The sequence below is a fragment of the Reinekea sp. genome, assembly GCF_046710285.1.
Classification (GTDB): domain Bacteria; phylum Pseudomonadota; class Gammaproteobacteria; order Pseudomonadales; family Natronospirillaceae; genus Reinekea.
Genome location: NZ_JBKEGY010000003.1, coordinates 110,524 through 225,866, shown reverse-complemented (window position 1 = coordinate 225,866; position 115,343 = coordinate 110,524). Strand labels below are relative to the sequence as shown.

The window sequence follows — 115,343 nt, the reverse complement described above, 5'->3', positions numbered from 1 at the left end:
TTAGAAAAAAAGGCTCACTAAAGCCCGTGATAGATAGTGATAGCATGGAAGAGTCAGGAACTAAGCTCAGAAGTTGCTCTTTTAGCGACTGCAAAGACAGTACTCCTGAAATAATAAAGCCATTGCTATTCGGGACAGGAATGACCTTGATAATGCCGGGTACCCCCTGGATTAATTCAATGGGGCCAATTATACCTTCTTGCTGGCTTGCAAGAACGTTTTTATAAATAAACCCCATTCCAGGTGTTTCACCTAAATTACGGTTAAGTACTGACAAGTTTGCTTCATTGATCGGGTAGACATGCTTTGCCATTAGGTTTTCACTAATGGCAATATTTAGGTAGTTATTGCGATACTCAGGTAATAGTTGCTGCATCCAGGCTTGATAAAGTTCTTCAGAGAAGTTTTCTTCACTGGCAATTAGTAAACTAAGTGACTCTAAAGCAGCGGAGTTATTTAAGAAAAACTGATTTAATGTACTGATAACAACATCAAACTCAGCTTCGATTTTGTCTTCAATAACGTGGGTTGATTCGCGCAACAAAGCAGGCAAGTACCATTTCGATAGCGGTACAATTATGAGTGCCATCATTAAAGCAAAACCAAGAGCAACCAGTTTTTTAGATTTTTTAAACGCTAGATAGATAATGCTAATGCCAAAGATCGCCAAAGACGCATGTAATAGCATTTGCGACGTATAAAAGATTGCTAAAAGGCAGGCTCCCGCCAATGCATAAAGTACTATTGGCATAGTTGCGTGTTATCAAATGTGGGTAAGAGTATATTTTCCATGAAACTAGTATAGCCAAGTACGCTAATCTGTCACTTTTTAGCAAAAGAATAATAGAATTTAAAGCAAACAGTCTGAAAGCAGGAAATGCCCATATATGGGCATCTAGGCTACTTTTAATACGAAATCATGTTAAGGTAATCTAATTATACCCTGCTATTTAAGGTAAGGCTTTGACGGCAACTAGAGCACCAAGATTTGGGCAATTAGAGATACCATTGACGTTAATAGCTGATGATAACTCTCAAATATTATGCTCTTGTAGGAACATTTCGAGCACGGGCGCATTCCTAAGCGTAGTGGATTCAGAACCAGCGCTGTATGTTGGCATGAGCTTGCAAACGAAGATGTTAAAAAAGGGTCAGTTAACAAACGTTCGGCTTATTGTTGAACGAATACAAACGGATGGCTTTGGTGTTCGATTTGTTTAAGGGCAGTGGGTCTATTCTAGTACTTGTGGGCATGGCCCAGAGCCGAGGCCGGTCCCTAATGTAATCATCATCGCAGGGTGCGTAAAATCAAATGCTAAGCCCGCTGCGGTACTGTCGTGCTCTAAAAGTGCTAAGCCATGAAACCCGCAAGCCGGTAACCATTGATTATTGAGCGCTTCCGCGAGATTGTCACAATCTGCTTCTAATGGATAATAGATCCCAGAGGCGTACTTAAATGGATGCCCACCGTCTAAATAACAGGCAATGCTAATAGCCACGGGCATACTGTGATCGAGTTCTCGCCGAGTTTGTGTCAATATTTCTATTAGGCCGTGCTTACCTATTTTTCCGTCTATATCGGTATAAGATGCAGTTGGTATTTCCTTGAGTTCATTGAGCCGGTTGCCATAGTGAGAAGCGACGGCTCGCTTAACGCCCGTTGCGCCAAAATCAATCGCCAATAGATCTTCATAACTTTTAACGGTTTGAGCCATGCCAACGAGTGCTGTTTTGCCGGCCCATGGCGAGTGGATGACCGAGCTTCCTATCAGTTCTTGCTCTAACATAGAGGCGAGGTTTTGACCAAAGGAGCCCGTTGTTAGGCCGCCTGACAGTACTATTGTGTTGGTATTTCGCCAGTGCTCTATTAACTGTATGAGTGAGGTTCGCGGCTTCTTTGGCCAATTTAAGCCTTCGATGGCTGTTTTCACAACACAGGTAAGGCGCTTGCTAAAGCAAAGTAGAACCTTGTAATGTATAGGATTACTAATGACAAACCGATCCAAAAAGTGGCGTATGGTCATCATTCGGTCGGTGATAAGTTCAGTAATTAGCTGTTGAAATGCTAAACTCGATGCCAACTGCGCACCTGTTTTTATGTGCCTACCAAATAAGGGGTCTCCAGGCGCTAAACCAGAACAATCGACAGGCAGGTGATTTAACGAACCTTCAGGTGACATGGTAAATGCATTGTTAGAAGTCGCACTGTTACGCATCAAGAATACTCTGTTAAACTTTACTGAAATAGCTCAATAGCTTGGAAGTACCATACTATGTCTACACTCTATCATGAAATAAAAACAGTCTCTTCTCCTAGCGAAGTTTGGACGGCCTTAACCACACGTCAAGGGTTAGTGAGTTGGTGGCCTGATGAGGTGAGTATCTCAGGCGGCGACAGCTGGTGTTTATCGAACAGTTCTGGCCCAGCACCCATGATTATGAAAGTTGTCGAAGATATTCCCGATCAAGCGTTAGAATGGTTATGTATTCAGGGGCCAGAGGAATGGCAGAATACGTTAATACATTGGCGACTTGTAACAGAAGGCCAAAAGCAAAGATTAATTCTTGAACACCGAGACTTACGTGAAGAGTTGGATCAATTGGCCAGCTTAAACACCTTCTGGGGCGTCACTGTTGATCGTTTACGGCAATCTATGGCGACTGAAATCAATCCAAACGATGAAGTTGATTTGGGCGCATGGACATAAATAAGGCTCTCTTAACTGTGCCCCATATTATTGAGCAGCACGATGGCTTCTGTTTCGTCTATAAACCAATCGGTTGGACAGTACAACGTGATGACCAGGCTCCGAGTGTATTAGTTTGGCTCAGTAAAACATTAAACCAGCCATGCTTTCCTGTGCATCGGCTAGATAAACCTACTTCTGGTGTGCTTATTGTGGCACTGAGTCGAGAAGCAAACCAGCAGCTAAGCCAAGCCTTTGCAACGCGCTCTGTAGCTAAAACCTACTTGGCCATTAGCGATCAAAAGCCGAAGAAAAAGCAAGGCTGGATAAAAGGTGATATGGCGCCTAGTCGGCGAGGACAATTTAAACTGTTGCGTAGTCAGGACAACCCAGCCATGACTTATTTTGAATCTGAGGCAATATCCCCTGGGGTACGTGGCTTTAAACTGACACCCAAGACTGGCAAGACGCATCAATTGAGAGTGGCTATGAAGAGTATTGGCAGCCCGATACTGGGAGATAAGCTTTATGCTGGCTCGCCAGCGGATAGGCTCTACTTACACGCATGGAAACTATCATTTACTTATCAAGATCAGTTTTTTGAAGTAAGCGCTCAACCTGAATACGGTTTGTTCACCCAATGGCTTGAGAAAATAACCCTATGATTGAATGGCTATTTGCGGATCCGAGTTTATTCGCCGCTGCCTTTATTTTGGGCATTATGCTTACCTTATTAACCTTTCTATTGTTGAATCATTTTCGGCAGCAGAAAGTTGAAGTAGAACATGCGAAATTGCGTGCCGACTTAACGACAAAACATATAGCTATCGCAAATTTAGAAGGCCAGTTGGCTCAAATGCGCGAACTCGAAGCCAGTAAAGCACAAATCAAAAAAGAGTTTGCGCTATTGGCGAATAACTTATTTGAACAAAAAAACAGCCAGTTTAGACAGCAGTCGCAAGCCAGCATGAGTGCATTGCTCGAGCCATTCGAAAAGCAATTAGAGCAATTTCGTAAACGTGTCGACGACATACACACTCATGACACTCAAGGTCGTGCCATGTTGCAGGCACAGCTAAATCACTTACGCGAACTTAATGGCCAGTTGCATAAACAAGCAGAAGACTTAACCTTAGCTTTGCGCGGCGACAAAAAGTTACAAGGCAACTGGGGTGAGCTGCAGTTAGAACGAATACTCGAAAGCGTCGGCCTGAAAAAAGGCCGCGAATATCAACGTGAAGCAAACTTTAAAAACGATCAAGGCCAAAATCAACGGCCTGACTTTATCGTTTACCTACCCGAAAATAAACACATTATAGTGGACAGCAAGGTCAGCCTAAATGCTTATCATGATTATATTGGCGCTGCGGAAGGGGCTGACCGAGAAAGCCACTTAAAACAGCATGTAATGGCAGTGCGCACGCATATTCGTAGCCTAAGTGATAAAAACTACGCAGCGTTATCGGGCATAAATGCGCCAGATTTTGTTTTAATGTTTATGCCCATTGAAAGCGCCTTTGTTGCAGCTTTTGAAGCAGATCAAAGCCTATTTAATGAAGGCTTTGATCGCAACATCATTGTAGTGACGCCTTCAACATTATTAGCTACGTTAAAAACCGTCGCCACCATGTGGGCACTTGAAAAGCAAAACGAAAACGCTTCTATGTTGTTCCAGCTGGCCGGTAAAATTTACGACAAAATGACCGTGCTAGTTAAAAAGTTAGAAAAAGTAGGCCAGCAAGTAGATGCCACCCAATCGACTTGGCAAGAAGCGATGGGAACCTTAAGAGATGGTCGAGGTTCCCTGCTCGACCAAGTTGAAAAGCTTAAAGAATTGGGTGCGCCAACCAGCAAGCAAATGCCAGATCAACCTACGCGACGCATGGAAGACTAGCGTCTAAATTCCGATAGAGGCCAGTGTTTCGAGAATGTTTTTGGCAATGGCCGCACTTTTTGGATGCTCAGCTTCAATTTCATCGAGTAATATCTCAACAGATTCACGCAAGGAAGGTTCTTCTGGGTTTTCTTCACCTTCCTCATGGATATGGTATTGAATTTTAGCTAAAAGCAATTGTTGCGTTGAGCTGGCCTCTGACTCAGGTAGCTTTTCGCGCAAACGTTGAAATAAACTCTTAAGTTCTGTTTTAGGCATGGTGAAGGCTCCTTTGTGTGTAATGCTATGATTCACTATAGCAAGGTTTGTTGCACGTCGCCAAAGTGCTATTCTGTCTTTTGGTTTTTTCTTGTCAGATGTCAATTAAGTGCACTATACCAGCGAACAAAATCAGGTTATTCAACACCCGTCAGGGCATGCCCGTATTATAGCCGTGGCCGGATCAGGTAAAACACAGACCTTAACGGCCTATGTTTTTGCTCGCCTAGCTGCCGGTGTATCGGCTAAACGAATGCTGATTCTAATGTACAATAAATCAGCGCAGCTCGACTTCCAGCGGCGATTAATTGAACAATCGGGTATAATGCAACGAAGCCTACCCAACGTTCGTACCTTCCACTCTTTAGGCTACAAGCTTTGTGAGCGGTTAGTTGAGCAAGGTCACATGCCACGTTTTAAGCGAGAGCTGCTTAAAGACAGTGAAATTGAATTAGCGTTGTGGCGTATATTGCGTTCAATTGCCGATGCAACCCTAGCCGAAGACATTCTATCGCGGAAAAAAAAGTGGGTAGAACCGCTGGTGGCGTTCATTGAACAAGTTAAAAGCACGTTAGAATCGCCTTCAATTGTCTTTGAACGATCAGGCCTACCGAAAAGTTGCGAACTGTATATAGAAGCGTTTGATCATTTTGAAGACTGGCGAGCACAGAGCCAACAACTGACTTTTAGTGACTTGCTTTACGAACCAGCCATTCGTTTCCAGCGGGAGCCAAATGTCGCTAAACATTTTGCCGCCCACATGGATGAAATCATTGTGGATGAGTATCAAGACATTAACCCAACCCAGCAATACTTGTTAGACGTACTCCATGGCGAACGGGGGCAAGTTATTGTCGTAGGTGATCCGGACCAAACCATTTATGAATTTCGCGGTTCACGCCCAAGCTTACTAACCCATAAATTTTCTGAGCAATATGAAGCGGTAACAGACTATCATTTAAGCAACACCTTCCGCTTTGGCGACAGCGTAAGTTTGTTGGCGAATCAGGTGATTGCGGGTAACTACCATGCCGATCACGCTCGAACTCAATGTTTTTCGCATAGCTCAACGCCCAACACAGAAGTTGAAGCGATTGTCAGTGATGACAGTGCAACTACCGCTTTAAAAAGTATCAAGTTGTGGGCAGAAAATAGGCCGTTAACAGAGATAGCGGTGCTGAATCGACTATGGTCAAACAGCGTCCGTTTAGAGTTGCTGCTGCTGGCAGAAAATATCCCCTATCGGCTTGATAACAACACCATGGTATTGGAGAGACACGAGCTTAAACCGTTCAGAGTGCTGTTCCAGTTGGCCAGCGGCGAGGCTGCAAATTGGTCGGTGACAATAAGACGTGCGGCTTGGCAAGCGTTGCTAACGCAGCCATTTTTAAAAGTTAAAAAAGCCGTGACTGATACATTAATGAAATCGCTCGTTTCACATTCTAAAAACTGGGGCCAGGCTTTGCGCAATGCCATTCCAGAATCACTGTCAAAGTATCAGGCAGAGCAGTTACTCGAACGTGCGCGTTGGATAGAAAAAGCCGAACGAGGCAAAGCCAGCGCTTATGAGTTAACAGTGGGCTGGACTCAAGCCACCGACTACTATGACGCCCTGAAAGACAACGCATTTTCCGTCGCCCAGGTTGATGATCAAATTGCCACAGTCAAAGCCTTTGCAAGATTTTTAAGACAAAATAATTGGCTCGCCAGTGAAGCAACGGCGCACCTAGCAGAGCTTTTGCAACGTAAGCGTAATAACAAAGCAGACGGGGTATTAATATCGTCTATCCATAAAGCCAAAGGCAGAGAGTGGCCGCTTGTTATCATCCCTGAGCTTAATGGTAGCTTCTTTCCTTATGAACCTGAACATGAACACGCAAGCCCGAGTTCCCTTGCTAGTGAACGTCGTCTACTTTATGTGGCCATAACACGAGCACAAGAAAAACTAATTTTATTGCTGCCAAAAGAAAGTTCAGAGCAACCCCAGTCACCCTTTTTACCAATGGATTTTGTTAAAGGCTTACCGACCTTGTTCCAAGCACTAGAAGAACAGCAACAGACCATATCCCTACCACGATTAATGCACCGACCCAGCGTTGAACATTATATCAACTGCCTAGACTCGCCTCTGAAAGTGGATTGGACACTTGGGCACTCTAACGACACCTTAATCGGTCAAACGATATCTCACCCAAGCTTAGGTATAGGGCAAATTGTTAAAGAAAGCCCCACTAGATTATCAATACACTTTTTAGCTGAGAAAAAGATAAGAGAGTTTGAGAGAAGTATTGTGTTGCCGTTGATTAAGTTTTAAATAATGATGATTAGTTGGTTATTGATTAATTTTTTCTAATCGTTGATCTCGATCACAATATTGAATACTGTTAGATAAAGCTGTTGCCAAAATCCCAATAACTCACTAAGATGCCCGCCGAATCGAGCAAGGACCGCTCAGAACTGACAATAGAGTTTGTCATGTTTTATTTTTTTTGAAAAGGAATGGTAATGCCCACTGTCTTATCCCATCATAATTATTTCCCTGTTCTTAATTGTGACTGCAACTATTTTTCTGTTTGTTAACGTCCGCTATTCGCATAAAGAAATTGTGCAAGATATTTTAATTTATAAATGTAAGGTGGATATGATGTAACCATTATCATTGTTAGTCGAAACATATTTCTACTGAATTAATTCGCTAATAACAGCGTTTAACCTATCCAAGTATTTATTTAAATTATTCATATTTTAAAATCATAGAAGGAACCTTAATGAAAAAGCTATTTATTGGCGCTACCTTGTCTGTCGTTGTGCTCGCAGGTTGCAGTGTCCTGTCACCGCACTCAACAGAGCGCTCTCAAGGCGTTTCATTCAGCACTGAGCAAGCGTGGCAGGCTGTGCCTGATCCGCTTATTCAAAGTGGTTCATTGCCGAACGGGTTAGACTGGGATGTAAAAACGTTACCCGATAATGGTTCTCGTGACCGTGTAGAGTTGCGCTTACGAATACGCTCTGGGTCATTGGTCGAGACAGATGCTGAATCAGGGTTTGCACACTTTGTTGAGCACATGGCCTTTAATGGCACTGAACGTTTTCCAAAAAATGATATCGTCGAGTTTTTTGAATCAGCAGGCATGAGTTTCGGTGGCGATATCAACGCTCATACCTCTTTTGATGAGACAGTTTATAAACTTACCATTCCCGCTGATCAACCTGAGCTTATTGATACCGCATTTGAAGTGATGTACGACTGGGCAACAGCCATTAGCTTTACTCAAGAGGAAGTTTCTAAAGAGGCTCCGGTGGTGATTGAAGAATGGCGCTCTAGCTTTGGTACTGAAGAGCAGTCATGGTTGCAAGAATATAACGACTTGTATCAAGGTACGCATTTGCTGAATCGTTTGCCCATTGGCGATAAAGATATTGTGGCCAGCGCAACGGCCGCACAGCTAAAAGATTATTATCAGAAATGGTACCGCCCAGACAATGCTGAGTTTGTTGTAGTGTATCCAGAAGGCGCTTTTGATGCGGTTGAAACAATTAGTACGGTTTTTACGCCATGGTCTGCTGAGCCAACCTCTGAGATCAATTACGCATTAGGTTCCGTTGCAATAGAAGGTTCTCGTTTTAAAGGTGTCACCGACAGTAATGTCACAAGCCATCAATGGCAGTTATATATGCCTGTACATCGTTATGACTCCGACACGCCACTTGCCCGCGAGATTGATTTTATCGATCAGGTCTATACGTCTGTATTAAGTGCAAGATTACAACGATTGGGTGAGGTTTCAGAGGCCGCCATTATTGATGCAGGCTCTCAAACAGGTGAATTTTTTGAACAAACTAAATACCTAAATGTATGGGCGACAGCTTATGATGGGCAACAAAACCAAGCGCTTAACGATATATCAGTAGAGCTTAACCGCCTACAACAATATGGTATAACGGCTTCCGAGTTTGCAACAGCTAAACAAAAAATTCTTATGCAGAATAAGAATATTCAAAGTTGGTTGCAAGGTGTCGATAGCGGGAGTCATGCCGACTATTTGATGTATTTTTTAAGCGCAAATATGGCGTTTGAAGATATTGATGCTGCGGTTATTGAATCGGAAAAAATGGCAGATGTCGTTAAACTTGAAAAAATCAATCAGTACATTGCTAAAACCATCGGCTCACAAGACCTAGCCGCCTTTTTTTATCACCCGAAAACAATCACACCCGAGACGCAAGACTGGTCCGCAATATACGCGGAGGCTTGGCAAAAAGAAGTAAGTGCGCCTGTTGAAACTTCTGCAGCGGTAGGAGAACTCAATTACGAATTCCTAGGCTCCATTAGCCAAGAATTTGACCTAACAGAAGATGAAGGTTTGTTTATTTGGGCGCTAGAGAATGGCATTACTGTCGTTCTTAAGCAAAGCGACATTGAACCGAGCCGTGTCTATACCCAAACCATGGTATTTGGTGGTAATCGCCAAATGAGTAATGACTTAATTGCAGCATCGGAGCAATGGGGTGAAGTCCGTTTTCGTTCAGGGCTTGAAGGCCGAAGTGGCCAAGATTTTTTCGATAAATTAGATCTTGATGGCATTGGTTACAATGTCTTTATTGATGAAAACGCTAGCGGGGTCGAATTTTCCGGTCAAGCAAACCAGTTAAGCCAGATGTTAAAGCTAACCTCAGGTTCATTGACCGATATTGCATTGAACGAGCAAATGATCGCTCTAACCTTAAACAGCAGTGTGGAGCATAGTACACAATACCAAGCAACCCCTTCGTATGAATTTGAAAAGCAGTTCTTAGCGGCGGTATATGGCGTTGAAGATCCTCGTTATGTTTATTTTAGCCCTGACGATATTGCTGCGGTTACAAGCGCTGACCTTATTGCCGTGCAAGAGTCGATTCTAAAGGATAATCAGGGGGTTATTGTGGCTATTGTGGGTGATGTAACGCCAGAGCAAGTCGCTCCCGCGTTAAAGACTTATTTGGCAGGTTTGCCATTGCTTGGACCAAGTGTCAGCAGAAGTTTGGGGCCAATCACCACAGAGAGTCGATTTATCCGCGTTGCGGGTCAGGCTGAAGAAAAAACCGATATCACCTACCTTTTTGCACAGTCAGAATTACCCGTTGACTTGCAACGTTACTTAGCGTCGGAAGTGATGATTCAAGCCGTAGATAAACGCTTACATAAAGCGATACGCGAAGACTCTGGCCTCACTTACGGAACGGCGGTTTATCAAGGGATTCAGACTTTTGATCAACAGCAGTGGCAGTTGCAAATTCACATGAGTACAGACCCAGCTCGTGAACAAGAAGCCCTAACCGCATTGGATGACACCTTGCAAAAACTGATAGAAACCCCGTTGACGGACCAGGAGGTTTCGGAAGCAACTCATCGTGTTGCGGAATCAGAAAAACAAAACCTCGCCACCAATACAGGTATTTTGAATAATCTGACCGGCATTCTATTTTTAGGTGGCGATATTACAGATTATGATAATGGTGAGGCGATACTTGCCACTGTCACAACTGAGCAAGTGAATGACTTACTTGCTAGGTTATTAAGTGGTAAAAAAGTGGTTGCAGTTCACCACCCCTAGGTAACACAAATAGTTTTAATAAAGGGCTATTGGACCAATAGCCCTTGGCGTTTGTAAAAGCAGCACGAAATTTCATTTTAAAATGTAGATAAACTCTCAATGAAAATTCATATTTTTTTACTGGTGCTTTGCAGTGGTTGCTTTTCCAATGAGTTAAAAATTGGATTGGTAGACTCAGACTTTAGCTATCGGATACTAAAAAAAATAATGGCGCGCAATCTGCTTATCTGGGAGTAAGTGAAACCATTCGTGATCATTTTATATCCTATTCTGGCTATTCACACATTGTATCAAATGGAAACGTTAAGGTCGGTACATCCTATAGTACTCCCAAGCTGGCTGGGAAAGTATTGAGTCTCGCAGCGTCTTGTCAGCTTGATTTAAAAGCTACTATGTCTCTGGTTAGAAAACAAAGCATGGCTACCGATATTGATTATCAGCCAATTGTTGAATCCCAATTCAATCGTAAGCATTGCGTAATTGACCCAACTTGAAAACAAAGCGACACACATGGTGCTTAAAGATACTTAACATGGGCTATATTCTTAAATGGGTATATTGTTGACTATGATGATGCGGAACCATAGATTTCTGCTCCAGTATCTTCCAGCTCGCTTGCTCGCAAACCACGTCGACAACCTAAGATATTAGGCTACACTTCTGTCAACTAATGCTTATATCCAAAGGACTGTTTGGATGAATCCTATCTTAATCTCATTAATGCTGGCCTTTCTTGCATTAACTAGTTGCTCAAAACCTGAGCCGGCTAAAATTGGCTTTATTGCGGGGTTGTCAGGCTCCAGATCGGATGTTGCGCTTTCATCTCGTAATGGCGCTATGTTAGCGATTGAAGAACAGAATGCTCGCGGAGGTTTGTTTGGCCAGCCAATTGAATTGATTGCAGTGAATAATCATCAAACCATTGAGCGAGTTCGTGCAGTAACGCAGACGTTGATTGATGAGCAGGTAGATATAATCATCGGACCGGGTATGAGCGTTATGGCAGTTAATATGATTGACATGATAAATGCAGCTCAAATTCCGACGATCGGAACGACAATCACCACAACCGAAGTTAGTAACCTTGATGATTATTTTTTTCGAACGGCTTCTGATCTAAGTTACGCGACCGATTACTTTGCTAAGGCTATGCACGCGAAAGGGGTTCGTAATTACACTATTATTGTCAATACTAGTAACAGTGCTTATACCGAAGGCTGGCGTAACGAGTTTCTAAGCGATGCCCTGAAGCTAGGGTTACAAGAACAACGCGTAATACGTTACGAAGAGACGGAAGATAGAGCGTCGCTGCTCGCGGTCGTCAATGAACTCAAGAGCATTGATAGCCAGCTGCTGTTATTGATTACTAACTCTGTCGATACCGCAGTATTGATTCAGCAGCTTAAAAGTATAGATTATGAAGGCATCATAGGGGCGAGTGAATGGGCCGGCACTGACCAACTTATCGAACTGCTAGGTGGTAATTCGGATGGTATCTATGTGAATCGATACATAGATCAGGGCAGTAATGACCCACGCATGATAACCTTAGCAAACACCTTTAAAACTCGCTTCCAAAGCGAGCTTGGGTTTCCTGCACTCATGGCATATAACGCCACATTAATTGCCATAGATGTATTACAAACAAGCCGCGATGGTCCAGAAATAAAAGCTGAGCTTATTAGTCGCGGAACCTTTAGTACCGTGCTCGCCGATGTTGAACTCAATCAATATGGCGATGAGGTGGGTGCTGGGTTTTTGACCCTTACGCAAATAAGAAATGGACAGTTTATAACCATAGACGCTATTAAATGATATCCAAAACACGAACACTCTTTATTGAATTATTGTCGCAACAAATGAAGACAACACTTATTGCCGTTATTGTTGCAGCGTTCGTTATTGTGGTCTTTGTGGTACCTACTATTAGCGCAAACTTACAAGGCCATCAGGAGCGATTAGCTTATTCCGTATCTAATCAAGTTGAAACCGTGCTCGAAGGTGCTGAAGAACACTTAAAGCTCATTGCCTATGATATTTCCGCTAATTCAAAAAATTACGCTGATTTGTCAACGCAGTTAACCGGCTTTGTGCAAAGTTCAAATATGTTCTCTACTGTCTACATCGCCAATAAAGAGAGCCAAATTACCGCCATTGGCCTACCTTCGACCCAAGCAAGTTCTCGCCAGCTCTTTATAGGTTTAGATATCTCGTTTAATAGATTATGGGGTGGTGAATCGCAATCTAGATTGACCAGTTGGTCTAATATATTTGTGTCCCCTATTACCGGCAATCGAGTGGTGGCGTTAAAAATGCCAATAAACTCTACAACGTTGGTGGCCGAATTTGAAATAAACCGATTACCTGAAATAGTACAAAGAATGAGCTTAGGTGCACAGCAAGTCATTATATTGGATGCACAAGCGAATATAATAGCCCATCCAGATATAGAAATGAGTTTGCAGCAAATTAACATGGGTTTTGATCCGCTATTTACGCAAAGAAACGACCAAGTTCGCGGAGGGCAGTTTTCTTGGCAGCAAGTAGATTATCAGGCTTCGATTGTACCTATGGACGGAATTCCTTGGCAGGCTGCTGTAATCGAACCCATTGTTAGTTTTAACGCGCTTGTTCGCAATACCATAATTATATGGCTGTCGGTCACTTTGCTTGCCAGCTTATTAACCGTCTACTTTTCGTATAGGTCTGCAAAACAACTAAGTACCCCGTTTGAAAAGTTAAAACAGTTAACTTTAGATATCAGCGCGGGCAGTTATAAAGGCTCAACGATTACCAGTAAAATTCAAGAGGTCAATTTACTATCGTCACAAATAAACACCATGGCGAACCAGGTTGAGCAGCGCGAGAGGGATTACGAAACCCTCACTCTTGAACTTGAAGACCGAGTGAAGCAACGAACAGCAGAATACGAATCGACTAATACTGAATTAAGTGAAAGCGTATTACAGCTTGAAACAACGATGGATCAATTAGTCCAGGCGGAAAAACTAGCCTCTTTAGGAAGTTTAGTTGCAGGAATTGCACACGAACTCAACACCCCAATAGGCAACAGTAAAGTAGCGGTATCTTCTCAACGGTATATTATTGATTCATTTTTAAAAGATTTTCAGGCAGGTAAGGTTACAAAATCGCGTCTTGATAGTTTCTTAGCTGAAGTATCAGAGACCACTGAGATGAGTTATCGCAATCTTGAGCGGGCCAAAGAACTTATCCAGTCATTTAAGCAGGTTGCGGTAGATCAGACGAGCTCTCAACAACGCGTGTTCAACTTAAAACAAGTCATAGAGGAAGTCGTCGTCACCCTTGGCCCTACAGTGCGGCGTTTACCTGTTTATATCCAGCTAAATATTGACTCGAAAATAACCATGGACTCTAAGCCTGGTGGGCTAATGCAGGTTCTGACCAATGTTATAACTAATGCAGTGAACCATGGCATGGATGGCCGCGCTTCCATTGATATTAACATTCGAGGAGAGCGCTCTTCTGAACGGGAAATTCTGCTTGAGATAAGTGATAACGGTATTGGTATGTCTGCGGATCATGTAAAGCGTGCGTTTGATCCATTTTTTACAACGAAATTGGGTAAAGGGGGCAGCGGACTCGGCTTAAATATTGTTAATCGAATGGTCGTCGATGTTTTGGAGGGTACAGTCGTGCTCATTTCAAGTCTCGACGAAGGAACGACAGTTCGATTAGTTTTGCCGATAAAGCTGGAGAGTTAGGTATAAAAAAGGGCAGCAATGCTCAGTGCTACCCTCGTTCGATGTTAAAAATTAGAGCTTTACTTTTAAAGTGAAGACAACATGTGATCAACGGCTGCTTTAACTTCATCATCAGATAATGCAGAGTTACCACCACGAGCTGGCATAGTATTAAAGCCATTAATTGCATGGTCATATAGTGTGTCTAAGCCTTTGGCTTGACGAGGTGCCCAATCTTCAGCGCTGCCCAGTTTAGGCGCATTTAATACACCAGTACCATGGCAAGCGGCGCAAGCCGTGGTGTAAACTTGGTCGCCACTTTTCGGGCCGGTATCGGCAGCGCTAGCGGTGACAGAGGCCGTTTCACAAACTTCGCCCTGAATACAGACGTTACCTGCTGGTGTTAAACGCTCTGCTACTTCATCTTCGTAGCTCTTATACTCAGCAAACACCAAGCTTGCGGTCAATGTGGTGATCAAAATTAGCAGTTTTTTCATGTATTTGTCCGTCTTATTCATGTCAGCAAGTTTAATAATGGCGGCAAGTATAACGACATAGGGGGCTAGGCGGCAATAACCTTAGGTCGAAGACTGAACAATACTGAATATACTGGCTGTAACAATTAAGGCCTTGATATACTCTTTGCTTCTTTTTAAACGAGAATTACCATGACCACTACGACCGTCGCTATTACTCAAATGTCCTGCAGCTGGGATGTACACGACAACATTGCCCGTGCAGAAACGTTGGTTCGACAGGCGGCGGCAGATGGGGCCAAGGTGATTTTGTTGCCAGAACTGTTTGAACGAATGTATTTTTGCCAGCATCAAAAGGAAGAATATCGAAGATTTGCCACCTCGATAGACCATAACCTAGCCGTCAACCATTTTCGAGCCATCGCCAAGGAGCTCAGTGTCGTCCTGCCGATCAGTTTTTTTGAACGCAGTGGTCAGGTGTCTTATAACTCCGTAGCGATGATTGATGCCGACGGCTCAATACTGGGTGTTTACCGTAAAACCCACATTCCAGATGGTCCGGGCTATACCGAAAAGTTCTATTTTACGCCAGGAGACACGGGTTTTAAGGTCTGGTCAACAAGATATGGCCGAATTGGCGTTGGTATTTGTTGGGATCAATGGTTCCCTGAGACGGCACGTGCTATGGCATTAATGGGTGCAGATATCTTGCTTTATCCTACGGCAATTGGATCAGAGCCTTACGATGTGAATATTGACTCAAGCGGGCATTGGCAGCGCACTCAACAAGGGCATGCTGCGGCAAATATAATGCCTGTTATCGCCAGTAACCGCGTTGGTGAAGAAGTTATAGATGATACCTCTATAGATTTTTATGGTTGTTCATTCATGACCGACGAGACCGGAGCCATTGTTGAGGGAATGGATAGAACGGAAACGGGCTATCGTTGCGTACAATATGACTTCACCGCAATTAGCGCAATGCGTGAAGAGTGGGGCTTATTCAGGGACCGACGACCAAATCAATACAACACGCTGTTGACCAAAGACGGTCAGTGAAATTGCATCACAACATTGCAAAATTGGCTAAAAATTTGACATGAGCCTGTGGTACTATCCGCGGGCATCCATTTCAGCCACCTTATGCAGAGCCCAAAGATGAACAAGACATCCCTCGATAAAAGCAAAATTCGTATTTTATTATTAGAGGGCGTTCACCAAAGCGCCTTAGATACCTTAACCAACGCCGGATATACTAACATTGAATTGCTCAAGGGCTCCTTGCCTGAAGAGGAGTTGATTGAAAAAATCAAAAATGTTCACTTTATCGGCATTCGATCTCGAACTCAGCTAACGGAATCTGTTTTTGAAGCAGCAGAAAAGCTCGTTGCCGTAGGTTGTTTCTGTATTGGCACCAACCAAGTAGATCTAAAAGCCGCCGCTGCGCGTGGCGTTGCCGTTTTCAATGCACCTTTTTCTAACACTCGCTCTGTTGCCGAGCTGGTCTTAGCAGAAGCCATTTTATTGTTACGTGGAATCCCTGAAAAAAATGCCGCTTGTCATGTCGGTGGCTGGAAAAAATCAGCAGAAAACAGCTTCGAAATTCGCGGCAAGACATTAGGCATAGTCGGGTATGGCAGCATTGGCACGCAGTTAGGCGTTTTAGCTGAAGGTCTCGGCATGGAAGTCATGTTCTACGATATCGTGACAAAGTTACCGATGGGCAATGCTAAGCAAGCGGGCTCGTTGAATGATTTGTTAAACAAAGCCGATATCGTGTCATTACATGTGCCAGAAACAGCGTCGACTAAGTGGATGATGGCTAAGGCACAGTTTAACCAAATGAAGCAAGGCAGTGTGTTTATTAACGCGGCTCGCGGAACAGTGGTAGAGATAGACGATTTAGCAGAAGCATTAAGAAGTGAACGGTTAATTGGTGCCGCAATAGATGTTTTCCCAGTAGAGCCCCGTTCTAATAGTGAAGAATTTGTATCGCCGTTGCGTGAGTTCGATAATGTCATACTAACGCCTCACATTGGTGGGTCGACGTTAGAAGCTCAGGTAAATATTGGCATCGAGGTTGCTGAAAAACTAGCAACATACTCTGATAACGGCACTACATTATCAGCGGTTAACTTCCCAGAAGTTGCATTACCTTCGCACCCAAGCGCTCATCGTATCTTGCATGTTCATAAAAATATACCGGGCGTGTTATCAGAAATTAACCGAGTATTCTCTGATAATAATATCAATATCATAGGGCAGTACTTACAAACCTCTGATCAAATCGGCTATGTTGTTATCGATGTAGCAGCAGATTGCTCAACAAAGGCGCTAGAGAAAGTGCTCGCGGTTAATGGTACTATTCGCGCTAGAATACTTTTTTAATCGCGAGAAAAGCCGAGTGCTTTTCAACAGCACTAGGAATGTTATGCCAATAACGACTATAAAACAGGCCGCTAAATTTGTGTTTATGTGCACAATGAGTGGCCTTTTTGTTGCCTGCGGTTCGCGCTCTCTCAATACTGAATTAACGCGTTGCGTTTATCCAGATAGTACTCGAACACCTGCGCCTGCCTTTATATGTGACCCTACGCTCATGGGTTATCCGATTACTCAGTTGCGGCAATCTCCGTTATCCGATGCCAGTGTTGATGAGCGTATCCGTCATGTATACCAAGATCAGGTCTTTGCGTGGAGCAGTGAATGGTCACAACAGTGGTTTTTCGACCCTAAAGAACAAGCGGAAGCGTTGGTTTGGTTGCAAAAATACCTCTCCCGAGAAGCCAGGGTTGTTCGTAGCCGAGTTAGCCCTAAAGGTGAGCTGTGGCTATTAATTGGCTTGCCTCACACTCAGCTCGAAGTTAAAGCTCGCCTGCAGCAATACTAGTTTCTTCAGAATCTCAATCTTTGGCCGATACTCCATTTGTAGATGACGATTTTCTAGCGTCATTTAGCCTTACAGCGACCTATAAAAATGCTGCTAGGCTAAAGCTAATGCATATTTCTCCTGTAAGAGGTTCATTTCATGGTAAGTACAGTTAATCAAAACGATAAGGGTAAACTTGGACTGTCGATAAAAGCACGTACCATTTTATTGATCACGACCTTTTGCGTGATCGTTTTTATTGCCAACTCCTACTTAACGCTGTCAATTCGTGGCCTAAACCCACAAGTAGATACTCAAGTTGTTTTGATTACAGAGCAATCCAACCTAACTGAACAGCAGTTGGCATTGATCTCCGCGCAGCAAGAAGATATTGAGCGGGTCAATAAGATCAATGAAGCCATAAACTTTCTCAACGAAGCCACTTATTGGTACTTTCAGGGTTCATTGACCCTCATCATTGATTCGGTTGAGTCAGGAAGAGATATTCATCAACAATTACTAACCCATCTAGATATTATGGAGCAACAAGACGCAAAAAACGCAGAGGTTTTCGCTGCAGTCCGAGAAGAAGCAGAGACCTTCAAGTTGTATGCGGAGCGAATGTTCACTATGTTTGAAACCAACTCCGTTTCAATGGGCAAGTCGATGGGCGACGGTGCTAAGGAGCAGGCAGATAAAGTGCTGGTATTGCTCAACCAGTTACGCTCTGAGTATGTCGCGGAACAGGCCAACTCAATGAATGATATTGTTAACGCGTCTGGTAATATCAAAGCCGCAGGCGACTCCGTTTTTGCAGCAGCCGAAGCGATCCGAAAAGAAGTGGTAGCGGTATCGAATGCATCGGTCATGGCGAGCTTAGGCATCATAATTATTGGTGTTTTAATGGGCGTTGTGTTTTTACGCGGGCTGTTAAAACCAATTCAACAATTGACCTTGGTGATTCAGCGCATTGAATCTACCAATAACCTCGCCTTACGCACTGAATATGAACGTAGCGACGAATTAGGCACCATTGCAACAGCGTTTGACTCAATGATCGCTAAATTTCAGAAAACAATCGAGGCTATGGCCGTCAGTGCACATGCTCTGATAGATATTTCAGAAACAGCTCGGGTAGGAAGTAGTGAGCTTTCCAAAAGCATTACTTTGCAGCAGCAGGAGACGGATATGGTCGCCGCTGCAACCAACGAAATGTCCGCTTCAGCTGCAAATATTAAAGCCAATACAGAGTCAGCATCAGCGCTCGCGGTCACTGCACGTGAAAGTACGGAGAGTGGACGCCGTGCAATGAATGTCAGTGTTGATAGCTTAGGCGCTTTAGCTGATCGTATTTCTCATTCAGCCGATGTGATTAATAATTTGGCTAAAAACACGGAAGAAATTGGTGCCGTGTTGGCTGTAATTAGTGCGATATCGGAACAAACCAACTTACTCGCACTTAATGCAGCAATTGAAGCTGCTCGTGCAGGTGAGCAGGGGCGGGGTTTTGCGGTGGTTGCAGATGAAGTTCGCAGCCTTGCAAGTCGCACAAATCAATCAACGATCGAAATTCAAGACACCGTGCAAAAGCTACAAGCAGGCGTGCAGCAAGCGGTTTCTGAAATGGAAACTTCAAAAATGAGTAGTGTTGAAAACATGGAGCAAATTCGGCAAGTACAAACTGCTATTGGCAATGTTGCAGAAGTTGTGGATCAAATGAGTGAGTTCAATGGTCAAATTGCCGACGCGACTAGTGAGCAGTCTTCTGTGGCAAATGGCATAGATGAATCCATTACACGAATAGCGACTCAGGTAGCAGATCTATCTGAGAATGCGTTGAAACGGGAAGGCGCTGCAACAGAGCTGAGAGAGATAAGCGAACAGCTTAAAGACAAGGTGGATAGCTTTAAGCTTAGCTAATGAAAGTCAATAAACCGTCAATTCGTGTTGAATTGTTTTTGTGACAGATATCACTAAATTCTTGAGCTAGACTGGTTTCCACTGTGGGTGCAAGTCGCACTGACACCAGTCTAAGGAGAGTAATATGAAGTGGCTGTTTTTACTAATTGTTGTCATTGCATGTACCTTATTAGGAACTGCAATGGTATTTGTAGATAACGGAATAATTAGAGACTCTGTGTTGTGCGCACTGGGAGCACTATTGGCTTTTCTTGCAGCCTATCAAATGCAATCTCGTTACTCTTTTTTAGATGATGATTAACATTTTATTTTCGCATCCAATCTCTTAAAGCCCGATTATTCGGGTTTTCCTCCTTATTGCATTATGTTCGCCTATACTGGATGTAGAGCTGTTCAGCTTTAATTCATTTGTTAAGTGCTAAAGTTTAACTTTGCTGGCAACCAAAGTTAAGTTGGATGGTAGACCCCTATCGGAACCCTAGGTCAGAATAGGTGGATTTTACCTCAGAATGAGAAATAAGGCCTTGGACAAGGCAACCGAAGGCGTTAGTTTAGGCGCTGTACTGACGTAACTCTTTAGCTCTCTACAACAATAAGATAGGACACTACTACTATGATGAAAAAAACACTTGTTACTGCATTAGCGATTGCTGGTGCAACAATGGGCACTCAAGCAATGGCTTGGGAAGAAGGCAGCCTAACAATTTGGATCAACTCCGATAAGGGCTATAACGGCTTACAACTTGTTGGTGATACATTTGCAAGCGACACGGGCGTAGCTGTTAAGGTAGAAACGCCAGAAGATGCAACAGGTAAGTTCCAGCAAGAAGCCGCTATTGGTAAAGGGCCGGATGTCTTTATTTGGGCACATGACCGTTTCGGTGAGTGGGCTAAATCGGGTCTTATTTCTCCAGTTAACCCTGGCAAAGACGTTATGAAAGCCTTAGATGATTCATTCTGGGGCGCGACGACTTACAACGGCCAAATTTTTGGTTATCCAATTAACGTTGAAGGTCCTACTTTAATCTGTAATACCGACATTGTTAAAAAGCCATTTGCTAGCATTGACGATGTGAGAAAAGCAGCACCAGAACTAGCAGCACAAGGCAAAAAGACGTTAATGTGGGATTACAATAACACCTACTTTACATACGGCTTCTTAACTGCTGAAGGTGGTTTTGCGTTTGAACAAGTAGACGGTTCTTATAACGGTAAGGTGACTGGCGTAAACAATGCCGGTGCAATGGCCGGCGCGCAAATGATTAAAGACCTAATCGACGATGGCATTATGCCTGGTGGCGTTGACTATGGTGTCTTTGACGCCGCATTTAAAGCAGGCGAAGTTGCTTGTGTTATTAACGGACCATGGGCTTGGGCTGACTATGAAAAAGCCGGTATCGACTTTGAATTAGCACCTTATCCGAAAATCGGCAAAGGTAAGCCAGCAGCATTTACTGGTGTCCTTTCTGCTGCAATCAATGCTTCTTCTCCAAACAAAGAGCTAGCCGTTGAGTTCATCGAAAGCTACTTGTTGACAGAAGATGGTTTAACCATGGTTAACGATGATCGCGCATTAGGCGCGGTAACGCATAAAGACTTTATGAAGACCATTGGTAAAGAAAATGCACGTATTGCAGATGCTTATAAGATCTGGACTACAAGTGAGCCAATGCCAAACATCCCTGAAATGGGTGCTTTCTGGAGTAACATGGAAGCAGCGTTGTCGGCAATCACTCAAGGTCGTCAAACGGTTGAAGATGCTTTGAATGATGCAGCGACTCGTATCACTAAGTAGTTAGCATGCAAAATCTGGCGCTCTTTTTCTGATAAAAGAGCAAATAGATAAATAAAGGGGCTTATAGTGAAAACTATAAGCCCCTTTGTCGTTATAGTCGGCTATATTTAATGAGTTGAGTGGGGGTGGAGTCAGTTTTCCACCGCTGGTAGAGTATGAGCAGGGTTTAGAGTGTTTTGACAAAACTCAACCCTCTCATTAGCGCGTTTTTTCCTTACGCTACATGAACTAGAATATTGAACTAAATACACGAGGATGTAATATGGCGAATGCAAACGCCATCCCGATGGTGCCTGAAGCTCAGGCCCAAGAGAGATGGAAATTAGTAGTTCAGTATGGCTTTGTAAGCGTACTGTCTGTGTTTTTCTTATACATTACGTTTTTAATGTATGCCAAAGGAGAAATGCTTTTTGCCGGCGTTATGCTCATCTTTACTTGCGCCTTTGCTTTTGTATTTACCTCTGATAGAGCTTACGTTTGGCGGTATATTTTCCCTTCTTTAGTTGGCGTGTCATTTTTTATTCTCCTGCCAATTATGTATACCTTAGGATTGACCTTCACCAATAAATCTAATCTTCACTTGTTGGCCTATTCGCAAGCTGAAAATTATTTTTTACAGCAAACTTATATTGCAGAAGGCAGTACCTCATTTGGCCTTACTATTTATGAAGATGGCGACATGTTTCGGTTAGGCCTAGAAAGCAACGACGGTAGCCTATACCTGAGTTCAAAAGCGCTGCCACTGGATAATACTGAAAAAATGGTTGTGTCATTAAATCAAATATTGTCTGAGCCAACCTTAGAAGAAGCAGAGCGTAAAGCAATTATCACCTATCGCCAACCGCTTGCGGACATTGAACTTGAATTGCCGGACGGTACCATGTTGGCAAAATCGAAATTACGAGAGTACTCAGAAATGTACCCGCTCTGGCTTGAGCGCTCCAACGGGGTCTTGGAAAACCAAGAGACGGGTGTAGTTGTCACCGCGAATCATGAGACCGGTTTTTTTGAAAAGGAAGATGGCGAGTACGTCTCTCCAGGGTTTCAAGTTAATATCGGCTTAGATAACTATATCCGAGTTGTTACCGACTCCGACATGCTAAAGCCATTTATCTCTATTTTTACCTGGACTATCTTTTTCTCACTGTTCTCTGTTGCAGCGACGTTCATGATTGGCATTACCTTAGCTAGCTTTGTCCAGTGGGAGCCCATTAAAGGCCGAGGCATTTATCAGTTACTATTGATCTTGCCTTACTCCGTACCTGGCTTTATTTTGATGTTAATTTTTAAAGCGTTGTTTAACCAAAATTTCGGTCAAATCAACCACGCGCTCGATGTCCTATTTCAATTCCAAGTAGCCTGGGATACCGACATCACTATGTCTAAAACAAAAATTTTACTTGTAAACTTGTATTTGGGTTATCCCTATATGTTTATTCTGTGCTTGGGGATGTTGCAGTCTATACCGAAAGACTTATATGAAGCGTCGAGTCTTGAAGGTGCAAACCCGCTAGTCAACTTTTTCAAGATTACATTGCCGCTTATTATCAAGCCGTTGTTACCGCTTTTAATTGCATCTTTTGCATTTAACTTTAACAACTTTGTATTAATTCAACTGTTAACCAAAGGGCAGCCGCTAATGTTAGCCTCGAATCCGCCCGCCGGTGGTACAGATCTATTAGTGAACTATTCATACCGACTTGCATTCTTAGGGGACACTCAAGATTACGCGCTCGGAGCAACCATTTCGACGTTCATCTTTGTCATGATCGGTATTATGGCGGTCTTCTATTTGAAGGCTTTAAAAGTTGAAATCGGTAATCAGAAATAAGCAACGGGAGAATACTAATGGTTAAATCTAAATCGTTTTTCGCCCGCGTAGTCGGCGTACATATCATTTTATTGGCGTTCTTATTTTTTGTGATATACCCACTGTTGTATGTCATATCAATCTCGTTCCGAAGCGGCCAGACCTTGGTTGACCCAGTGAATATGTTAATACCCTCTAACCCAACCTTAGAGCATTGGGCATTAGCGTTAGAGCAAAACTACACTGGTATGAACCCTCTTAAAAAAGACTTGGATGGTGTTGAACAAGTTGAGTTTAATAATGGTCTTGGTGATGTAACCTTTAATGCCGATGGTTCTTGGAGTATTGAAGCGAATGCTAAGTTTGATGAGGATAGTTACCCGATAACCAGCTACCTTGCCGTTTCATTTTTAGGCCCTGTCGGCGATAAAATAATAATCGAAGGAATGGACCAGCGCGGCTTCTATGATTATCAAAAAATTGTCTTAGATTTTGAAGAAAACAGAGACAAGTATGATTCAGACGTTCATTTTACTTCTCCAAACGGAACAATATCAGGTCAGCTAGAGGTGCCAAAACTCCCAGAAGGGGCAGCGCGCACAACTTTACAATACGGTGATGCTTATGTGGCAACTCCTCGATTCCCTGTTTTAACTTGGTTGATGAACACAGTCAAAGTGGCCGCCATTACCGGGTTCTTGATACTGTTGTTTTCTACAACCGGTGCATATGCGTTCGGGCGGTTGGGCTTTACCGGTAAAGATCAGATGTTAAAGAGTTTGTTGGTGATACAGATGTTTCCAAACACACTCTTTTTAGTTGCACTCTATCTTATCTTTGACAAGCTCGGTACTTTTATCGATTTCTTGGCTTTAAATACCCATTCAGCCTTAATCTTTGGTTACATGGGTGGCATGGCGTTGAATATATTCTTGATTATTGGCTACTTTGATACCATTGATCCAGCCATGGAGGAGTCTGCTTCTATTGATGGCGCTACGCCTTGGCAAACCTTTTATAAGATATTACTACCCTTGAGCGTACCCATTTTAGCCGTGGTTTTTATTCTAGCCTTTATCGGGATCGTCAATGAATACCCTCTTGCAGCGGTATTGATTAGTGATATTAATAAAATGACTTTGGCAGTAGGATCACAGCAATATATTCAAGCACAAAATCTATTGTGGGGCGACTTTGCTGCCGCTGCTGTATTGGCAGGTATCCCTATTACAGTGGTGTTCCTAATTGCACAGAAATTCCTAGTCGGCGGTTTAACCTCAGGCGGTGTTAAAGGTTGAGCTGAAGTTAAGAGTTTGTAGTTGGAAGGAGGGGTTTTCTAGCGATGGTTGATGCTGTGCTTCGAGTCTGAGGATAAGGCTGATACGATAATACTGGTTTACTAGGTGATTTATAGGCCCGAAGTGGATTTCGGGCCTATGTTTAGAAAGAGAAATTACACCAATAAATCTTGAATGGCTTTTAACTCTTGCTTGCCTTCGATCAGCTCTTCTGGCGTTAGGCCAGATAACTCATGGGGAAATACCAACCAGTCTTCACTTTTGCGAATAAAATAATCTGGAACGATATCAACTTGTGAATTTTTGGGTTTATACCAAGGGCAGGCAACGCGAATATCTTGTGGCGTGTTTAAGCGAGATTGTTGACGAATTTGCTTGATTAAAGCATCAACACTGCGGCCTGAGTCGAACACATCATCAACAATGAGCAGAGAGTCTTCTGCATTGGCGTGTTCAATTAAATAGTGTAGGCCATGCACTTTTATTTCTTTAGACTGCTGGCCTATTCCGTAATAAGACGATGTGCGAACCGCAATGTGATCTGTTTCGATACCTTTAAAGTCAAAATATTCTTGCACGGCGATACCGATCGGTGCGCCTCCTCGCCAAATACCAATGATGAAATCTGGCCGGAAGCCATCTTCTAGCACTTGATGCGCTAGTCGAAAGGAGTCCAGTAAAAGCTCTTGAGAGCTGATGAATACTTTATCTGTCATATCGAAAACCCTAAGTCGAATGTTAACCAATTGGCCAGATTATAAACGACCTTGGTATGAATTGTTTGATTTTAGTTTAATTAAGAATAATTCGCTCATTAATGCGTCAATTTACTAAATAATGGTTGAGCACATCGAATGAATCATGTGTTTTGCTATGCGACTGTGGTAAATTTTTTAAACACAAACAGATAATTGAGGTGAGCATGGCCATTCATTCTCTTGGCGGACACCAGCCTATTATAGGGCAGCGAGTCATGGTTTCTGAAAAAAGCTTTATTATTGGAGATGTTACTTTAGGAGACGATGTATCGGTGTGGCCTGGTGCAATTATTCGTGGCGATATGCACAGTATCAGCGTAGGGGCACGAACTTCGGTCCAAGATGGTGCGGTTTTGCATATTACTCATGCCAGCGACTACAACGTAGATGGCTATCCGTTGGTTATAGGCGAAGATGTCACAATAGGGCATCAGGCTTGCCTTCATGGTTGTACCGTTGGCAATGAGGTGTTGATTGGCATTGGTGCTACTGTGTTAGATGGGGCCGTGATTGAAGACAAAGTAGTTTTGGCCGCAGGAGCTCTCGTTCCGCCTGGTAAAAAGCTGGCTTCAGGATACATGTATAAGGGTTCACCAGCCAAGCAAGCTAGGGCGTTGACCGCCAAGGAGCTTAGCTTTTTTAAATACTCAGCAATAAATTATAGCAAGCTAAAAGATCAGTATATAGATGAGGGATTGTCTGCAGTTTAAACGGCAGGTAGAGAAATAGTAACAGAAGGTAACAGCTGCGTAGGGTAAAGTAACAGTGCAAATATCAAAAAAGGCCGCTTTAGCGGCCTTTTTTGGAGTAAAGTTCTAGTTAAATACGTCTAATTCTAAATCGTGATATTCAGTACGCATTTTTTGCTGTTCTAGATGGTCTTCGATTGCGCGGCGTGCAGCGAGTCTGCGATGGTTTTCATTGCGCTTGTTTTGGCTGCCATCGGCAGGTTTATGTAGGATAGAGTCTTCAATGTTTTCCAGTTCAAGTTTAAAAAGGTTTGTAGACATATAAATGGCTCCTATGATGGCAACTGCCGTATTATTTTTATGTGTTGTAAAACCAAGTGCTCTGAAATATCTCAGCAACTCATTAAGTTTAGCCAAATAGAATGACAATTCTGTGAACTTCATCGTAGCTGTGAATAAGGTTCTTCAAAATGGCTAGGCACTGAGTCGCCTATTAATAAGCAAGTGTCGCGCCAATGTATAAGCTAAGCTGAAAAAGGGCGCGTCAAGAGGTTTATCAGTGCATTAATGCACTGACTCTGGGCTTTGATTAAGTACTTGCATATTAGAGTGCCTAATAAGCGTTAGGATTTCCGATGCAGGTAACGCTCTACTGATGATAAAGCCTTGAGCGTAATCGCAAGCAAGTGTCCTTAAGTATTCAAGCTGACCCTGCGTTTCAACCCCCTCGGCAACAACGCTTAAGTTTAGGCTGTCTGCCATCGCCATAATCGCTTCGACAATCGGACTCTTTGTACCATCACGAGTTTCCGCAATGAAAGATCTGTCAATTTTCAACGTATCAATTGGTAAGCGTTTTAAATAGCTCAAAGAAGAGTAGCCAGTGCCAAAATCATCTAAAGCTAAGCGCACACCTAATGACCTGAGTTGGTTTAAAAAATCTTGGGCGTGACTGATGTCTTCCATTAACATGCTTTCGGTCAGCTCAAGCTCTAAATATTCTGCAGGAAGCTGAGAAGTTTTCAGGGCACTTTGAATCACATCATATAAGTCAGTACGTCTAATTTGATGGCTAGATAGGTTTACAGATACCGAAATGTCACCAAAGCCACGCTCTCGCCAAGTAGCAGCTTCCATGCATGCTTTGTTGAGTACTTGTTCCCCGATGGCTGAAATTAGGCCCGTTTCCTCAGCTAGAGGGATGAACTCTTGTGGGTCAAGTAGGCCCTTATGTGGATGGCGCCAACGTACCAACGCTTCCACAGAGTCAATAATGCCGGTATGTAAATTAAGTTTCGGTTGGTAGTCGACGGAGAATTCTTGGTTAGAGATGGCCTTACGTAATGACTTTTCGAGCTGCAATCGTTCGAGCGGGGAAGTGGCCAATTTTTGATGATAAAACTGGAAGTTGTTACCACCTTGGTAGCGAGCTTGATTCATTGCAGCAATGGCGTGATTCATCATTTGACTGAGGTTAGATTCAGAAATAACGCAAACGCCAATGCTAGCCGTTACAATTAATTCATGCTCGTTGACCAAAAATGGGCGAGTGATGTCTCCTTGAATGGCGTTCAGTACATGCAAAAGATGATCTTGATCGTCTTCATACTCTATGATGAGTGCGAATTCATCGCTGCTCAAGCGCGAAACTTGCCGAGTCGGCTCTTGTAGATTATTTAATCGAGCGGCTAAATCGGTTAATAGCTGGTCGCCCACTTCAATACCAAGGCTTTCATTAATTGTTTTGAACCGATCAAGGTTGAGCACACAAACGGCGTAGTGGTTCGCTTGCAAAGGACGATGCTCATGAAACTGATCTAACACCTGGTGGAAATAACTTCGATTAAACAGCCCGGTGAGTTTGTCGTAGTTTCCGTTGTAGTCAAACTCGTGCTTGGTTTTTCCTGAGTCTGACTGATCTCTGCAAATTCCTAGATAATGGGATATTGTCTCATCTTCTCGTTTAACAGCCGTCAACGTTAAGGTAATTGGAAATCGTTCATTCTTGCCTCGTGCGGCGACTATATCCCCCTCCCATCGTCCGTTGTTTTCAATGCCTTGAATAATACGATTTTGTTGTTCTGTACGGATCACTTGAAATAGAGAATCGCCAATAAGCTCTCCTTTTTGGCGATGAAACACCTCGCAAAACGCTCGGTTACAAGTACGGAAGTTATGTTCGCCGTCGAGAATGAAAACGCCATCAGGGTTTGTGTTAAACAAGCTAGCCGATAAGCTTAAGTCTTCTTGTAACTGCATATCTTTACTGATGTCACGCCGAGTCCCCATTAACCGAATAGCTTTACCGTCAGCGTCACGCTCACTAATTTTACCTATGTCTTCTATCCATCTTAGGCTTTTGGTCTTGGCAGTTTCTATGCGATACCGTGCTGAATAGTAATCTGAATTTCCACGTAAATAACGAGTCATGGCCTTGCGGACTATTTTGATGTCTGATGGAACAATGTGATCAAATAAATCGAAGGGTTCCTCACCTAAGGTATCGCTGCTTTCGAAAAGCCGTTCAGCATCAGAATGATAAATTTTACGAGTCGGTATATCCCAATCCCAGAAGCCAATTCCAGAGGCCTCCAGTGCCAAGTTAAGTTGCTCTTCACTTTCTATTAGTGCTTTGTTTACATTTCTCCTTAACTCAACTTCCATTTGCAGACGGTTATTCACTTCTTCCAATTGTGCGGTACGCTGGTCGATGGTTGCTTTAAGCTCAGCTTGATTGTCTGTCATTAATCGGTTTAAACGAGTCGATTCAAAGTCGCTACGAATGTTATACAGTCCAAATTTATGACGTTGATACGCAACAAGATAGACGAGGATAATAATAGGGAGATTAACCTCGGTAAGAAACGCGAAGTCAGCAATATACAAAAATGGTAGAGGGATTAGAGTTGCAGGGATCATTGCCGCAATCAATAAACGACCATGGGTAAAGAGGCTGAGACTGGCGGCAACACAGATTATAATCGAAAAAGTGTTGAAAATAGTTCCATGGCGGGAAAAGAGGCCCCAAAGTACGCTATTGCATAGCACTAATGCTGAAAGCAGTAGCAGAGGGCTCCATAATGGGTTTCGACGTATGTACCGACGGCTATAAAGGGCCGATATATAACCAGTCACCGAAACGATAACGAGCATTAATGCAGACCAAAAATTTGTATAGGTCTGATCGATCAAATGAATCATAGCCGTAACTAAGCTTAGCCCTATGCAGGTAACCCAAAAGCTTGGTGCATTATTCATTAGAAGTTGTAGGCGTCTTTGCCTGAGGGTCTCACTTTCGGAGTACATCTTTTTCATCTTATTGGACTTGTGTAGCTATTATAGTTCCTTTTAATGTTTTTTTTCGGAAGTGGGGCGCTTTTCCTGCATTTCTTTAAAAAACTTTAGACCCAACACTGTTATCCCATAGTTTAGAAGCGGCCCATTGATTGAAATTCGGGTGTTTGAAACATGGATGTTTCAATCAAGCCCCCATGGACGGGTTTATTGGGCGGCATCCCGAGCGACCGGAATTTCAAGCAGTGGGCTGCAACCCCGCGTAAGGTCTGAGATATTTATGGGACAGCAGTGTTAGACCCAAGCCTTTTTTATTATGTTCTGATAAACTTAGCCTGTTTTTATATACAGTAGGCTTTACAGATGAATTCACTGCAACTTGATTTGCTTAATGCTGAGCAAAAAGCAGCGGTTACTAGCGACTCTCGACATCTTTTGGTTCTTGCCGGTGCCGGATCAGGTAAAACTCGGGTACTTACCCACCGCATTGGTTGGCTTGTCGCGGCAGGCTTGGCATCGCCATTTAGTGTATTAGCGGTCACGTTTACCAATAAGGCGGCCCGAGAAATGAAAGGTCGTATCGAAGAACTGCTAGAGACGCCCTCTTATGGCTTATGGGTCGGCACTTTCCATGGCCTTGCCCATCGCTTACTCAAAGCCCACTGGCAGCAAGCGAATTTACCGCAAAACTTTACCGTGATGGATTCCGATGACCAGCTGCGGTTGGTTAAGCGAATCATGGCTGAAATGAACATTGCCGATGATCGAATACAGCCAAAGCAAGCGCAATGGTTTATTAATGGTCAAAAAGACGAAGGCAGACGTGCCGAATATGTACAAACCCAAGGCGATTGGTATCAAGAAACGCTCCGAGATATCTATCTTCGTTATGAAGAGCTTTGCCAGCAAGGGGGCTTAGTTGATTTTGGTGAGCTGTTGTTGCGTGCTCATGAGTTATGGCTAAACCAACCCGACGTTTTGGCGCACTATCAAGATCGCTTTACCCATGTATTAGTCGATGAGTTTCAAGATATTAACGAAATTCAATACGCTTGGTTGCAAGTGTTAGTAGGCGAAAAGCTCAGTTTGACCATTGTAGGTGATGATGACCAATCTATTTACGGTTGGCGTGGCGCTAAAGTTGAAAACATCCAAAACTTTTCTCAAACTCAACATGATGTCGAAGTGGTTCGCTTAGAGCAAAACTATCGCTCAACTGCCAACATTCTAAACGCGGCTAACGCCGTGATAGAAAACAACAGCGGCCGGCTAGGTAAAAAGCTATGGACGGAAGGCGATGATGGTCAGCCCATACGCCTGTACGCAGGCTTTAACGAGCAAGATGAAGCACGCTTTATTGCCGATGAAATGAAACGCCTAATTGATGGCTCAACCAACCCAAGTGAAATCGCATTATTGTATCGTTCAAACGCACAATCGCGAGTGCTTGAAGAGGCTCTAATACAAGTGCAAGTGCCATATCGTATATACGGTGGCGTGCGTTTCTATGAGCGCATGGAAATTCGCAACGCCGTGGCCTATTTGCGTTTAGTCGTTAATCGCTTAGACGATGCCTCCATGGAGCGGATTATAAATGTGCCGCCTCGTGGTATTGGTAACAAAACCATTGAAACTCTACGGTTATTTGCACGTGATCAAGGCTGCTCATTGTGGCAGGCCGCCGAGCTGGCATTAGATAATGGAGTGTTCACGGCACGAGCTGGCAATGCGCTAAAAAACTTTTTGCAATTAATCGCTGATATTGAAACCGAAGTTCAAGAGCAAGACGACTTAGGCGATATTGTTAAATTTGTTAACAATGCATCAGGCATGATCGAATATCATGAAAAAGAAAAAGGTGAAAAAGGCCGAACTCGAATTGAAAACCTAAACGAACTAATAACCGCAGCACAAAGCTTTACCACTGAAATAGATGTAGATACCACAGCTGAGATGCTCGCACAGTTTTTAGGTGAAGCCTCGTTAGATGCCGGAGATGGACAAGCCGATGAGTTCGAAGACAGCGTAAACCTAATGACCTTGCACAGTGCGAAAGGTTTGGAGTTCGACCATGTATTTTTAGCCGGTATGGAAGAAAACTTATTCCCGCATAAAATGTCTATGGATGACATAGGCGGCATTCAAGAAGAGCGCCGTCTGGCTTATGTGGGAATTACCCGTGCCAAGTGTGAGTTAACGCTTACTTATGCTGAAAGTCGCCGACTATACGGTAGTGAAACCTTTAACAGTCTGTCGCGCTTTGTTCGTGAAATACCTGATGAATTTTTAAGTGAAGTCAGATTGCGATCGCAAGTGTCGCGACCCGTTAATTTTGGTTTGCAACAAAACATGGCGGTTGAAGATGCTGGCTTATCTATGGGACAGCGAGTTGAGCACACCATGTTTGGTGAAGGCACCATTATTAATGCAGAAGGCGGTGGCGCTCAAACTAGGGTAACGGTCGCGTTTGATGAAGGAAAAGAGCGGGTATTAATGCTCCAATACGCCAATTTAATTCCACTCTAGAAATTGATCAGCATGCCGATTCAATCGTTTGCTGCCGAGCAAGGGAGTGCGCCTAAAATATTAGTTTTAGGCTCCATACCTGGTATAGCGTCGCTCAACGCGCAGCAGTATTACGCTCACCCGCGGAATGCATTTTGGCTTATTATGAGTAGCTACTTTGGTTTTGATGTGGACGCACCTTATTTACAAAGGTTAGAGAGTTTGTTGGGCAACAATGTTGCATTGTGGGATGTACTTGGCCAGGCCGAACGAAAAGGCAGCTTGGACAGTGCAATTGTAAGTTCGAGCCAAGTTGTGAACTCAATTGATAAATTTGCACAGGCGTATCCATCGCTTAAAGCCATATTTTTGAATGGCGGGAAAGCGACTACAAGTTTTAAAAAAGTATTTTCTTCTTCAAGCGCCTTTGACGGCATAGAGGTTGTATCGTTGCCGTCAACGAGCCCTGCTTATGCCGCTATGAAACCAGAAATAAAAATGCAAATTTGGCATCAAGCGCTGTCAAAATTCGTCTAAATAAATTAACGCTCTTGCTTGGCTAGTATGCGGTCTTTCGCTAAACGCATTTTGACTCCCCAGCGCAATGCAGGGTTCGGCGGTAGCCAATTTGGCTTTGGTCGTTGCATAATTTGTTGAATATCTGCTGAGTCTTCACCTGTGGCTAAGAATGCAAGCTGCTCGCCAAAGTGAGTCGCTAGCCCAATTCCGCCGCCATTGTAGCAACCGGCGGCCCAACTATTCTTAGATAACTGTGTGAAAATATTAGCGGAATTTCCGCTGACGCATGTGACTCCTGCCCAGCTGTGTTCGATGATATCTTTCGGTAGTGAAGGGAATCGGCTAATCAAGCCTTGCTGATGAGTGCTGACCCTTTTTTGAATGTCTCTTGCAGTTAAATTAATCCCATACACGGCTTCAGCCGTATTTCGAATCATAATGCGTTTATCGGCAGTCAGGCGCACTGTCGCCCCCATCGCTTGAGCTGATAATAAACCCCAAGGGTCCGGTGCTCCCAATTCAGAATACTCACTCTCTGTGAGCTGTCGAGTTAAGCTGGCGGTAAGTGAAAGCGGAAATGCTCTATCTTTTTGTATACTTAGGGAAGGTAAGAAACCATTGGTGCACATTAATAATTTATGGCTCTTCACTTGGCCGTTAGTCGTTGTAACAGTGACAATCGTATCGTTATGTTGAATATGACGAACCGGGCTGTTTTCAAAAAGAGTGACATTGCTTGGCAATGCCGTAATCATAGCGCGCGCGAGTTTAGCGGGCTGAAGCATCACACCGCCTTGGGTGTGTACGGCCATGCGATAAAAATTTGTGCCCAAACGGCGAGCTAAGTCATCTCCTTCGACAACTGTACTGGAAATACCGCAGTCAGAGAGTGTTTGATGAAATTGAGAGAGTTTTGTTTTGTTTTTTTCGAGAGCGGTTGCATGGAATTTACCAGTCTCTTGCCAATCACAATCAACGTTATATTCTGAAACAAATTTTTTAACTTGTTTTAGCGCTTTCAGATTAAGATCATATTTTTGTTGGTACTGGTTTAAATCGTCAGCAGAAAGGTGCCCATCGTTTAACGTAGAATCAACTAGATAGCCTGAGTTGCGTGCACTGGCTCCTTCAGCAGCTTGCTGTGCTTCGAGTACAATAATATGGTCGTTAGGTCTTAGTTTCGCTAGTTGTCGAGCCGCTGATAAACCGGTGTAACCGGCGCCGATGATAAGCCAATCACAGCTAATAGATTTATCTAACCTTGCAAAGGCCGTGCGTGGTTCAATAATATTTAACCAGCCGCAGCCAGAGTCGTTAATGGGTAAGATCATCGTTTAAGGCTCAACTAACGTTATTTTTAATTTAGTTGATCTTGGCAGGCTTTTCAGAATTGATCAAGTAACTCATGAAGTGGTTATCCCATCGGACTTTTGATGAAATTAACCGGCCTTGCATATAAAGTCTGCCGGTACCCGCGCCAGCAACGAGCCCTTGGTTGGTATTGGCCAAAGCGCAAACATCTGCACTCATGAAGCTCTTTTGTTGTGTTAAGGTGTTGCTATCAAACCAACCCAGCCAATGTGACCTTGGACTTGAAGCAACGACATTGTTTTCGACGCATATAATACTGCCGATATAGCCGTTGACTTGAGACCATAGTGCAGGCTCAGTTTCAAATGGTAATAGCTGTTTATTTCTTAAGGCATAAAGAAGTGGCGGAGAATCATTAGGGTCTAATTGAAACTGGCCGGCAATAAACACTTGGTTCTGATCATCTATAGCTAGATGTCGTAAGCTGACACTAGCAAAAGGCGCTGGGTGTTCTTCGATAATATCGAGTTGTGTCGTTAAACGCAGCAAGAAAGATTCTAAAGTTTGCTTGTTGGTAACGTCTCTACCTTGTGTCTTTAAGCCACCAACAGCTACCCATATTTCAGAATTGGCTGATATTATTTCGTGCGGGCCAAAATATTCAAAGTGCTTTATCGTCGTAAGTTCCAATAAAGAATCGTGAAGTGAATAGACTAATAAACACATTTTAGAACTAACACGATCACTCGCGGTGACAATAAGTTTATCGCCAACCCAACAGGCGTGGCCGTTTAACTTTAGGTTTGCATCTACGGTTAACTCTTGCAGAGCAACGCCGGTCACTGGATCAAATAAAATAATATAGCGATCGGGTCTGCGGGCAATGACAGCGGCAATGGGTTTGTTATCATGACAGCAGACGTCATGACCTCTACTGGGCAATAATAGTTGCCAGTTCAAACGCCCATCTAAGTCTATTGAACTCACTGTAAAGTGCTGTTCATCGAGTCGGCTGGTGCCAATAATATGCTCTGAATTAGCCGTTGGTAAATTAGCCAGCGACTTAGGAAGAAAAAGGTTTGCCAGTGTGAGTGCTGATACGTTACCTAGAAACTTACGTCGGTTAATCGCCATCGAAGTTGTTAAACCCCAAGTAAACATCTAATGAAGGGGCTAACACTTGTTCAACGTAGCTTGCTAACGCAACCAGCTTTGCATCATATTCCACTAGGCTCTCTAACTCTAAAGGCTCAGAGCGTTCGAGTACGGCTTGCAATAGCTTGCGGGCATCAACGAGTTCTTTGCTATTGGTTTCTAGGGTTAAGGATAGTTCAATAACTTGACTCGCTAATGCTTGTGTGATTAACCAGCCTGATTCAGAGCGCCATGCAGGAGCAAGAAACCAATTTGCTTTGTTAGGGTTAGATAGCACCTCTTTAAGTTGACTGTGCGATAACAAAATACTGGCATGTAACGCGGTCACTTTTTCAAAGGTAGCAAACTCATAGTACTGTTGTAAGCTAACAATCTTATCTGCAGTCAGGACCTGCTGTCGCGCAATAAGCGTTAACCAATCGCAATATTCATCTGAGTGTGTCTGAGTAATTAAATATTCAATGGCAGACAAGCTAAGAACTGAAGCTGGTAGTGTTTCGGGTGCATGCTGGTCTGGTGTTTTCTGTACGGCTGTCTCGACTTGGTTTTTTAGTCGGTCTTTAGAGTCTGGCCAAAAAATAACTTTGTGATCGAGTTGCATAAATTCAACAGCGGGTAAGCCTAAGCCTTTTACCATGAACCACTTCTGCGCCGATTCTTGCCAAAGTTTCACTTCCTCAAAATCGCCTTTAGTTCGGCAGCTGTGCTCCAAAGAATCTCGTAGCGCCTCAACAGAGGATGCATATTCAGTCATGACTTTCAGGTCGTAGCGTTTTGGTTGCGCTTCACTCACAGCCATAGCAAGCAGCATCATAACGCCGATGGTTTTGATGATGTATTTTCCAGTTAATTTTTTAGAATGTTGCATAATAGGAAACCTTAGAGTGAATTTACAAAAGCAATGATTGCTTCACGTTGGCGTTTTATCAGATTTACAAAGCGCAGTCGAATTGTTTCTGCCTCGCCGCCGTGCCACAAAATAGCTTCTTCGACACTTTGAGCGCGACCGTCGTGCAGCAATGCAACTTGCTCGCTCACTTCTAATGCATAGCCTGTACCCCAAAGCGGCGGGGTTCGCCATTCTTGCCCATTCGCTAAAAATTCCTCACGATTGTCAGCCAAATTCGGCCCCATATCATGTAGCAATAAATCGCTAAACGGATGAAAAGTTTGTTCAGACAGGGCGGGTAAGTCACTCAGTTTAGGTGTTGTGAATTTTGCTGTATGGCAATTGACACAGCCAATGTCGGTAAACAATTGCTCACCTGCAATGACGATTGGGTTTGAATGATCACGTTGTTTGGGTACTGCTATGTGACGTGTATAAAAGGTCACCGCGGCAAGAACATCGGTTTGTAATTCCTTTTCATCTCCCGTATCGCCATTGGGGGCGACAAGGCATTTTGTCTGAGCATCGGTGCACTGATCGGTCGGAAAGAGGCCGCTGGTAATACCTAAATCACCGTTAAAAGCGCTGGCATTTTGTTGTTGCAAACTCGGCAGACCGGCTTTCCAACCAAAGCGGCCTAGTTTTGTTGTTTGTGAGCTGACATCCCAAACCCAATTGGCCTTGCCTGAAATACCATCTTCATTTAAATCATCTTCATCTGCGTTAGCAAGAATATCTTGCTCGGCAATTTGTTCCAACAGCCCTAAGCCGATCATTTGTGGTGCGATGCGTGCCGATTGTTGCGTCTGCGGTTGCAGTGCGCGATAAGCTAATGCGCTGAGTTCAAAGTCAGGTTTGCGCAGCGTTACTTTGTTGCCATCGGGGTATTCGAAAATTTCCTGAGTCCAAGTAACCTTAATTTTGCCTTCAGCAGCCATTGAAGGTACCGCGCCATCTTGAAATTGATCGCCATAGGTAGGTTCACCTATGGGTCCAAATCGATGCTGATGTGCTTTTTGCTCATCGGTGATTGGTGGAATAGAAAGGCGAATTAACATTGACGTTGCTGAGTCTTCGGCATTAATTGGCGCATGACCACGACCGTCTCGAAAATGACAACTCTCACAACTGTTTGCGTTAAACAATGGGCCGAGTCCATCACGAGCCGTGGTTGAGCTGGGGGCAATGACCCAAGGGTTACGAAAGAAGGAGTTGCCGACGCTAAAGTCTACTTTATCGATTAACGGTAAGTTAGGTGCGGGTTGGCTAAATGCCGTACGACCAGATTGCTTCGTGGTCGTCTGGCCGCCGGTTAAGGGCAGTTGTGCGAAAACAGCGACTGAATAAACAGCCGCTGTTAACAGTAAACCCGATGGTTTTAAAAGATGTTTGTTAAAATTCATGTCCAGCGTCGTCAGGAGATAATTGCGACAACTCTAATGCTTGAGCCATGTTCTCGATTACCTGTGTCTGATTGACTAGATCACCAATAACCGTTGTGAGCAGTGCTTTGCCTTGACTATTACCAGGGGCAATAAGTTGATCAAAGGCAACGCCTTGCTCAGCACTTTTTACGACTTGAGTTAAGCTCATCTGAGTTTTGCCAAAAGCTGCATCAGCGTCGCTAACCAATTGGTAGTTACCTTGGCTAGCAAAGTAGTCGCGCAAGCTCGGTACCGAAAGTGATTGACCGTTGGCACTTTCGTAACGGCCATAAAACACATTGGCGATGCCCTGGGCGTTATAATAATGTGAGTTGTGGGTGTTATCTGAAAAACAATCGTGCTCATCTTCAGTTGAGTTTGCCGTTAACGCAACTTTTATACGTTCTCCAGCGAGTTCGCCTAACGATAATGAGCCCATGCCAAACAACATTTTATTCAATGCTTCTTTAGATTCGAGAGCGACAAGCTCAGCACGGTAGTTGTCTTCACCGGGTGTCCATTGGCCAACCATATACTCCAAGTCATCAATGAGTAGGTCGCTGGCAGCGAGTAAGTACTTACCTCGGCGCTTGCAGTTACCGTCACTGCATTGGTCGCCTTTCGCGTAATCTGTCCATGGACGATTGCCCGCTCCGGCTTCATGACCATTCAGGTCTTGGCCCCACAACAAAAACTCAATAGCGTGATAGCCAGTCGCGACATTCGCTTCAGAACCGCCGAATTCGTTCAGATTTGCTAACGTTTTTGCCGATAAGCGAGAAACCTTAAGATCGCCAACTTTTTTATTGGCAATGATATTTGCCGTGCTACCTTCATTGCCTAGCTCATGCTCGTAACTATCAGAGTTGACATAATCAATTAAACCTTCATCAAGAGGCCAAGCGTTAAGTTGACCTTCCCAGTCATCAACGATGCTGTTACCAAAGCGAAATACTTCTGATTGCTGATAAGAAGGTCGCGCTGCAATCCACGCAGTTTTGGCGTTGTTCAAAGTTTGCTGCGAAGGGTCTTTTACTAAGGCTTCTAACTGGCTATGCAATGCGAGTGCTGTTGCATGTGCATCGGTGTACGTTGTTAGGGCTAAATCGGCATATCCGTTGACGACTTGAGGAGTGGTTATATCTGCTTGGGCGAGCCCGCATATAAGCAGCGGGGTGATCAAAAGTTTTTTCATACGCTCTCTCTATTGATAATGGTTATCATTTGTGGAGGGTATTAAATATTAATTGAGAATGATTATCAATAGTTGCTGGTAAGTTTCTTGTTTTTATTTGTGGCTCTGTGCGCTGGTAGCTTCAAGGGCTTGCTTATTGAACGCCTATTGGCTGCTAACTATGGTGGGCTCTGCTACTATGCCTGTAAATATCAATAGTAAAGGACAGTACCTGTGGATCGGTTTCAAGCCGTAGTTTTCGATATGGATGGTTTGTTATTGGACAGTGAAAGGCTTGCACTGGTAAGTTTTGAAGCTGCCTGTACCCATTTTCAACTGCCCGATAGCCCCGATGTATTCCAAAAACTCATCGGAGCCAATGCTCAACTCGCCAAGGTAGTTTTACGCGAGGGTTTTGCGGGGCAGATAGAGCCTGAAGTTTTCGATGAAGTGTGGCAAAAGCGTTATCTCGAATTGGTCACTGAGCGTCCGATACCGCTCATGCCTGGTGTTGAGAACCTACTGGCAACTTTGAAACAAATGAACATGCCGATGGCAGTCGCGACATCTTCAAAGACGGCAGGTGCAATCTATAAGCTAACAGCTGCTGGCATATACGATTATTTTCAAATACTTGTCGGTGGAGATCAGGTCGAAAATAGTAAGCCGAAACCCGATATATTTTTGCGAGCAGCGCATAAGCTGAACTTTGAGTCCAAACACTGTTTAGCTTTTGAAGACTCTGAAAACGGGGTAAAGGCGGCCCATGCTGCAGGTATGACGGTTGTTCAAATACCCGATTTAATTCAACCCAGTGATGACTTGCTGGCGCTGGGTCATATCGTCCTCAATAGAATCGATGAGGTAATTGGCTATAAGTTTTAGCAAGAAGCGCATTGAAACATTTTGAGTGAGCCGTTAATTTCTACTGTTTTGCGCAAAAATACTCGACCTTTGAATTGTGACGCCTCACACTGTGGGGCTAATTTTGTAAATGAAGACGGCAACATGACTGACGCGACCAATTTTGAGCATTTAGAGAATCTTGATTCTCAAGAGCGCTATGACTACCTAGTTGAAACCGCTGTTGAGCAACAACAAGTTTGGATTTTATCCGACAGCCAAGGTTTTGTGTTACTAAACAGCGATGACGGTGATTGCTTGCCCATTTGGCCACATAAAGAGACTGCTCAAAAGTGGGTGAATGGTGATTGGAAAAATTGTACGCCAGAAGCAATTGCATTAGACGTTTGGCAGTCGCGTTGGACGCAAGGTCTAACCGAAGACAACTTGGTATTGGCTGCTTTTCCAAACTCAGAAGAAGAAGCTTTGGTGCTAGACCCTAGTGAATTTGACGAAGACTTAACAGAAGCCATGTCAGTTTAGGGTGGCTTCGGTAGCGTTGAAGCACTAAAGTTAATTGCAATCATCAGATAAGGGCGCCCAATGCCCTTGTCTCTTCCTTCCCTGCATGACGCCATATTCAGGCCATTTCCCAACGCCGTACACAATAACTGACAAATCAAATTTCACGCTGAATTGACGTTAACGTAAAGCTGATTTAGCCTAGCGAACATAACAAAAATATTGTCGATAAGACGTCTAGGTCAGAGTTAAACAATATTCGCTCAATAATTATCGTGAGTACAAATTCTGATCTATGCTCAGCTTGTCGTATTAAAAGGGGCTTACCGTGTTCGAATTGAATGACACCCAGCGCATGATGCGAGATGCAGCTAAAGATTTTGCTCAAAACGTTTTAAAACCCCAAAGCGCAGGCTGGGATCAAAGCAGTATCATTCCCACCGAGGCTATCCGCAGTCTCGGCGAAATGGGCTTTTACGGTATGTTAGTGCCCGAAAGTATGGGGGGCAGCGACGCCGGATATCTATCACTAGCGCTTGTGGTTGAAGAAATTGCCAAAGGTGATGGTGCCTTATCGACGATTACCTCGGTGATGAACTCAGTTGTTTGTGGTCCTATTTGTGCGTTTGGGACCAAGCAGCAGCAGTCAGATTGGCTTGAAGACCTAGCGACAGGCGTAAAGTTAGGTGCTTTTTGCTTAACTGAACCACAAGCCGGTTCAGATGCCGCAGCTTTAACCACTCGTGCCAGCAAAAATGACCAAGGTTGGATTTTGTCGGGTACCAAACAATTTATTACCAACGGCTCCATATGTGACGTCGCTATTGTGTTTGCGGTCACTGACCCTGCATTAGGTAAAAAAGGCATGAGCGCCTTTTTAGTCCCGGCCAATGCAGAAGGTTTTCAAGTAACCAATATTGAAAAGAAAATGGGTCAGCGCGCCTCAGATACCGCACAGCTGCACTTTGCGGATGTACAGCTGCCCGAAAATGCCTTATTGGGCAAGGTCGGCCAGGGCTATGCGATCGCACTGGCCAACTTAGAAGGAGGACGAATCGGGATAGCGGCACAGTGTGTTGGTATGGCACAGGCCGCGTTTGATATTGCAGCTCAATATGCGCAAGAACGACAGAGCTTTGATAAGGCATTAATGGAGCATCAAGCCGTGGCGTTTCGCTTAGCCGATATGGAAACGCAAATAGAAGCTGCTCGCCAGCTAGTGTGGCTAGCTGCGCGTAAAAAAGATCAGGCCGAGCCAGCATTGCGAGAAGCGGCCATGGCTAAATTATTTGCCAGTGAAATGGCCGAAAAAGTGGTATCTGAAGCCATGCAGGTTTTGGGTGGCTACGGCTACCTAAATGATTTTCCAATTGAACAAATATATCGCGATGTTCGAGTCGCCAAAATATACGAAGGCACCAGTGATATACAAAAAATGATCATTGCACGCGATATAGAAAAACGTTATAGCTGATCAAATTTAGATGACAGGCTTGGCCGTAAACTAATCCATCATAAGCAGGTAAAAGTAAAACGTTATGAGTTTAAAGACCGAGCAAAATAACCAAGTGTTAACCTTAACCTTGAGTCGCCCAGAGGTTTCAAATGCATTTAATTCGGAACTTATTGAGCAACTAAATGAAAGTGTGCTTATGGCGCATAACTCAGATGACTTGCGGGCAGTGGTATTGCGTGGTGAAGGCAAAAACTTTAGTGCCGGCGCAGACCTCAGCTGGATGCTCAGCATGAAAGATTTATCCACAGATGACAACGTAAAAGATGCAAAAGACTTGGCGAGTCTTATGTACAATGTGGCTCATTGCCGAAAGCCGGTTATTGCCGTGGTCCAAGGTGCGGTTATGGGGGGCGGTGTGGGCTTAGCCGCTTGTGCCGATATCGTCATCGCCGAAGAGAAGGCATTTTTTGCACTGTCAGAAACTCGCCTTGGTTTAAGCCCAGCAACCATATCACCCTTTGTCGTCAATGCGATGGGCGCAAGGCAAGCTAATCGTTACATGTTAACAGGCGAAAGGTTCAGCGCCGCCAAAGCAATGGCATTAGGTTTAGTTCATGAAGTTGCGAGCCAAGCAGAGCTAAATTCGCAGCTAGAGAGCATTGTGACTCATCTCTTGCAAGGTGGCCCGGCCTCGCATCGAAAAATTAAAAAACTGATCCGTGATGTAAATGCGCGGCCTGTAGATGAAGAACTGATGGATAACCTTGCTTGGCGAATTGCTAACCAACGGGTATCCGAAGAAGGTCAAGAAGGGTTGTCGGCTTTTCTTGAGAAACGTTCGCCAAACTGGCGAAGTGAAATGTAAGCCATTGACTGAGTAGACTACGCTCAGAGTGATGACATAAAAAACTAAAGACATGATAAAAATAAAAAATAATAAAGAGAGTTCGTTTCGTAAGAGGTTGTCTAAGATTGTGCGAATGCTACTTGGATTGACCACCACTAATTAAAATAACAACGAGAGGAGGGTATTATGAGTCAGACCATTCATAAGCCTACGTTCATCTCAGGCGATGCTTTAGATATACCAATATTTAAAGTTTTAAAACAAAACGGAACCTTGTACCCCAAGGCCGTCGAGCCTGAACTATCGCAAGAATTTGCGTTAAAAATTTATCGTGACTTAGTGTTTATTCGAGTCTTTGACGAGCGCATGGTTAATGCTCAGCGCCAAGGCCGAATATCTTTTTACATGCCTTGCTTAGGTGAAGAAGCCGCTTCTATCGGCTCTGCTGCCGCTTTAGAAGCACAAGATATGGTTTTTGCACAATATCGAGAGCAAGGCACCTTACGGTACCGCGGTTTCACAACTGAGCAGTTTATGGATCAGTGTTTCTCTAATGAACGCGATTTAGGCAAAGGTCGGCAGATGCCTATTCATTACGGCTCCAATGAGCTCAATTACATGACAATATCGTCGCCTTTAGGAACACAAATACCGCAAGCGGCAGGTTATGCCTATGGCCAGAAATTGCAGGGTAACTCAGGTTGTACTATTTGTTACTTTGGAGAAGGTGCTGCCAGTGAAGGTGATTTCCACGCCGGCCTAAATATGGCGGCCGTACTGAATTGCCCGACTATCTTTTTCTGCCGTAATAATGGCTACGCAATATCGACACCTGCTTCTGAACAGTATAAAGGTGATGGCATTGCAAGCCGTGGTGTTGGTTATGGCATCAAAACCATTCGTATTGATGGTAATGATTTACTCGCCGTTTATGCCGCCACCAAAGCTGCTCGAGACTACGCAGTTGCGCATAACGCTCCGGTGTTAATTGAAGCAATGAGCTATCGTTTAGGGGCACACTCAACCTCAGATGATCCAACCGGCTACCGATCGAAGGAAGAGGAAGCCAAGTGGGCCACGAAAGACCCTGTGTTGCGCTATAAGCACTGGCTAACCAAAAAAGGCTGGTGGGACGATGCACAAGAAAACAAATTGTATGCGCAGTACCGTGAAGAAATACTCGCGCAAATGAAAGCAGCAGAAAAACGCTTGGTTAACAAAATTGATGACATTATTACCGATGTATTTGATGTGCCAACACCACACTTGAAGCGCCAGCTTGCTGATTTAAAAGATCACATCCGTAAGTATTCTGCGGCTTATCCGAAAACATCAGGGAGGTTAGACTCATGAGTAAAATAAATCTCCTTCAGGCAATTAACAGCGCACTTGAAACGGCCATGCACGCAGACCAAACGGTTGTATGCTTCGGTGAAGATGTCGGTCACTTTGGTGGTGTATTTCGAGCCACCAGTCACCTGCAAGAAAAATTTGGCGAAGATCGCGTGTTCAATACCCCGCTGGTGGAGCAAGGCATTATTGGTTTTGCAAATGGTCTGGCGGCGAATGGGTTCAAAGCAATAGCTGAAATTCAATTCGCCGATTACATTTTTCCGGCGTTTGACCAAATAGTCAATGAGACGGCCAAGTTTCGTTACCGTAGTGGTAACGAGTTTAATGTGGGTGGTCTTACTATTCGCTCTCCGTACGGTGGTGGCATTAAAGGCGCGCATTATCATTCACAGTCACCAGAAGCCTACTTTGCACACACGCCTGGCCTAAAAGTCGTTGTGCCAAGAGACCCATATCAAGCAAAGGGTTTGCTGTTGGCGTCTATTCGCGATGAAAACCCGGTGCTATTTTTTGAGCCAAAGCGATTGTATCGAGCATCGGTGGGTGAAGTACCTGAAACCGATTATGAAATTCCCTTGGGTGTCGCTGAAGTCGTAGAGGAAGGAACAGATATAACCTTGCTCGCCTGGGGCGCACAGATGGAAATTATTACTGAAGCCGCAGCGCTAGCTCAAGAACAAGGCATTTCCTGTGAGATAGTCGACTTACGCACCATCGTCCCTTGGGATGTGGAGACCATTGTTAACTCGGTTAAGAAAACAGGTCGACTAATTATTTCCCACGAGGCGACATTAACCAGCGGTTTCGGCGCGGAAGTCGCCGCGACAGTTCAAGAGCAAGCTTTCTTGTCGCTAGAATCACCTATCTTACGTGTCTGCGGAATGGATGTTCCATACCCACTATCACATGAGACAGAATACATTCCAGATGCCAGTAAAGTATTCGAAGCCATTAAACTCAGTATAAATTATTAAGGAGCCGGACATGAAAGAAGATTTTATTTTACCGGATATTGGCGAAGGCATCGTAGAGTGTGAATTGGTTGAATGGCTCGCTCAAGAAGGTGACACTATTGAAGAAGACCAAGCCATTGCAGATGTACAAACCGATAAAGCCTTAGTGCAAATTCCTGCTAAACATGCGGGTGTCTTGGTTAAGCATTACGTAAAAGAAGGTGAGATTGCTAAAGTACATGCACCTCTTTTTCAGATTGAAATTAGTTCCGATGGCGCAGCGACCAGCGAAGTGATTGTAGAAACGATCGAAGCGAAACCGAGCAAAGTAACCGAGGTGACGCAATCAATTAAAGTCGAACCAACAAGCCGCCGCCAAGTATTAGCAACACCGGCTGTTCGGCGCATTGCTCGTGAACAAAAAATTGATTTGAATGACGTTTCAGGAACCGGCCCTAATGGGCGGGTACTGAAAGAAGATATGCTAAATATAGTCAACGACACCGTGCCTTCTTCAAACGTTAGCGGCGCACCTTTAAAAGCATCGTCTGAAAACTCAATGGAAGTCATTCCAATAAAAGGTATTCGCGCGTTGATGGCGAAACAAATGCTGCACAGTGTTTCAACTATTCCGCATTTCACTTTTGCGGAAGAAGTGGATATAACCGCCGCGAATGAGTTTCGTAAAACTCTGAATAAATTAAACGAAGAGAGTGAGCAAAAGCTCACGTTAATGGCGATATTGGTCAAAAGTCTCTCATTGGCCTTAAGCCAATACCCTATTGTGAATAGTCAGGTAAATGAAGCCGGTGATGAAATTCATCAATTTGCGGACCATAATATCGGCATGGCCGTCGACTCGCCGATGGGCTTAATGGTGCCAAATATTAAAGCCGTGAATCGCTTGTCGTTAGCTGAAATTTCGCAAGAGATTAAGCGCCTGACCCAAGCGGGTAGAGCAGGCCGACTATCACCAGCAGATCTTAAAGGCGGCACGGTTACAATTTCGAACATTGGTTCTATTGGTGGAACTATTACCACGCCAATTGTGAATGCCCCTGAAGTTGCCATCGTTGGTATTGGACGCATTCAGTCATTACCTCGCTTTAACAGTGCAGGCGAAGTAGTCGCACGGGAAATTATTCAAACCAGCTGGTCTGGTGATCATCGAGTGCTAGATGGCGGTACGATTGCCCGCTTCAGCAACTGCTGGAAAAGCTATCTGGAAACGCCCATGAGTATGATGCTCACTCTAAAGTAAAAATGACCCATACGTACTCATCGTGTACGTATGGGCTGTTGTCAAAAGTAGACAGCAATAAGACGCCTGTTACATTGACGGCAACTAAAACGTAGACTAGTTTTAGAGTATTCAATATATTTGTATGTGACCATGTCTGACTCTGAATCTACCAACGAAACCATCATCTATGATCAAGTTTTGCGCTCGAATAATATCGCGTTTATCGTGCTGGATAAGCAAGGCATTGTCGTAGCAGCTAGCCCTAACATACAACGAAAGATAGGCTTAAACGCCATAAAAATATTGCAAACGGTATTTACCGACCTACCCATTAATCTGTTAGATGCGAAGCGCAATATAACTGCGTTGGCTGATCATGAACTGAGCATACTTATACAAGGTGATTATCAACAGAACATGCAGGACATCACATTTGTGAGTTCAGAGGGTCGCTATAACAGCCAGCATTTAGAAATTTATAAATGTGAATATGATAAAAACAAAAAAACAGTCATTTTATTCTTTGACGCGATTGAAGAGCAAAAATATAAATCGACCTTAGGGCTATATAGAGAGCTATTTCTAAATACCTCTGAAGCGGTTTCTATAACTAATGACACGCCTGAAATAATTGATGTCAATCCGGCCTTTAGCAAAATAACAGGTTATAGCCGTGAAGAAATTATTGGTAAAAATCCAAATGTACTCTCATCGGGTGCGCACAATAAAGAGTTTTATCAGACCTTTTGGCGCTCATTAAAAAATGACAACCGATGGTCAGGACAAATTGTTAACCGAAAGAAAAGTGGCGAGCTATTCACAGAGCAAGTGACAATTACAGGTGTCGATAGTGATCAGATTGGAAGTAAAAACTACATCGCTATATTCAGCGAAATTAGCCGTGCCGTCGATCTGACTTTAGAAGAGGAAAAAGCGGTAAACCTAGATTTCTTAACAGCGCTGCCTTCAAGAACCATACTCATTGACCGCCTCGAGCAATCGCTCAATTATGCAGAGCGCCATAACTTACATGTAGCAGTACTTTATTTGGATATCGATAACTTAACCCACATTAATAAGCAAGAAGGTGATAAGGCCGGCGACGAGATTATAAAAATACTGGCCAAACGTTTAAAAAGTAGCATTCGCCATGCTGATTCCATTGCCCGCTTTGGCGGTGATGATTTTGTGATTGTGCTGCGCGACTTAGAACCTCAATTCGATATTCAAGAATTTGTTGAGCGGTTGCTTGTAAAAATAATCGAACCTATGCCAATCTTGGGTAAAGACATAAGTATAACCTGCAGTATAGGTGTTGCCAGCTACCCAGATTCTGATGTTAACGCTGAGAAATTAGTTAGAAATGCTGGTCATGCCATGAATATGGCAAAAACTGATGGGCAAGCGCAATGTATTTTCTTTTCTCAAGAAAAGGAAGAGAAAAAGAAAAAGAGCTATGTCGCTAAAAGCAATTTAGTCTCCGCTGTTGATAACAACGAGTTAGTGCTTTATGCCCAGCCACAGTTTGATGTTAATAATAAATCAATATTTGGAATTGAAATACTGGTTCGCTGGCAAAGCCCAACGTTAGGCTTAGTACTACCAGATGAATTTCTAAATATCGTTAAAGACCCTTCGGCATTAGAAAAATTGGATCGTTGGGTGGTAGACCAAACCTTGATGAATCTCGAAGAAGGTATATTAGATGGCTTATCTAATCTAATACGGATTGGCGTAAACCTCACGCCTGCCAGTCTACAAAGCGATAGCTTTCGAGATTGGTTGTCAACACGGTTGTCTGCGAGCTCGCCTGCCCTTATTTCAAGATTGGATTTTGAAATATTAGAATCAGATGCACTCGATAATATTGATAAGGTTACTCGTTTGATCGAAGAAGTATCAAAGTATGGAATTAAGTTCTCTCTTGATGATTTCGGAACAGGTTACAGTTCATTGAGTGTCTTTAATTTACTCCCAGTAAAGAGCGTAAAAATTGACCGTAGCTTTATTAATACTCTGTTAACCGATGAAAAGACAAGGTCTCTGGTACAAGCTGTCTGTGAAATATCTAAGGTATATAGTAGAGATCTTATTGCGGAAGGTGTAGAGACAAAGCAGCAAGCTGACTTGCTTGAACTCTCTGGTTGCCATGTGATGCAAGGCTATGGTATTGCAAAGCCAATGCCCATTAATATTTTTTTGCAATGGGCCAAAGCATTGGATATTCATAACCCCTGGGAATCTTAATTCGACTTTTATTCTTCAGCAGCGGAGAGTGTATTTTGGCTGTCAACATAGAGCACATAGTCTGTTAAGTCTTTTTCCGCTATGTACCGTAGCTTTTCGAGCGTTTTGAGAGAAATGGTGGTTCCCTTGGTCAGCATGATGACACCACGGATATTAAACAAATCACGTGATAAAATAATTCCTGGTTCAGCTTGAGATAATCCAATACGGCTTTCGAATTGCCCTTTTTTAGAGAGCTCTTGCTCTGCACATTCTAAGAATGCCTCAAGTAAATCAGGGTCAACCCATTGGCCCGCTTTTGTACGGATAAACTTTTCACTTTCTTCACCATCATGGCTATTGCCGTCAATGAGGCCATTGCGAAACATAAAATAATACATGCAAATAGAAATAATTCGTGAACCGAGAGGTATTTTGTCTTCGCTTAAACGATTTGGAAAACCTTTGCCATTAAAATGTTCGCAATGTGCTTTTATATAGTTCGCCACCTCTCCGAGGTTGTCTAAACTCGCTAACAATGAGTAGCCCTGCATTGGATATGTCTTATACTCCTTTAGTTCGGCAGCGGTCATTTTTATCAACGGTTTCTTGAGAATGTTATCGGGAATCCTGATCTTTCCTAATTCATGAAGCTTTGCTGCTTTAAAAACAAAATCCTGCTCCTCTTCACTCATGCCCTTTACTTTTGCTAATGCCTTCGCGGTGTCCGATAAATCGTTTAGGTAGTCTTTTGGCGCAACCGAGCGTAGTTGCAGTACTTGAGCGATGACGTCAATGAATACGCTATAGTTTGATTTAAGCTCTTGAAAGCTTAGATCGAGCATATCGGAAGTTTGTTCTAACTCGCTGGTACGTGCTTTAACCTTAGCTTCCAAGGTTTGATTAATAGTTTTTAGCATTTCGGTCTGTTTATCTGTTAATACCCTCAATCGATCTCTTTCACTACGAATCCGAACAGAGCTTGCCGCTTCTTGAATTTTTTGTAACAAGGCCTCATCGTCCCAAGGCTTAGATATAAACTGATGAACGCCTCCTTCGTTGAGTGCTTTGATCATAGAGCTAAAGTCAGAGTATCCAGAAAGGATAAATCTCATTGAATTTGGCTGTAACTGTTTGGCTTGAGCAAGAAATACATCCCCGTTCATTTCCGGCATACGCATATCTGAGATAATGATATCAATAGGCGTAGACTGCATTATATCCAAACCTGCTTTCCCGCTAGCGGCAAAAAAGCATTCATATTCTTCAAAGCTCATTAACCGTTTGAGTGTCTTAAGGATGTTTTCTTCATCATCCACGAACAGAATTTTGACATTTTCAATTGATTGCTCAGTCATAAATTAACCTAATAATCTAAATATACTGTTTTGTTCAGATTCAACTCTTTCACACAGTTTAGCTAAATCCATCGAGTCTATTTCGAGTGAGACTAGCTCAGGCTCGATGTTAGATATTTTCTTAAAAGGGCTGCTTTCAACGCTAATAATGATTGACATGGTATAAGCAATTTTTAAAAGCATAGTGTGATCGTTGTCTGGGTGGCGTTCGAACAGATTACTTATGGTATGGCAAATTGAGGCAGGAAGCCCAATTTTAACCAACAAGATTGAGGATGCCTTTTGTAATAATTGTTCAGAGAGGTGACCTTCTAGCTTTTCGTGATAATTGGAAATAACCGGAAGTAAATGGAGCAATCCTGCAAGGTACGCGTTGTCTTCATCCATACCAATGAGCTCGGCAATAGCTCTACTAAATAAAGCGGTCGTTAAACTGTGTTTTATATAAGGTAGTACGGCACGGTTGCTTGTGCTTGTTAATAGGGTGCCAGTATAGATTAGTGATTTGAGTGTTTTTCCACCAATAATAACAATGGCTTCTTCAATGCGTTCTATTTCACGAGCAAAACCAAAAAATGGACTGTTCGCTATCATCAATATTTTGGCACACAACATAGGTTCTGCCGATAACAGTTCGCTGACTTTCTCAATATTTAAGTCGCTGCTACTTAGTTCATCTAACAGTGCTTGAGACTTTGCATTGATAATTTTCGTTTGATCGAGCTCTTTTAAGCTTGTCAACCAAGCTATGAGTTCTTGATTTGGTTGATCAGACATTCTCTTAGCTCGTCCATTTTGGGTGCATTGTGTATCTCGAAAAGAGAGAGTATGTGCTTGATTTTTCTTTCGTTTAAAACGTTTAATGCTTCGTTTTCAGAAGTATCAAATACCTCTACTGATTCTATGCCTTGCTTGATTAATGCCGTAACTATTTTTTCTGATAACTCAAAACCGGCGGGTAATAATATGCCCCCTCGGCCATTAATTACTGCGAGGGAGGTTACTTTTCCTACCGCTAAACGCACGTCGACATTCATCGAGATTCTACCCTTATTGAGATTACTTTACCAAAAACAACCTTTTCGTCTCGTAACACATTAAAAGAAACGTGAATTTTTTTATTCTGATACTCCAGTGATTCATGATGCCCATTTTTAAAGTTTTCTATAAATGGATGAATAGGTTCTGGCAGTACTCTGTTATAGGGCATCCCTTCGACGGCATTTACCAAATTGAAGTCTGAAATAAATTGTTGATTAGTTAGAATAACCATACCGTCTGCACTTAAACAAACAATACCAATGGGTAACTGTTCTATGATTTTTTCATAACGCTCAAGCGATTGAATGTTCATACTTAGTTCACGACTTTTCCGAGTGAAAGATCGCTCCAAGGTGATGTTGACCTGAGTAAGCTGATCTCTAATTGCCTGATTTTCAGCTTCTAAATTGAAAGAAGTTTGCGCATCTTCAATGCATGCGATGAGTTCATTGTCATCCCAGGGTTTTAGCAACAATCTAAAAATAGATCCTTGATTAATAGCATTACGAAGAGTCTCCATTTCTGTGTAACCTGTGAGCAGAATTCGCTTGATCTGAGGGTGCGTATCTTTCATCTTTTGGAAGAGCTCAGCACCTGTCATCAGGGGCATTCGCTGGTCAGAAATAACGATACTTATTTCTTTTTCATGAGCAAGCGTTTCTAAAGCTGTTTGACCATTGGATGCGGTGAAGACCTTAAAGTTTTGTTCCTCTAACAACCGCATCACCGATTTGGCAACGTTTGTTTCATCATCTACGACAAGTATTTGAGTCATAAATCCTCATGCTTGCAAAATTGACTTGTTGAATTTTAGTATAGACTTTGCACTCATTTTAGCAAAGATTTTCATTGCTAATTGATTTCTCTGCTAGAGTTGTAGTAAGTGCATAAATACCTATTTATGGAGCGCTAGTGGAGCAAAAATCGACAGATATAAAGGCAATAGATATCCATTGGCTGCTGTCTGAAACTGAATATGCCTTTGCAAAATGCGAATCGTTAGATGACATTTGTATGCAAGCAGTACTTTTGTCATTGAACCTACTCTGCCTTGACCGGGCGGGTATTCTATTGATTTCAGAAGATGGAAGTAAAATCTTAGGTTCATGGGGGACTGACAAGCTCGGAGAGTTAAATGATGAGCATGATTTTGAAGCCGAACTGAGTTCAGATATAGAGATGCAAGAGTCCCTTAATCAAAAAGGGGCGTTAATCGTTAAAGAAGGGACCTATTTGTCTCACTATACCTCGAAAGTGGGCATAGGTTGGACAGCTGTTATTTCTCTTTGGCACGGAGACAAGCCAATAGGCTGGTTTACCAGTGATAATTTGATTACTGGACAGTCAATCAACTCACAACTTAAAGGTGTTATTGCTGTTTTTGGAACAATATTTGGCCAATGGTATATACGGAAGAAAACGGAGCTAGAGCTATATCGGTTTAATGACACCCTAGAATTACAGGTGTATCAGAAAACGAAAGAGCTACAAGATACAGTCGATCACCTTACCCGTATGCGTACGGAATTAAGCGTTACCGAAAGAGCGAACGCGCTCTCTCACTTTACTGCGGGTGTTGCGCATGAAATTAATAACCCAATTAGTTTTATAAAGAGTAATTTATCATATATAGGTAAAGTCAGTTCAAAAGTTCTGCAATCTATTGAGGGTCTGGGTTTAGACAGTATAAAAAAACCAAGGGAGATGTTGCGAGAAATCGATAACGTTATTGATGAATCTGTAGAAGGTTTAGATAGAGTGTCAGATATCGTATCTCTATTGCAGCCGCTTAATAAACTAGCTGACGAAGAGCCGCAAATATTTGATGTTAAAAACTCTATTGAATTCTATTTAATGAGCTTAGAGGCAGGTTCTGAGTATATTGAATTAGTATTGCCTAATGAGCCATTCTCAGTTTCACTTCCTCTACAGGTTTTTACTTTAGCTTTAGATAATGTCGTTAGAAATGCTATTTACGCAGTAAAAGAAAAAGGAAGCGCAAAAATATTCATCACCTTCTTTAAAAATACGAACCACTTTGGCGTCAGTGTTTCTGATAATGGTATTGGAATTTCAGTAGCAGGGTTACCACAAGTTTTTAATGCCTTTTATACAACGAAACCTGTGGGTGAAGGTGTCGGTTTAGGGCTTGCACTCAGCGAGAACCTGTTGAAGATGGTTAATGGGTACATCACCGTTAGCAGTGTTTTAGGTGAGGGTACCGAGTTCAGTTTATTGTTCCCAAAGGAGGTGATTGTTGAAAATTAAAGTAGCCGTTGTCGATGATCAGCGTTCAAATCGATTGGTGATTGAGAAGATACTAGCAGGACACTATGTTGTCTCATTGTTTGAATCCGCAGACGATATTTTTAATGCATATGAATCCGGATCACGATGGGCGATTGTATTGTCTGATCTACATATGAAAGGAAAATCTGGTCGTGATGTAGTGAAATACTTTTCTAATAAATCCATTCCAGTCATGATATTAACCGCGGACAGCGAAAGAGCCGTGGAATCAGAATTGCTTTCCTGCGGCGCGATAGATTTCGTAACTAAGCCTGTGCACCCTGAAATTTTATTAAATCGTATCTCTATACAACTACGACTAAGCGACCAACTTGATAGGATCGAGTCAGCACAAAATCAACTCATACAATCTGAAAAGTTAGCGGCTTTAGGGCAACTTGCCGCAGGGGTGGCACATGAAATCAATAATCCCATTGGTTTCATCTCATCTAATATGAATTTAGTGAGTCGGTACATTGAGAAAATTAATGAAGAGTTTGAAGCATTAAAGTCGCACTGCGAAGCGGATCCGACGGGTGCAGGAACACTATTAATAGCAACCTGGTCTGCCCGTTCTCATTTGGATGAGTATTTGACTAACTTGAATGATCTTACTTTAGAGTCAAAAGAAGGGTTAGGCAGAGTACGCGATATTGTGAAGGACCTTAAAGAGTATTCCCACACAGGAGAATTGATATTTGAACCAGCCGATATCAATCATATGCTCAAGTCATCGGTAAATCTGTTACGCAATGAAATTAAATATAAAGCAGATGTCGTCTTTGAGTTCGAAAGCAACACGACCGTTGAATGTATACACACTCAATTGGGTCAAGTGTTTGTTAATATTATAGTTAATGCCTGCCATGCAATTGACTCATTTGGAAAAATTACAATTAAAACGGAAGTGGCCGATAAGCTATTTATTATAAGCATTTCGGATACGGGAAAAGGAATGAGTCAACAAGTCTTGAGGAAAATATTTGACCCATTCTATACCACTAAGGCTGTTGGCAAAGGTACGGGGATAGGACTTGCGATTACACGATCCATTATTGATCGTCACAATGGGAGGATTGAGGTTTCTAGTATTGAAGGAGTTGGGTCTACCTTTACTGTCAGTATTCCAGTTGAGCAGCCAAAGCCTCGTGAGCCGATCATTAACTCTGGTGTTAGTTAAGAGACCAACGTTTATTTTTAAAGACTTATTTCTAAAGCCAGCAATGCGCTGATAAACTGAATGCGCTGGCTTGAATCTCGAGGGGCCTGAACTTTAAGAGATTCCTTAGAATTGAGTATGACCATGTCAGGGCCGAGCCAGACTTCAATCGATAGTTTTATGGATGATGCACTTTGGTAGCTAGGCTCGAGAAGGGTTAAGCGAATGTAGTCATCAGAGATGTTCTCACTGTTCTCTACATCTAGACCGTCATTGATTAACACCAAATTCTTAAGTGGCTCAGAGAAAATGGCTGAGCTTAAAACAATCAACATACTTGTAATAAATAGTCTCATAATAAGTCCTCATGTAATTCACTAAACCCCAGTTTAGCAGAGATTCCTTGTTAAGGTGCTCTCAAGCCTCAACTTGATTATCGGGAAACAGCCCCAATAACAACAAAAGCAAGTAGTGCGATACAAATTCGTAAGTTAACTTGTGTCATTAACCTTTCCTTTTAATCGTTGTTTCTTAGCCAATCAGCCAATTCAAGAATGGTTGCCAGTTCATCCTTAGCCATAATAATACTAGCGTGGTGCCAGTGAACCAAACACCTATAGTTGACAGTAGAATTCGAGAGGTTAAGGACATTCTCTTTAGTTTCAGTGTAAATGTACTCATGATGATTCCTTTATGTATTGTTCATAAAACCTAGCTAATTCTTCCGGCGTAATAGACAGAACATCTGCTTCACGAAATACTTTAGGCAGTTTTAAGTCTATAAATTCTGATTTTTTATGATGTATAATCTTCTCAACACCGTCCTGTGAAACAAAATAACCGACACCCCTTTTATTAAAAATTATTGCATTGTCCTGTAAGTGAGCAAAAGATCTCATCACTGTATTCGGGTTGACTTTTACCAAGCTTGCAACCTCTCTAACCGAGGGGACTCTTTCAAGCGGTAGCCACTCGCCAGCGAGTATTTTTTCTGACATTAAATCGGCCACTTGCAAGTAAATTGCACTGGTGGAATCGAACTCATTCATAATTCCAGCTCCCTAAAACGCAGCAAGGAAAGGCTCCAGAAGTAACTGAAGTAGCCAATCATGATCGCAGTGCCAAGCAACCTTCCAAGTATGGGAGAGGTCAGTCGTATGTTTTCTTCTTCGATAATCAGCGGGCCAAACTTTATATAAGTCTCAGAATGGTTGAACTGACTTTCAAAAAATTCAAGCGACGATTCAACTTGAGCGGATATTAATAGGTCTGCAATAAACGCCGTATAGATAAACCACAGAATGATTAAGATAAACATAGCGGCTGTCGTTTTCATAACGACTCGATTCTTAAAATAAATTGCACCAAAAAAATATAAAGGATGTATTAACCAATAACCTTTTAGCAGTGACCAGCCATCTGTACTAATCGGGTTGAATAAGCTAGCCTCTACCGGCCAACCCAACATAGCGATTAATAGCTTGGCGATTAATGAAGAGGCACTGAACACTAAAATAAATACCACTGGAATTATGAAGAAGCTCATAACAAAGTTACTGAGCCATTTTTCAAGTGTCGTTGCGGGTAGCATGAGCCAAACGTAAGCATTGCCTTTTTCTTTATACTCGTTAAAGGTATGACTGCCTATTTCGCCAATGGCGACGATGAGCATTGCCACCGTAAAAATAGGAAAGAGGCTAGATATTTTACTATCAGAAACAGCCGTCGCAAAGATAATCACCATGATAGAAATAATCATCGCAAGGCTTACATCGCGAGCAAGCCTAAAAGGTTGTTGAGATTGTTTCGCTAGAATCAATTGGTATACAGTCATGGCATTCATCGCGTGGCCCCTGTCGAAATGGCATCATTTAGGCCACTGTAGTTAGTGTGGAAAGTGTTAAAGAGTATCTCTAAATCAATATCGGTAGGTTGTTGGGTAGTTCCTTTAATTAGTGATATATCAGCTCCAAGTCGCTTCTCAGAGTACAAAACCTGTGTATCACTTTGAGCGCCCGAAACTTGAGAAACAAACCTTGGCAGCTCACCTAAGTCGATCCATAACGCATGTGCTTCATTCATCATAACTACCGAATCGATAATGCTTTCTAGGTCTTTTACTTGGTGAGTACAAATAAGCAGCGTTTGGTCTTCTCTTTGGTGCTCAATAACAATTTCACGAAACAGTGCCTTTGAGGGGATATCTAAACCGTTGGTCGGCTCATCCATTAAGATTAATTGGCAGCCTGTCGCTAAAGCGAAAGAGACGATGAATTTTTTCTTTTGCCCTAATGACATTTTTTGCAGTGACTTATGCAAATCCACGCTAAATTGTTCCAGCATCTTTGTACACAGAGCATGGTTGAAGGCAGGATAAAAAACACTGAAGCTTTGAATGTACTTAAGCGCTGAAATAGAAGGCAATGTTGATTCCTCAGGGACAACATACATTTGCTGATACAGCGCCAGTGGACGTAGACGTGGATTGCTTCCTAATACGCTAACACTGCCTTGCGTTGGGCTTACCATGCCAGATATCAGCTTAATAAGAGTCGTCTTACCGACGCCATTCGCACCGAGAACGCCGACACTCCTGCCTTGTGGAATATTCAATGTTAAGCCATTAAAGACGACGGCTTTTGGTCCGTAATCAAAGCCTAGCTGAGCAAGTTGAATCATATCCTTATCTTCCATAGTGTATTAGGTTGCTAGTACACTAGTTTACACTGAGGAAGATTGCAAGAATTAATTCGTATGCAAGGTTGTAGAAATGACTTCTGGCTAGTCTGTGCCAAACTAGGGCAATTTCCACTGTCTAGCATTGTTTCAATGCTGCTAGTGTTGTAAGAAAAAGAGAGTAAACGAATGGTTACACCAAAAAAACTAGAAAAACGGCTTAACGAGATTGCCGATACGATTCATCGATCTGGCCGTGCTTACGCTTTGCTCGGATTAGGGTCTGCCGGTATTGAGCGTTCAAGGTTAGATGAATATTCAGACCTTGATTTCTTCGTTATAGCCAAAGAAGGCTATAAACAAGCTTTCATTGACGATTTGCAATGGTTAACGAGTATAGAGGCTAAAGGCTATAGTTTAAAAAATACAGTAGACGGACATAAATTTCTTTTTAGTGATGGTATATTTTGCGAGTTTGCTGTCTTTGAACCGGGTGAACTGCCCTCAATACCTTTCGCTCGCGGACAAGTTATCTGGTCGGATATTAATTTTGATTGCCGTTGTCTTGAGCCAACGAATTCCGCTGGTATTTATGAAATAAATGAAAATACTGATTGGATCATAGGAGAATCACTGACTAACTTGTATGTAGGGTTAGGTCGATATTGCCGAGGAGAAAAACTCTCAGCAATGAGGTTCGTTCAAAGCTTTTCGTTAGATCGATTAGTCGATTTAATTCATCTTAGGGACCCAGAGTCCAATGACCAGTCTGATCAATATATGCCTGATCGGCGCATAGAGTTTCGTATCAAAGAAGTTGAAAGCGATTTAATCGACTTTGCACAAGGCTACGAAAAAACACCTGAGTCGGCACTTGCGCAACTGAATTGGCTAGAAAAAAACTATGATGTGAATGAGTCTATTGCCATAGAAATTCGTAGACTAGTAGACGTTGCAACGACTTTAAACTAATAAAATGAATATTGTGATTTCTGCCGGCGGAAGGATGCCGACCGGCAAAAATCACAGTGCCACTACGGCTGATACAAGACGGTTACTGCTGTTCCTTCAATATCGACTGCTCCTGATACTTGTCTATGGCTGCCATTTTTCGGCGCGTTCTTCTCAACAGCGACATACCAGTTTCCGCTTGGTAAAGGATAATTGAAATCACCCCCTGAGGCATAGATGACTAAAATACGTTGCCAGCTATCGCCGTTGGCAGCTGCATTTATGTCGGTGACCAGTACATCATTGGCGTATCGTATGGTGGTGACATTGTTGTTGATTTCATGCCAAGTATTCATTCGTAAACCTGGGTGCGCTTTACGTAAGGCAATGAGGTCTTTGTGATATTCGGAGGTATCGGCATTGGTGATTTTCCAAGACCAATCAATTTTATTGACAGCGTCAGATGAACGATAAGAATTGTGGTCGCCATTTTTATCGCGCAAGAGTTCTACTCCCCCATGTAAGAAGGGAATACCTTGAGACGTCAATACCATTCCATTAGCATAGTTCTGTATGCGCTTTAGATAGCTACTTTGGCGAGAAATTCCGTTTAGGTCCGCCCACTGCAGAATTTTATCTCTTAAGGTTAGGTTGTCGTGTGCTGACGTATAATTAATAGTTTGCTCTGGATCGGTGGTAAACATTGGGTCCCAAGCGTCAATGACTTGGTAAGGGTTGTTGTTAAACCGGCTGCCAGCCCGACTGCCGAAGTCCATTGCCCAAACATCACCTTGATTAAAAGCAAAGCCACCGCCATAGCCGCTATCGTTCGCGCCTTTAATCGCTTCACGGAATTTCGGGTTAAACACCCCTACGTGGGCACTTTGTTGTCGTGCGATGGTGCCTAAACGAACTCGGTCGGTTTCACGCGGGTCCGATGCATAGCCATTCCATGGCTCACCATAAATAAGTAAGTTTCGATCACTAAAGGTTGCATTCAAGTATCGGCCCCAATCACCAAAATCTTGATGGTCGAATATGCCGACTAGATCAAAGCGGAAACCGTCTAAGTTGTATTCTTTAGTCCAATATTCAAGCGAGTCTTGAATCATTCGACCGACCATTGGAACGCTGGCATCAATTGAATTGCCAGTGCCACTTAAATCTGTCGGGGTATAGTAACTTGTGGAAATATTTTCGAACATTTCAAAATCAAAGGTATGGTTGTAAACAACGTCCATGATGACGCGTATGCCAGCTTTGTGAAATTCATCAATCATGACTTTCAGTTCGCGAACTCGCTGTTCGTAGTCTTGTGATATTGAATAACGTTCCTCTGGCACGTTGAAATTTCTAGGGTCATAACCCCAGTTATAGCATTGGGTGTCATTTAAATCAGGACAGGATGCAAAATCATAAAACGGCAGTATTTGTATGTGGGTCACCCCGAGCTCTTTTAAATGGTCTAGGCCCGTTGCAGCGCCTTGGTACTGGGTTCCTTGTTCAACCATACCGAGAAACTTACCGCGCTTTATGCTGGCTACGCCCGATGTTGGATCAATGGTGAAATCACGTACATGCATTTCATAAATGATGGCGTCTTCACGTTCAATTAAGACCGGTCTGGGTGCCCAACCTTGTGCTAAGTCTGTACGAGACATGTCCATGACAATATTGACGTCTTGGTTGGGTACCGCCATTTTTCCATAGGGGTCCCTGACAATGTTTCCATTTACCTTGAACGCGTAGGGCTTTAGGTGATGATCACCGGCAACCCGAACTGCGTAAACATCGGTATAGCCTTGTTGATTGGAGGCTTTAGGCATGCTGTATTCAACGCCATTTAGAACGAGCGCTACATTGGTATGATCAGGAGACCAAATAGAAAAGGTCGTTCCTGCATTGTCGTATTCAGCGCCCAGCTTATTTATTGTCGTCGTCGGTAGGTTAATTTCAGAGATAGAAATTTGCGTATTAAGTGCGTTGATACACACTTTATAAGCCGTGTTTGAATTAACGTTGTAATCTTGGTTTGGGTAGCTTTCAGACCAATCACCATAGCGATCAATTTTGAATCGGGGTCCGCCACCTGCATCGCCTGTATTAAACTGCTGCTCTGTGCAGTAGTTCACATTGTCTTGGCTAGCCATTGTGCTTGTGGTCCATTGATTGGGCGTGCCTCTAAACTCCCATTGCGCAGACGCACTGGTGGCAACGATCCAACTGAGTATTAATATCAGTTTACGGTTTTTCATTTAATAGCCTCATTTCATTATTGTTATTGGGTGCTATGAGTATATGTAGTTGAGTGTGCCTGTCTTCCTCCTAACCGGAGTTAAACCTATTGCTGTTAACGGCGTTAAAATACGACGATAGACTTATTTTTCGTTTGATAGCCATTGATATATAAGGCTTATAGCAACTTTAGGCTAAATTACGCCCCCAAGGGAGGAAGACAATCAGGGATACTTTAAGGACACTGATCAATGATAAAAAAGCTAAATTAACAACAAAAATAGAGTAAAAGGGCTGAATCATGAAATCACAAATTAAACAGGTCGCATTGGCCATGACCATGGTCATGGCAGCAACAGCTTGGGCCGATAATGCAACCAGCGCAGCAGTCATGGCGCCATTAGAAGTGAATAACTGGAGTGAATTTGAAAACCAGCTTTCGTCGGTAAAGAGCATCGGTGTCACAGGTGTTTCAGTTGATGTTTGGTGGGGTAAAGTTGAAGCAAATGGTGATCAGCAATTTGATTGGAGCTACTACGACAGCATCTTTCAGAAAATTGAAAATGCAGGGCTTCATATTATCCCCATCATGTCTTTTCACCAGTGCGGTGGCAATGTTGGCGATGACTGCAATATTCCTATCCCTAGCTGGATCTGGAATAAGTACACTGGCCAAGGCGTGAGCGCCAGTGATTTAAAATATAAGAGCGAATACGGCAATGAATCGATTGAAACAGTTTCATTGTGGCGCGACAGCTATGTGCTGTCCGAGTACAAAGAATTTATGGAGGAGTTCGAATCGCATTATGCCGCGAAAGCCAATGTGATCGATGAAGTTAATATCTCGATGGGTCCCGCAGGCGAGCTGCGTTATCCATCTTATAATAGCCATGATGGTAATTTAACGGGCTACCCAACTCGTGGTGGGTTTCAAGCCTACAGCGAGCCAGCAAAACAAGATTTTCGCAATTGGGTGGTGGCTAAATACGGCAGTGTTGCCAATGCCAGTAATCAATGGGGGTTTACTCTAAACAGTGCTAATGACATTAACCCGCCGTCTAATGCCGGTGCCTTTATTAATAATGGAGAGCAAAATAACACGGCCTATGGGCGTGATTTTATTCGCTGGTACCACGATTCGTTAATGGACCATGGTTATCGAATGATGGACAACGCTATTCTTGCATTTGATGGCGCCTTCGCCAATGTTGAGTTGGGTTTTAAAATTCCGGGTATCCATTGGAAAATGTCTGCTACGGATAACACCAAGCGCAGTGCAGAAATGGCGGCAGGTTTGATTCCAAGCGATGTCAATGTCAATTCGGTATCGACCGGATATGGTTATGCAGACATCGTTGGCGTTGCAGCCTCTTATAACAATCACCCAAGAGATGTCGTACTTCACTTTACGGCGTTAGAAATGAATGATGATCCTAATGGTGGTGGTCAATCCCTTGCGAAATCGCTGGTATTTTGGGTGGCCAATGAAGCCGCGGCTCAGGGCGTCAGCATAAAAGGCGAGAATGCATTATCTGGTGGGGTCACCTATGGTGGCGGTTGGGATAATATCGTCAATGCATTCACTCATGCCTCTTATTCTGGCATGACCGTGTTACGCATTAATCACGTTGCGGGTGGCACGGGCAATTACCGATATGAACAGTTTATCAATCAGTTCCTTGTAGAGGATACCAACAGTGATTGGCAACGAACGGTCATCTTTATGTTTGGCACGACCAATGTTGGCCAAGATATGTTTATTCGTGGTGGCTTAGATCATGGTTATGCAAATGCTAACTTAGGAAAAAACTGTGATGCGTCTAACTATGAGTGCGCCATTCCAATTCGACACAACAACCTTCGCAATAACACAACTAATGGCTGGAAAGGTGGCGATCAATATTTAGATTGGTATGGTATTGAAGCTGCTCAAGGAAGTGGCGCAGTGGGCACAGCATTGGATTGGACAACCAATAATTCTGGTAGTAGTGCAACGGTCGCCGCAAATGGATATGGCTATGAACCTTTGAATAACTACGGCGATCATTACTGGATGCTCGATGTAGAGATGGATTGCAGTGCAACTGTTAATGGTTGGTTTGAACTAAAATCTTATATTTCAAATGGCCCAGCATGGGAAGGAGATGTGTCACAATCGGGCACGCCTTACAGCTCAGGCAACCACTTTGCTCAATGTGGGCAAGTGAACGTTTTTCAGCGCAATAATAGCAGTGCAATAATCGGCTCCTTTTAAGTAAACCTCCTCTCTTTGGGGCCTAAGGGCCCCTGTTTTCCAATAGTGGTCAAATTGTTATCCACCTAATATATCTATTTATCCCCCTGTGAGCTTTTTGCCACTGTTATCTTAGTTCTTATCATCTATAAAATGACCTACATCTTCCAAAAATGTGAAGAAACAGATGACTCTGCCCAATAACAATAATCAGAGGCCCTGGGTTCAACCTTATAAGCTTATTTGTCCATCGATTAACCATAAATTAATTGAGCGCCCACGCTTATTTGAGCTTTTGCACCAGAGCAAGTTCTTGCCATTAACCAGCCTTATTTCGCCCGCTGGTTTTGGTAAAAGCACAGTCGTGGCAAATTGGCTGCAAAAAAATAAACTACCCTTTGGTTGGTACTCGCTTGATATTAATGACAACGATACGAGTGTGTTTGTAAACCATCTCATTAGTGCATTGCACCTGGCCAGTAATGAGGGTTGTCCGCAAAGTTTAGCCTTAGTTCAGCAACAAGAACATGCAGATCTACACAATTTGATGGCTAAGGCGATGATGGAAGTCGCGCAAGTGGATCAACATTTTTTCTTGGTGTTGGATGACCTTCAGGAAATTTCAAATAAAGAAATTATTTCTGTCATACGGCATTGGTTGAAGCTGTTACCTAATCAATTGCATGTCATTCTGTGTTGCCAACATGAATTACCCGTTTCTTTATCAAGTTTTCGGGTAAGAGGTCAATTGTTAGAAATTGGTGCTACCCAACTTGCTTTTAACTTAGACGAAACGAAAGAATTCCTTCTAAATAACCTTGACTTTCCATTGAGCCAAGAAGCGCACAATGAGTTGTTTCAACGTACAGGCGGTTGGCCAGCCGCACTGCAATTGGTTACGCTCGGCGTACGCACGCAGGAGCAGCTATTGCATGCTGCAAGTCGTATCGGCCAGAGCATGAATGATGTAAAAGAATACGTTGTTTTTGAGGTTTTTGAACAGCAGCCAGAGAGAATAAAAATTTTTTTATTGGATATTTGCATTTTCAAGAAATTCACAGCGTCACTTTGTGATACTTTTTTAGATCATAGGCAAAGCGATGATCTAATTGCGGAGCTTGAACACCGTCAGCTTTTTATTAGCCACGTTGAAGGTGAGATACGTTGGTACCAATTCCAGGCGGTATTTCGAGGTGCTGTCTTGACTAAGCTAGAACAGGAATATCCTGAGCGGGCTGTTAGTAATCGCTTTAAAGCAATTGATGCTTATCTAGATTGCGGGATGAACATTGAGGCAATACAGCTCGCCTTAACTTTAAAAAGTGAACCGCATCTTTTGATGGTACTCAAACGCGTAGGTTTTGGCTTATACAAAAATGGCCAGTTCAATACGTTAACTAAATTATTCTCCAGTGTAGTTAGAATAAAAAGTTCCGATGAGCCAACATTGGCGCTGCTGAAATCTTGGTTGTTATTGGCTACATATCGAGAAGATGAAGTAAAATTTTTATTACCAAATCAAAACATTCAGGCGGAAGATCATCCATCCTCAGACGATTTATGGGCAGAGCAGGCTGTGGCTCAAGCACAGGCATCAGTTAATTCAGAAGACTTTGAGCGGGGCTTTACACTAGCAAAAAAGGCCATCTCCCATCTAAAGCCTGAAAGTTATATTTCTCGAACGGCGGCTTATTCCGTTTTAGGTCAAAGTGCATTGTGTCGAGGTGATTTAGACAAAGCAAAGCAGATGTTAAATGAAGCTGAAAAACTGGCGTTTAACCATCGTTTATTTCAACAACGTCTGTGGTCCATGTGTTTAATGTCAGATGTGTTGACTGCCCAAGGCGAACTATCTCAAGCACTCCAAACTCAAAAAAATACCATGGAAATGGCTCGTGATGCCTGTATAGATAATTTATTACATATGGAGTTTCTATATCGCAGTCGAGCACGTTTGCTCATTGAGCAAGGTGATTTGAAGCAAGCTGAGCGATTACTTCAAATGAGTGAAAAAATAATGGAACCGTTAGGTGACTATGGCTTACTTAATGTTCATGTGCTTCGAGGCTTTATTGCCTTGTGGCGAGGCCAGTATAATATTGTGCGAGGTTTAGCATTCCAAGTTAACTATCAGATGCAGCAACACAAGTTCCATACCGACTGGCTAGCCTACGGTTATGAATTTTTGCTGGCCTGTGAACAGCTTGATGTTCTTGATTTTAAACCTGTTTATGGTTGGCAGGAGCGTGTTTTAGCCAAGGAACCAAACAACCATTTTTACCAACACTACCAACGAGTTTATGCCATTGTTCAATACTTATCGGGTGATAAATCGGCTGCGATTAATCGATTAACTAGGTTGGTCGTACAGGCTGATAAAAAAGGTCTAAAATTTCAGTGGTTTAAAGCTAAGCTATTGCTGGCAATATGGCAAAACGATTCGGTTGGCGAGCAGCACTGGTTAGGTATATTGGATATGATGGCAGACTTTAAGCCCATGCAATCGTTATGGTTAAGTCAGTCCTTCTGTCTCCTAGATAGCAAAGAGGGTTCGCGAAGTTGGCTCGACTGGCATGTTTGGTTCGGCACAGCGTCGCAAAAAGAAAGAGAAACACTCTCAAAAGGGGATGAGCTATTACAAACCCTCAATGAACAATACGCTAACCCTGAAGATTTAGTGACAGCAAAAGAATGCCAAGTGTTACTTTTTATTGGCGAAGGCTTAACCAATGATGAAATATCTGCCAGCATGCATATAGCCATTTCTACGGTTAAAAGCCACATACGCCGGCTATATCGTAAATTGGATATTAGTCACCGATCACAAGCAATACAGATTTGTAAGCACTTGTAGAATGCCAACGAAGCTTTAGAGCCGACTCAGCGTCGTCTTGAGCGTGAGCCTGAAGGTTTGCGTCGCGTGTTTTTACCTTTAGATTTAGAGGCAGTAAAGTCTTGATCTAAACTGGGCTCGAAACCAGGCAGCCATTGTTGCAGCAAGCGAGTATCCAGTATTTTATGAACTTCATCGAGTAGCCATTTTTCATCAGCACTGAGTAGCGTAATAGCTTTGCCTGTTTCGCCAGCGCGTCCGGTTCGGCCAATACGGTGAATGTAATCTTCAGCGTTGTGCGGTAACTCATAATTAATAACGTATTTAAGTTGCTGAATATCTAAGCCACGCGAAGCCACATCGGTTGCGACTAATGCGCGAATGGTACCGTTTTTAAAATCTTCGAGTGCACGCTCGCGAGCGCCTTGAGATTTATCGCCATGAATAGATTGAGTTTTTAATCCGTCTTTACACATTTCTTTGGCGAGATCATCGGCGCCTTTTTTAGTGCGCGTAAATATAAGTACCTGCTTCCAGTTATTGGAACCAATTAAAAATGAAGTAATTTCACGCTTACGGTTTTTATCAACTTCATAAGCGATTTGTTCAACTTGGCTTGCTGCGGCATTACGAGGGTCGACTTCTATGTGCGTCGGATCATTTAACAGCTGTTGACTGAGTTTGAAAATAGCATCGTCAAAGGTAGCTGAAAATAACAGGGTTTGGCGACTCGTAGGTACAGACCTGAGAATACGTTTGATATCGTCAATAAAACCCATGTCCAGCATTCGATCTGCTTCGTCTAAGACCAAAAAAGAGACCTCACTTAGATCAATGGCTTTACGTGATATGAGATCGAGTAGACGACCCGGTGTTGCAACGATGATATCCACACCTTGCTCAATAGCCGACAATTGGTTATTAATGCTCACTCCGCCATAAGCGACCACAGTTCGATGTGGTAAGTGCTGGCCATAGTGTTGAAAGCTTTGACTGACTTGTTGGGCTAATTCGCGAGTCGGGGTTAAGACCAGCGCTTGAACCTTCGCATTCGGTGTACTGGGATTGGTGAGATGCTGTAATATCGGTAAAGCAAAGGCCGCAGTTTTACCAGTGCCCGTTTGTGCGCCGGCCATGACATCTTTGTGGTCTAAAATAGCGGGAATCGCCGCGCTTTGGATGGGGGTCGGCTCAAGATAGCCCTTTGCTTCAATGGCTTTTAAGAGTTCTGGTTTTAATCCGAATGATGCGAAAGACATACTAGTAAACCTAATGACTGTTTCAGGCCATAGTTTAACAGATTTGATTAGATTATGGAGCGCCTTACTAGCAGTGGGTCGCCTTTCTCTTAACTCAACTTTCTATTTCGTTTGAACACCCCGTCCTGTAGATTAGCAACTTTAACTAATATGAGTTTGTGTAGACAATGGCAAAGCGTACCTTTATATCTTGGAGTACGGGCAAAGATTCCGCCTGGGCTACTTATCAATTGCAGAGTGACCCAACGGTTAAGTTAGAAGGCATTTTATGTACGGTTAATGGTGAACACCAAAGAACGGCTATGCACGCCGTGCGGTTAGAGTTATTAAGAGCCCAAGCTGAGCAGCTAGCGTTACCTCTGAAGATAATCGAAATACCCTATCCATGTTCTAATGAGCAATACACGGAAATCATGTCTCAAGCGACAGAGCAACTGCGTGTTGACGGTATTGAATATTTGAGCTTTGGTGACTTGTATTTGGAAGATATTCGCCAGTACCGTATTGATAACCTGCAAGGGACCGGCATTGCGCCGATCTTCCCATTATGGATGCGTGACACGAAGGGTTTAGCAAGCGAAATAGTTAACAGTGGTCTACGTGCGATCATTACCTGCATTGATCCGAAAAAGTTAGACGCCAGTTTTGCTGGTCGGGAGTATGACCAATCCTTCTTAGATGATTTGCCCGAGGGTGTGGACCCTTGTGGTGAAAACGGTGAATTTCATAGCTTTGTGTTTGCAGGACCTATGTTTAAATCTTGCATTAGCATAGAAGTAGGGGAAACCGTGGCGCGGGATGGATTTGTTTTCGCGGATCTTCTAATTACACAATAGAGCACAGTGAAATTTCAAATTGAACGTTCGCGTTTTTAAATAAGGATATGTTATGAAAAAAATTGGCCTCATTGGCGGTATGAGCTGGGAATCGACTGAGCTCTATTATCGAAAAATAAACGAAGCTGTTAAACATCACTTAGGCGGGCATCATTCGGCGAAGTTAATCCTTGAAAGTGTTGATTTCCATGGCGTAATGGAGATGCAGCATGCGGGCGATTGGCAAGGTACGGCCAATGTCTTAATAGAGTGTGCGCAAAATATTGAACGAGCCGGTGCAGATTTTCTGCTGATCTGTACAAACACCATGCACAAGGTTGCGCCGGAAGTTATTGCCGCAGTTGACATACCTTTATTGCACTTAGCCGATGCAACCGCTGAACGCATAATTGCGGATGGTCATAATAAAGTTGGTTTTTTGGGCACGAAATTCTCAATGGAAGATGATTTTTATGTCGGCCGATTAAAAGATCAATACGGTCTTGATGTGATTACGCCGAATAAAGCTGACAGAGAGCTTATTCACCGAGTAATTTATGACGAGCTATGTTTAGGCAAGGTTGAAGAAAATTCACGAGTCGAATTTCTAAGAATAATAGACGGCTTAGCCGAGCAAGGCGCCCAGTGTATTATTGAGGGTTGTACAGAAATTGTTTTGCTTGTGAACCAGAGCCATACCGATATTAAGCTTTACGATACCACGGATATACACGCGGATGTGGCGGTGAATTTAGCCTTGGCTGATTAAAGAAATAGGATGCAGTTATTGAGTGCATCCTATTTGTTCGCATCACAAATTATGCTTACTTTGCTTGGCTTTTCAGAGTCACATAACTAGAAAAACTTTCAAACATATGCTCATCTGACTGGTCATTGCTTGCGAGTATCTCATTACCATCGGCAATGGCGATATTGGCATTCAGTGACTTAACACTTGGTTGAACTCTTAACGCCGCTTCAGCCATGCTCTTGGATTCTCTTTCCCAAGCCTCTGCAACACTGAGGTTGCACTCTTCGGCTAAATATTTAGCGTTAAAACCCTCGCCCGTTAATGCGCGGATAGAATCATCGTGGCTAATGCTGTTACCCGGTTTCCAGTAATGCTCAGCGAGTAGTGGCCCTATTTCTGGGTTATCGGTTAAGTAACCAAATCTCTCTATGAAGTAAGCCCGAGTCTGATACACCGCCATATCAGCCATGAGGTAACCATGATAAGCGCACGCCGATTGGTCTGATAAAATATGGGGCAACGTGATTAATGGGCGCGGTGAGACTGGTAAGCCCATAATCATCATTTCTGTATCGCGGGCGAGTTCGGTAATGTTTTCAGCGGTTAGCTCGTCATCATCCATTGAATAAAGTGCGCGTTCAAAATAGGGCACGGCTAAAATTCCGCGTTCTTCTAAGGCGAGGAAAGGCTGCTTCTCCGCAATACGCTTTTGAATGATGTCATCTGGAATGGCATGGCCCTGGGCATCTATGGCGTAGGTTTTAAGCCAGTCGCCATCGCGGATTAAACTGTCTAAAAACATAGATTGCGTTTCTGCAAACGCCATGGAAGACGGCGCAAACTCTTGAGAAAAACAAGGTGCATTCATTTTCGTGTTCGCAAAGTGTGCAGCGTGCCCACCTTCGTGGAAGAGCGTTTCTAAGGCAACGTAGCCACTGCCGATTTGCCCAGGTTCTGCCAAACTGGTGAAGTTAACTTCGGCTGGTATCCAAGTGTCTTGGTCATAAAAGGCAGGCACCGGTGCATGGCAAAATCCGTTCGCATACTTGCCTTTACGGTTGAGTAAATCTAAGGTGAGTTTCGCACCAGAATACTCAATACCTAAACGACTGAACGATTGCACCCATTGCTTTAATGACTGATCAAAAGAGGTATAGGGGTCGAGTAGGGCAGTGGAATCGCCACTGTAGGTGTATTTTAAGTTATAAGGTTTAAGGGCCTTACGGCCTTTTGTATCTGCCAATTCTTGTAAGCTACTCATGCAGCGGTCACGCGTACGTTGTTCAAAGTCTTCCAAGATGACAAACAGCTCGTCAGCGGTCATCTGTTCATTCTTAACTACCGCATAGTCGAAAAAGCTTTCATAGCCGATGGCTTTGGCAAACTTATTACGAAGCTTGATAATTTCTATAAAACCTTTGTCCAGAACCCATTGCTCCAATTCTAATAATGCTTGATGAGAGCTTTGGCGTACCTGTTCATTAGTATGGCTAGCAATATTAGCCGACATGACAGGCGTTGTGCCTTCTTCTGGTTCACCTTGCTCATTGATAAAGCGCATGCTGTAAGCTTGGCGCTTTTCGAATAATTGGGATTCTGCTTTGATGAGCTGGTCTTTTAAGGCAATAGCCTCGTCTGACTCCAGTACGTTGGCCTTAAACAGTGCAAGCCAGCCTGTTAAACCCGTCATGATTGCGTCGCGCTCCGAGCTTGCAGGTTCGGCTTTTAGATCTTCAAGCAAGGCGTTTATTTGCTCTAAACGAGAGCGATCACTAATAAAACTTAGCCATTTCTTTTCAGCCTTTGCAGAAGCGTTATGATCATTACTGGTCCCCATATGGGTTGTCCAGTAAAGGTCTTCTTTTGAACGATGAACGGCAAGGTAATCATGATTAAGTTCATTGAGATATTTTTGTGCGCAGTGCATAACAACTAAGCCTACTATTATTAAATAATAGGCTTACGCTATCATGGTTGGTTTTGGTTTTCACGAAAAAGTAAGCCTTGTTAGGGTAAGCGCGAATACTTACAATCTGATTCGCGAAACTAAACCTCTATACTTTAAATATGGCAACGGTCTGTTTTAGTTCATTGGCGTGTTTCGAAACATTTTCCCCGCTACGTTTATTGTCATTAGCATGCACAGCAATATTTGTCGCACTCTCAGAGACACGGTGTATTTGAGTGGCAATGTCATGTGAGGTTGCTGTTTGCTGGTTAGCTGCAACCGCAATGACATCGGCTTTGTTCATTATATCTCTGATAGCGTTGCCAATTTTCTCGATTGATAAACCCGTTTGTCTTGCTTGTTCCATGCTTTTCTCGGCAGATTGATGTGCTTCTTGAGTCTTATCTACAACGACACCAGAGCGAGCCTGTAAACGATTAATAGTTTGCGCGATCGACTCAACACTGGTTTTTGTTTTGCTGGCTAAGCTGCGAACTTCATCGGCAACAACGGCAAAGCCTCGACCTTGTTCACCTGCACGTGCAGCCTCGATTGCGGCGTTTAGTGCCAGTAAGTTAGTTTGTTCTTGAATTGCTTGGATAATTGATAGGACTTCTGAGATCCCTTTAATATCAAGTACCAGCTCATTGATAGACTCGCCAGTTTCATTTAGATGGTCGTTGAGTAACGTGATCGTTTGAACCGTTTGATTAACAATATTTACGCCTTCATCCCCAATAACGACGGCATCGCGAGCAGTATCTGCTGTTGCTACTACGTTTTGAGCAACTTCATCGGCAGAAGAACTCATTTCTGTAATCGCCGCTGAAATATTATCAATCGCTTCTTGTTGCTCGATTAATAAACTATTCAACTCAGCAACCTGTTTGCTCATATCATGGGTTTCATTATTTAGGTCATCTGAAACAATGCGAACGCGGCTAACAATTTCTGAAAAAGATGCCATCATGGCGTCAAAATCATGCGCAATATGTCCTAATTCATCCTTATTTTGGCGGTTTATCCGCATGGTCAAGTCTTTATTGCTTGAAATTTGACTAACAGTCTTAATAACTTGGTCGGTTGCTGTTTTCAGTAATTTACTGATGTAAGCACTAATACCAGCGGTGCTTAAAATTACAATAATACCTGTAATAGTAAGCAATTTTGAGAGTGCAGACATGTCTGTTTGAATTGCCTGGCTCCCCGCAACAGTCTTTTCAGTTGATAACCGGGTTTGTTCTGTCGCCTCGATCATTGTTCCAACTGAGCTTGTGAGCTCTGCCTTTGCATTGGCGCCGAGTTTATTCAGTAAATCGCTAATAATATTTGACTGAGTTTGAAGTCCATTAGCCATGGATGTCCCCTGGCCAGTCGCGTTCGATATAAATGAATCAAACATCTTTTCACCATAGAGCTTCATATAGTCAAGTGACTCTAATATGAGCTTTAAGTCTGATTCTGGATCTGAGGAGTATTTGTTAATCCAATCGGTCAATTCAGGTATTAGTGCAGAGATTTGATCGTTAGCCAGAGTTTCGTTATCGGCTATCAAGGCCAGTGATGCAAAAATATAGTTGTAACGAATATCTGACAATTGCTGCTCCATAGCTGCAATGCCTTCAAATGCTTCGACGGCAATGGGTACTTCAGCTGCTTTTTTTGAAAGTGCAACAGCATTTAGAAGTTGTTCATTCAACTCTGAGACCTGGGTGCTTGAGACGTACTCGGTATTTGATATTGATTTGGCGAGTACTGCTATTCCAGAAATCAATAATGCCAGCAGTAGCCCCATTGCAAGTGTTAATTTCATTGATATTTTCATTTGGCACCTTCTAAATAGGTTGGGGTGAAGTCGAGTTCAATCAGGCTTATATCGTGACTGCATTAGATAACTGTCAAATAGATAGAGTAATTGAAAGCATGGGCTTTGCCAGTTGCGAAAGGTCTAATTAGGGATGGAGCTAGTATAGGGCTGAGTTAACCGTTATAAGGCTGGTTTTTAGTAAGTCAGTTATACTTATGGGCTAATACTCACGAATGCTGACGACTAACACGGTTCTAATATTATATGAATTCAAAACGATTCCGGCTTGATCGCTATTTAAGTCAGCGGCTTCAACGCAGTAAAAAACAAGTTCAGCGGTTATTGGCTGCAAGGGTGGTGCTTGTTGATGGCACTGCCATTAATGATCCGCAACATCCGATTGATGAGTTCTCTCATATCGTCTGTGATGGCAAGATACTTCAGCAACGTCAGCGTCGTTACGTCATGCTGCATAAGCCTGCCGGTGTTGTCAGTGCGACGGTCGATGAGCAAGCAACGGCTCTAGATTTAATTGATAAACCCTATAAAGCCGAACTACATATCGCGGGGCGGCTTGATAAAAACTCAACGGGTTTATTATTGTTAACAAACGATGGTCGCTGGAGTCAGTTGCTCAGTGATGCCGCAACGGGCTTTGAGAAAGCTTATCAAGTCACGGTACGTGACCCAATTTCCGATGACTGCGTGCAAGCTTTTGAGCAGGGTATCTATTTTGAATATGAAAACCTAACCACCGCGCCAGCGGAATTGAATCGGTTAAGTGCCTGTCATGCGCAGGTCAAACTCACAGAAGGGCGTTATCATCAAATTAAACGCATGTTTGGACGTTTTAGAAACCCTGTCTTAAGTATTCATCGAACCGCCATAGGTCCCATCAAACTTGATCCGTCACTTAGCCCAGGAGACTATCGAGTATTAACAGATCAGGAGGTGTCGTTTGTTAGAGATTAAAGTCGCTGAACTACAGTGTCCGTTTTGCTTAGAAACAAATAATTGCCAAGTAAGAGCACCACTTAACTGCTGGTGTAATAGGGTCGAAGTACCTGAGCAACTGCTCGCCATGGTTCCTGAGTCTCTAAAGCAAAAGGCTTGTATCTGCGCAAATTGTATTGAGCTGTACCATAAAGACCCAGAGCGTTTCTCGAAAACTTAAACTACACGGGTTTTATTGTTTCGGTCTCTTGAGCGAATGATGAGCTCATTTGAACGATCAACCTGGGTATTTTTTGCCAAGCGATCGTATAGCAAGACGTTAACCGTTGCCGCTAAATTTAAGCAACCAATGGTGGGTATGTACACCACCGCATCGGCCTGAGAAATATCTTCTTGGCTGATTGAGCTGTCTTCAGGACCAAAAACATAAATCGCGTGTGGTGGGTGTTCAAAATCCATTAAAGGAATGGCGCCTTCAACTAGGTCAACACAAACTACTTTGACCTCTGGCGGTACATCATCAAAAAAGCTATCCACTTTCTCTAGCGCAATGCGGCTGCTGACTTTTTTTGTATCGGTCTGAAACTTAGCTGCAATGTCGAATCGGTTACCGGTATATAAAACTTTACTGGCTTGAAAGCAGCCCGCAGCGCGCATCACAGCACCAACATTGGTTGGGCTTTTCGGATTTGTTAAAGCCAAGGTTATAGAGCTGGGAGCGACCGGACTGTATTGATAGTAATTGTCCCATTGTTCGCTATGGGTTAGCACAAAGCCCTTGGCGCGGTAAAAATCATTAGCGGCGCTTTCTTTAAGTGCGCCAACTTTAACCGGTAAATTCAATTGCTGGCTGCGCACCAATACACGATGAATAACGGCAGAACCGATACCTTTGCCTTGTTGGTTTGGCTGAACATATAAATGGTCTAAATAAAGATGGTCATCTTGTTCAAGCAAAGCATAGAATCCAACCAAAGCATTATTATCTTTAATGAGCCAAGTATGGAGCGGTTGAAAGGTATCGAAAAAACGTTTTTGAGCTCGTTTAGGGTCGAAACGACCAATGACTTCTAAGCTAGGTTGCATAGCCGTCATACGCAGAGCGGCTAAGGCTTGAGCATCAATAGATGACGCCTTGGTGAAGACTAAATTCAACTTGATAGCTCACACACAAAAATGAAAGTGAATGGTGCCAGTATTTACTGAAATAGAGAAGGTCAATGGACTATTTAATTGGTAGCGATCATTAGAAAAGTCAGTCATCAATGTTATAGGATATTAATAATTTTTGTGATGTATTTGGCAAAAAATGCGTCATCATTCATAGTTTACTTGTTCATAGTAGGTAAACAACTTAACTTAGCGTGATGAAGAGATAATCTTCATACCCGATATATGGGAGATTTCGGATTCGCTGAATAGTTGCAAGCCCTGCAAAGTATTCATTCAACCTACTCCAGTCCCAACAGTCCAGTCAAAGTCCCACCTATCCGGTGAGCATGACTGAGTCAACTAAATAATAAAGCCTCATCAAATAGTACGTGCATACGAAACCATTCATTACCTTACCTCGGTAGGCGGTGGATTCGTCGCGCCCAAAAATTGGCCATTTGCCGTGATATTAAGAAGGGGCAACCTCAAAAGAAGGAAATAAAAATGAGTCATTCCAGAACTCATGATGTTGTTCGTACTGGTTTACGTTCGGCGATACTCGCTGTGACCCTAGGTACGGCCATTATATCGAGCCAATCGTTTGCTCAATCAAACGTGACAACCAATGCAGTAAAAGCAGAACGTCCGGTGATCGAAAAAACGATTAAACAAACACCTAAAGCAGAACCCGGTGCGTTTAGTGCACAATCAAGAATGTTCTCCTTCGCCATGATGGAGCCGACAGAACGTTATATCGTTTCGTTAAACGACCCGTCTGTTGCACGCTACCGTGGTGGAATCAATGGCTTTGAAGCTACCAGTACAGAAGGTAAATCAAAGTTAGAAGTCAATGCGCCGCATGTTCAAAGTTATGCGCAATACCTTGAAACCACTCAAGATAAATTTTTATCGCAACTTGTAGCAAAAGTGGGTCGTAATGTTACCCCGCTGGAGCAATTACAAATGGCGTCTAACGTATTAATTCTTGAATTAACCGAGGCCGAAGCGCAACAGGTCGCCACTATTCAAGGTGTACGCCAAGTTCAAAAAGATCAGATATTCCAATTAGAAAGCACCGAGTCTCTAACTGGCTTTGCGCTGCCAACCGACTCTGCTGGCCCGTCTGTCTGGGTGCTAACGGCGGCTACACTTTTGCTTATGCTAGGGCTTACTCTATTCGCTTGGCGTCGTGGTTGGGTTGGTCGTAAATCAGCAACACTGGTTGCCATTGCTGCTTCTTTTGGTATGGCGGGTTGTTTTTATGAAGGCGGCTTTCAATGGATTGGGGCTCCGCAAATATGGCACGGAACCGCGGGTTTAGCGCCAACGCGAGGCGAAGGCGTTGTGGTGGGTGTCATTGATACCGGTATTAACCCAATTTCAGATTCGTTTGCCGAAGTGGCGGGAGACGGTTACCGTCACTCAAACCCTAAGGCTCAGTATTTTGGTGTTTGTGACCCAGCGTCTGATGTGTTCGATGCAACCTTCCCATGTAACGATAAGTTAATTGGTGCTTGGGGTGTTCCTTATATTAACGACGGTAGCCCACGCGACCAAGATGGTCATGGTTCTCATACCGCAGGTACTTCAGCGGGTAACCTAGTTTATGATGCAACCGTTTCTGCGCCAACAGGCTTCGAAATTAGCAAAACCATCTCGGGTGTATCGCCGCGCTCTAATGTCATAGCTTATACAGTTTGTGGGCCAGAAGGCTGCTACTTAGGGGCTATCTTGTTTGCTATTAACCAGGCCATTTTAGATGGGGTAGATGTTATCAACTATTCAATTGGTGGCGGTTCTTCGGACCCTTGGGCGGATAACGATTCTTTATCTTTCTTAGCCGCGATGGATGCAGGTATCTTCGTTGCAACCTCTGCAGGTAACTCGGGTCCAGATTTCGCAACAGTGGGCAGCCCAGGTGATGCACCTTGGATTACCACCGTCGCTGCGAGCTCACATGATTATATGTATAAAAACTCTGTTACTGGTTTAACCAATGACCAAGGCGATTCTTTGCCCGTCATGATCGGTCAATCTATCGCGCCAGGCTTTGGTCCTGCTGCTATTGTTGATGCAGCCGATTATGGGAACCCACTTTGTTTAGAAGACGGTTTCACAAGTCGTTTTGAAGGCGAAATTGTCTTATGCGAACTCGGAGTTATTGCGCGAGTGGCAAAAGGTACTAACGTACAGGCCAATGGCGGCTCTGCAACGATTGTTGCTCGCCCTCCAAGTACTCCAGATGGTAGCGGTTATTTTGAAGCGGATGCGCATGTTATTCCTGCAACTCAAATCACCTTTACTGATTTCACGACTATCCGTGAATGGTTACAAACCGGTTCAGGTCATGTGGGTACTATTTCTGGTACTGAAACTGTGCTGGCGGCTGAATACGCCGATGTTATGGCTTACTTCAGCTCACGGGGTGTTAACCCAAGTGTACCGAGTGTTGTGAAGCCAAACATTACTGCACCAGGTCGTGCAATTTTTGCAGCGTTCCATGAGGGATATAGCGAAGCCGAGCAAGACTACAACATCATTCAAGGTACTTCGATGTCTAGCCCCCATATTGCGGGCGCAGGCGCGTTGTTAACGGCGCTACATCCAGACTGGACGCCAATGCAAATTCAATCGGCTATGATGACCACTGCGAACATGAACCATGTTAAAGAAGATGGAGTCACGCAAGCTGATGCATTTGATATGGGCGCAGGCCGAATCGATCTAGTTGCAGCAGCAAATGCCGCCTTGGTGCTAGATGAATCATTAGATAACTTCTTAGCCTTGGACCCATATTTCGGCGGTAAACCATCTGAGCTAAACCTAACCGGTTTAGGTGATGATGCTTGTGTTGTCAGCTGTACTTGGACTCGTACCGTTACTAACGTTTCAGATAAAACTACGCGTTGGAAATCTGAATCGACTCGTGCTGTAACGGTTACGCCTAAGAACTTTAGTTTGGCTCCAGGTGAAAGCCAAGAGCTTACTTTTGTTGCCGACGCTTCAGGTGTCGCGGTAAGTGATTGGTTGTTCGACCAAGTGACGATTCGCTCTAAGACTAGACATGTACCTAATGCTCACTTCCCAGTTGCTGCCCTTTCAGCCTTATCTAACCTTCCAGGTTCAATAGATATTACAGCAGCTTTTGAAAGTGATTCAGTGACGCTACCTGGTTTGAAAGCAGTAGAAATAACTAACGCTATCGTTGAAGTAACGGGCTTAGCTAAATCTACAGCTTATACAGGCGCGGTAGTTTCTGATCCAACAAATGGCGATCCGTTTGATGGTGGTTTTGACCAAAACATACATGGCCAAGCTGTATATGTGGTAGATGTACCTGTTGGTGCGAGCCGTTTCGTGGCAGAAATTACTGCATCTGAATCGGGTGATTTAGACTTGTTTGTTGGACTAGGTGAAGTGCCTGGAATCAGTACTTTGGTAGGCTCTTCTGCTGCCGGTGGTTCGTTTGAGTATGTCAGTATTGCCAATCCGCCAGCAGGTAAAATGTGGGTGGTGGTACAGAACTGGGAACCAGGCCATGTTACTGCTCAAGCCTTTACAACTCATATTGCAACCGTCACGGGTGATGAACTTAACTTAACCGCTGATGTACCTGTGGTGCAAGCAGGTGGCGTGCCATTCGATGCGAACCTAAGTTTCAATCTACCAGGTTCTGTTGCCGGTGATCGCTACTACGGTGCATTCTCCGTCGGTACCGATGCTGCAAACCCAGGTAACTTGGGTACGGTTCAAGTTGATCTTGTAAGACAATAAGTTTGAGCTAATTGAAGTTTATTAGTTAATAAGTAGGGCTCCGCTGAGGAGCCCTTTTTGTTGCATACTAGCTTAAGCTGCTACAGGCCCTTCGAGATATACTCAAGAAACTTCTCAAGTACAATTAATTCTGGATGCAATTTACGCAAGCCTTTTTCTGCAAGGGTCAGTGGCGTTGTCGGCTTAAAGTGCTGAATAGTTTTAAGGTAAAAGTAAGGGTTACGTTCGTGCTTCTTACTGTCGAGCATTTCCTTTAATAGTGCATCGATTAAAGCTGAAGAACGCGGGCTATCGTCCAGCTCATACTTAGCGATGCTACTTGCCACCGATACGTTGGTTTCTTCAATTTTAGATAGAATAGCATTTGTTAGACTCTGGTAACTGTATTGAACAATACGTGGCACATCTAATAAGTATGCGCAAATTTCTAAATTTTTGAGTCGCTGACGTAGATCGTTGCGCATCATGTCGGGACAAAGTTTTGGCTCAACTGCCAGTGTCCAGTCTATTTCTGCTTGGCTATCAGGTTCAATAAAATAGCGGTAACCGTCTAGCTTACCGAAGGCATGCAGAGTATCGAGATAGCCCAAATGCCAAAACTCCTTAATAAATTCTGGATCGAATTCAAAGGCATTTCCTATGTCGATCGAATTTTTGATGTAAACGGTTTGAGTACCTTCGGTATGTGGTCGGCGATTTAATCCGATGCCGGATATATCAACTAGAATAATTTTGCGGTAACCACGCTGTTTCGCCATGGTAAATGGCACGTTATCGAACAACCCTCCATCTAGATATTTTTTGCCTTCAATCATCGGGTTTTCAAAACCAGGAAAGGCGGCACTGGCCATGACGTAGTTAATGAGTTGGCCGGGTTCCATCTGCTCAATAAAAACCTGTCGGGGTTTGAAATCAGATATATTGACGGTGGTGACGCCGAAGTCGAGTTTGTTCTCGCGAATAATGTCTTCATCGATCGTTGACTCAAGTGACTCTCGCATTGGGCTGGTGTCTAAACCTCGCTTATCAACGAGGTTGCGGTAAACACCCTGCCAGTAACTTAAGCTATGTTCACGTAAGCTATTTTCATCGGCGAGCGCAATGTCTTTGTTGAGCCGAATGAGACTGGATAGTTTCATGGAGCGGGCGATTTCCATTAACTCCTTTTCGGCGCCTTGGGCCAAATATGCACCGATCACCGCTCCGATAGAATTGCCAATGAAAGCATTAACCGGAATTTTAAGTTCCTTTAGTGCCTGCCAGACGCCGATGTGATAAACACCTTTCGCGCCACCGCCGCCTAAGACCAGGCAATAGGGTCGTTCTGCTGACATAGTAACGTTAGTCCTTTCGTAAAAGTGTCCCCTAAGGAATATGGGGAAAGTAAAAATGTTAAGCGGCCTGAACAGTAGTTTACTCTTTTTCAGAACAGACAAAAGTCTAAGCCTTGTTTTGCAACCTATTTTTGACTTGTCCACCTCTAGTAAGGGATTTGCCGACACAAGAGAAAGTCAACGATTATAAAAATGTATTTTTTCTAAAAAGTTCGATTAAAGTGTTGATTTTATTGGGGTTTTAGGTGACGTAATCATACTGTTTGATTTTGACACAGGTTTCTGGAGGCCTGTGGATATGCGGCCTAGAGTGACTTCTCAAATGTTTATCCAACGACTTATCCACAGATTCTGTGAGTAAATGTGATTAACTCAAGATAGCCCACTCTGGCTTTTAAAAACAAAGCATTTAGCCTGGCATGACCACAAGTTCAGAGACTTCTAACTGACCGTTTATCTTTAAAAATGGGCAGGTTTTGGCCATCTCTATGGCAGTATCCATAGATTCAGCCTCAACGATGGTATAACCCGACATTGTTGTGCTGCCACCTTGCGAAACCGTACCGTCTGATCCAACCATCACCGTTCCTTTTAACGGGTTCATTGGGCTGACGGCCGCGTCCCCCAGTGATTTAATCCATTCCATGTATTCTGCGAAATGTTGCTTGCCTGCTTCAGGGCTTGAAGGTTTATCGCCCCCTAAGTAGACCATTACAAATTGCGACATAGTATTCTCCTAATGTTTTTGTTTTTATAACGAATCGGGTAACCTCAAGCATCGGCGTTGAAATCAGCCGCTGACCACAAAAGGCACACAATTTCACTATAGGCTCGTTATGGCGCTAGGCATAGAAAAAAATTGGATCAGCATGTTTAGATACTGTGCGGTGATTTTGGTTGTCACTCTGTGCATACCGTTGGCGAACTCAGCGGAAACAAAACCACAATGGCGTATCATAGAACAACCCATGTTTAGCCTAATCTATGAAGCCAACGTGCATGAGCAAGCAGAAAGGGTTGCGGCACAGTTAAATCACTATTTATCTGCCCACTTAACAGAGATGCCACTGAAGCGGCCACTAAAGCCGATTCCAATTGTCCTGTATTCACGCGCGCACACCTCCAATGGCGATGTGGGTATAATGCCGTATCGTTCTCGTTGGTTTAATAAACCTGCGCCTTTTGCACAACTTGAATGGTATGACGCCTTAGCAGTGCACGAAGGGCGCCATATAGTGCAATTTAATCAAATGAACGATAACTCTATTGCGAATGCGTTGCGCTATGCTTTGGGTGATCTCGGTACTGGTGCCTTTGCCGCTTTGTTTCTACCTACTTGGTTCTTTGAAGGTGACGCAGTGGTCAGCGAGACTCTAATGACCGCCGGTGGTCGCGGCCGAACAGCCTCTTTTGATTTATGGTATCGAACCGACTTAATTGAAAACCAACCCTACCAATACGATCGAGCCATGCTCGGCACTGGTTTCGACAGAACTCCTAGCCTCAGCCCCTATGTGTTAGGGCGCTACTTAACCGCTTACCTGCGCAATGAATATGGCAGCGATATTTTTGATCGAGCTATTAACGGCCTAGCTATTCCAAAAGGCGTAAGCTTTGATGGCACAATTAAACAAGAAACGGGTTTAAGCCTAACCGATCACTACCAGCAAATGACACAAGCGTTGACTAACCAGTGGCAAGAAGACCAGCAAGCTCTAGCCTTAACACCCATTGAAACTCTTACGGAATTCAGCGGTGATCATTGGCAAAGTTATTACCCTGTCAGTGTTTCGAGTGATCGAGTATACGCCGTCAAGGTTGATGCTAAATTGGGGACTTCGTTAGTTTCAATTAGAGAAGGCCGAAGCCAACAGTTAACGCCACTCAGTAATCGGGTTGCGCAAAGTTATTTTGGCGGTTCAAAAACCGCTGCTGTGGTTAAGCACAATGATCAGTGGTGTTGGATAGAAGAAAAGCCGAACGCCAAGGTACCCTTTAATGAAACCGCCGATCTCTACTGCTGGAGCAGAACCTTAGGTGAACGCCAACTATCAGTCGGTGATCGTTTTACCTATGTCGGTACTAGTCAAAAGCAATTTTTACTTAATCGGTTCAACGTTGATAGAAGCAGTGAACTCGTTTTATTAGATCAAAAAGGTGGCTTGCTACAAGTTGAATCGTTACCGAATAACAGCATTGCTTATGACATACAGTCAATTGACAATGGATGGCTATATGTTCTTTCAGGTAGTGCTAACGACGGTGTTTATAAAATAGACAGTCAGTTAGAAGAAACAAGCCTACTAAAAGCCAACAACAATGAAACAATTCGCTCGCCTATTTTAACCGAGAATTGGCTACTTTATATTTCAGATAAAACGGGTATTGATCAAGTCCATGCATTGTCTTTGCAATCCGGCAAAAACTTTCAAGTATCGACGAGACCTTATGGCAGCTATTTTTTACAGTGGGATGCAGCCAATGAACGCATTGTTATGTCTGACTATACTGCCCAAGGCCAACAGCTTGTGTCGTTAATTTTCAACGACTCACAACAACCACCCAGCGATTGGATTGAAGTTGAAGATAAAAAATCAAGCGCGCCCATTTTTATGGAAAACTTGGAACAATTTGAACCGCTTCAACTGAATCAGGCAACAATAGCCCCACTAGAAAGCCAACGATATACAATGCTGCCACATCTATGGAATCCACACAGCTGGAGCTTGCTGTTCACTGGCGATCAGTTAAATTTAACACTCAACTCCGAAGATGTGATGGAGAAGCTCAACCTACAATTTAGCGGCGGTTACGATGTCAGTGCTGAAGACTGGTTTGGCCAAGCCAGCCTAAAATACCGCGCAGATGCCGGGCCATTTTATAGCACAAAGGTTGAGAAGCTGATCGATGAACTTGACCAAACCAAAACCTCAATTCAGCTTGTCGCCGAACAGCCAATTGAACGCTATTCGGGTGTGCAGCAATCGCAATGGTTGCCATATCTTGGCTTAGAGCGCACTGAGCTTGAGCGAGAAGAACCATTGTATCGAGTGTTGTATGGCGTGGGTTATCAACGCCAGCAAGAACGAGCCTTTCAAGCGATAGATACGCCTTCAGGCTTTGCGCAGAGTTTAGCTGGGCAATATTACATAAATGAGAATACTATAAACTGGTTATCAACCTCTCAGTTAATCATGGAGGGCTTGCAAGAAAATCAATCAGTCGATTTTTCTCTATCGTTGCAGCATTTAAATTACCCTGTCTCAATGTTGAGCAGCAATACACTTTTTGAACCAATTGATCAGTTAGGATACAGCGCTCAAATGGAGGCTAATTTCGGTATAAACTTTGGCGCTGTTGGTCGTTCCTTTACCCCGCTATTGTATTGGCGTAATACGGAAGCCTCATTAAACTTTCTAAGCCAACATACTGAAAACGACAACGATCTCGCCCTTGGCTTTAGCGTATCGCCAAATGTAAACGTGCTAAGAAATGCGAATATAAGATTGAAACCCAGCGTGTCAATTTATTACTTACCCCGTAGTGAAGAGTTCAACTTGCGCTATCAGGTGAGCCTCGGAGGCTTCTAAGTACTACAACACAGAAAAACGTTGTGCGATGCTAATTTAATGAGAAATAAGATTTATGTTACAACCTGATCCAACGAATATAAAAGCCTTCGAATCGGCGAAAGTACTTAAACAGTGGCTCGAATTAAATCATGCCACTGAAACTGAACTTTGGGTGAAAATATTCAAAAAAAAGAGTGGCGTTCCAAGTGTGACTTGGGATGATGTCGTCATTGAAATACTATGCTGGGGCTGGATCGATGGCATCAAAAAATCAATAGATGATCAAGCTTACATGCAAAGGGTTACCCCTAGAAAAGCGCGAAGCAATTGGTCAAAGCGGAATCGAGAACATGTCGAACGGTTGATCAACGAGAACCGAATGATGAAACCAGGGCTTGAACAGGTTAATGCAGCGAAAGCCGATGGTCGATGGGATAACGCTTATACTGCAAGTGAAATGACAGTACCCGAAGATTTTCTATTGGCATTGGCAGGCAAACCTAAAGCCCAACAGTTTTTTACAACGCTGAAAAAATCGAGCCGTTATATCATTGCCTATGGGTTAACAAGTGCAAAACGACCCGAAACGAGAATCAAGCGATTCACAAAGTACATTGAAATGCTCGAGGCCGAAGTTAAGCCAGAATAGCTTAAAAACTGACACCTTTTGAAATACCTATAACATTGGAGAAATAAATATGAATACGGCTCCCGCGCACTACCCAATTGGTACTCCCGGAAAACCTTGGGGTAATCTCGAGCGCGAAGAATGGTTATCACAACAAACTAAACATCGAAGCTACGAAACCGATGTAATGAGTGTCATTGATCGCCTACGCAAAAACTTTGATGTGGAGCAGTATGGTAGCTTAAATTATGGCAGCGAAAGTTACCCGCTGTTTGCAATTCGTAATCGAGATTGGAACGACGATCTGCCGATTGTGTTGGTTACAGGAGGGGTTCACGGCTACGAATCCAGTGGGGTACATGGTGCTCTGCAATTTATTGAGCAGCATGCAGCGGGTTACGCAGGGAAAGTTAACTTGCTCGTTGCGCCTTGTGTCAGCCCTTGGGCCTACGAGCGCATTCATCGTTGGAATGCCAATGCAATTGACCCTAACCGTTCATTCCGAGAGGACAGCCCGGCAGAAGAGTCTGCTTCTCTTTTAAGACTTATCGCGCCTATCCGAGATCGCGTCTTGATGCATATTGATCTACACGAAACAACGGATACCGATGATACCGAGTTTCGCCCAGCGCTGGCTGCCCGTGATGGCAAGTTTAGTGAGCCGTGTGACATTCCTGATGGATTTTATTTGGTCGATGATACCGAGAATCCACAACTTGAGTTTCAACAGGCGGTAATTAAAGCAGTCGAGCAAGTTACGCATATCGCCCCTTCAGATGACAAAGGAGAGATTATTGGCTCAACCGTGGTGAGTCGAGGCATTATTCAATATCCACTGAAACAATTGGGCTTGTGTGCAAGCATCACAAATGCGCGTTATAAAACCACCACCGAAGTATATCCTGATAGCCTGAAGGCAACCCCAGAGCAATGCAATGCTGCGCAAATTGCAGCCGTCTGTGCCGCCATCGACTACGCGCTCATGCGCAAATAAGGTTTATTCTGGCTCTTCGTTAGCCGACATACACACGCTAAAGCCACCTCCTCATCACGAGTTGGTGGTTGCTTGTATTTACATCAATTCCAACGTACATTTGCGTCTTTTGTTGCTGAGCCAACTATCACGAAGACCAATCAAGAGAACTGTTAATGAAACCAATAGCAATTGCCTGTGTGTCACTTTATTTTCTATGCACTATTAGCTTCGCAGAGGAAGCAAATTTCCAAGATTCTCCTATTAAAAAAGAAGCAAGAGAATTTTCTCTTCAAGTGGTTGAGACCTTTTTCACACAAGATTGCGATCAATTTCATCACTTGCTTGCGGATACATTTGTTCTTCTCGATGGTGACGGTGAGTTTTCTAAAGATGGAGAGTTAAAGGCAAAGCTTTGTCAGTCAATTAAGTCGGCTATTAGAGATAAGAGTAAAACCTTTGATGATTATGTTAAGTACTATCAAATAGATATCTTTACACGATCTGAAATTGAACATAATTTTGATTTTTTATTTCCAGATAATACTGATATTCGAGAAACAGATTTATTTTACGTCGGTATGAAACTTAAAGACGGAGGCAAAGTTATAGAGCATTTTATTTGGGATGATCTGTTCTTTTTCATGGTTCGAAAAACCGATGAAACATGGTCGATTAAAGGGCTATCTGGTTAACCTTATTTAACCAGTCAGTAAATAATGGCCTCTAAATTAGAAGCCATTATTTTCATTAAGCGCTAATATGTGACTTACCGGCTTGGCCATACCAGTAGCCATTGCAAAACAATTCGTTCTTTGCGGGAGCGAGTTGCTTGCCATTGGCGGCTTGGCAATAGTCGTCTAGAATATCGCGCATATCGATCTGGCTTGGCACAACACGAATTCTATCAACGCCCATTGCCTGCATCTCAGTCACTTCTGAACGTAAGTCCAAAATATCACCCGACAAGGTTTGAATGCCATTGATGGTAAATAAACGTTCATCTTCTTGGCTGTCGACCGGAATACCCACCGGGTAATCTATGCATTTACGTTGGCATTTATCTTTTGGTAAATCTAGTGCTCGCGCTGTAAAGCAGCGTGCTGATAGGGCCAGTGGAATATAGCCGTGCACCATGACTTCGGTTTCAAGGTCAATATTTTCTTGGTGAATGGTGGTCATAAAGTCTTCTAAGTCTTGCTTACCGAGCTCAAACGGTAGCGTCCAACTAGTCATACCATCGCGCTGAAGCATTTTTAATGTTTCTGGTGAGTAGTTGTTTAAATAAGGCCCGCCGATAAACGAGCGTTGTTGTTGAAAACACAGCTCAGCGGCGGCTAAATCGTTTGCTTCTAATGGGTAAGGGCTAACTTTGCACAGAGAGGTTAAGCTTTTTAATTCTGATTCTGCCTCTAGGAGCGCAAGGCTGCTGATAAAAACTTCTTTGCCCTTGGCGGCGAGTTTATCGGCGATATCGATGTAATCTTGCTGGTTTAATTCTCTTCGTTTTGAGCAAACAGTTTCGCCTAAAATAACGCGGTCGACTTGGCTTGTGGCTATGTTGCCATAAAATTCAAACATCGTCGCGCGAGGCCAATAAAAGGGAATGGGGGCTAGGGTTACTTTCATTTTAGTTCCTTATTGCCAGTCGCGATCATAAGCGCCAATGGTGGTTTGTTTGCCTTCTGATACGGCCAGTAATTGATCACGCCAAGGCTGCTCAACACTGAAGGCCTCTTTATTTGCCATAAAATGATCAATGGCTTGCCGCCACACACCAACTACCTGGCCAACATAAGCAGGACTGCGTTGCCGGCCTTCAATTTTTAAGGCTTTCACGCCCGAGGCATAAAGCTTGGGTAGTAAGTCCATGGTGTTTAAGCTGGTGGGTTCTTCGAGTGCGTGTACTTTTTTGTCTAACGCATTAAAGCGGCCTTTGCATAGTGTCGGGTAACCGGCTTTTTCTCCAGGTTCAAACTTGTCGATCAATGAACCGCCCAACCGAGTTTTCATCACACCATCTACTTCTTGCCACTCAACGTATTTAGCCGGTGAACAGGCGCCAACCGTATTAGGCGACTCTCCTGTTAAATAAGAACTTAAATAGCAACGTCCTTCGGCCATCACACATAAACTGCCAAAAGCGAATACTTCAAGATCAACCGGACTTGTTTTTGTTAATGCTTCTACTTGTTTTAACGAAAGAACACGCGGTAAGACAGCACGCTGAATGTTGAAATGGCGCTTATAAAACTGCAGCGTGGCTGCATTGGTAGCGGCAGCTTGAACCGATAAATGCAATGCTTGGTCTGGGTGTTTGCTGTTGGCATAACCCAATACGGCAGTATCACCGGCGATAATTGCATCAGCCCCTAAATCGGTTGCGGCGTCTACAGCAAAGGCCCACTTTTTCCATTGGGCTTGATTGGCGTAGGTATTAATGGCGACAAATAACTTTACGCCTTTTGCGCGTGCAACATCGAGAGCTTTCATGGCGGCTCGGTCGTTAAAGTTTAAGCCCGCGAAATGTCTCGCATTAGTTTCATCTCGAAAACCAATGTAGATCGCATCTGCGCCATTATCTACAGCAGCTTTAAATGCATTGAGGCTGCCAGCAGGGCATACAAGTTCCATATTTAGCATTCACAGAAAAAATGTGGCGCTAGTTTAGCGCTAACGGTTTTACTTATAGTTGATAAGAATCAATTAGGCATCGCCTGGAAACAGTAAACTGCTCTATTCTATAATTTTTGAGTCATCGCTATGAGCCTTTTATCGAACCCTATTAATGAGCATGTGCAACCTTGGGTGCAAAAATTTTCTGCTAAGGTTCAGCCGATACAACGAGGCGCTTCGCTGAGTTCTAAACTATTAAACAGAGTACCTAATAAGTTACAGCGACGGCTGCTAGAGCCAGCACTTAATCATGCGCTTCAGTTGTTGGTCGATGAAGGTGAATTAGATTTCCTTGCTGACAAAACCTGTGGCATTGCTGTAAAAAATACTAACCAGTTATGGGTACTCAGCTTAGTCGATGGCCAGTTAAAGCTACTCGATCAAACACATACCGATGTAACCGTCAGCGCAACGGTTCCGGCGTTTCTAAAACTAATCAGTAAGCAAGCTGACCCCGATGCTTTATTTTTTCAACGTGAATTATCAATTGAAGGGAATGTTGAACTCGGTTTACATGTAAAAAATATGCTCGATGCGTTAGATGAAGATGACTTACCAGAATTTTGGCAAACTACATTAAGCCATCTTCGTAAATTGTTGATCCTTGAATCTTAATTTCTTGAAAGATTGATTGAATCTAACTGCTACCCTGTAGATGAGAAGCGGCCCATGGATGGGTTTATGGCGACAGAAATTTCAAGTAATGGGCCGCTGAACCGTGCGTATACTATATAATATTTGTAGGGCGGCAGTGAATGAGTCTTAACTAGGCCTAACATCTAGAGTGGCTACCTCAAAAGAAAACCTGTACAAAGGTGAGTTCGAATTATGGAGAACTCTAATGAGTCTTATTTTCAAACTAATTAGTGGGCTATTTCTACTGCTTGCTATTTTTGTTGTAGTTTTGTTTATTGTGTTTCGAGTACCAGATCGCCCATTGGCAGAGCTAGTCGAGAAATGGGCGCCGCCACCTTCTCAATTCGTAGATGTCGCCGGTATGCAAATTCACCTACGTGATGAAGGCCCGCGTGATGATGCTACGCCCATTGTTCTTTTACATGGCACCAGTGCTTCGCTGCACACGTGGGATGGCTGGACAGAATCTTTAATAGAAGAACGCCGAGTTATTCGTTTCGATATGGCTGGCTTTGGACTTACCGGTCCATCGGCTGATAACGACTATTCTATAGAGCACTATGCGAGCACCGTTATTGCAGTTCTTGATCATCTAAATGTTGACCAAGTAGTGTTAGCCGGTAACTCATTAGGCGGCAATATTGCATGGGTCACGGCTCTTCTGTACCCGCAACGCATTGATGCCTTGATACTGGTTGATTCAAGCGGGCTTCCTTTTGAAGCTAAGTCGGTTCCCATCGGTTTCAAAATAGCGTCGACACCTATTCTAAACAAACTCGCCGAACAAATTTTGCCACGCAACTTAGTTGAAAGCAGCGTTAAGAATGTATTCGGTGACCCTAACTTGGTGACCACTGAACTAGTAGACCGATATTTTGACTTAACAACACGAGCCGGTAGTCGGCAAGCGCTTGCCGAACGAGCAAGGCAAACCAAGCTAACGTTAACAGATCGAATTACAGAGCTAACCTTACCCACATTAATACTCTGGGGCGGCTTAGACGGTTTAATTCCCCTCGACATTGGCCATCAATTCCAGAACAAACTTAGCAACAGCCAACTTGTTGTGTTTGATAATCTCGGGCATGTACCGCAAGAAGAAGGCCCAGAAGAAACCGTCAGTGAAGTTAAAAGGTTTTTGCGGTTGCTCTAAGTGCAAATAGTTCGACATGAAGTTTGGTGGCGTGGCCGCTTTGGTGGCTCATTAACCTATCTCGGCCGCTCTAGCACGTCCGTGTGTCGCTAGACTTCGCCATCCATGGCTCAGATTACCGAGCTAGGTTAATGAGTCACCAAAGCTAGGTTGAGTGGTGTTTTAATTTCAAATACCTAGTTCAGCGTCTTGGTCGCTTTGGCGGCCCATCAACCTACCTCGGCCGCTCTAGCACGTCCTTGTGTCGCTAGACTTCGCCATCCATGGCTCAGATTACCGAGCTAGGTTAATGAGCCACCAAAGCTAAGGTTTGTGGTGATTTAATTTCAAATGCTGAGTTCAAATTCTTACCTTAATTCAAGACATATTTGATAAGGCGATATTTTTCTTGATTGGGCGGCCATCGCATAAATAAAAACTAACTATTCAATAAATGAATAATCTCGACCAATTTATCCACTGTATACGTAGCGACGACGTTTTCCGTAAAAATATATAATGATTGATGTAGTCCAAAAAAGTAAAAAACTTTAAAAACAAATACTTAGGGATATAAGTATGTCGGGATTTATGTCTGCACGACGCATTCTAAGGGTGGTTAAATTGACAAGATAAGCGGAAAGCTACAGTATGGTTGAGTTGTAGAGATAGTAAGTGAAAGGGGATTCGTTTTATCCGTCTTTCGGGCATATACGTCGCAGAAACGTTTAATAAAATGTTAGATGAAGAGCTAAGTCAATGAATGATGAGCTTAAAAGAATACTCGAATTCTTAAATTAAAAAGAAATGAGATGCACCTATGGGGCGATTGCTGATGAACTTGGATTAAAACCAAATTTCATAGCAGCTCAACTTGGCGAGAGACGGCCTTATGTTTCTTGGGTTGTAAATTCGAAAACTAACGAACCAACAGATTACTCTGACGATGAAAAACATCCAAACTTGTATCGCACTAGTCTTATAATAAAATCTGCTGATGCGCTAAAAAGGTATATGTTATCGTGACCCACCTAATAAAAAGTTGTAAGACAAGCCCGCTTTTCACCCGCTCTTGCGGGCAGGCTTTGGACTCGCTGACGCTTGCCCTTAAACAAAAACGTTATTAGGATGGGTATGATCAGACTGATATTCGTGATGATTGTCGTTAGCTTTTCTTTAGCACTCGCTGAAGAAATTGATGCATTTTACGATCAATTTATTGCTGATTCATGTTTTTCCGGAGAACGTACAATATTCCCTTTAAAGCAAACAGTATATCGGTTGGATGTTGATGTTAATTCAAATGAAATCTTAGTTGATGAATCAAAATATATTCAACAATCGCCTCAGGGCAGTTGCGGTGTAAGTATGTTAGATTACTCAACTCGAATGAAAATGATAATCTAACCCCCAATTCCAAAAGACGAGTTTATGTCCTTCAGTCTTTATAAATTGACTACAAACTTTGACTGGAAATACGTTTTCAAGAATTTGGACGGCGAGTGGTATTTGGTAGAAATGGTTGATAATACTTTTTGAGAAATACCAAGTAGCAGCCCATAACCCTTTCCGGACATTGGACAAATAACACACTGGAGTTCACTATTTAACAGTGTTTATCTGTGTGCAAAACTATTATGAATAGAGGCACTATCTTTTAAATCTCAAGCACGTAGCCCGTAGCCAGGCAGCCAGCAGCCCAAAACACATATACACCTCCCGAAAGCGGCGCTAAACTAGTGGTTTCCATTAAGACTATACGTTATGCGATTATTGCTGTTTTTAACCACCTTATTTATTACTGTTTCTGTTTATGCGGCCACAGACTACCGACCTTACGTGCTCGGAAATTGGCAATGCCAAAGCAGTGTCGTTACACAGTATGGTGATACGCTTGCAATGGGAGATCTGGGTATTGAGGATAATGGTCAAATGCTTGGTTCGGGTAACCTCTTGTTTAGTTATCCGAGCTTGAAGACTGAGGTACCATTAGCCGCTACGCTTAAAGCGACGTGGGTTTTCCAAAATAACCAAGTGATTGTCAGCCAGCTATCGGGTGACATTATATCGCCTTACCCGTTATTAAATGGCGTTGCTAATTCGTTCAAGCAAGATATTCTTCAACAGCAATCGGTCACGTTCAAACTCACCAAAATTGGCAAAAAGTACATGGCGCTCACTGCGCAGGACCAGACTGAAATTCAATGTGTTCGGCCAATAGTTGAGTAGGGGTTTATGGATCAGTTACGGGCGTTAAAATATTTTGTTGCGGTGGCGCAAACGGGCAGTTTTACTCAAGCGGCTGCGCGCTTTGATGTGCCGCCTTCTTCATTGTCTCGACGGGTGGCCGATCTTGAGGCTAGTTTAGGCGCGACCTTGCTTAAGCGAACAACTCGGGTGGTTAAATTAACCGAGGTTGGGCGTAGCTATTTCCAGCAGGTCGACGCAATTATTCGTGCGCTTGAGCAATCGGATGAGTCGGTGCGTTCTTATCATTCAGAGCCGATGGGGCGGTTACGTATTAGCTCGATGGTGGGTTTTGGTGAGCAGGTGCTGATACCGTTGCTTGATCGTTTCTCTAAGCTTTACCCTAAAGTCATGCTAGATGTGAGCCTAAGCGATCAACTCTCTGCGTTTGATCGAGATGATGTCGATATCGCTATTCGGGGCGGTTACGCACCCAATGAGCGAGTGGTTGCGGTTAATCTAATGAGTAACGACTTTTTCCCAGTAGCTGCCAAGTCATACTTAGATCAAGCAGGCACGCCAACACATCCGTTTGACTTGAAAGCTCACAAAGGATTGTTCTTTCGTTCACCCACCGGGCCAACGCCATGGCTGTGCCAAATAGAACGTCAATGGCATGATGTGTCGGGCGAGCCTGTCGTCGTGTCAAATAGTGGCAATTGGTTGGTAGATCGCGCGGTAAAAGGCGAGGGTATTTTGATGTTGCCGAAATGGGTTACTCAACCTCTGCTAGAAACAGGTGAGCTACAAGAAATCTGCTTTGATATTCCGATCAACGTTACGCAACAGCCTGACTTTGGCGTTTTTTTGCTGTATCAAAAACAGCGCTATTTAGTGCCAAAAATAAAAGTGGCGGTTGATTTTATTGTGGCCGAACTTAAGGTGCGCTAGCACCTATTTAGAATCTGGGTATTGTTACGGATTAACCAAAGGGTTTATTTTAACAAGTCGTTCAAGCACATCCATGTGTCACTCCACAGCGAGATCCCTCTCGCTGAGGCTTGTTTAAATAAACCCTTCGGCCAATCCTCATTCTGTGGCAGGTTTAAATTTGTAGTTTCTGAGTGAGCACTAGCTGACGGTATTTAATGCTTTTAAAGCGCTAAGCTGTTCAGGAATATCACGAAAGTGAGTTGTTACCCACGGGTGTAATGCATCTAGGCGACGGCGTGATTGATGGCCGTGATCTATGAGCAGGCAATCAATATTCAGTTCATTGGCGACTTCTAAGTCGTGATGTGTGTCTCCTATCATGACGGTTCCATCTGTGCTTAGTTGGTGACGTTGCATTAGCCTGTGGCCTTGCGCGGTTTTACTGGCGGCATGTTGATTGTCTAGGCCGGCTACGTCATCAAAAAAATCTATAATGTCTAGTTTATGCAGTACATTGATGAGCTCGTCGTGTTCGAATGCTGAGAGTATGTATTGTTTTATACCGAGTGTACGGTTCAGTGTTAGCGCTTCTATGACGCCTTGATACAGTTGGCATTTGGTGACTTCTTGGTTGTAGATACTCAAGTACTCTACGGCGAGTTTTTCAAACGGATCTGCTTCGAAGTTAAAGCCTAATGTTCGGTAGTATTCTTTTACGGGGAATTGAAAAATATCTTTGTATCGGTTTACGTCTAGCTTTGGTAGCTCGTACTCTATTAATAATGTGTTCATTGTTGTCACACATAAATCGACGTCATCAAGTAGCGTGCCGTTAAAATCCCAAATAATATGACGAACATTCTTCATTGACGATAAATTGTTTGAATAATGTGAAAACCAAACTTGGTCTTAATCGGGCCATGAATCGCCAGTACTTCTTTTTTGAACACGACATCATCAAAGGCTTTGAGCATTTGGCCACGGCGGAACTCGCCTAAGTCACCGCCTTTTTTGGCGGAGGCACAGGTCGAATGCTTTTTAGCGAGCTTACCAAAGTCGGCACCACTTTTTAGCTCGGCCAATATGCTTTCTGCTTTGTCTTTTTGTTTTACTAGAATATGCCTTGCGCAGGCTAAGTTTGCTGGCTTTGCCATTGAGTGGCTCCTATGAGTTGGTTTCTTTGCGGTGCTGTTGCTTGGGAGTGTGTGCATGGGTTAAAAGCTCTATCCACTGCACCAATCGTTTTAGCGCGCCCTGTTGCTGCTGGTAAAACTCGAATGCTTTTTGACCCAAGGTATCGCGTAAGTCTTTCGATTTGAATAAACCTGTAACGCGCTGCGCTAATGCTTCTGGCGAATCAATCACTACTACGGCATTGTCATGGCGCATGGCATCGAAAATTGTTTGGAAGTTCACATAGCTGTTGCCCGTTATAACAGGTATTGACAGTGCTGCTGGCTCAATTGGGTTATGGCCGCCGCCATTGTTGAGCGAGTTGCCAATAAAGGCCGCATCTGCAATGCCGTAAAACAGCATGAGTTCGCCGAGCGTGTTGACTAAAAATACCTGACTGCTGTCTGTGATATTTACGTCAGTTGAGCGTTGTGAGTATTCGAAACCTTGCTGACGTATAAGGTTTGCTATTTTATCTGCACGTTCAATATGTCGTGGTACTAAGAGCAATAGTGCATTTGGTATTTTAGAAACTATTTCTTTATGCGCAGCTAATACTTGCTCGTCTTCGCCTGGGTGGGTACTTGCGGCTATCCAAGTGGGTCGGCCGGCTAACGTTGTTTTCCATTGTTGAATGTTATTATCGAGCTGTGCGTCACGTTCAATATCAAACTTAATTGAACCGGTTACTTTTAAATGTTCTGGCTTTACGCCTAGTTTAGCAAAGCGGTCGCCATCGGGTTCGTGCTGGGCGGCGATACCTGAAATTTTGCTTAGCATCGGTACGGTGATTGACGAAAAACGTTGATAGCCGCGAAAAGAACGTTCAGATAAACGAGCATTGGCGACAATTACTGGAACCAGTTCGGCATGGCAAGCGTGAATTAGGTTAGGCCATAATTCAGTTTCCATTATTGTTAGCGAGGTTGGTTTTAACTTGCGTACTAAGCGACGCTGAATATTGCTTAAATCCCAAGGTAGGTAAGCATGAAAGACTCGCCCTGCAAAGAGTTGCTTTACGGTGTCAGAACCTGTCGGTGTCATGGTGGTAATTAACACGGGCATGTTCGGGTTTTTGTTTAGCCATTGTTCTATTAACTCTTTACTGGCAATAACTTCACCGACGCTCACGGCATGAACCCAAAAGCTACCAGTTGGCACTGTGGGCCAAAACCCAATGCGTTCTTTTATTCTATGTCGGTAGCCTGGTTGTTTTAAGCTTTTAATAAATAAACGCACAAAGGCAATTAGGGCAACAGGCCACCAGAGTATGGAATAGAGCGTTAAAGCGAGCTGCTTATTCATGTCAGTCCAACCAATGAGAGAGCACATCGTTTAAGTATAGATAACCTTGATCGGTTGTCTGTATGGCGCCGTTTGATTCTAAGAGCCAACCTTTTGCTTTCAGTGCGCTCAGTTGTGGCGCAATAACATCGCGAGATAAACCTGTTAGATTTTCAAATTGGATTAACGAGGTAGGCTCGCGAAGACGTAAGGTATTAATGAAGTAATCGAACGGTCTGTCTGCAATTTCAACAGGCTCTTCGTGACGAACTAATAAACGATCAGTGCGTAAGTAATCTTTTGGTAGGCGAGTTTTACGGGTGCGCGTTATGCCAAGCTGAGGGCTTATTTGCGTGTATTTGCCGTGTGCACCTGGGCCAACACCTAAGTAATCACCGTAGCGCCAATAGTTTAAGTTGTGGCGGCTTTCTTGACCTGCCTTGCAGTAAGCCGATACTTCATATTGGTTAAAGCCTTGTGCCGCTAGATGTTCTTGCCCAGCTTTTTGTATTGCCCACAAGACATCATCTTCAGGCAGTACGGGCGGTGCGCGATAAAATTCAGTGTTTGCTTCTATGGTGAGCTGGTACCAGCTTAGGTGCTGAGGAGATAAGGCTAAGGCTTGGTCGATATCACTCAAGGCTTGTGCTTGGCTTTGGTTGGGTAAACCGTGCATTAAATCAATATTGAAGTTTGATAAGCCCGCATCGTGTGCAAATTGCGCGGCGCGCTTTGCTTCATCGCGATTGTGAATACGGCCCAGTACTTTTAATAATGAGTCATCAAAACTTTGCACGCCGATAGACAGGCGATTAACGCCGGCTCGTGCAAAACCTTTAAATTTATCGGCTTCGGCCGTGCCTGGGTTAGCCTCTAAGGTGATTTCTGCATCGTCTTCAAAACCGATGTATGTGTTGAGCGCTTCAATAATATCGCCCACCGCTCTATCAGATAACAAACTCGGTGTACCGCCACCAAAAAAAACTGTGGAAATGCGTCGCCCTTGGGCTAAAGGCGCGTCTTGCTTTATATCGGCGATCATTTGCTCGATAAAAGCTTGTTCCGGAATGTCTTCGGCTTTGGATGCATGCGAATTAAAATCGCAGTATGGACATTTTCGAATGCACCAAGGTACGTGAACATAAACGGATAGTGGCGGCAGTAAGTTCAATTAAAGACCTAAACGCAAGCTGATTTGTTGCGCGAATGCTTTCACGGCTTGACCGCGGTGGCTTAATGCGTTCTTTTGTTCTTTGCTCAATTCGGCACTGCTGCATTGATGTTCTTCTACCCAGAAAATAGGGTCGTAACCGAAACCATTTTCACCGCGCGGAGCAGTCAATATAGTACCTTCCCAGCTGCGTTGAATAATTAACGGCGTTGGGTCATTGGCGTGACGCATAAAAGCGAGAACGCACTGGAAACGTGCTGTACGCTTTTGAGTCGGAACATCTTTGAGTTCTTCTAATGCGCGCAGTAGGTTGGCGTGGTCAGATTTTTCACCGCCGTTCATCGCACTGTAGCGAGCGCTGTATATTCCGGGTGCACCATTGAGTGCATCTATTTCTAAGCCAGAGTCATCGGCCAGTGCCGGTTTACCGGTTATTAAGGAAGCATGGCGTGCCTTGATGATGGCGTTTTCAATAAAACTTAAACCATCTTCAATCGCATCTTCGACGCCATATTCTTTTTGCGGTTTAATTTGAATATTGAGCGGTGCTAATAATTCAGAGAATTCTTTTAGCTTACCTGCGTTATTGGATGCAAGTACCCAGTCTTTAGAAAGGTCCATCATTAATCTCGCCATACTTGTTGTGGAAATGTGAATTCGAACGGTTCTTCACCCTCGATGGAAACGACGATATCGAGCCAGATTGTTTCACGATCGAAAATCAAGAAATCACCAATGTGATAAATAGCTTCGCCTTCTTTGAACGTGCGTAAGCTAATATCACCACGCTGGCCCATTAAGTTACGTTGTAACGCGGTTACATTTGCGTCAACCGCATAGGGAATGTTTTCACCGTCTTGTTTTAAAACAGATAAGTTAACAAAGGCTCTCTTGCCAGAGCGGCTAATATTATAGCGTTTGGCAATTTCAGGGCTGAGCTCTGTGGTATTGAGAACAATGTAATGTAGCTCATAGCCATTGAATTCAACTTTCTGTTCAGCGTAGGTCAAATTCAGAACCGAAGCGCCTAATACGAATAGGCTAAATAGTAGATGTTTGGTCATTTTTTATAACCCCTAATAATGGTTAAGCTAAGTTTATTTTTTGCCTAAATGATACAGCGCAACTTCACCGAGCATGTTTGGAAACATCTTTATCTTCCAGTTCGCTTCGTGCACGTTGTCGACCACGGTGCGCATTAAAATATCTATTTTGTGGTCTTGGCAAAGCACTTCGAAATCTTTAAACGTACAAAAGTGAATGTTCGGTGTGTCGTACCAGCGAAAGGGTAGCGCATCTGACATGGGCATCATACCGCGAAAGCCTAAATACATTCGTGTTGTCCAGTGGCCGAAATTTGGAAAGGTTACAATAGCGCGCTTACCAATGCGCAGCATGTCATCGACTATTTTATCGGGGGCATTGGTTTGTTGTAGTGATTGCGTCATTAAGACGGTATCAAAACTTTGATCATCAATGTAATCCAAACTGTCGTTTAGATCTTGATGAATAACCTCAATGCCTTTTTCAACGCAGCTGACAATTTGGGCGGTATCAATTTCCATGCCGTAGCCGGTTATTTGCTTTTCTTTTTTTAAGAACGCAAGTAACTCGCCATCTCCGCAGCCTAAATCGAGGACGCGTTCGCCAGGGGTTATCCATTGACTAATGGCTTGTAAGTCGGTTCTCATAAGGCGAGTCCTCTATCTGGCTTGGCTAAAAACCCACGCACAATGCCAACGTATTCAGGAATAGGAAATAAGAACGCATCGTGACCTTGCGGTGCGCCTATTTCTAAATAAGACACCGATTTTTGACTGCGCACTAATGCATCGACAATTTCTTTGCTTCGACTCGGGTTAAAACGCCAGTCGGTTGAAAATGAAACCACTAAGAAGTCGCATTTACTTTGGCTTAAACATTTGCTTAAGTCATCGCCATGGTCACCAGCTGGGTCAAAGTAGTCGAGTGCTTTAGTCATGAGTAAGTAGCTGTTGGCATCGAATTTATCGGAGAAAATCTCGCCCTGATAACGTAGATAGCTTTCTACTTCAAAATCAACACCATAATCAAAACTGAGCGTACCGGTTCTTAAATCGCGGCCAAATTTGTCACGCATCGAGTCATCGGATAAGTAAGTGATGTGCCCGAGCATACGAGCGAGCGAAAGACCACGCTTTGGAAGGGTATCGTGTTTGTAGTAGTAACCTTGGTGGAAATCTGGGTCACTTGTAATTGCTTGGCGCGCCACTTCATTAAAGCCAATGTTTTGTGCAGTGAGCTTTGGTGCGGAGGCGACAATTACGCATTTGTTTAAACGTTCAGGGTAATCTATTGACCAGCGCATAGCTTGCATGCCACCTAAAGAACCACCCACCACTGCATGCCAGCAATCAATACCAATGTGATCTGCTAGGCGAGCTTGGCTTTTAACCCAATCGCGAACGGCCATAATTGGGAAGTTTGGGCCATAACGTTCACCGGTTAATGGGTCTATTGACGTTGGACCAGTAGAGCCATGACAACCGCCTAAATTATTCAACGAAACCACAAAGTACTTATCGGTATCAATGGCTTTGCCAGGACCGATGCACGCATCCCACCAACCGGGTTTGTCGTCTTGCTCGCTGCTAAAGCCTGCCGCGTGATGGTGACCGCTTAATGCGTGGCAAATTAATATGGCATTGTTTTTTTCAGCGTTTAGCTCACCATAGGTTTCGTAAATCAGCTCGTAAGAGGGTAATTCACGACCACTGCGCAGGCTTAATGGTTGGTCAAAAAAGACGGTTGTCGGTGTAACGAGGCCGACGCTGTCACTAGGATATTCCCTTGGCATTTATGTTTCCTTAAATCCCGAAAAACGGGTGTAAGCCTTTTAGGCCCAAGACAAAATTGTAATAGCCTGTCGAGCTTAAGATTGCGCCACCAATAATAAAATCACGCAAGATAATAATGATTAAAAAGCCGACTAAATAAGATAAGTCGAGCATGCCAACTTGCAAGTTAAGTTTGCGTAACGGACCCACAAAAGGTTCGACGATTTCCTGCAAGAACGCTAGGAAAGGATTGTACTGCCCCATGGTGAGTAAACCGCCCACAGCGGAAATAATCATACTCCATTGCAGGACCGTTAAAATGAGCCCGGCAACACTGACAATGGCCCAAATCACCAATTGGCTAATGTAAGGTATTGGGTTGACACCTAGCAGTGCAATCACTAGCAGTGCCAAGACCAGCTGCCCCGCGAAAACAACGACTAATGATGCGATATCTAGACCGGCAACGCTGGGTATAACGCGACGCACCGGATTCAAAAAGGGTGATGTTATTTTAATAACCGTATGCGCTAACGGGTTGTTGAAATTGGCGCGTGCTATTTGTGCCAAAAACCGCGCTACCAGCGCAATTAAAACAATGCTAAAACCGGTTCGTACAATTAATACCGCTAATTCGCCAAGCATGTAAAACTCCTTTGTTATTTGGACAGCAGTTCAGTCAATTCGATAGAGCGATCAAAGCAAGCTTTCATCGCGTTGCTGACGATGTCATCGATGTTGTCGTCGTTAAAACTAAAAATTGCTCGCTCGGTCGTGCCATTGGGCGAACAAACATTTTTGCGCATTTGCCCGAGTTCTTCATCGGTTTCTAAAATCATTTTCGCCGCGCCCATCATCGTTTGACCGATAAGGATGCGTGATTGTGCTTCGCTTAGGCCCTGTGTTTTAGCGGCCTTTGACATAGCTTCAGCAAAACGGAAAAAGTAAGCTGGAGCGCTACCCGCGGCGGCGGTCACACTGTGAATCAGGTCTTCATCTTCAACCCAACTGGTACTGCCAACTGCATTAAAAACGGTATCTGCAAAGGCTTTTTGTTCTTCATTGCACAATGCATTAGCAAATAAGCCACTGGCACCGGCTTGAACAATTGAAGGTGTGTTTGGCATGACACGGATAATGGCTAAATCTGTACCTAACCAGGTTGCAATGCTTTGCTGTGGAATCGCTGCCACTACACTGATAATAAGTGGTTTAGATTGCGCAACATTCGTAGCAATGCTCTTGCAAGTTTCTTTCAAGCCTTGAGGCTTAACGGAGAGCACTAAGGCATCGCAACTTTGGACTAAGTGATTCGCGTCTTTGGCTATATTAATGCCGAACGCAGCATAGGTGTCGCATTTGTCTTGATTGCGGTCATAGACCCATAGACGGCTTGCTGCGAATCCGCTGGCCAGTAGGCCTTTGATGATCGCTCCGGACATGTTGCCGGCGCCTAGGAAACCTAAGGTAGTGATGTTCATGCAGTTGCTCCAGTTGCGGGGGTTCGTGCGCCAAAAATATCACTGCCTACGCGCACCATGGTTGCACCACATCGTATCGCTAGCTCAAAATCTGCGCTCATACCCATCGACAATTCTATACAGTCGGGAAAGTCTTTCATGAGGGTGTTTTGCAATGTTTTCAATTGCAAGAACTGACCTTTTAAGTCTTCTTCAGGTAAATCGAAGGCAGTAATGGTCATCAGTCCTCGGAACTTTATTTTTGGTAGTGTAAGCAATTGCTCGGCTAATGCGTACACCTCATCGGGAAATACGCCAGATTTTGCAGGATCGAGGCTAATATTTACCTGAATCAGAACATTGAGAGGAGGCATACCGTCTGGACGTTGATCGTTAAGCCGCTTGGCTATTTTAAAGCGTTCAATGCTGTGCACCCAGTCATACTGCTCGGCAATGCCACGGGTCTTATTGCTTTGTAGAGGGCCAATAAAATGCCAAGTGCAGCCAGGATGAATCCATGCTTGGCGCTTTTCGACCGCTTCTTGGGCGTAGTTTTCGGCAAAATGACGCGCACCCGCCTGATAAGCCTGCTCTAATTGCTCTAACGGCTTGGTTTTACTGACGGCAAGAAGTGAAACCTCGTCAATTGGCCGCTCTACGGCTATACAGCTGGCTAATATTCGATCAAAGACAGACTCAAGGCGTGAACTGAGTAGCAAGTTAGTCATCATTTTCTCAATTATTTAAGACACAATTATCAGCATTATAACTGGCTGTGCTAAGCTGAACGACATTAAATTTAGAAACTTAGTCGACTGATCGACGAAATAGAGCCCTACGATCGGAGTTTTGCATGGACATTACAGAATTACTTGCCTTTAGTGCTAAACAAGGCGCATCAGATTTACACCTTTCGGCTGGCTTGCCACCGATGATTCGTGTCGATGGTGACGTACGCCGTATTAACTTACCGCCCATGTCGCATAAAGAAGTTCACTCGCTTATCTACGATATTATGAATGATAAGCAGCGTAAAGATTACGAAGAGTTCTGGGAAACCGATTTCTCGTTTGAAGTGCCCGGAGTAGCTCGTTTCCGTGTTAACGCATTTAACCATAACCGTGGTTCAGGTGCTGTGTTTCGTACCATTCCATCGAAAGTACTGACGATGGAAGATTTAGGCATGGGACAGGTGTTTAAAGATATTTCAGATACCGCTCGTGGAATTTGTTTGGTCACCGGGCCTACGGGTTCAGGTAAGTCAACTACGCTTGCCGCTATGGTGAACTACATCAATGAAACCAAGTATGAGCATATACTGACCATTGAAGACCCAATCGAATTTGTTCATGAATCGAAAAAGTGTTTGGTGAACCAGCGTGAAGTGCATCGTGATACTTTAGGTTTTAGTGAAGCCCTTCGTTCAGCGCTGCGTGAAGACCCCGATATTATTCTCGTCGGCGAAATGCGAGACTTAGAAACCATTCGTTTAGCTTTAGAAGCCGCAGAAACCGGACACATGGTCTTTGGGACACTCCATACACAGTCAGCGGCAAAAACCATTGACCGTATTGTGGATGTTTTTCCAGCAACCGAGAAATCGATGGTTCGATCAATGTTATCAGAATCTTTAATGGCGGTTATCTCGCAAACCCTATTAAAAAAGAACGGCGGTGGCCGAATAGCTGCGCATGAAATTATGATAGGCACGCCCGCTATTCGTAACCTAATTCGAGAAGATAAAGTTGCACAAATGTACTCAGCAATTCAAACCGGCTCGCAGTACGGCATGCAAACACTCGATCAATGTCTTCAAAGTTTAGTCCAAAAAGGCATGATCTCACGTGAAATAGCACGCGAGAAAGCCAAGCAACCCGATAATTTTTAATTAGGTAGGTACGACCATGGAATTCGATAAGTTATTACGTTTAATGGTAGAGAAGGGTGCATCTGACCTCTTTATTACCGCAGGTGTGCCGCCTAGCATGAAAGTTAATGGCTCGGTTGTACCGGTGACCAAATCTCCATTAAGCCCAGAGAAAACACGAGAGCTTGTTTTGTCGGTTATGTCTGAGAAGCAACGCATCGAATTTAACGAAACTCAAGAGTGTAACTTTGCGGTTTCTGCACGTGGTATTGGTCGATTTCGCTGCAGTGCTTTTCATCAGCGCAACTTGGCTGGCATGGTGCTGCGCCGAATTGAAACCAGAATTCCACGGGTTGAAGAGCTAGGCTTACCAGACATTATTAAAAAACTCGCCATGACACGTCGTGGGTTAGTAATATTTGTGGGTGCAACTGGTACGGGTAAGTCGACCAGTTTGGCGGCGATGATTGGTCACCGTAATCGCAACTCCAAAGGTCATATCATTTCTATTGAAGACCCGATTGAATTTATTCACCAACATGAAGGCAGTATTGTCACGCAACGTGAAGTGGGTATCGACACCGACAGCTTCGAAGTCGCACTAAAAAACACACTTCGCCAAGCCCCCGACGTTATTATGATTGGTGAGGTACGTACGCGTGAAACTATGGAGTATGCGTTAGCATTTGCCGAAACAGGTCACCTTTGTTTGGCCACCTTACACGCCAACAACGCCAACCAAGCATTAGACCGTATCATGCACTTCTTCCCGCATGAGCGTCAGCGCCAACTCTGGATGGATTTATCACTGAACTTGCGGGGTATTGTTGCCCAGCAGTTAGTTCCAACACCCGACGGCCAAGGACGTAAAGCCATCATTGAAGTGTTGTTGAATACGCCATTAGTTGCCGATCATATTCGTAAAGGGGAGGTCCATTTACTCAAAGATCTCATGGGTAAATCTAAAGAACAGGGCATGCAAACCTTTGATCAAGCGCTATTTTTGGCTTATAGCAAAGGTGAAATTACCTATGAAGACGCCTTGTCATATGCTGATTCTGCCAACGACTTGCGCTTAATGATTAAGCTCGATCAGGAAACAGATACCAGTCACTTAAGTGGCCAAGCCTCTAAATTGACGATACAAGAATCGGGTGATTACGACTTCTAATTATTGTTTTTAGAATTGGGCATCGCTAGCCTTGATCGGATACTGTTTTCTTTTTTGATCAAGGCGGGCTCATCTGGCAGTACGAGCTTTGCCGCCACTATGGTTTTTAGTGCGTTGGCATCATCAGCAACCGATTCAAATACTTCAGCTTTTTCTATCCAGTGTTGAGCCTGAGATTTCCGGTTGCGAGCGGCCGTGCGAGCATCGATCATTTTCAAATACATGATCAGTACCAAAAGCAGCATTACTCCGCCAACCATTGAAAATCCCATTTGTTTGCCTTCTATTGATGACTGAAACTGCAAGGTGTCATTAAAGCACCAGTATTTGATTGCATTGCAGTATAGAGTATCTAGCACGTTTCGTTTACTTTCAAAGCACATATAATAAAAAGGAAAGGCTGTGGAATTTGATTACATCATTGTGGGTGGGGGTTCCGCCGGATCTGTATTGGCGAATCGTTTATCTGAAGACTCTTCGATCAAAGTCGCGTTGTTAGAGTTTGGTGGTGAAGATAAATCACCGGCTATACACGTTCCGTTTGGTATGGTGGCAACCGTGCCAACCAACTACTTAAACTATGCCTATAAAACAGTTCCTCAGCCTGGGCTCAATGGTCGGCAGGGCTATCAACCACGAGGTAAAACACTAGGCGGATCTAGCGCAATTAATGCAATGATATACGTGCGCGGCCATCAGTCGGATTACGATGAGTGGGCCGAGTTGGGTAACCAAGGTTGGGGGTTCAATGATTTGCTGCCCTATTTTAAAAAATCTGAACATAATGAACGTATCCAAGATGAGTTACACGGCCAAGATGGGCCATTAAACGTTGCAGAGTTAAAAAGTCCAAGTGCCGCACGCGATGCTTTTGTGAAGGCAGGCAAAGAAGCCGGCTTTGTACATAACACCGATTTTAACGGACCAGAACAAGAAGGTATTGGCGCCTATCAAGTTACACAAATTAATGGTCATCGTTGCAGCGCAGCACGTGCCTATTTGCATGACATTAAAGACCGTCCAAACCTGACAATATTGACTAAAGCAAAAGTATTGCGAGTTGAGCTAGAAGGCAAGCGTTGCACGGGTGTGCATGTTTATTGGCAAGGTAAAGCACACTTTATACGTGCGCATCATGAGGTGATTCTATCGGCTGGTGGATTGAACACCCCGCAAATATTACAGTTATCGGGCATAGGCTGCCCAGAAGATCTGAGTCACGCTGGCGTTAAAGTAAAGTATGCGCTTCCTGGTGTCGGCCAAAACTTAATTGACCACCCCGATGTGGTGTTAACCTTTAAGAGTAAAAATAAATCAGTCCTAGGCCCTTCGCCAAAAGGGATTTGGGATTTGCTAAGCGGCGTATGGAAGTTTTACCGAGGTGATTACAATAGCGTAATCAGTTCAAACGGAGCAGAAGCAGGCGGCTTTCTAAAAACCGACCCAGCAGAAGCCCGGCCAGACATTCAATTGCATTTTGTTGTAGGTATTTTACAAGACCATCTGCGCAAACCTTCGCCCTTTCATGGCGTCAGTTGCCATATTTGTGTGCTTCGGCCTAAAAGCCGTGGCTGGGTAAAGCTGGCTTCGGTTGACCCTTTTGCAGCGCCTTTGATACATCCAAATTTTTTAGCCGAAGAAGCAGACGTTGAAACGTTATTTCGAGGTATTCGCTTAACGCAAAAAATGCTCACGGCTCCGGCACTTGCCGATTTTTGCAGCCAAGAAACGCATCCATTAATGTCATTGACGGATGATGAGTTACGCACCGCGATTCGAAACAGAACCGACACGGTTTATCACCCATTAGGCACCTGTAAAATGGGTCATGATGAGCTTGCTGTTGTTGATGATCAGCTTCGAGTGCATGGCATTGATGCGTTGCGAGTCGTTGATGCGTCTATTATGCCAACTATTATTGGTGGAAACACCAATGCTCCGACCATAATGATCGCAGAAAAAGCCGCAGATATGATTAAGGCTGCTCGTCTACGTTAAGTGTACGGACGGTAGTTGGTCGTTTGGACTGGTTAAATTGGTGTGTTTGGCTAATGGCTGCCATCATCAAGCTTGCAGGCCTTGTTACGCGGCTTTTTAAAAGTTGGCACGTAAACTGTAATAAGGTTGGTAAGTTAATTTATTGGAGTGGACCATGTCTTATTCAGACCGTTATTCAGACTTACATACGCAGCGATATTATCGAAAGCGAACACGAGCAATATCACCTTTAGCGATGCTAGGTCGAATTGCTTTTTTTGCTTTGTTGTTGTTTGGCGCAGCAATGGGTGGCCTTTGGTTGCTAGGCGCTGTGATTGGTTTATCGTTGGGTATTCTTGGCCTGTTGCTCGCGCTTTCACCTATTATCTTTGTGGTGTGGGTCCTTTGGCTTATTTTCAAAGCGATTATTCTGTAGCCTAACTGGCTTTAGGCTACAGAAAGAGCCTAGTAGCAGTAGGTCACTGGCCATTGCCGATTCGTCAGCAGTAGTGAAACTGCGCTGCTGGGGTTAATTGTGATACTGCCGGTAATTTTAAAGCCAGAGGTATCAATAAAAAAGTCAGTACTGTCACGAGCGATAAGCTGCTTTGCTTGGAAAGGGTGGGGCCAATTAACTAGAGCACCCTCTACCAACTGCATTTGAATTGGCAACATGCCAGTTAAATCGGCTTCAGCGCTATTGTTAAGCCTTCTCATGACATCGCTCATTGTTAAGCTGTATTGGTGTGCATTTTTGCTTAAATCAATACTGGCGTTCGCCGAGGCGTTGCCGCACTGGGTTGTGAAGACTAAGTAGCGGACATCGGCTTGCGATTCGTTAAGATCAAGGGTGATTCGATCCGTTTTAAAAAACGCTTGGCCTTCTATGATGTTTTTATCCGTTAATATCACTTCATCTAAACGGGGCAGAGTCACTTCACCAACGCCGTTAAGTAAAAAGCGAATTGCTTGGTCACCTTGTGTCAGTTGCAGACCATATCGACCATTTTTTCGGGCAGGATTCAACGAAAGAAATTCACCCGTATTAATTGCGATCATGGCATCTTCAGCCTGATCGAGTTTTACCGGTTGTGACCACAATCCGCGGCTTAGAAAAACATCAATCGATTGCCGATCGGCTTCTGCGACCATCTGTATGTCAACAGTCAGCTTTTCTGGTTCAACTTTACTTAAATCAATACTAGCGCAACCGGTAAGTAGCCATGGTGCCAATATCATCATGTTGATTAGTTTTTTTACAATCAAATTGTTCATAAAATGAGCTGTTTCTCTTAAATGTATAATGCCCATAATAGGGTGCTAAGGATAAAAGAGCGAGCTTGTGTTTTTCTTGTTGTCGTTTTAACATTGTTCGAAATAACGACTGCGTCACACTTTAGTGACTATCGGTACGGAGATTCGTTACATTTTCTTTGGACTGTTAAGGTCAAACCATAATGATAAAAAAGAAAGGAATGAGGTCAGTGGGCGAATTTATAATAAATGGCGATGCAGGATGCCCAACGCTAGTTTTAGCACACGGAGCAGGTGCTGGTATGGAGTCGGACTTCATGAACTATGTGGCAACAGAGCTGGCACAAAAAGGATTAAGGGTCATACGCTTTAATTTTCTATACATGCAGCAACAGTTACTTACCGGGACGCGTAGGCCTCCCGATCGAGCGCCCAAGTTACTTGCACATTACTCAGATGTATTAGATCGACTTGCATTGCCTTCGCCTTACTTTATTGGTGGTAAATCAATGGGCGGACGCATGGCTACCGTGTTAGCTACCCAGCACGCTGTTGCTGGAGTGGTCGTTTTTGGCTATCCATTTCATGCATTGGGGAAACCTGAAAAAGTGCGTGTTGACCATTTTCCTGAGCTAAAAAGCCCTGTTTTGGTCTGCCAAGGTGAGCGTGATACTATGGGAAATGTTAATGACGTTGCGCAATATCGTCTGGCCGAAAATATGAGCATTGAGTGGTATGCTGATGGTGATCATGATTTAAAACCAAGAAAGTCGAGTGGGTTGAGTCATGAACAGCATTTGCAGGCTGCTGTGACCCGAGTGAGCCAATTTATTCATGAGACTACTGCCTCATAAGCATGTTCTACAGTACGACTGGCTGGTGCATTTTTATACAGCTATGTCGCTGCTGTTCCCAATTATCTTTTTAATTTCTTCCAGTGAAGCCAATCCATGGCAGTTATTGTTGCTATATCCGTTATTTTTATTGCAGTGGTATCATGGTTTTTGGCAAGCTGAAAAAGATGTTTATGGGCATTTTCTTTTTCTATTAGTGCTTGCCAGTTGGGCGACATACCTGCATTGGTCGGGCGCATTTTTATTTTTCTACGGTCAAGTATTACTGCTTAGGCTTTCCAAGTTCTGGCAAGCTTCTATCGGATTTATGATAGAAGCCATTCTAGTTACGCTGATTGGTTGGTGGTTAGATTACCCTATTGTATTTATCTCTACCTTCTGTGTTCTGGTAATTTTTGGTGGGCACGCAAACTATTTGTTTTTTAGTCACAGTAATGCTCAGCGTGAACTGCTGTATAAGCAAGAAGAATTAGCGTTGGTATTGCGCGAGCGAGAACGAGAACGAATTGCACGCGATTTACACGATGTACTAGGTCATACGTTATCGACCATAGCGCTTAAATCTGAATTGGCGGCAAAGTATCTTGATAAACAGCTAGTTACCAATGCTCAAGCAGAGCTTGAAGATATTAATGCATCGGCAAGAATGGCTTTGGCCGATGTTAGGCAAACGGTGACTGGTTATCGTTCAGGCAATTTGGGCAGCGAGCTTAATATGGCAAACAATTCCTTGCAAGCAGCGGGGCTCGTTACTGAGCTCCCCGATGTTTTGCCTAAGCGTATTAGTCGGGAAATGGAAAACTTGCTTAGCTTAATTATTCGCGAAGCGGTTACCAATATCATTCGCCATGCGCAAGCTCATTACTGCCGTATTCAGCTATTCAATAGAGACGCTCATTGGTATTTGGTTGTGACAGATGATGGCATCAGTTGGAATGGTTTAATGGGCAATGGTTTAATGGGCATGAAAGAGCGTGTCGGGTTATTCTCTGGTAAGCTCACCATTGAAAACCTATTCCCAGGAACCAAGCTTACTGTAAAACTGCCGCAACTCATCGAAGGTCATGCGGATGCCTAAGATCAAACTATTAATTGCCGAAGATCAGGCGATGGTCCGTGGAGCCTTATCTGCGCTACTTAATATGACTGGCCATTTCGACGTTGTTATTGAAGCCCGCAATGGCGATGAAGCATTTGAACTTGTTAAAAATAACTCAGTTGACATCGTATTGACCGATATTGAGATGCCGGGTCGAACTGGCTTAGAATTAGCGGCAGATATTTTTAAGCGCATAGAAATGCCCCCTAAGGTCGTGCTATTGAGTACGTTTTCGCGTCAGGGCTATGCACAGCGAGCACGTGAACTGGGTGTTCAGGGTTACCTTCTTAAAGAGGCGCCTTCAGATGACTTAGCGCTTAGTTTAAAAAAAGTAATGCGTGGTCACATCATTTATGATCCGTCATTGGAGTCTGAGCCGAAAACGCATTTTGACCCGTTACAAGATCGCGAGAGAATAATTTTGCGACTGGCTGAGCAGGGCGTCTCGACAGCTGAAATCGCCAAAGTCGTTAGCCGCTCAGAGGGCACGGTGCGCAATGCACTATCAGACGTCATTAAAAAATTAGCCGTATCCAATCGTACAGAAGCGATTCGATTAGCGAGAGATAAGGGTTGGCTTTAAGTCGACCTAGTTTGAATACAACATTAAAGAGAGATTCACCGTGTTAAAATATGAAATTATGCCGGTCACTGCATTTGCTCAAAACTGCTCGTTACTTTGGTGTGATGAAACCAACGAGGCTGTATTTGTTGACGCAGGAGGCGAAGCAGACCGCCTACTTGCCGCGGTTGAAGCAAAAGGGCTAACACTAACGGCTATTTGGTTAACGCACGGTCATCTAGATCATGCAGGGGGGTCGCAAGATATTCGTGAGCAAACCCAAGTGCCCGTCATTGGGCCAAGTAAAGAAGATGATTTCTGGCTTGAAGGTATTGAGCAGCAAGCGCAAATGTATGGCTTGCCGGGCTTGCGTAATGTGATGCCCGATCGATGGTTAACGCACGGTGACAAGTTAAAGGTCGGTAATGAAGAGCTCAATGTCATTGCCGCGCCAGGGCATACTCCAGGGCATGTAATTTTTCATCACCCTAAGCAGCAATTAGCTTGGGTAGGTGATGTGATTTTTGCCGGTGGTATTGGTCGTACTGATTTTCCAAAAGGCGACTATCAAACCCTAATTAACGCTATTAGACAGAACTTATGGCCTCTGGGTGATGATGTTAAATTTATCCCTGGCCACGGTCCTGAGTCGACATTTGGTGCCGAACGGCAAACAAACCCCTTTGTTGCAGACCACCTATTTAACTAATATTTCACTACATATAGTTTGACATAGATATTTTGAAGCTATATCTTGTGCTTAGCTTTGAAATAAGCAAATCACATTGGCAATAATTATGACGGCTGTTGTACTTCGCAGCCGCTTGGGAAATCGGTGTAAATCCGATGCTGCCCCCGCAACTGTAATGGTGAAGCTTGTATTGATATCCACTGAGACAAGGTCTTGGGAAGGTAATACAAGCGTTGAAGCCTAAGCCAGGAGACCGGCCAACGTGATAACGAAAACGATAACTCGGGCGGGGCGAACCGATGACAAGTATTCACTTGTTCTATTGAGTAGGCTACACAATAACTAACTATTTCTTCAGAGTTAGTTTTGCTGTCTGCCTGCCACCCCGCTTTGTCATGACTGGAGATTGACAAAGTGCAAATCAAAAAAAGAAATGGTCGCTTAGAGGCGATCGATCTCGATAAAATTCATCGCGTTTTAAACTGGGCTACACAAGGACTTGAGAAAGTCTCTGTGTCTGAGATTGAGCTTAATTCCAAGATACGATTCTATGATGGCATCTCTACCTTTGATATTCATGAAACTCTCATTAAAGCGGCTGCAGATTTAATTTCAGCGAACACTCCCGATTACCAATACCTTGCAGCACGTCTAGCTGTTTTTCATATTCGCAAGCAAGCGTACGGTGCATTTGAACCACCGCATTTGGAGGAGCATGTTGAGAAGTTAGTCGCATTAGGGCGTTACGATAGCGAACTTCTGAGCGCCTATTCCACACAAGATTGGCAACAACTCAACGACGCTGTTAAGCATGAGCGGGATCTGGACTTTGCTTACGCCGGCGTCAAACAGTTACAAGCAAAGTATTTAGTACAAGATCGGGTTACTGGCCAGCTGTTTGAATCACCGCAATTCTTATACATATTAATTGGCGCTTCATTGTTTGCGCACTACCCGCAAGCAGAGCGCATTGCGATGATCATCGATTTTTACGAAGCAAGCTCAACGCATAAAATATCTTTACCAACACCTATTATGTCGGGGGTTCGTACTCCTACCAGACAGTTTTCTTCCTGTGTCTTAATTGATTGCGATGACAGCTTAGACTCAATCAACGCAACCTCCGCCTCTATTGTTAATTATGTGTCAGCGCGCGCCGGTATTGGTGTGAACGTTGGGAAAATCCGCGCGATTGGTTCACCAATACGCAATGGTGAAGCATTCCACACCGGATGCATTCCCTTTTATAAGCACTTCCAAACGGCTGTAAAATCATGCTCGCAAGGTGGTGTTCGTGGTGGTGCGGCAACCTTGTTCTACCCTGTTTGGCATTTGGAAGTTGAAGACTTGCTGGTGCTAAAAAATAACAGAGGCGTCGAAGAAAACCGAGTGCGTCACTTAGATTATGGCGTTCAATTAAATAAGTTAATGTATAAGAGACTCATCAATAATGGCCATATAACGTTGTTTTCACCTTCAGATGTGCCTGACCTATATGATGCTTTCTTTGCGGATCAAGATAGGTTCGAAGCTTTATATTTAGCTTACGAAGCCAACGATCGTATTCGTAAAAAAACGATAAAAGCCACAGAACTATTTTCATTGTTGTTGCAAGAGCGTGCCTCAACCGGTCGAATTTATATTCAAAATGTTGATCTATGCAATGATCATGGACCATTTATTCCGAGTGTTGCGCCGATACTGCAAAGTAACCTCTGTATGGAAATAGCGCTACCAACATCGCCGTTAACACGCATAGATGATGAGCAAGGCGAAATTGCTTTGTGTACCCTTGCAGCCGTTAACTTAGGTAAATTGAATGGCTTGGATGAGCTTGCAGGCTTGAGCAAGATTTTAGTGCGAGCGTTAGATGCGCTGTTAGATTATCAGCACTATCCTGTCGCAGCAGCTAAAAGAGCTACGATGAAAAGACGGCCTTTAGGCGTGGGCGTTATTAACTACGCTAATTATTTGGCTAAAAACGGTGCCCGTTATTCTGATGGATCTGGCAATAACCTTACTCATCAATTGTTTGAAGTGCTTCAGTATGAACTGTTGAATGCCTCGGCAGATTTAGCAGCTGAGCAAGGTGCTTGTCCTGGTTTTAACGAAACTAAGTACTCGCAAGGCTCGATGCCAATTGATCGTTATAAAAGTGATGTCGATCAGCTGGTAGACACCCCGTTGCTATGTGATTGGGACGCGCTTAGAGTGAAAATAGCGGAGGTCGGCATACGCAACTCTACGCTAACAGCTTTAATGCCTTCAGAAACATCGTCACAAGTGGCTAATGCGACCAATGGTATTGAGCCACCAAGAGCGCTGGTTTCTATTAAAGCGTCGAAAGATGGCGTATTGAAGCAGGTTGTTCCCGATATTAAAACCTTGGCACCTAATTATGAGTTGTTATGGCAGCAACCTAATAACAAAGGTTACTTGCAGTTAGTTGCGATAATGCAAAAGTTTGTCGATCAAGCAATTTCTGCTAACACCAGCTACCAGCCTGAAAACTTCCCAGAGCGTAAAGTCCCCATGCAGTTGCTCATGCAAGATTTGCTGACGAGCTACAAGCTGGGCTTAAAAACTTTGTATTACCACAATACGCATGATGGTTCGATGCAAAAACATGAGCAAAAAGAAGTAGAGATGGACAGTTGTGAATCTGGTGCCTGCGCAATATAAGGAGCGTGACTATGAGTTATTTATCATTTAATCAAAAACAATTTGACCCGCTAACTCAGCCGATGTTTATGGGAGAATTAGTTAATGTTGCTCGCTATGATCAGCAGCGTTATCCAATGTTTGAGCAGCTTATTGAAAAGCAGCTATCGTTTTTTTGGCGGCCAGAAGAAGTTGATTTATCTCAAGATCGAAAAGATTTCTTAGCATTGGGTGAGCACGAAAAACATATTTTTTTAAGTAATTTGAAATATCAGACACTGCTCGATAGCGTCCAAGGTCGATCACCTAATGTTGCGTTTTTGCCCATAGTGAGTCTTCCAGAATTAGAAACTTGGATTGAAACTTGGGCATTTAGCGAAACTGTTCACTCGCGATCCTATACCCATATTATTCGCAACATAGTCTCAGATCCGAGTGTTATCTTTGACGATATAATTAAGACACCCGAGATTGTAGAGCGTGCTGAATCTATTACCGGATACTATGATCAATTAATATTTGCGGTACAACATTGGCATACACTCCCCGTTGAACAACAATCAGACGCGAAACAACGAGAAATAAAACGGTTGTTATATCTGACGATGGTTTCGGTCAATGTCTTAGAGGCTATCCGATTTTATGTCAGCTTTGCTTGCAGTTTTGCGTTTGCCGAAAATGCAAAAATGGAAGGTAACGCCAAAATCGTAAAGCTTATTGCACGAGATGAAGCTCTGCATTTAAGTGGTACAGAGTTTATAATTAATACTTGGGCAAAAGGCAAAGATGACCCTGAAATGGCAGAGATCGCACAAGAATGCCGAAGTGATTTAGTGCGTATTTTCAAAGATGCTGCAGAACAAGAAAAAGCATGGGCCAACTACTTGTTCAAAGAAGGTTCAATGATGGGTGTCAATGCAGACATTCTCCATCATTACATAGAATACTTAACCGATGAACGTTTAGAGGCGCTGGACCAGCAACCAATCTTTAATCGTAAAGATAACCCGTTACCATGGATGGATCATTGGGTTTCAAGTGCAGCCGTTCAGGTTGCTCCGCAAGAAGTCGAAATATCGAGTTACCTAGTCGGTGCCGTAAATACGACAGTTAACACCCATGACTTTGAACTGTTTGAGCTCTAAGCAAAGCTCATTAGAGCAATGGGCTTGTTAATTGCGCAATGCTTTCTAGAAGCTTTTTGATAAACGGACGTGATTGCCACTTCGCGAGTGACAGTGATTGAGATTGCTCTATGTAGCCATCGATCACTGTCATGATCTCTTTATTAAATGCGAGGTCATCGACAATCAAGGTTGACTCAAAGTTTAACCAAATACTGCGCATATCGAGGTTCACTGAACCCACGAGCGTTAGGGTGTCATCTATAACGACGGCTTTAGTATGTAACAGTCCACCATGAAAGTGCATGATATTGACGCCAGCAAGTAATAATTCTTCAAAAAATGAACGACCCGCATACTGTGCTAAGTGACTGTCGTTATATCGGGGTAATAAAATTGTCACCGAGATATTTCTTTTGGCGGCGGTTTTCAGCGCCTGAAATAAAGACTCATCAGGAACGAAATAGGGTGTAGTAATTACAACGCGTTTGGTTGCACTGTGGATGGCGGTTAACAGTACTTGTAAGAGTAATTCATCGTCAATGGCTGGGCCGCTAGGCAACAATTGCATTTGTTCTTGCTCAATTGTTGTTTGGGTAGGCCAGCAAAGATGTTTCTCTAGGCGAATGCCGGTTTCTAGCTCCCAATCGAAAACCAGAGTGCTTTGAATAAAGTGCGATATTTCTCCTTCAAGCCGAATCATCATGTCTATCCAGGCGCCAACCCCAGCCTCTGTTTTAAAGTGCTTAGGATCTACAAGGTTCATGGAGCCAGTGTAAGAAACCTTGCTGTCTATGCTGATTAGTTTTCGATGCATACGAAGATCTTGGCGCCTGAGTGTCATTCGTAAAAGATTGGCGTGCAATGCATCAACTATCTGAATGCCATGGTTACGCATATCTTTACAGTGCCCACTACGGAAAAACTGGCTCGAGCCTACGCTATCAAACAGCAAATGAACGTGTACGCCGCGCTTAGCGGCGGCTATTAACGCATCAACAACTTTGTGTACATCTCCTTTAACTTGAATGATATAAAACTCAGCAAAAATAACTTTCTTGGCTTGGTGTATATCGTTTAGGAGCGTGTCGAATAGAGTATCGGGATGACTCAGCACTTTCCATGATTGAACACTCAGAGACGGCGCTCCAATAGCCTGGTGGACTAATTGCATTACCTTCGGTGTGGACTCCGGCATAGCACTAGGTACTTTCAGTGATTTCAGCCACTTGCGGTATTGTTTAAACTGCTCAGCCGCACGCTTTGCACGAAGGCTGCCTAAGTAGCGTTCACCGAATAACAGATACAGCAAAATACCCATACCGGGGAGGATGTAGATAAAAAACAGCCAAGACAAGGTCACACCGATAGGGCGCCGCTTCATCAGAATTCGTAGGCTCAATGCGATCATTAAGCAAGCGTATGCAAGTGCGACAACAGAAAGCAGCAACTCGAATGTCATCAGGTGTCTCAACAATTTAAGTTAGCTTATAGGATAAATCGAAAGGGACACTTTTGTAAGCATTTACAGGGGTGTTTTTTAGTAGGCTACGAAACTAACAGTTGACGGGTATATTCGTGCATATAAACGCCGTAGCTACCGTCGTGCAGCATGGCTTTAATTCTTACTCGAGGGTTACCTTGACGATCAACAATATCGCGCAAATTAACGACAGTTTCAGGCATTTCATTTTTATTTTGATCGCGAATAACAGATAGCTTAGGCAGTAAACTAGCGTCGTTATTTTGGCCAATCACAATGCCAACTTCACCACTTGTCAGTTCGACAATTGTACCTATAGGGTAGACGCCCAGCATTTCAATGAGCTGGTCAACCATTAGCGCATCAAACTCTGTACCTCTGCCGCGATAAAGTATTTTAGTAGCTTCGAAGACAGTTCGCTGCTCGGCATAAGGCCGATAACTAGTCATTGCGTCAAAGGCATCTAAAATGTGAATTAAGCGCGCGTACTGGTTAGTCTGACTCGCCATGCGTTTTGCAGGATAGCCATTCCCATCAGGTCGCTCATGGTGATAGTAACCAGCATCGACGACTGCTTTCTCAAAACCAGATTTCTCGAGAAAATAGCGCGTCCATTTTGGATGGTCATGTACTAGTCGCGCTTCTGATTCAGATAGTGGGTTTGGTTGGTTGAGTATTTGTGGCGGTACTTTGATCATGCCGATATCAAATAATAAACCTGACAGACCCGCAATTTTAGCCTCTTCACGAGACCAACCGCAGTGCACCGCAAATACCATTGCCAATAAGCTTACATGCATGGCGTGTTCGTTAGTGTAATTGTGGTGAGACTTAACCCGTGAAAGCCAAGACATTGCTGAGGTGTTTGAAAGGATGCTGTCGAGGCAATTATCTACCTTTTGCGCTAAGTCTTTCGAATTTAAGAGCTGATCTTGGCCAAATTGTTTAAAGCAAGTTCGTAACGACTTAATTGTCTCAGAATAAACAGGCAATACATTGCGTAGTCCCGATCGTGCTAAGTCTCTATCTATTGAAGCAGGGAGATCATAATTTTTTGATTCTGAACGCCGAGCAAAGGGATTTTTTGATTTCTTTCGGCTGAACGGGTAGACGCTTTTTTCGGTATCAACAAAGACGAATTGGCACAGCGATTTGAGTGTTGCTATATCTTGACTAGATTGTACCAAAAAGCCTTGCATTAAAAAGGGAGTGCCCAGCCACGGACGATCTAAACGACAAACGAACATCCCCGCTTTAAGCATATCTGCCGGCAGCGCGATAGTGGTTTCGTTTATTTGTTTTACGCTCTGGTTCACACTACGCATCTTTCCTACTTCTAAGTTTTGAAGTCTATCACAAAAGTTCAGATTAGCTACTCGACAGTTTGAATGCTTAATTCTCGTCTGGGTGTCTAATTAACCACTTATTATAGTATCGGCTAAAAGCGCTCAAACTTGAATGACGGTAACTATGAAGCAGTTGTATTAAAGGCAAGATTCCAGCTCAATTGTAAGTTTTTGTAATCGAACGCCTAGCATCTTGCTAAGTGGCTGATTTGCATAAGTAAAACAGTTCAGAAACTTACATTGACACAACTGGCCAAGATACATACAATACGCGTCCCTCAAATTTGGGGAAAATTAACTGCTGTTTAACATCTTTGGAGCTTTGGTCACATGCAGAACCAAAAGATCAGAATTCGCTTGAAAGCGTTCGATCACAGATTGATCGATGCGTCGACTCAAGAAATTGTCGACACGGCGAAACGTACCGGCGCGCAGGTGCGCGGCCCAATTCCGCTACCTACTCGTAAAGAGCGTTTCACTGTGCTGATCTCTCCGCACGTGAACAAGGATGCGCGTGATCAGTACGAAATTCGTACTCACAAGCGCATGCTAGATATTGT

101 protein-coding genes and 1 riboswitch (2 of these 102 only partly in view) are annotated in these 115,343 nt (G+C 43.6%); of the genes, 57 read left to right on the top strand and 44 right to left on the bottom strand.

All coding sequences use genetic code 11. From position 1 onward, the window contains the following. Positions 1-751: the 5' end (the start) of a putative bifunctional diguanylate cyclase/phosphodiesterase gene (locus tag ACI882_RS03985; protein ID WP_411743907.1), read on the bottom strand. 1,862 nt of this gene lie to the left of the window's left edge; 751 of the gene's 2,613 nt are visible here — the first part of the coding sequence; its start codon is at positions 749-751; its stop codon lies beyond the left edge, outside the window. Between the two features lie 212 nt (positions 752-963). Here ACI882_RS03985 and ACI882_RS03980 point away from each other — a divergent pair, with 212 nt between their 5' ends. After that, complete coding sequence (locus ACI882_RS03980; RefSeq protein WP_411748437.1) at positions 964-1,221, top strand: PilZ domain-containing protein; 258 nt, start codon at positions 964-966, stop codon at positions 1,219-1,221. A gap of 11 nt (positions 1,222-1,232) precedes the next feature. On the opposite strand, the gene ACI882_RS03975 is transcribed toward ACI882_RS03980, so the two are convergent. Then, entirely contained in the window at positions 1,233-2,219 is a 987-nt protein-coding gene (locus tag ACI882_RS03975; protein WP_411743908.1) for a hypothetical protein, read from the bottom strand. A gap of 54 nt (positions 2,220-2,273) precedes the next feature. Between ACI882_RS03975 and ACI882_RS03970 the strand changes: the two genes are divergently transcribed. The 3 genes from ACI882_RS03970 to ACI882_RS03960 are packed head-to-tail and all read left to right on the top strand — an operon-like array spanning position 2,274 to position 4,581. Next, positions 2,274-2,708 (top strand): SRPBCC domain-containing protein, encoded by a 435-nt coding sequence (locus ACI882_RS03970; RefSeq protein WP_411743909.1) that lies wholly within the window; start codon positions 2,274-2,276, stop codon positions 2,706-2,708. After that, positions 2,699-3,352 (top strand): TIGR01621 family pseudouridine synthase, encoded by a 654-nt coding sequence (locus tag ACI882_RS03965; protein WP_411743910.1) that lies wholly within the window; start codon positions 2,699-2,701, stop codon positions 3,350-3,352. Before ACI882_RS03970 ends, ACI882_RS03965 begins: the two co-directional genes overlap by 10 nt. Beyond that, on the top strand, positions 3,349-4,581 hold the full coding sequence (locus ACI882_RS03960; protein ID WP_411743911.1) for a DNA recombination protein RmuC: 1,233 nt from the start codon (positions 3,349-3,351) through the stop codon (positions 4,579-4,581). The genes ACI882_RS03965 and ACI882_RS03960 overlap by 4 nt, the downstream gene beginning before the upstream one ends. Before the next feature lie 3 nt (positions 4,582-4,584). Here the strand turns inward: ACI882_RS03960 and ACI882_RS03955 are convergent, their stop codons facing one another. After that, positions 4,585-4,839, bottom strand: coding sequence for a DUF4404 family protein (locus ACI882_RS03955; RefSeq protein ID WP_411743912.1), 255 nt, complete (start codon positions 4,837-4,839; stop codon positions 4,585-4,587). Between the two features lie 109 nt (positions 4,840-4,948). Between ACI882_RS03955 and ACI882_RS03950 the strand changes: the two genes are divergently transcribed. From ACI882_RS03950 to ACI882_RS03935, 4 genes are all read left to right on the top strand, one after another. Further along, complete coding sequence (locus tag ACI882_RS03950; RefSeq protein WP_411743913.1) at positions 4,949-7,153, top strand: ATP-dependent helicase; 2,205 nt, start codon at positions 4,949-4,951, stop codon at positions 7,151-7,153. 454 nt (positions 7,154-7,607) lie between these two features. Beyond that, complete coding sequence (locus ACI882_RS03945; RefSeq protein WP_411743914.1) at positions 7,608-10,433, top strand: M16 family metallopeptidase; 2,826 nt, start codon at positions 7,608-7,610, stop codon at positions 10,431-10,433. 696 nt (positions 10,434-11,129) lie between these two features. Next, positions 11,130-12,248, top strand: coding sequence for an ABC transporter substrate-binding protein (locus ACI882_RS03940; RefSeq protein WP_411743915.1), 1,119 nt, complete (start codon positions 11,130-11,132; stop codon positions 12,246-12,248). Next, the gene (locus tag ACI882_RS03935; protein ID WP_411743916.1) at positions 12,245-14,176 is read left to right on the top strand and encodes an ATP-binding protein; all 1,932 of its coding nucleotides are present in this window, start codon (positions 12,245-12,247) and stop codon (positions 14,174-14,176) included. Before ACI882_RS03940 ends, ACI882_RS03935 begins: the two co-directional genes overlap by 4 nt. Before the next feature lie 65 nt (positions 14,177-14,241). Here the strand turns inward: ACI882_RS03935 and ACI882_RS03930 are convergent, their stop codons facing one another. Then, positions 14,242-14,652, bottom strand: coding sequence for a c-type cytochrome (locus tag ACI882_RS03930; protein WP_411743917.1), 411 nt, complete (start codon positions 14,650-14,652; stop codon positions 14,242-14,244). 171 nt (positions 14,653-14,823) lie between these two features. On the opposite strand from ACI882_RS03930, the gene aguB reads away from it, so the two are divergent. From aguB to malG, 8 genes are all read left to right on the top strand, one after another. After that, a complete protein-coding gene (gene aguB / locus ACI882_RS03925) occupies positions 14,824-15,690 on the top strand; it encodes an N-carbamoylputrescine amidase (protein WP_411743918.1) in 867 nt (288 codons plus the stop codon). A gap of 99 nt (positions 15,691-15,789) precedes the next feature. Next, on the top strand, positions 15,790-17,019 hold the full coding sequence (serA, locus tag ACI882_RS03920) for a phosphoglycerate dehydrogenase (RefSeq protein WP_411746593.1): 1,230 nt from the start codon (positions 15,790-15,792) through the stop codon (positions 17,017-17,019). Positions 17,020-17,062: 43 nt separating this feature from the next. Beyond that, positions 17,063-17,521, top strand: coding sequence for a hypothetical protein (locus tag ACI882_RS03915; protein ID WP_411744181.1), 459 nt, complete (start codon positions 17,063-17,065; stop codon positions 17,519-17,521). 138 nt (positions 17,522-17,659) lie between these two features. Next, entirely contained in the window at positions 17,660-19,420 is a 1,761-nt protein-coding gene (locus ACI882_RS03910; protein ID WP_411744180.1) for a methyl-accepting chemotaxis protein, read from the top strand. A 124-nt stretch (positions 19,421-19,544) separates the two neighbouring features. Continuing rightward, positions 19,545-19,721 (top strand): hypothetical protein, encoded by a 177-nt coding sequence (locus tag ACI882_RS03905; RefSeq protein ID WP_411744179.1) that lies wholly within the window; start codon positions 19,545-19,547, stop codon positions 19,719-19,721. 312 nt (positions 19,722-20,033) lie between these two features. Continuing rightward, the gene (gene malE, locus ACI882_RS03900; RefSeq protein ID WP_411744178.1) at positions 20,034-21,215 is read left to right on the top strand and encodes a maltose/maltodextrin ABC transporter substrate-binding protein MalE; all 1,182 of its coding nucleotides are present in this window, start codon (positions 20,034-20,036) and stop codon (positions 21,213-21,215) included. Between the two features lie 262 nt (positions 21,216-21,477). Beyond that, complete coding sequence (gene malF, locus ACI882_RS03895) at positions 21,478-23,046, top strand: maltose ABC transporter permease MalF (RefSeq protein ID WP_411744177.1); 1,569 nt, start codon at positions 21,478-21,480, stop codon at positions 23,044-23,046. A gap of 17 nt (positions 23,047-23,063) precedes the next feature. Continuing rightward, entirely contained in the window at positions 23,064-24,323 is a 1,260-nt protein-coding gene (gene malG / locus ACI882_RS03890; RefSeq protein ID WP_411744176.1) for a maltose ABC transporter permease MalG, read from the top strand. A gap of 155 nt (positions 24,324-24,478) precedes the next feature. Here the strand turns inward: malG and ACI882_RS03885 are convergent, their stop codons facing one another. Beyond that, the gene (locus tag ACI882_RS03885; protein ID WP_411744175.1) at positions 24,479-25,039 is read right to left on the bottom strand and encodes a phosphoribosyltransferase; all 561 of its coding nucleotides are present in this window, start codon (positions 25,037-25,039) and stop codon (positions 24,479-24,481) included. Positions 25,040-25,245: 206 nt separating this feature from the next. On the opposite strand from ACI882_RS03885, the gene ACI882_RS03880 reads away from it, so the two are divergent. Next, on the top strand, positions 25,246-25,791 hold the full coding sequence (locus ACI882_RS03880) for a gamma carbonic anhydrase family protein (protein WP_411744174.1): 546 nt from the start codon (positions 25,246-25,248) through the stop codon (positions 25,789-25,791). A 105-nt stretch (positions 25,792-25,896) separates the two neighbouring features. Here ACI882_RS03880 and ACI882_RS03875 read toward each other — a convergent pair whose 3' ends face one another. Beyond that, complete coding sequence (locus ACI882_RS03875) at positions 25,897-26,091, bottom strand: PA3496 family putative envelope integrity protein (protein ID WP_411744173.1); 195 nt, start codon at positions 26,089-26,091, stop codon at positions 25,897-25,899. A 243-nt stretch (positions 26,092-26,334) separates the two neighbouring features. After that, entirely contained in the window at positions 26,335-28,971 is a 2,637-nt protein-coding gene (locus ACI882_RS03870) for a putative bifunctional diguanylate cyclase/phosphodiesterase (RefSeq protein WP_411744172.1), read from the bottom strand. 456 nt (positions 28,972-29,427) lie between these two features. Here ACI882_RS03870 and uvrD point away from each other — a divergent pair, with 456 nt between their 5' ends. Together uvrD and ACI882_RS03860 are read left to right on the top strand one after the other, a co-directional pair. Continuing rightward, positions 29,428-31,590, top strand: a complete 2,163-nt coding sequence (gene uvrD / locus ACI882_RS03865; RefSeq protein WP_411744171.1) for a DNA helicase II — start codon at positions 29,428-29,430, stop codon at positions 31,588-31,590. 12 nt (positions 31,591-31,602) lie between these two features. Further along, entirely contained in the window at positions 31,603-32,106 is a 504-nt protein-coding gene (locus ACI882_RS03860) for a DNA-deoxyinosine glycosylase (protein ID WP_411744170.1), read from the top strand. 5 nt (positions 32,107-32,111) lie between these two features. Here ACI882_RS03860 and ACI882_RS03855 read toward each other — a convergent pair whose 3' ends face one another. The 5 genes from ACI882_RS03855 to ACI882_RS03835 are packed head-to-tail and all read right to left on the bottom strand — an operon-like array spanning position 32,112 to position 38,062. Further along, positions 32,112-33,419, bottom strand: a complete 1,308-nt coding sequence (locus ACI882_RS03855) for an NAD(P)/FAD-dependent oxidoreductase (protein ID WP_411744169.1) — start codon at positions 33,417-33,419, stop codon at positions 32,112-32,114. 31 nt (positions 33,420-33,450) lie between these two features. After that, the gene (locus ACI882_RS03850; protein WP_411744168.1) at positions 33,451-34,533 is read right to left on the bottom strand and encodes a DUF1513 domain-containing protein; all 1,083 of its coding nucleotides are present in this window, start codon (positions 34,531-34,533) and stop codon (positions 33,451-33,453) included. Then, the gene (locus ACI882_RS03845) at positions 34,523-35,422 is read right to left on the bottom strand and encodes an imelysin family protein (protein WP_411744167.1); all 900 of its coding nucleotides are present in this window, start codon (positions 35,420-35,422) and stop codon (positions 34,523-34,525) included. Before ACI882_RS03845 ends, ACI882_RS03850 begins: the two co-directional genes overlap by 11 nt. An 11-nt stretch (positions 35,423-35,433) precedes the next feature. Beyond that, complete coding sequence (locus ACI882_RS03840) at positions 35,434-36,846, bottom strand: di-heme oxidoredictase family protein (protein ID WP_411746319.1); 1,413 nt, start codon at positions 36,844-36,846, stop codon at positions 35,434-35,436. After that, the gene (locus ACI882_RS03835) at positions 36,836-38,062 is read right to left on the bottom strand and encodes an imelysin family protein (protein WP_411744529.1); all 1,227 of its coding nucleotides are present in this window, start codon (positions 38,060-38,062) and stop codon (positions 36,836-36,838) included. Before ACI882_RS03835 ends, ACI882_RS03840 begins: the two co-directional genes overlap by 11 nt. Positions 38,063-38,275: 213 nt before the next feature. Between ACI882_RS03835 and ACI882_RS03830 the strand changes: the two genes are divergently transcribed. The 8 genes from ACI882_RS03830 (at position 38,276) to ACI882_RS03795 (ending at position 47,505) form a co-directional block, all read left to right on the top strand. After that, positions 38,276-38,926 (top strand): HAD family hydrolase, encoded by a 651-nt coding sequence (locus ACI882_RS03830; protein WP_411744528.1) that lies wholly within the window; start codon positions 38,276-38,278, stop codon positions 38,924-38,926. A gap of 123 nt (positions 38,927-39,049) precedes the next feature. Then, entirely contained in the window at positions 39,050-39,427 is a 378-nt protein-coding gene (locus tag ACI882_RS03825) for a DUF2750 domain-containing protein (protein WP_411744527.1), read from the top strand. Between the two features lie 307 nt (positions 39,428-39,734). Further along, positions 39,735-40,880 (top strand): acyl-CoA dehydrogenase family protein, encoded by a 1,146-nt coding sequence (locus ACI882_RS03820; protein WP_411744526.1) that lies wholly within the window; start codon positions 39,735-39,737, stop codon positions 40,878-40,880. A gap of 64 nt (positions 40,881-40,944) precedes the next feature. Continuing rightward, positions 40,945-41,727 (top strand): enoyl-CoA hydratase/isomerase family protein, encoded by a 783-nt coding sequence (locus ACI882_RS03815; RefSeq protein WP_411744525.1) that lies wholly within the window; start codon positions 40,945-40,947, stop codon positions 41,725-41,727. A gap of 168 nt (positions 41,728-41,895) precedes the next feature. Further along, positions 41,896-43,062 (top strand): thiamine pyrophosphate-dependent dehydrogenase E1 component subunit alpha, encoded by a 1,167-nt coding sequence (locus ACI882_RS03810; RefSeq protein ID WP_411744524.1) that lies wholly within the window; start codon positions 41,896-41,898, stop codon positions 43,060-43,062. Then, positions 43,059-44,036 carry an alpha-ketoacid dehydrogenase subunit beta gene (locus ACI882_RS03805; protein WP_411744523.1) on the top strand — a complete coding sequence of 326 codons (978 nt, stop codon included), beginning with the start codon at positions 43,059-43,061 and terminating at the stop codon, positions 44,034-44,036. The genes ACI882_RS03810 and ACI882_RS03805 overlap by 4 nt, the downstream gene beginning before the upstream one ends. 10 nt (positions 44,037-44,046) lie before the next feature. Next, a complete protein-coding gene (locus ACI882_RS03800) occupies positions 44,047-45,276 on the top strand; it encodes a 2-oxo acid dehydrogenase subunit E2 (protein WP_411744522.1) in 1,230 nt (409 codons plus the stop codon). A 132-nt stretch (positions 45,277-45,408) separates the two neighbouring features. Continuing rightward, positions 45,409-47,505 carry an EAL domain-containing protein gene (locus ACI882_RS03795; RefSeq protein WP_411744521.1) on the top strand — a complete coding sequence of 699 codons (2,097 nt, stop codon included), beginning with the start codon at positions 45,409-45,411 and terminating at the stop codon, positions 47,503-47,505. A gap of 8 nt (positions 47,506-47,513) precedes the next feature. On the opposite strand, the gene ACI882_RS03790 is transcribed toward ACI882_RS03795, so the two are convergent. Genes ACI882_RS03790 through ACI882_RS03775 form a run of 4 tightly spaced genes read right to left on the bottom strand, consistent with a single transcriptional unit; the run spans position 47,514 to position 50,658 of the window. After that, entirely contained in the window at positions 47,514-48,842 is a 1,329-nt protein-coding gene (locus ACI882_RS03790) for an HD domain-containing phosphohydrolase (RefSeq protein WP_411744520.1), read from the bottom strand. Between the two features lie 3 nt (positions 48,843-48,845). Then, a complete protein-coding gene (locus ACI882_RS03785) occupies positions 48,846-49,619 on the bottom strand; it encodes an HDOD domain-containing protein (RefSeq protein WP_411744519.1) in 774 nt (257 codons plus the stop codon). Then, positions 49,589-49,879 (bottom strand): hypothetical protein, encoded by a 291-nt coding sequence (locus tag ACI882_RS03780; RefSeq protein ID WP_411744518.1) that lies wholly within the window; start codon positions 49,877-49,879, stop codon positions 49,589-49,591. Before ACI882_RS03780 ends, ACI882_RS03785 begins: the two co-directional genes overlap by 31 nt. Continuing rightward, positions 49,876-50,658 (bottom strand): response regulator, encoded by a 783-nt coding sequence (locus ACI882_RS03775; RefSeq protein WP_411744517.1) that lies wholly within the window; start codon positions 50,656-50,658, stop codon positions 49,876-49,878. The genes ACI882_RS03780 and ACI882_RS03775 overlap by 4 nt, the downstream gene beginning before the upstream one ends. Positions 50,659-50,795: 137 nt before the next feature. Between ACI882_RS03775 and ACI882_RS03770 the strand changes: the two genes are divergently transcribed. Both ACI882_RS03770 and ACI882_RS03765 read left to right on the top strand, forming a co-directional pair. Beyond that, positions 50,796-52,151: a sensor histidine kinase gene (locus tag ACI882_RS03770; protein ID WP_411746318.1), complete on the top strand. Its 1,356-nt coding sequence runs from the start codon at positions 50,796-50,798 to the stop codon at positions 52,149-52,151. Then, positions 52,141-53,352, top strand: a complete 1,212-nt coding sequence (locus ACI882_RS03765; RefSeq protein WP_411746317.1) for an ATP-binding protein — start codon at positions 52,141-52,143, stop codon at positions 53,350-53,352. The genes ACI882_RS03770 and ACI882_RS03765 overlap by 11 nt, the downstream gene beginning before the upstream one ends. Before the next feature lie 17 nt (positions 53,353-53,369). On the opposite strand, the gene ACI882_RS03760 is transcribed toward ACI882_RS03765, so the two are convergent. From ACI882_RS03760 to ACI882_RS03745, 4 genes are all read right to left on the bottom strand, one after another. Continuing rightward, complete coding sequence (locus ACI882_RS03760) at positions 53,370-53,687, bottom strand: hypothetical protein (protein WP_411744820.1); 318 nt, start codon at positions 53,685-53,687, stop codon at positions 53,370-53,372. A 321-nt stretch (positions 53,688-54,008) separates the two neighbouring features. Further along, positions 54,009-54,380 (bottom strand): GntR family transcriptional regulator, encoded by a 372-nt coding sequence (locus ACI882_RS03755; RefSeq protein WP_411744821.1) that lies wholly within the window; start codon positions 54,378-54,380, stop codon positions 54,009-54,011. Continuing rightward, on the bottom strand, positions 54,377-55,174 hold the full coding sequence (locus ACI882_RS03750) for a hypothetical protein (RefSeq protein WP_411744822.1): 798 nt from the start codon (positions 55,172-55,174) through the stop codon (positions 54,377-54,379). The genes ACI882_RS03755 and ACI882_RS03750 overlap by 4 nt, the downstream gene beginning before the upstream one ends. Further along, on the bottom strand, positions 55,171-56,010 hold the full coding sequence (locus ACI882_RS03745; protein ID WP_411744823.1) for an ATP-binding cassette domain-containing protein: 840 nt from the start codon (positions 56,008-56,010) through the stop codon (positions 55,171-55,173). Before ACI882_RS03745 ends, ACI882_RS03750 begins: the two co-directional genes overlap by 4 nt. Before the next feature lie 186 nt (positions 56,011-56,196). Between ACI882_RS03745 and ACI882_RS03740 the strand changes: the two genes are divergently transcribed. Further along, entirely contained in the window at positions 56,197-56,979 is a 783-nt protein-coding gene (locus ACI882_RS03740) for a hypothetical protein (protein WP_411744824.1), read from the top strand. Between the two features lie 62 nt (positions 56,980-57,041). Here ACI882_RS03740 and ACI882_RS03735 read toward each other — a convergent pair whose 3' ends face one another. Continuing rightward, on the bottom strand, positions 57,042-59,213 hold the full coding sequence (locus tag ACI882_RS03735) for an alpha-amylase family glycosyl hydrolase (RefSeq protein WP_411744825.1): 2,172 nt from the start codon (positions 59,211-59,213) through the stop codon (positions 57,042-57,044). Between the two features lie 281 nt (positions 59,214-59,494). On the opposite strand from ACI882_RS03735, the gene ACI882_RS03730 reads away from it, so the two are divergent. Both ACI882_RS03730 and ACI882_RS03725 read left to right on the top strand, forming a co-directional pair. After that, entirely contained in the window at positions 59,495-61,447 is a 1,953-nt protein-coding gene (locus ACI882_RS03730) for a family 14 glycosylhydrolase (protein ID WP_411744826.1), read from the top strand. Positions 61,448-61,790: 343 nt separating this feature from the next. Beyond that, a complete protein-coding gene (locus tag ACI882_RS03725; RefSeq protein WP_411744827.1) occupies positions 61,791-64,280 on the top strand; it encodes a LuxR C-terminal-related transcriptional regulator in 2,490 nt (829 codons plus the stop codon). Between the two features lie 26 nt (positions 64,281-64,306). On the opposite strand, the gene ACI882_RS03720 is transcribed toward ACI882_RS03725, so the two are convergent. Next, positions 64,307-65,518 (bottom strand): DEAD/DEAH box helicase, encoded by a 1,212-nt coding sequence (locus ACI882_RS03720; RefSeq protein ID WP_411746316.1) that lies wholly within the window; start codon positions 65,516-65,518, stop codon positions 64,307-64,309. 167 nt (positions 65,519-65,685) lie between these two features. Here ACI882_RS03720 and ACI882_RS03715 point away from each other — a divergent pair, with 167 nt between their 5' ends. After that, complete coding sequence (locus tag ACI882_RS03715; protein ID WP_411743334.1) at positions 65,686-66,354, top strand: ATP-binding protein; 669 nt, start codon at positions 65,686-65,688, stop codon at positions 66,352-66,354. 52 nt (positions 66,355-66,406) lie between these two features. Beyond that, positions 66,407-67,102, top strand: a complete 696-nt coding sequence (locus tag ACI882_RS03710; RefSeq protein ID WP_411743335.1) for an aspartate/glutamate racemase family protein — start codon at positions 66,407-66,409, stop codon at positions 67,100-67,102. A gap of 55 nt (positions 67,103-67,157) precedes the next feature. Here the strand turns inward: ACI882_RS03710 and ACI882_RS03705 are convergent, their stop codons facing one another. Both ACI882_RS03705 and ACI882_RS03700 read right to left on the bottom strand, forming a co-directional pair. Continuing rightward, a complete protein-coding gene (locus tag ACI882_RS03705) occupies positions 67,158-69,011 on the bottom strand; it encodes a M3 family metallopeptidase (RefSeq protein ID WP_411743336.1) in 1,854 nt (617 codons plus the stop codon). A 127-nt stretch (positions 69,012-69,138) separates the two neighbouring features. Further along, positions 69,139-70,845, bottom strand: a complete 1,707-nt coding sequence (locus ACI882_RS03700) for a methyl-accepting chemotaxis protein (RefSeq protein ID WP_411743337.1) — start codon at positions 70,843-70,845, stop codon at positions 69,139-69,141. Positions 70,846-71,103: 258 nt separating this feature from the next. Here ACI882_RS03700 and ACI882_RS03695 point away from each other — a divergent pair, with 258 nt between their 5' ends. Together ACI882_RS03695 and ACI882_RS03690 are read left to right on the top strand one after the other, a co-directional pair. Beyond that, the gene (locus ACI882_RS03695) at positions 71,104-71,811 is read left to right on the top strand and encodes a pseudouridine synthase (RefSeq protein ID WP_411743338.1); all 708 of its coding nucleotides are present in this window, start codon (positions 71,104-71,106) and stop codon (positions 71,809-71,811) included. After that, entirely contained in the window at positions 71,798-72,013 is a 216-nt protein-coding gene (locus tag ACI882_RS03690) for a cysteine-rich CWC family protein (RefSeq protein WP_411743339.1), read from the top strand. The genes ACI882_RS03695 and ACI882_RS03690 overlap by 14 nt, the downstream gene beginning before the upstream one ends. Here the strand turns inward: ACI882_RS03690 and ACI882_RS03685 are convergent. Beyond that, positions 72,010-72,948 (bottom strand): GNAT family N-acetyltransferase, encoded by a 939-nt coding sequence (locus ACI882_RS03685; protein WP_411743340.1) that lies wholly within the window; start codon positions 72,946-72,948, stop codon positions 72,010-72,012. The genes ACI882_RS03690 and ACI882_RS03685 overlap by 4 nt on opposite strands. A 501-nt stretch (positions 72,949-73,449) precedes the next feature. On the opposite strand from ACI882_RS03685, the gene ACI882_RS03680 reads away from it, so the two are divergent. Further along, entirely contained in the window at positions 73,450-76,719 is a 3,270-nt protein-coding gene (locus tag ACI882_RS03680; RefSeq protein WP_411743341.1) for a S8 family serine peptidase, read from the top strand. An 80-nt stretch (positions 76,720-76,799) separates the two neighbouring features. On the opposite strand, the gene ACI882_RS03675 is transcribed toward ACI882_RS03680, so the two are convergent. Both ACI882_RS03675 and ACI882_RS03670 read right to left on the bottom strand, forming a co-directional pair. Continuing rightward, positions 76,800-78,053: a patatin-like phospholipase family protein gene (locus ACI882_RS03675; protein ID WP_411743342.1), complete on the bottom strand. Its 1,254-nt coding sequence runs from the start codon at positions 78,051-78,053 to the stop codon at positions 76,800-76,802. 409 nt (positions 78,054-78,462) lie between these two features. After that, positions 78,463-78,780: a YciI family protein gene (locus ACI882_RS03670; RefSeq protein WP_411743343.1), complete on the bottom strand. Its 318-nt coding sequence runs from the start codon at positions 78,778-78,780 to the stop codon at positions 78,463-78,465. Between the two features lie 142 nt (positions 78,781-78,922). Between ACI882_RS03670 and ACI882_RS03665 the strand changes: the two genes are divergently transcribed. The 4 genes from ACI882_RS03665 to ACI882_RS03650 all read left to right on the top strand — a co-directional run bounded on the left by ACI882_RS03665 (position 78,923) and on the right by ACI882_RS03650 (position 83,921). Beyond that, a complete protein-coding gene (locus ACI882_RS03665; protein ID WP_411743344.1) occupies positions 78,923-81,643 on the top strand; it encodes a hypothetical protein in 2,721 nt (906 codons plus the stop codon). A gap of 55 nt (positions 81,644-81,698) precedes the next feature. Beyond that, the gene (locus tag ACI882_RS03660) at positions 81,699-82,274 is read left to right on the top strand and encodes a YdeI/OmpD-associated family protein (RefSeq protein WP_411743345.1); all 576 of its coding nucleotides are present in this window, start codon (positions 81,699-81,701) and stop codon (positions 82,272-82,274) included. 49 nt (positions 82,275-82,323) lie between these two features. Further along, positions 82,324-83,247, top strand: coding sequence for a M14 family metallocarboxypeptidase (locus tag ACI882_RS03655; protein WP_411743346.1), 924 nt, complete (start codon positions 82,324-82,326; stop codon positions 83,245-83,247). A gap of 155 nt (positions 83,248-83,402) precedes the next feature. Continuing rightward, positions 83,403-83,921 carry a hypothetical protein gene (locus ACI882_RS03650; protein WP_411743347.1) on the top strand — a complete coding sequence of 173 codons (519 nt, stop codon included), beginning with the start codon at positions 83,403-83,405 and terminating at the stop codon, positions 83,919-83,921. A 55-nt stretch (positions 83,922-83,976) separates the two neighbouring features. Here the strand turns inward: ACI882_RS03650 and ACI882_RS03645 are convergent, their stop codons facing one another. Continuing rightward, positions 83,977-84,855 (bottom strand): U32 family peptidase, encoded by an 879-nt coding sequence (locus ACI882_RS03645; RefSeq protein WP_411743348.1) that lies wholly within the window; start codon positions 84,853-84,855, stop codon positions 83,977-83,979. Positions 84,856-84,864: 9 nt separating this feature from the next. Then, entirely contained in the window at positions 84,865-85,860 is a 996-nt protein-coding gene (locus tag ACI882_RS03640; RefSeq protein WP_411743349.1) for a peptidase U32 family protein, read from the bottom strand. Between the two features lie 129 nt (positions 85,861-85,989). Between ACI882_RS03640 and ACI882_RS03635 the strand changes: the two genes are divergently transcribed. From ACI882_RS03635 to ACI882_RS03615, 5 genes are all read left to right on the top strand, one after another. Continuing rightward, positions 85,990-86,517 (top strand): SCP2 domain-containing protein, encoded by a 528-nt coding sequence (locus ACI882_RS03635; RefSeq protein ID WP_411743350.1) that lies wholly within the window; start codon positions 85,990-85,992, stop codon positions 86,515-86,517. Positions 86,518-86,743: 226 nt separating this feature from the next. Beyond that, complete coding sequence (locus tag ACI882_RS03630; RefSeq protein ID WP_411743351.1) at positions 86,744-87,691, top strand: alpha/beta fold hydrolase; 948 nt, start codon at positions 86,744-86,746, stop codon at positions 87,689-87,691. A 1,113-nt stretch (positions 87,692-88,804) separates the two neighbouring features. Next, the gene (locus ACI882_RS03625; RefSeq protein WP_411743352.1) at positions 88,805-89,077 is read left to right on the top strand and encodes a hypothetical protein; all 273 of its coding nucleotides are present in this window, start codon (positions 88,805-88,807) and stop codon (positions 89,075-89,077) included. A 357-nt stretch (positions 89,078-89,434) separates the two neighbouring features. Continuing rightward, on the top strand, positions 89,435-89,899 hold the full coding sequence (locus tag ACI882_RS03620) for a hypothetical protein (RefSeq protein ID WP_411743353.1): 465 nt from the start codon (positions 89,435-89,437) through the stop codon (positions 89,897-89,899). 6 nt (positions 89,900-89,905) lie between these two features. Further along, positions 89,906-90,808: a LysR family transcriptional regulator gene (locus ACI882_RS03615; protein WP_411743354.1), complete on the top strand. Its 903-nt coding sequence runs from the start codon at positions 89,906-89,908 to the stop codon at positions 90,806-90,808. Positions 90,809-90,988: 180 nt separating this feature from the next. On the opposite strand, the gene ACI882_RS03610 is transcribed toward ACI882_RS03615, so the two are convergent. Genes ACI882_RS03610 through ACI882_RS03560 form a run of 11 tightly spaced genes read right to left on the bottom strand, consistent with a single transcriptional unit; the run spans position 90,989 to position 99,425 of the window. Next, positions 90,989-91,657, bottom strand: a complete 669-nt coding sequence (locus ACI882_RS03610; protein ID WP_411743355.1) for an HAD family hydrolase — start codon at positions 91,655-91,657, stop codon at positions 90,989-90,991. Next, the gene (locus ACI882_RS03605; RefSeq protein WP_411743356.1) at positions 91,654-91,944 is read right to left on the bottom strand and encodes a peptidylprolyl isomerase; all 291 of its coding nucleotides are present in this window, start codon (positions 91,942-91,944) and stop codon (positions 91,654-91,656) included. Before ACI882_RS03605 ends, ACI882_RS03610 begins: the two co-directional genes overlap by 4 nt. Before the next feature lie 10 nt (positions 91,945-91,954). After that, positions 91,955-93,268, bottom strand: coding sequence for a lipid IV(A) 3-deoxy-D-manno-octulosonic acid transferase (gene waaA, locus ACI882_RS03600; protein WP_411743357.1), 1,314 nt, complete (start codon positions 93,266-93,268; stop codon positions 91,955-91,957). A gap of 1 nt (position 93,269) precedes the next feature. Next, positions 93,270-94,418: a radical SAM family heme chaperone HemW gene (hemW, locus tag ACI882_RS03595; protein WP_411743358.1), complete on the bottom strand. Its 1,149-nt coding sequence runs from the start codon at positions 94,416-94,418 to the stop codon at positions 93,270-93,272. After that, positions 94,419-95,039: an RdgB/HAM1 family non-canonical purine NTP pyrophosphatase gene (gene rdgB / locus ACI882_RS03590; protein WP_411743363.1), complete on the bottom strand. Its 621-nt coding sequence runs from the start codon at positions 95,037-95,039 to the stop codon at positions 94,419-94,421. A gap of 2 nt (positions 95,040-95,041) precedes the next feature. After that, on the bottom strand, positions 95,042-95,482 hold the full coding sequence (locus tag ACI882_RS03585; RefSeq protein ID WP_411743359.1) for a DUF4426 domain-containing protein: 441 nt from the start codon (positions 95,480-95,482) through the stop codon (positions 95,042-95,044). Between the two features lie 33 nt (positions 95,483-95,515). After that, positions 95,516-96,109 carry a methionine biosynthesis protein MetW gene (gene metW / locus ACI882_RS03580; RefSeq protein WP_411743360.1) on the bottom strand — a complete coding sequence of 198 codons (594 nt, stop codon included), beginning with the start codon at positions 96,107-96,109 and terminating at the stop codon, positions 95,516-95,518. Next, positions 96,106-97,254 carry a homoserine O-succinyltransferase MetX gene (metX, locus tag ACI882_RS03575; RefSeq protein WP_411743361.1) on the bottom strand — a complete coding sequence of 383 codons (1,149 nt, stop codon included), beginning with the start codon at positions 97,252-97,254 and terminating at the stop codon, positions 96,106-96,108. Before metX ends, metW begins: the two co-directional genes overlap by 4 nt. 10 nt (positions 97,255-97,264) lie before the next feature. Further along, entirely contained in the window at positions 97,265-97,879 is a 615-nt protein-coding gene (locus tag ACI882_RS03570; RefSeq protein ID WP_411746327.1) for a YggT family protein, read from the bottom strand. 14 nt (positions 97,880-97,893) lie between these two features. Continuing rightward, complete coding sequence (gene proC / locus ACI882_RS03565; RefSeq protein WP_411746098.1) at positions 97,894-98,715, bottom strand: pyrroline-5-carboxylate reductase; 822 nt, start codon at positions 98,713-98,715, stop codon at positions 97,894-97,896. Next, the gene (locus tag ACI882_RS03560) at positions 98,712-99,425 is read right to left on the bottom strand and encodes a YggS family pyridoxal phosphate-dependent enzyme (protein ID WP_411746326.1); all 714 of its coding nucleotides are present in this window, start codon (positions 99,423-99,425) and stop codon (positions 98,712-98,714) included. Before ACI882_RS03560 ends, proC begins: the two co-directional genes overlap by 4 nt. Before the next feature lie 122 nt (positions 99,426-99,547). Here ACI882_RS03560 and ACI882_RS03555 point away from each other — a divergent pair, with 122 nt between their 5' ends. After that, complete coding sequence (locus ACI882_RS03555) at positions 99,548-100,582, top strand: type IV pilus twitching motility protein PilT (RefSeq protein ID WP_411746100.1); 1,035 nt, start codon at positions 99,548-99,550, stop codon at positions 100,580-100,582. Positions 100,583-100,598: 16 nt separating this feature from the next. Then, a complete protein-coding gene (locus ACI882_RS03550; protein ID WP_411746325.1) occupies positions 100,599-101,732 on the top strand; it encodes a PilT/PilU family type 4a pilus ATPase in 1,134 nt (377 codons plus the stop codon). On the opposite strand, the gene ACI882_RS03545 is transcribed toward ACI882_RS03550, so the two are convergent. Next, on the bottom strand, positions 101,729-102,004 hold the full coding sequence (locus ACI882_RS03545) for a hypothetical protein (RefSeq protein WP_411743261.1): 276 nt from the start codon (positions 102,002-102,004) through the stop codon (positions 101,729-101,731). The two genes, ACI882_RS03550 and ACI882_RS03545, sit on opposite strands and share 4 nt — an antisense overlap. Positions 102,005-102,134: 130 nt before the next feature. Between ACI882_RS03545 and ACI882_RS03540 the strand changes: the two genes are divergently transcribed. Together ACI882_RS03540 and ACI882_RS03535 are read left to right on the top strand one after the other, a co-directional pair. After that, the gene (locus ACI882_RS03540) at positions 102,135-103,730 is read left to right on the top strand and encodes a GMC family oxidoreductase (protein ID WP_411743262.1); all 1,596 of its coding nucleotides are present in this window, start codon (positions 102,135-102,137) and stop codon (positions 103,728-103,730) included. Positions 103,731-103,884: 154 nt separating this feature from the next. Then, positions 103,885-104,145 (top strand): hypothetical protein, encoded by a 261-nt coding sequence (locus ACI882_RS03535; RefSeq protein ID WP_411743263.1) that lies wholly within the window; start codon positions 103,885-103,887, stop codon positions 104,143-104,145. Positions 104,146-104,174: 29 nt separating this feature from the next. On the opposite strand, the gene ACI882_RS03530 is transcribed toward ACI882_RS03535, so the two are convergent. Next, entirely contained in the window at positions 104,175-104,984 is an 810-nt protein-coding gene (locus ACI882_RS03530; RefSeq protein ID WP_411743264.1) for a hypothetical protein, read from the bottom strand. A 209-nt stretch (positions 104,985-105,193) separates the two neighbouring features. Here ACI882_RS03530 and ACI882_RS03525 point away from each other — a divergent pair, with 209 nt between their 5' ends. The 6 genes from ACI882_RS03525 (at position 105,194) to nrdB (ending at position 111,975) form a co-directional block, all read left to right on the top strand. Next, complete coding sequence (locus ACI882_RS03525) at positions 105,194-105,817, top strand: alpha/beta fold hydrolase (RefSeq protein ID WP_411743265.1); 624 nt, start codon at positions 105,194-105,196, stop codon at positions 105,815-105,817. Continuing rightward, a complete protein-coding gene (locus ACI882_RS03520) occupies positions 105,798-106,895 on the top strand; it encodes a sensor histidine kinase (RefSeq protein WP_411743266.1) in 1,098 nt (365 codons plus the stop codon). The genes ACI882_RS03525 and ACI882_RS03520 overlap by 20 nt, the downstream gene beginning before the upstream one ends. Next, positions 106,888-107,499 (top strand): response regulator, encoded by a 612-nt coding sequence (locus tag ACI882_RS03515; protein WP_411743267.1) that lies wholly within the window; start codon positions 106,888-106,890, stop codon positions 107,497-107,499. The genes ACI882_RS03520 and ACI882_RS03515 overlap by 8 nt, the downstream gene beginning before the upstream one ends. Before the next feature lie 40 nt (positions 107,500-107,539). Beyond that, on the top strand, positions 107,540-108,187 hold the full coding sequence (locus ACI882_RS03510; RefSeq protein ID WP_411743268.1) for an MBL fold metallo-hydrolase: 648 nt from the start codon (positions 107,540-107,542) through the stop codon (positions 108,185-108,187). A gap of 75 nt (positions 108,188-108,262) precedes the next feature. Then, positions 108,263-108,446: riboswitch (cobalamin riboswitch) on the top strand. Positions 108,447-108,574: 128 nt separating this feature from the next. Continuing rightward, on the top strand, positions 108,575-110,851 hold the full coding sequence (gene nrdA, locus ACI882_RS03505; RefSeq protein WP_411743298.1) for a class 1a ribonucleoside-diphosphate reductase subunit alpha: 2,277 nt from the start codon (positions 108,575-108,577) through the stop codon (positions 110,849-110,851). Positions 110,852-110,862: 11 nt separating this feature from the next. Next, positions 110,863-111,975: a class Ia ribonucleoside-diphosphate reductase subunit beta gene (gene nrdB, locus ACI882_RS03500; protein ID WP_411743269.1), complete on the top strand. Its 1,113-nt coding sequence runs from the start codon at positions 110,863-110,865 to the stop codon at positions 111,973-111,975. Positions 111,976-111,985: 10 nt separating this feature from the next. On the opposite strand, the gene cls is transcribed toward nrdB, so the two are convergent. Then, positions 111,986-113,416, bottom strand: a complete 1,431-nt coding sequence (gene cls / locus ACI882_RS03495) for a cardiolipin synthase (RefSeq protein WP_411743270.1) — start codon at positions 113,414-113,416, stop codon at positions 111,986-111,988. A gap of 86 nt (positions 113,417-113,502) precedes the next feature. Continuing rightward, on the bottom strand, positions 113,503-114,753 hold the full coding sequence (locus ACI882_RS03490; RefSeq protein WP_411746324.1) for an HD-GYP domain-containing protein: 1,251 nt from the start codon (positions 114,751-114,753) through the stop codon (positions 113,503-113,505). 360 nt (positions 114,754-115,113) lie between these two features. On the opposite strand from ACI882_RS03490, the gene rpsJ reads away from it, so the two are divergent. Beyond that, on the top strand, positions 115,114-115,343 hold the 5' portion of the coding sequence (rpsJ, locus tag ACI882_RS03485; RefSeq protein WP_008044356.1) for a 30S ribosomal protein S10. 82 nt of this gene lie beyond the right edge of the window; the window shows 230 of its 312 coding nt (coding positions 1-230); it begins with the start codon at positions 115,114-115,116; its stop codon lies beyond the right edge, outside the window.

Bases quoted from the DNA above. Each gene is read 5' to 3' on its own strand.
- ACI882_RS03790 (WP_411744520.1), bottom strand. From the start codon at position 48,842: ATGACTGAGCAATCAATTGAAAATGTCAAAATTCTGTTCGTGGATGAT.
- ACI882_RS03560 (WP_411746326.1), bottom strand. From the start codon at position 99,425: ATGATGACTAACTTGCTACTCAGTTCACGCCTTGAGTCTGTCTTTGAT.
- aguB (WP_411743918.1), top strand. From the start codon at position 14,824: ATGACCACTACGACCGTCGCTATTACTCAAATGTCCTGCAGCTGGGAT.
- ACI882_RS03760 (WP_411744820.1), bottom strand. From the start codon at position 53,687: ATGAGACTATTTATTACAAGTATGTTGATTGTTTTAAGCTCAGCCATT.
- nrdB (WP_411743269.1), top strand. From the start codon at position 110,863: ATGAGTTATTTATCATTTAATCAAAAACAATTTGACCCGCTAACTCAG.
- ACI882_RS03875 (WP_411744173.1), bottom strand. From the start codon at position 26,091: ATGTCTACAAACCTTTTTAAACTTGAACTGGAAAACATTGAAGACTCT.
- ACI882_RS03965 (WP_411743910.1), top strand. From the start codon at position 2,699: ATGGACATAAATAAGGCTCTCTTAACTGTGCCCCATATTATTGAGCAG.
- ACI882_RS03620 (WP_411743353.1), top strand. From the start codon at position 89,435: ATGCGATTATTGCTGTTTTTAACCACCTTATTTATTACTGTTTCTGTT.
- ACI882_RS03530 (WP_411743264.1), bottom strand. From the start codon at position 104,984: ATGAACAATTTGATTGTAAAAAAACTAATCAACATGATGATATTGGCA.
- ACI882_RS03755 (WP_411744821.1), bottom strand. From the start codon at position 54,380: ATGAATGAGTTCGATTCCACCAGTGCAATTTACTTGCAAGTGGCCGAT.
- ACI882_RS03870 (WP_411744172.1), bottom strand. From the start codon at position 28,971: ATGATTCATTTGATCGATCAGACCTATACAAATTTTTGGTCTGCATTA.
- ACI882_RS03650 (WP_411743347.1), top strand. From the start codon at position 83,403: ATGAAACCAATAGCAATTGCCTGTGTGTCACTTTATTTTCTATGCACT.
- ACI882_RS03840 (WP_411746319.1), bottom strand. From the start codon at position 36,846: ATGAATTTTAACAAACATCTTTTAAAACCATCGGGTTTACTGTTAACA.
- ACI882_RS03610 (WP_411743355.1), bottom strand. From the start codon at position 91,657: ATGAAGAATGTTCGTCATATTATTTGGGATTTTAACGGCACGCTACTT.
- ACI882_RS03550 (WP_411746325.1), top strand. From the start codon at position 100,599: ATGGAATTCGATAAGTTATTACGTTTAATGGTAGAGAAGGGTGCATCT.
- ACI882_RS03555 (WP_411746100.1), top strand. From the start codon at position 99,548: ATGGACATTACAGAATTACTTGCCTTTAGTGCTAAACAAGGCGCATCA.
- ACI882_RS03825 (WP_411744527.1), top strand. From the start codon at position 39,050: ATGACTGACGCGACCAATTTTGAGCATTTAGAGAATCTTGATTCTCAA.
- serA (WP_411746593.1), top strand. From the start codon at position 15,790: ATGAACAAGACATCCCTCGATAAAAGCAAAATTCGTATTTTATTATTA.
- ACI882_RS03680 (WP_411743341.1), top strand. From the start codon at position 73,450: ATGAGTCATTCCAGAACTCATGATGTTGTTCGTACTGGTTTACGTTCG.
- proC (WP_411746098.1), bottom strand. From the start codon at position 98,715: ATGAACATCACTACCTTAGGTTTCCTAGGCGCCGGCAACATGTCCGGA.
- rdgB (WP_411743363.1), bottom strand. From the start codon at position 95,039: ATGGACCTTTCTAAAGACTGGGTACTTGCATCCAATAACGCAGGTAAG.
- ACI882_RS03775 (WP_411744517.1), bottom strand. From the start codon at position 50,658: ATGACTCAAATACTTGTCGTAGATGATGAAACAAACGTTGCCAAATCG.
- ACI882_RS03730 (WP_411744826.1), top strand. From the start codon at position 59,495: ATGAAATCACAAATTAAACAGGTCGCATTGGCCATGACCATGGTCATG.
- malF (WP_411744177.1), top strand. From the start codon at position 21,478: ATGGCGAATGCAAACGCCATCCCGATGGTGCCTGAAGCTCAGGCCCAA.
- ACI882_RS03635 (WP_411743350.1), top strand. From the start codon at position 85,990: ATGAGCCTTTTATCGAACCCTATTAATGAGCATGTGCAACCTTGGGTG.
- ACI882_RS03665 (WP_411743344.1), top strand. From the start codon at position 78,923: ATGTTTAGATACTGTGCGGTGATTTTGGTTGTCACTCTGTGCATACCG.
- ACI882_RS03645 (WP_411743348.1), bottom strand. From the start codon at position 84,855: ATGAAAGTAACCCTAGCCCCCATTCCCTTTTATTGGCCTCGCGCGACG.
- ACI882_RS03795 (WP_411744521.1), top strand. From the start codon at position 45,409: ATGTCTGACTCTGAATCTACCAACGAAACCATCATCTATGATCAAGTT.
- metW (WP_411743360.1), bottom strand. From the start codon at position 96,109: ATGAGAACCGACTTACAAGCCATTAGTCAATGGATAACCCCTGGCGAA.
- ACI882_RS03570 (WP_411746327.1), bottom strand. From the start codon at position 97,879: ATGCTTGGCGAATTAGCGGTATTAATTGTACGAACCGGTTTTAGCATT.
- ACI882_RS03545 (WP_411743261.1), bottom strand. From the start codon at position 102,004: ATGGGATTTTCAATGGTTGGCGGAGTAATGCTGCTTTTGGTACTGATC.
- ACI882_RS03810 (WP_411744524.1), top strand. From the start codon at position 41,896: ATGAGTCAGACCATTCATAAGCCTACGTTCATCTCAGGCGATGCTTTA.
- ACI882_RS03710 (WP_411743335.1), top strand. From the start codon at position 66,407: ATGAAAAAAATTGGCCTCATTGGCGGTATGAGCTGGGAATCGACTGAG.
- ACI882_RS03520 (WP_411743266.1), top strand. From the start codon at position 105,798: ATGAGACTACTGCCTCATAAGCATGTTCTACAGTACGACTGGCTGGTG.
- ACI882_RS03720 (WP_411746316.1), bottom strand. From the start codon at position 65,518: ATGTCTTTCGCATCATTCGGATTAAAACCAGAACTCTTAAAAGCCATT.
- ACI882_RS03960 (WP_411743911.1), top strand. From the start codon at position 3,349: ATGATTGAATGGCTATTTGCGGATCCGAGTTTATTCGCCGCTGCCTTT.
- ACI882_RS03855 (WP_411744169.1), bottom strand. From the start codon at position 33,419: ATGATCTTACCCATTAACGACTCTGGCTGCGGCTGGTTAAATATTATT.
- ACI882_RS03815 (WP_411744525.1), top strand. From the start codon at position 40,945: ATGAGTTTAAAGACCGAGCAAAATAACCAAGTGTTAACCTTAACCTTG.
- malE (WP_411744178.1), top strand. From the start codon at position 20,034: ATGATGAAAAAAACACTTGTTACTGCATTAGCGATTGCTGGTGCAACA.
- ACI882_RS03880 (WP_411744174.1), top strand. From the start codon at position 25,246: ATGGCCATTCATTCTCTTGGCGGACACCAGCCTATTATAGGGCAGCGA.
- ACI882_RS03800 (WP_411744522.1), top strand. From the start codon at position 44,047: ATGAAAGAAGATTTTATTTTACCGGATATTGGCGAAGGCATCGTAGAG.
- ACI882_RS03845 (WP_411744167.1), bottom strand. From the start codon at position 35,422: ATGCAACATTCTAAAAAATTAACTGGAAAATACATCATCAAAACCATC.
- ACI882_RS03835 (WP_411744529.1), bottom strand. From the start codon at position 38,062: ATGAAAAAACTTTTGATCACCCCGCTGCTTATATGCGGGCTCGCCCAA.
- ACI882_RS03640 (WP_411743349.1), bottom strand. From the start codon at position 85,860: ATGGAACTTGTATGCCCTGCTGGCAGCCTCAATGCATTTAAAGCTGCT.
- ACI882_RS03955 (WP_411743912.1), bottom strand. From the start codon at position 4,839: ATGCCTAAAACAGAACTTAAGAGTTTATTTCAACGTTTGCGCGAAAAG.
- ACI882_RS03740 (WP_411744824.1), top strand. From the start codon at position 56,197: ATGGTTACACCAAAAAAACTAGAAAAACGGCTTAACGAGATTGCCGAT.
- ACI882_RS03630 (WP_411743351.1), top strand. From the start codon at position 86,744: ATGAGTCTTATTTTCAAACTAATTAGTGGGCTATTTCTACTGCTTGCT.
- ACI882_RS03885 (WP_411744175.1), bottom strand. From the start codon at position 25,039: ATGACAGATAAAGTATTCATCAGCTCTCAAGAGCTTTTACTGGACTCC.
- ACI882_RS03860 (WP_411744170.1), top strand. From the start codon at position 31,603: ATGCCGATTCAATCGTTTGCTGCCGAGCAAGGGAGTGCGCCTAAAATA.
- ACI882_RS03850 (WP_411744168.1), bottom strand. From the start codon at position 34,533: ATGGCGATTAACCGACGTAAGTTTCTAGGTAACGTATCAGCACTCACA.
- ACI882_RS03785 (WP_411744519.1), bottom strand. From the start codon at position 49,619: ATGTCTGATCAACCAAATCAAGAACTCATAGCTTGGTTGACAAGCTTA.
- ACI882_RS03585 (WP_411743359.1), bottom strand. From the start codon at position 95,482: ATGACCAAACATCTACTATTTAGCCTATTCGTATTAGGCGCTTCGGTT.
- uvrD (WP_411744171.1), top strand. From the start codon at position 29,428: ATGAATTCACTGCAACTTGATTTGCTTAATGCTGAGCAAAAAGCAGCG.
- ACI882_RS03970 (WP_411743909.1), top strand. From the start codon at position 2,274: ATGTCTACACTCTATCATGAAATAAAAACAGTCTCTTCTCCTAGCGAA.
- cls (WP_411743270.1), bottom strand. From the start codon at position 113,416: ATGACATTCGAGTTGCTGCTTTCTGTTGTCGCACTTGCATACGCTTGC.
- ACI882_RS03910 (WP_411744180.1), top strand. From the start codon at position 17,660: ATGGTAAGTACAGTTAATCAAAACGATAAGGGTAAACTTGGACTGTCG.
- ACI882_RS03670 (WP_411743343.1), bottom strand. From the start codon at position 78,780: ATGTCGCAATTTGTAATGGTCTACTTAGGGGGCGATAAACCTTCAAGC.
- ACI882_RS03930 (WP_411743917.1), bottom strand. From the start codon at position 14,652: ATGAAAAAACTGCTAATTTTGATCACCACATTGACCGCAAGCTTGGTG.
- ACI882_RS03535 (WP_411743263.1), top strand. From the start codon at position 103,885: ATGTCTTATTCAGACCGTTATTCAGACTTACATACGCAGCGATATTAT.
- ACI882_RS03675 (WP_411743342.1), bottom strand. From the start codon at position 78,053: ATGTCAGCAGAACGACCCTATTGCCTGGTCTTAGGCGGCGGTGGCGCG.
- ACI882_RS03745 (WP_411744823.1), bottom strand. From the start codon at position 56,010: ATGATTCAACTTGCTCAGCTAGGCTTTGATTACGGACCAAAAGCCGTC.
- ACI882_RS03705 (WP_411743336.1), bottom strand. From the start codon at position 69,011: ATGCACTGCGCACAAAAATATCTCAATGAACTTAATCATGATTACCTT.
- ACI882_RS03750 (WP_411744822.1), bottom strand. From the start codon at position 55,174: ATGAATGCCATGACTGTATACCAATTGATTCTAGCGAAACAATCTCAA.
- waaA (WP_411743357.1), bottom strand. From the start codon at position 93,268: ATGAATAAGCAGCTCGCTTTAACGCTCTATTCCATACTCTGGTGGCCT.
- ACI882_RS03625 (WP_411743352.1), top strand. From the start codon at position 88,805: ATGATCAGACTGATATTCGTGATGATTGTCGTTAGCTTTTCTTTAGCA.
- ACI882_RS03655 (WP_411743346.1), top strand. From the start codon at position 82,324: ATGAATACGGCTCCCGCGCACTACCCAATTGGTACTCCCGGAAAACCT.
- ACI882_RS03735 (WP_411744825.1), bottom strand. From the start codon at position 59,213: ATGAAAAACCGTAAACTGATATTAATACTCAGTTGGATCGTTGCCACC.
- ACI882_RS03615 (WP_411743354.1), top strand. From the start codon at position 89,906: ATGGATCAGTTACGGGCGTTAAAATATTTTGTTGCGGTGGCGCAAACG.
- ACI882_RS03605 (WP_411743356.1), bottom strand. From the start codon at position 91,944: ATGGCAAAGCCAGCAAACTTAGCCTGCGCAAGGCATATTCTAGTAAAA.
- ACI882_RS03515 (WP_411743267.1), top strand. From the start codon at position 106,888: ATGCCTAAGATCAAACTATTAATTGCCGAAGATCAGGCGATGGTCCGT.
- ACI882_RS03935 (WP_411743916.1), top strand. From the start codon at position 12,245: ATGATATCCAAAACACGAACACTCTTTATTGAATTATTGTCGCAACAA.
- ACI882_RS03940 (WP_411743915.1), top strand. From the start codon at position 11,130: ATGAATCCTATCTTAATCTCATTAATGCTGGCCTTTCTTGCATTAACT.
- ACI882_RS03905 (WP_411744179.1), top strand. From the start codon at position 19,545: ATGAAGTGGCTGTTTTTACTAATTGTTGTCATTGCATGTACCTTATTA.
- ACI882_RS03715 (WP_411743334.1), top strand. From the start codon at position 65,686: ATGGCAAAGCGTACCTTTATATCTTGGAGTACGGGCAAAGATTCCGCC.
- metX (WP_411743361.1), bottom strand. From the start codon at position 97,254: ATGCCAAGGGAATATCCTAGTGACAGCGTCGGCCTCGTTACACCGACA.
- ACI882_RS03805 (WP_411744523.1), top strand. From the start codon at position 43,059: ATGAGTAAAATAAATCTCCTTCAGGCAATTAACAGCGCACTTGAAACG.
- ACI882_RS03915 (WP_411744181.1), top strand. From the start codon at position 17,063: ATGCCAATAACGACTATAAAACAGGCCGCTAAATTTGTGTTTATGTGC.
- ACI882_RS03945 (WP_411743914.1), top strand. From the start codon at position 7,608: ATGAAAAAGCTATTTATTGGCGCTACCTTGTCTGTCGTTGTGCTCGCA.
- ACI882_RS03780 (WP_411744518.1), bottom strand. From the start codon at position 49,879: ATGAATGTCGACGTGCGTTTAGCGGTAGGAAAAGTAACCTCCCTCGCA.
- ACI882_RS03700 (WP_411743337.1), bottom strand. From the start codon at position 70,845: ATGAAATTAACACTTGCAATGGGGCTACTGCTGGCATTATTGATTTCT.
- malG (WP_411744176.1), top strand. From the start codon at position 23,064: ATGGTTAAATCTAAATCGTTTTTCGCCCGCGTAGTCGGCGTACATATC.
- ACI882_RS03660 (WP_411743345.1), top strand. From the start codon at position 81,699: ATGTTACAACCTGATCCAACGAATATAAAAGCCTTCGAATCGGCGAAA.
- ACI882_RS03695 (WP_411743338.1), top strand. From the start codon at position 71,104: ATGAATTCAAAACGATTCCGGCTTGATCGCTATTTAAGTCAGCGGCTT.